Annotated in this window: 114 protein-coding genes and 4 tRNA genes (1 of these 118 cut by a window edge); 28 read left to right on the forward strand and 90 right to left on the reverse strand. The window is 62.3% G+C overall.

Annotated features, from left to right (window positions below; genetic code table 11):
* Positions 1-7: 7 nt before the first annotated feature.
* Positions 8-1,273 (reverse strand): NAD(P)/FAD-dependent oxidoreductase, encoded by a 1,266-nt coding sequence (locus AC3CCE_RS19430; protein ID WP_023668902.1) that lies wholly within the window; start codon positions 1,271-1,273, stop codon positions 8-10.
* A gap of 181 nt (positions 1,274-1,454) precedes the next feature.
* On the opposite strand from AC3CCE_RS19430, the gene AC3CCE_RS19435 reads away from it, so the two are divergent.
* Complete coding sequence (locus tag AC3CCE_RS19435) at positions 1,455-2,120, forward strand: 5-formyltetrahydrofolate cyclo-ligase (protein ID WP_352626276.1); 666 nt, start codon at positions 1,455-1,457, stop codon at positions 2,118-2,120.
* Here AC3CCE_RS19435 and AC3CCE_RS19440 read toward each other — a convergent pair.
* Positions 2,117-2,590: an Lrp/AsnC family transcriptional regulator gene (locus tag AC3CCE_RS19440; protein WP_352511963.1), complete on the reverse strand. Its 474-nt coding sequence runs from the start codon at positions 2,588-2,590 to the stop codon at positions 2,117-2,119. The genes AC3CCE_RS19435 and AC3CCE_RS19440 overlap by 4 nt on opposite strands.
* Positions 2,591-2,745: 155 nt before the next feature.
* Between AC3CCE_RS19440 and ald the strand changes: the two genes are divergently transcribed.
* On the forward strand, positions 2,746-3,861 hold the full coding sequence (gene ald, locus AC3CCE_RS19445; protein WP_023688436.1) for an alanine dehydrogenase: 1,116 nt from the start codon (positions 2,746-2,748) through the stop codon (positions 3,859-3,861).
* A 275-nt stretch (positions 3,862-4,136) separates the two neighbouring features.
* Positions 4,137-5,372, forward strand: a complete 1,236-nt coding sequence (locus AC3CCE_RS19450) for an outer membrane protein (RefSeq protein ID WP_352511961.1) — start codon at positions 4,137-4,139, stop codon at positions 5,370-5,372.
* A gap of 384 nt (positions 5,373-5,756) precedes the next feature.
* On the opposite strand, the gene AC3CCE_RS19455 is transcribed toward AC3CCE_RS19450, so the two are convergent.
* From AC3CCE_RS19455 to AC3CCE_RS19475, 5 genes are all read right to left on the reverse strand, one after another.
* On the reverse strand, positions 5,757-6,224 hold the full coding sequence (locus AC3CCE_RS19455; protein ID WP_352511959.1) for a DUF1203 domain-containing protein: 468 nt from the start codon (positions 6,222-6,224) through the stop codon (positions 5,757-5,759).
* Positions 6,225-6,482: 258 nt separating this feature from the next.
* The gene (locus tag AC3CCE_RS19460) at positions 6,483-7,046 is read right to left on the reverse strand and encodes a GNAT family N-acetyltransferase (protein WP_023682574.1); all 564 of its coding nucleotides are present in this window, start codon (positions 7,044-7,046) and stop codon (positions 6,483-6,485) included.
* 5 nt (positions 7,047-7,051) lie between these two features.
* Positions 7,052-7,903 (reverse strand): 3-mercaptopyruvate sulfurtransferase, encoded by an 852-nt coding sequence (gene sseA, locus AC3CCE_RS19465; protein ID WP_023710546.1) that lies wholly within the window; start codon positions 7,901-7,903, stop codon positions 7,052-7,054.
* A gap of 95 nt (positions 7,904-7,998) precedes the next feature.
* Positions 7,999-8,742 carry an alanyl-tRNA editing protein gene (locus AC3CCE_RS19470; RefSeq protein WP_352626277.1) on the reverse strand — a complete coding sequence of 248 codons (744 nt, stop codon included), beginning with the start codon at positions 8,740-8,742 and terminating at the stop codon, positions 7,999-8,001.
* Positions 8,742-9,776, reverse strand: coding sequence for a cysteine synthase A (locus AC3CCE_RS19475; RefSeq protein ID WP_023738892.1), 1,035 nt, complete (start codon positions 9,774-9,776; stop codon positions 8,742-8,744). The genes AC3CCE_RS19470 and AC3CCE_RS19475 overlap by 1 nt, the downstream gene beginning before the upstream one ends.
* A 214-nt stretch (positions 9,777-9,990) precedes the next feature.
* Here AC3CCE_RS19475 and AC3CCE_RS19480 point away from each other — a divergent pair, with 214 nt between their 5' ends.
* Positions 9,991-10,812: an SDR family oxidoreductase gene (locus AC3CCE_RS19480; RefSeq protein ID WP_352626278.1), complete on the forward strand. Its 822-nt coding sequence runs from the start codon at positions 9,991-9,993 to the stop codon at positions 10,810-10,812.
* 69 nt (positions 10,813-10,881) lie between these two features.
* Positions 10,882-11,862 (forward strand): alpha/beta hydrolase, encoded by a 981-nt coding sequence (locus AC3CCE_RS19485; protein WP_352626279.1) that lies wholly within the window; start codon positions 10,882-10,884, stop codon positions 11,860-11,862.
* Between the two features lie 93 nt (positions 11,863-11,955).
* On the opposite strand, the gene AC3CCE_RS19490 is transcribed toward AC3CCE_RS19485, so the two are convergent.
* On the reverse strand, positions 11,956-13,392 hold the full coding sequence (locus AC3CCE_RS19490) for a DEAD/DEAH box helicase (RefSeq protein ID WP_488377182.1): 1,437 nt from the start codon (positions 13,390-13,392) through the stop codon (positions 11,956-11,958).
* 407 nt (positions 13,393-13,799) lie between these two features.
* Between AC3CCE_RS19490 and AC3CCE_RS19495 the strand changes: the two genes are divergently transcribed.
* Complete coding sequence (locus AC3CCE_RS19495) at positions 13,800-15,332, forward strand: acyl-CoA carboxylase subunit beta (RefSeq protein ID WP_352511952.1); 1,533 nt, start codon at positions 13,800-13,802, stop codon at positions 15,330-15,332.
* Positions 15,333-15,358: 26 nt separating this feature from the next.
* Here AC3CCE_RS19495 and AC3CCE_RS19500 read toward each other — a convergent pair whose 3' ends face one another.
* Genes AC3CCE_RS19500 through AC3CCE_RS19510 form a run of 3 tightly spaced genes read right to left on the reverse strand, consistent with a single transcriptional unit; the run spans position 15,359 to position 19,573 of the window.
* The gene (locus AC3CCE_RS19500; RefSeq protein ID WP_352626280.1) at positions 15,359-17,359 is read right to left on the reverse strand and encodes a hypothetical protein; all 2,001 of its coding nucleotides are present in this window, start codon (positions 17,357-17,359) and stop codon (positions 15,359-15,361) included.
* The gene (locus AC3CCE_RS19505) at positions 17,356-18,897 is read right to left on the reverse strand and encodes an NAD(P)H-hydrate dehydratase (protein ID WP_352626281.1); all 1,542 of its coding nucleotides are present in this window, start codon (positions 18,895-18,897) and stop codon (positions 17,356-17,358) included. Before AC3CCE_RS19505 ends, AC3CCE_RS19500 begins: the two co-directional genes overlap by 4 nt.
* Before the next feature lie 19 nt (positions 18,898-18,916).
* Positions 18,917-19,573: a hypothetical protein gene (locus tag AC3CCE_RS19510; RefSeq protein ID WP_488377183.1), complete on the reverse strand. Its 657-nt coding sequence runs from the start codon at positions 19,571-19,573 to the stop codon at positions 18,917-18,919.
* Between the two features lie 483 nt (positions 19,574-20,056).
* Here AC3CCE_RS19510 and AC3CCE_RS19515 point away from each other — a divergent pair, with 483 nt between their 5' ends.
* Positions 20,057-20,395, forward strand: a complete 339-nt coding sequence (locus AC3CCE_RS19515; protein WP_006205430.1) for a P-II family nitrogen regulator — start codon at positions 20,057-20,059, stop codon at positions 20,393-20,395.
* Between the two features lie 58 nt (positions 20,396-20,453).
* Complete coding sequence (gene glnA, locus AC3CCE_RS19520; RefSeq protein ID WP_023672775.1) at positions 20,454-21,863, forward strand: type I glutamate--ammonia ligase; 1,410 nt, start codon at positions 20,454-20,456, stop codon at positions 21,861-21,863.
* A gap of 137 nt (positions 21,864-22,000) precedes the next feature.
* Here the strand turns inward: glnA and AC3CCE_RS19525 are convergent, their stop codons facing one another.
* Positions 22,001-23,041, reverse strand: a complete 1,041-nt coding sequence (locus AC3CCE_RS19525; RefSeq protein ID WP_352626283.1) for a glutamine synthetase beta-grasp domain-containing protein — start codon at positions 23,039-23,041, stop codon at positions 22,001-22,003.
* Positions 23,042-23,357: 316 nt separating this feature from the next.
* On the opposite strand from AC3CCE_RS19525, the gene AC3CCE_RS19530 reads away from it, so the two are divergent.
* On the forward strand, positions 23,358-23,555 hold the full coding sequence (locus AC3CCE_RS19530; protein ID WP_352626284.1) for a DUF2735 domain-containing protein: 198 nt from the start codon (positions 23,358-23,360) through the stop codon (positions 23,553-23,555).
* A gap of 94 nt (positions 23,556-23,649) precedes the next feature.
* On the opposite strand, the gene AC3CCE_RS19535 is transcribed toward AC3CCE_RS19530, so the two are convergent.
* The 8 genes from AC3CCE_RS19535 to AC3CCE_RS19570 form a co-directional block, all read right to left on the reverse strand.
* Positions 23,650-25,536, reverse strand: a complete 1,887-nt coding sequence (locus AC3CCE_RS19535; protein WP_352626285.1) for an MFS transporter — start codon at positions 25,534-25,536, stop codon at positions 23,650-23,652.
* Between the two features lie 178 nt (positions 25,537-25,714).
* Positions 25,715-26,506 (reverse strand): ATP12 family chaperone protein, encoded by a 792-nt coding sequence (locus AC3CCE_RS19540; protein WP_352626286.1) that lies wholly within the window; start codon positions 26,504-26,506, stop codon positions 25,715-25,717.
* A gap of 11 nt (positions 26,507-26,517) precedes the next feature.
* Positions 26,518-27,375: a DMT family transporter gene (locus AC3CCE_RS19545; protein ID WP_081726242.1), complete on the reverse strand. Its 858-nt coding sequence runs from the start codon at positions 27,373-27,375 to the stop codon at positions 26,518-26,520.
* 62 nt (positions 27,376-27,437) lie between these two features.
* Positions 27,438-28,418 carry an RluA family pseudouridine synthase gene (locus AC3CCE_RS19550; RefSeq protein ID WP_023672769.1) on the reverse strand — a complete coding sequence of 327 codons (981 nt, stop codon included), beginning with the start codon at positions 28,416-28,418 and terminating at the stop codon, positions 27,438-27,440.
* A gap of 133 nt (positions 28,419-28,551) precedes the next feature.
* Positions 28,552-28,926, reverse strand: a complete 375-nt coding sequence (crcB, locus tag AC3CCE_RS19555) for a fluoride efflux transporter CrcB (protein WP_023688419.1) — start codon at positions 28,924-28,926, stop codon at positions 28,552-28,554.
* Between the two features lie 24 nt (positions 28,927-28,950).
* Positions 28,951-29,781, reverse strand: a complete 831-nt coding sequence (locus tag AC3CCE_RS19560; protein ID WP_023682594.1) for an aspartyl/asparaginyl beta-hydroxylase domain-containing protein — start codon at positions 29,779-29,781, stop codon at positions 28,951-28,953.
* 182 nt (positions 29,782-29,963) lie between these two features.
* Positions 29,964-31,274, reverse strand: coding sequence for a replication-associated recombination protein A (locus AC3CCE_RS19565; protein ID WP_352626287.1), 1,311 nt, complete (start codon positions 31,272-31,274; stop codon positions 29,964-29,966).
* 47 nt (positions 31,275-31,321) lie between these two features.
* Positions 31,322-32,815, reverse strand: a complete 1,494-nt coding sequence (locus AC3CCE_RS19570; protein ID WP_352626288.1) for a DegQ family serine endoprotease — start codon at positions 32,813-32,815, stop codon at positions 31,322-31,324.
* A gap of 134 nt (positions 32,816-32,949) precedes the next feature.
* On the opposite strand from AC3CCE_RS19570, the gene AC3CCE_RS19575 reads away from it, so the two are divergent.
* Positions 32,950-33,576: a hypothetical protein gene (locus AC3CCE_RS19575; RefSeq protein ID WP_023832214.1), complete on the forward strand. Its 627-nt coding sequence runs from the start codon at positions 32,950-32,952 to the stop codon at positions 33,574-33,576.
* An 82-nt stretch (positions 33,577-33,658) separates the two neighbouring features.
* Here AC3CCE_RS19575 and rplQ read toward each other — a convergent pair whose 3' ends face one another.
* The 31 genes from rplQ to rpsL all read right to left on the reverse strand — a co-directional run bounded on the left by rplQ (position 33,659) and on the right by rpsL (position 52,752).
* A complete protein-coding gene (gene rplQ, locus AC3CCE_RS19580) occupies positions 33,659-34,090 on the reverse strand; it encodes a 50S ribosomal protein L17 (RefSeq protein WP_023682598.1) in 432 nt (143 codons plus the stop codon).
* A 105-nt stretch (positions 34,091-34,195) separates the two neighbouring features.
* Positions 34,196-35,206, reverse strand: coding sequence for a DNA-directed RNA polymerase subunit alpha (locus AC3CCE_RS19585; protein WP_023682599.1), 1,011 nt, complete (start codon positions 35,204-35,206; stop codon positions 34,196-34,198).
* Between the two features lie 102 nt (positions 35,207-35,308).
* The gene (rpsK, locus tag AC3CCE_RS19590) at positions 35,309-35,698 is read right to left on the reverse strand and encodes a 30S ribosomal protein S11 (RefSeq protein ID WP_006205444.1); all 390 of its coding nucleotides are present in this window, start codon (positions 35,696-35,698) and stop codon (positions 35,309-35,311) included.
* 127 nt (positions 35,699-35,825) lie between these two features.
* The gene (rpsM, locus tag AC3CCE_RS19595) at positions 35,826-36,194 is read right to left on the reverse strand and encodes a 30S ribosomal protein S13 (protein ID WP_006205445.1); all 369 of its coding nucleotides are present in this window, start codon (positions 36,192-36,194) and stop codon (positions 35,826-35,828) included.
* A gap of 211 nt (positions 36,195-36,405) precedes the next feature.
* Entirely contained in the window at positions 36,406-37,014 is a 609-nt protein-coding gene (locus tag AC3CCE_RS19600) for an adenylate kinase (protein ID WP_023726809.1), read from the reverse strand.
* Positions 37,011-38,351, reverse strand: a complete 1,341-nt coding sequence (gene secY, locus AC3CCE_RS19605) for a preprotein translocase subunit SecY (protein WP_023672761.1) — start codon at positions 38,349-38,351, stop codon at positions 37,011-37,013. The genes AC3CCE_RS19600 and secY overlap by 4 nt, the downstream gene beginning before the upstream one ends.
* Before the next feature lie 257 nt (positions 38,352-38,608).
* Positions 38,609-39,079 (reverse strand): 50S ribosomal protein L15, encoded by a 471-nt coding sequence (gene rplO, locus AC3CCE_RS19610; protein WP_023672760.1) that lies wholly within the window; start codon positions 39,077-39,079, stop codon positions 38,609-38,611.
* Positions 39,080-39,101: 22 nt separating this feature from the next.
* Positions 39,102-39,299: a 50S ribosomal protein L30 gene (rpmD, locus tag AC3CCE_RS19615; RefSeq protein ID WP_006205449.1), complete on the reverse strand. Its 198-nt coding sequence runs from the start codon at positions 39,297-39,299 to the stop codon at positions 39,102-39,104.
* 24 nt (positions 39,300-39,323) lie between these two features.
* The gene (gene rpsE, locus AC3CCE_RS19620; protein ID WP_006333394.1) at positions 39,324-39,887 is read right to left on the reverse strand and encodes a 30S ribosomal protein S5; all 564 of its coding nucleotides are present in this window, start codon (positions 39,885-39,887) and stop codon (positions 39,324-39,326) included.
* A 153-nt stretch (positions 39,888-40,040) separates the two neighbouring features.
* A complete protein-coding gene (gene rplR, locus AC3CCE_RS19625; protein ID WP_023682602.1) occupies positions 40,041-40,400 on the reverse strand; it encodes a 50S ribosomal protein L18 in 360 nt (119 codons plus the stop codon).
* A gap of 140 nt (positions 40,401-40,540) precedes the next feature.
* Positions 40,541-41,074 (reverse strand): 50S ribosomal protein L6, encoded by a 534-nt coding sequence (gene rplF, locus AC3CCE_RS19630; RefSeq protein WP_352626289.1) that lies wholly within the window; start codon positions 41,072-41,074, stop codon positions 40,541-40,543.
* A gap of 41 nt (positions 41,075-41,115) precedes the next feature.
* Complete coding sequence (gene rpsH, locus AC3CCE_RS19635; protein ID WP_006205453.1) at positions 41,116-41,514, reverse strand: 30S ribosomal protein S8; 399 nt, start codon at positions 41,512-41,514, stop codon at positions 41,116-41,118.
* Between the two features lie 12 nt (positions 41,515-41,526).
* Positions 41,527-41,832 carry a 30S ribosomal protein S14 gene (gene rpsN / locus AC3CCE_RS19640; RefSeq protein WP_010909282.1) on the reverse strand — a complete coding sequence of 102 codons (306 nt, stop codon included), beginning with the start codon at positions 41,830-41,832 and terminating at the stop codon, positions 41,527-41,529.
* A gap of 27 nt (positions 41,833-41,859) precedes the next feature.
* Positions 41,860-42,459: a 50S ribosomal protein L5 gene (gene rplE / locus AC3CCE_RS19645; RefSeq protein ID WP_023672755.1), complete on the reverse strand. Its 600-nt coding sequence runs from the start codon at positions 42,457-42,459 to the stop codon at positions 41,860-41,862.
* Positions 42,452-42,766 carry a 50S ribosomal protein L24 gene (gene rplX, locus AC3CCE_RS19650; protein WP_013531428.1) on the reverse strand — a complete coding sequence of 105 codons (315 nt, stop codon included), beginning with the start codon at positions 42,764-42,766 and terminating at the stop codon, positions 42,452-42,454. The genes rplE and rplX overlap by 8 nt, the downstream gene beginning before the upstream one ends.
* A 12-nt stretch (positions 42,767-42,778) precedes the next feature.
* Complete coding sequence (gene rplN, locus AC3CCE_RS19655; protein ID WP_006205457.1) at positions 42,779-43,147, reverse strand: 50S ribosomal protein L14; 369 nt, start codon at positions 43,145-43,147, stop codon at positions 42,779-42,781.
* A 72-nt stretch (positions 43,148-43,219) separates the two neighbouring features.
* Complete coding sequence (rpsQ, locus tag AC3CCE_RS19660) at positions 43,220-43,459, reverse strand: 30S ribosomal protein S17 (RefSeq protein ID WP_010909280.1); 240 nt, start codon at positions 43,457-43,459, stop codon at positions 43,220-43,222.
* A gap of 11 nt (positions 43,460-43,470) precedes the next feature.
* Positions 43,471-43,671: a 50S ribosomal protein L29 gene (gene rpmC / locus AC3CCE_RS19665; RefSeq protein WP_006205459.1), complete on the reverse strand. Its 201-nt coding sequence runs from the start codon at positions 43,669-43,671 to the stop codon at positions 43,471-43,473.
* A gap of 13 nt (positions 43,672-43,684) precedes the next feature.
* Positions 43,685-44,098 carry a 50S ribosomal protein L16 gene (rplP, locus tag AC3CCE_RS19670; RefSeq protein WP_006205460.1) on the reverse strand — a complete coding sequence of 138 codons (414 nt, stop codon included), beginning with the start codon at positions 44,096-44,098 and terminating at the stop codon, positions 43,685-43,687.
* 26 nt (positions 44,099-44,124) lie between these two features.
* Positions 44,125-44,850, reverse strand: coding sequence for a 30S ribosomal protein S3 (gene rpsC / locus AC3CCE_RS19675; RefSeq protein WP_023672753.1), 726 nt, complete (start codon positions 44,848-44,850; stop codon positions 44,125-44,127).
* Complete coding sequence (gene rplV / locus AC3CCE_RS19680; RefSeq protein ID WP_006205462.1) at positions 44,850-45,239, reverse strand: 50S ribosomal protein L22; 390 nt, start codon at positions 45,237-45,239, stop codon at positions 44,850-44,852. Before rplV ends, rpsC begins: the two co-directional genes overlap by 1 nt.
* 2 nt (positions 45,240-45,241) lie before the next feature.
* Complete coding sequence (gene rpsS / locus AC3CCE_RS19685; RefSeq protein WP_352626290.1) at positions 45,242-45,520, reverse strand: 30S ribosomal protein S19; 279 nt, start codon at positions 45,518-45,520, stop codon at positions 45,242-45,244.
* Between the two features lie 16 nt (positions 45,521-45,536).
* Positions 45,537-46,370: a 50S ribosomal protein L2 gene (gene rplB, locus AC3CCE_RS19690; RefSeq protein ID WP_023706515.1), complete on the reverse strand. Its 834-nt coding sequence runs from the start codon at positions 46,368-46,370 to the stop codon at positions 45,537-45,539.
* 23 nt (positions 46,371-46,393) lie between these two features.
* Positions 46,394-46,687 (reverse strand): 50S ribosomal protein L23, encoded by a 294-nt coding sequence (locus AC3CCE_RS19695; protein WP_023672751.1) that lies wholly within the window; start codon positions 46,685-46,687, stop codon positions 46,394-46,396.
* Complete coding sequence (gene rplD, locus AC3CCE_RS19700; RefSeq protein ID WP_023672750.1) at positions 46,684-47,304, reverse strand: 50S ribosomal protein L4; 621 nt, start codon at positions 47,302-47,304, stop codon at positions 46,684-46,686. The genes AC3CCE_RS19695 and rplD overlap by 4 nt, the downstream gene beginning before the upstream one ends.
* Positions 47,304-48,032 (reverse strand): 50S ribosomal protein L3, encoded by a 729-nt coding sequence (gene rplC, locus AC3CCE_RS19705; protein ID WP_352511939.1) that lies wholly within the window; start codon positions 48,030-48,032, stop codon positions 47,304-47,306. The genes rplD and rplC overlap by 1 nt, the downstream gene beginning before the upstream one ends.
* A 61-nt stretch (positions 48,033-48,093) precedes the next feature.
* On the reverse strand, positions 48,094-48,402 hold the full coding sequence (gene rpsJ / locus AC3CCE_RS19710) for a 30S ribosomal protein S10 (protein WP_010909272.1): 309 nt from the start codon (positions 48,400-48,402) through the stop codon (positions 48,094-48,096).
* A 69-nt stretch (positions 48,403-48,471) separates the two neighbouring features.
* A complete protein-coding gene (gene tuf / locus AC3CCE_RS19715; RefSeq protein ID WP_023723394.1) occupies positions 48,472-49,647 on the reverse strand; it encodes an elongation factor Tu in 1,176 nt (391 codons plus the stop codon).
* Between the two features lie 65 nt (positions 49,648-49,712).
* On the reverse strand, positions 49,713-51,803 hold the full coding sequence (gene fusA / locus AC3CCE_RS19720) for an elongation factor G (protein ID WP_023667430.1): 2,091 nt from the start codon (positions 51,801-51,803) through the stop codon (positions 49,713-49,715).
* 30 nt (positions 51,804-51,833) lie between these two features.
* On the reverse strand, positions 51,834-52,304 hold the full coding sequence (gene rpsG / locus AC3CCE_RS19725) for a 30S ribosomal protein S7 (RefSeq protein WP_008875664.1): 471 nt from the start codon (positions 52,302-52,304) through the stop codon (positions 51,834-51,836).
* Positions 52,305-52,380: 76 nt separating this feature from the next.
* Positions 52,381-52,752, reverse strand: coding sequence for a 30S ribosomal protein S12 (gene rpsL / locus AC3CCE_RS19730; RefSeq protein ID WP_006333356.1), 372 nt, complete (start codon positions 52,750-52,752; stop codon positions 52,381-52,383).
* A gap of 495 nt (positions 52,753-53,247) precedes the next feature.
* Between rpsL and AC3CCE_RS19735 the strand changes: the two genes are divergently transcribed.
* Both AC3CCE_RS19735 and AC3CCE_RS19740 read left to right on the forward strand, forming a co-directional pair.
* Positions 53,248-53,529, forward strand: a complete 282-nt coding sequence (locus tag AC3CCE_RS19735) for a hypothetical protein (protein WP_023694876.1) — start codon at positions 53,248-53,250, stop codon at positions 53,527-53,529.
* 105 nt (positions 53,530-53,634) lie between these two features.
* The gene (locus AC3CCE_RS19740; protein WP_023702452.1) at positions 53,635-54,570 is read left to right on the forward strand and encodes a Gfo/Idh/MocA family protein; all 936 of its coding nucleotides are present in this window, start codon (positions 53,635-53,637) and stop codon (positions 54,568-54,570) included.
* Positions 54,571-54,616: 46 nt separating this feature from the next.
* Here the strand turns inward: AC3CCE_RS19740 and AC3CCE_RS19745 are convergent, their stop codons facing one another.
* From AC3CCE_RS19745 to tuf (AC3CCE_RS19815), 15 genes are all read right to left on the reverse strand, one after another.
* The gene (locus AC3CCE_RS19745; protein WP_023702453.1) at positions 54,617-55,282 is read right to left on the reverse strand and encodes an O-methyltransferase; all 666 of its coding nucleotides are present in this window, start codon (positions 55,280-55,282) and stop codon (positions 54,617-54,619) included.
* A gap of 79 nt (positions 55,283-55,361) precedes the next feature.
* Complete coding sequence (gene rpoC, locus AC3CCE_RS19750) at positions 55,362-59,558, reverse strand: DNA-directed RNA polymerase subunit beta' (RefSeq protein ID WP_023667434.1); 4,197 nt, start codon at positions 59,556-59,558, stop codon at positions 55,362-55,364.
* 147 nt (positions 59,559-59,705) lie between these two features.
* Entirely contained in the window at positions 59,706-63,842 is a 4,137-nt protein-coding gene (gene rpoB, locus AC3CCE_RS19755; RefSeq protein WP_488377184.1) for a DNA-directed RNA polymerase subunit beta, read from the reverse strand.
* Positions 63,843-64,090: 248 nt separating this feature from the next.
* Positions 64,091-64,468 (reverse strand): 50S ribosomal protein L7/L12, encoded by a 378-nt coding sequence (rplL, locus tag AC3CCE_RS19760; protein ID WP_023667436.1) that lies wholly within the window; start codon positions 64,466-64,468, stop codon positions 64,091-64,093.
* A 54-nt stretch (positions 64,469-64,522) separates the two neighbouring features.
* Positions 64,523-65,041: a 50S ribosomal protein L10 gene (gene rplJ / locus AC3CCE_RS19765; protein WP_023667437.1), complete on the reverse strand. Its 519-nt coding sequence runs from the start codon at positions 65,039-65,041 to the stop codon at positions 64,523-64,525.
* A gap of 374 nt (positions 65,042-65,415) precedes the next feature.
* A complete protein-coding gene (rplA, locus tag AC3CCE_RS19770; protein ID WP_023667438.1) occupies positions 65,416-66,114 on the reverse strand; it encodes a 50S ribosomal protein L1 in 699 nt (232 codons plus the stop codon).
* A 4-nt stretch (positions 66,115-66,118) separates the two neighbouring features.
* The gene (gene rplK, locus AC3CCE_RS19775; protein WP_006333334.1) at positions 66,119-66,547 is read right to left on the reverse strand and encodes a 50S ribosomal protein L11; all 429 of its coding nucleotides are present in this window, start codon (positions 66,545-66,547) and stop codon (positions 66,119-66,121) included.
* Positions 66,548-66,719: 172 nt separating this feature from the next.
* A complete protein-coding gene (gene nusG / locus AC3CCE_RS19780) occupies positions 66,720-67,247 on the reverse strand; it encodes a transcription termination/antitermination protein NusG (protein WP_006333333.1) in 528 nt (175 codons plus the stop codon).
* Positions 67,248-67,274: 27 nt separating this feature from the next.
* On the reverse strand, positions 67,275-67,478 hold the full coding sequence (secE, locus tag AC3CCE_RS19785) for a preprotein translocase subunit SecE (protein ID WP_023667439.1): 204 nt from the start codon (positions 67,476-67,478) through the stop codon (positions 67,275-67,277).
* Between the two features lie 488 nt (positions 67,479-67,966).
* Positions 67,967-68,434: a hypothetical protein gene (locus tag AC3CCE_RS19790; protein ID WP_352627348.1), complete on the reverse strand. Its 468-nt coding sequence runs from the start codon at positions 68,432-68,434 to the stop codon at positions 67,967-67,969.
* Between the two features lie 73 nt (positions 68,435-68,507).
* Entirely contained in the window at positions 68,508-68,972 is a 465-nt protein-coding gene (locus tag AC3CCE_RS19795) for an Hsp20 family protein (protein ID WP_286487389.1), read from the reverse strand.
* Positions 68,973-69,407: 435 nt separating this feature from the next.
* A tRNA-Trp gene (locus AC3CCE_RS19800) sits at positions 69,408-69,483 on the reverse strand.
* A gap of 160 nt (positions 69,484-69,643) precedes the next feature.
* On the reverse strand, positions 69,644-70,126 hold the full coding sequence (locus tag AC3CCE_RS19805; RefSeq protein ID WP_023667442.1) for a group II truncated hemoglobin: 483 nt from the start codon (positions 70,124-70,126) through the stop codon (positions 69,644-69,646).
* Positions 70,127-70,324: 198 nt separating this feature from the next.
* Complete coding sequence (locus AC3CCE_RS19810) at positions 70,325-71,959, reverse strand: COG3904 family protein (protein WP_352627345.1); 1,635 nt, start codon at positions 71,957-71,959, stop codon at positions 70,325-70,327.
* A 149-nt stretch (positions 71,960-72,108) separates the two neighbouring features.
* A complete protein-coding gene (tuf, locus tag AC3CCE_RS19815; RefSeq protein ID WP_023723394.1) occupies positions 72,109-73,284 on the reverse strand; it encodes an elongation factor Tu in 1,176 nt (391 codons plus the stop codon).
* A gap of 313 nt (positions 73,285-73,597) precedes the next feature.
* Between tuf (AC3CCE_RS19815) and AC3CCE_RS19820 the strand changes: the two genes are divergently transcribed.
* Positions 73,598-74,485 carry a DMT family transporter gene (locus AC3CCE_RS19820; protein WP_352513690.1) on the forward strand — a complete coding sequence of 296 codons (888 nt, stop codon included), beginning with the start codon at positions 73,598-73,600 and terminating at the stop codon, positions 74,483-74,485.
* Between the two features lie 65 nt (positions 74,486-74,550).
* Here the strand turns inward: AC3CCE_RS19820 and AC3CCE_RS19825 are convergent, their stop codons facing one another.
* On the reverse strand, positions 74,551-74,808 hold the full coding sequence (locus tag AC3CCE_RS19825) for a GlsB/YeaQ/YmgE family stress response membrane protein (RefSeq protein ID WP_023688411.1): 258 nt from the start codon (positions 74,806-74,808) through the stop codon (positions 74,551-74,553).
* Positions 74,809-74,938: 130 nt separating this feature from the next.
* Between AC3CCE_RS19825 and AC3CCE_RS19830 the strand changes: the two genes are divergently transcribed.
* Complete coding sequence (locus tag AC3CCE_RS19830; protein ID WP_352513689.1) at positions 74,939-75,415, forward strand: YidB family protein; 477 nt, start codon at positions 74,939-74,941, stop codon at positions 75,413-75,415.
* On the opposite strand, the gene AC3CCE_RS19835 is transcribed toward AC3CCE_RS19830, so the two are convergent.
* On the reverse strand, positions 75,412-76,299 hold the full coding sequence (locus tag AC3CCE_RS19835; protein WP_352513688.1) for a helix-turn-helix transcriptional regulator: 888 nt from the start codon (positions 76,297-76,299) through the stop codon (positions 75,412-75,414). The two genes, AC3CCE_RS19830 and AC3CCE_RS19835, sit on opposite strands and share 4 nt — an antisense overlap.
* A 99-nt stretch (positions 76,300-76,398) precedes the next feature.
* On the opposite strand from AC3CCE_RS19835, the gene AC3CCE_RS19840 reads away from it, so the two are divergent.
* Positions 76,399-76,788 (forward strand): VOC family protein, encoded by a 390-nt coding sequence (locus AC3CCE_RS19840; protein WP_027050439.1) that lies wholly within the window; start codon positions 76,399-76,401, stop codon positions 76,786-76,788.
* Positions 76,789-76,805: 17 nt separating this feature from the next.
* On the opposite strand, the gene AC3CCE_RS19845 is transcribed toward AC3CCE_RS19840, so the two are convergent.
* Positions 76,806-76,879 (reverse strand) — tRNA-Gly (locus tag AC3CCE_RS19845).
* A 28-nt stretch (positions 76,880-76,907) separates the two neighbouring features.
* Positions 76,908-76,992: transfer RNA gene (locus tag AC3CCE_RS19850), tRNA-Tyr, on the reverse strand.
* A 210-nt stretch (positions 76,993-77,202) separates the two neighbouring features.
* On the opposite strand from AC3CCE_RS19850, the gene AC3CCE_RS19855 reads away from it, so the two are divergent.
* Positions 77,203-78,054 carry a TrmH family RNA methyltransferase gene (locus tag AC3CCE_RS19855; RefSeq protein WP_352625819.1) on the forward strand — a complete coding sequence of 284 codons (852 nt, stop codon included), beginning with the start codon at positions 77,203-77,205 and terminating at the stop codon, positions 78,052-78,054.
* Between the two features lie 43 nt (positions 78,055-78,097).
* Here the strand turns inward: AC3CCE_RS19855 and AC3CCE_RS19860 are convergent, their stop codons facing one another.
* The 3 genes from AC3CCE_RS19860 to gcl all read right to left on the reverse strand — a co-directional run bounded on the left by AC3CCE_RS19860 (position 78,098) and on the right by gcl (position 81,891).
* A complete protein-coding gene (locus AC3CCE_RS19860; protein ID WP_352625818.1) occupies positions 78,098-78,985 on the reverse strand; it encodes a 2-hydroxy-3-oxopropionate reductase in 888 nt (295 codons plus the stop codon).
* Between the two features lie 158 nt (positions 78,986-79,143).
* A complete protein-coding gene (hyi, locus tag AC3CCE_RS19865; RefSeq protein ID WP_352625817.1) occupies positions 79,144-79,941 on the reverse strand; it encodes a hydroxypyruvate isomerase in 798 nt (265 codons plus the stop codon).
* A 168-nt stretch (positions 79,942-80,109) separates the two neighbouring features.
* Positions 80,110-81,891 carry a glyoxylate carboligase gene (gene gcl, locus AC3CCE_RS19870; protein WP_352625816.1) on the reverse strand — a complete coding sequence of 594 codons (1,782 nt, stop codon included), beginning with the start codon at positions 81,889-81,891 and terminating at the stop codon, positions 80,110-80,112.
* A gap of 203 nt (positions 81,892-82,094) precedes the next feature.
* On the opposite strand from gcl, the gene bhcR reads away from it, so the two are divergent.
* Positions 82,095-82,913 carry an HTH-type transcriptional regulator BhcR gene (gene bhcR / locus AC3CCE_RS19875; protein WP_023681470.1) on the forward strand — a complete coding sequence of 273 codons (819 nt, stop codon included), beginning with the start codon at positions 82,095-82,097 and terminating at the stop codon, positions 82,911-82,913.
* Positions 82,914-82,960: 47 nt separating this feature from the next.
* Positions 82,961-83,323 carry a hypothetical protein gene (locus tag AC3CCE_RS19880; RefSeq protein WP_352625814.1) on the forward strand — a complete coding sequence of 121 codons (363 nt, stop codon included), beginning with the start codon at positions 82,961-82,963 and terminating at the stop codon, positions 83,321-83,323.
* 76 nt (positions 83,324-83,399) lie between these two features.
* Here AC3CCE_RS19880 and AC3CCE_RS19885 read toward each other — a convergent pair whose 3' ends face one another.
* The 3 genes from AC3CCE_RS19885 to AC3CCE_RS19895 all read right to left on the reverse strand — a co-directional run bounded on the left by AC3CCE_RS19885 (position 83,400) and on the right by AC3CCE_RS19895 (position 84,516).
* The gene (locus AC3CCE_RS19885; RefSeq protein ID WP_023738913.1) at positions 83,400-83,705 is read right to left on the reverse strand and encodes a BA14K family protein; all 306 of its coding nucleotides are present in this window, start codon (positions 83,703-83,705) and stop codon (positions 83,400-83,402) included.
* Between the two features lie 266 nt (positions 83,706-83,971).
* Positions 83,972-84,184, reverse strand: a complete 213-nt coding sequence (locus AC3CCE_RS19890; RefSeq protein WP_352625813.1) for a hypothetical protein — start codon at positions 84,182-84,184, stop codon at positions 83,972-83,974.
* A gap of 164 nt (positions 84,185-84,348) precedes the next feature.
* Positions 84,349-84,516: a hypothetical protein gene (locus AC3CCE_RS19895; protein WP_023681475.1), complete on the reverse strand. Its 168-nt coding sequence runs from the start codon at positions 84,514-84,516 to the stop codon at positions 84,349-84,351.
* Positions 84,517-84,674: 158 nt separating this feature from the next.
* Between AC3CCE_RS19895 and AC3CCE_RS19900 the strand changes: the two genes are divergently transcribed.
* Positions 84,675-84,750, forward strand: a tRNA-Thr gene (locus tag AC3CCE_RS19900).
* 120 nt (positions 84,751-84,870) lie between these two features.
* On the opposite strand, the gene AC3CCE_RS19905 is transcribed toward AC3CCE_RS19900, so the two are convergent.
* The 4 genes from AC3CCE_RS19905 to AC3CCE_RS19920 form a co-directional block, all read right to left on the reverse strand.
* A complete protein-coding gene (locus AC3CCE_RS19905; protein WP_352625812.1) occupies positions 84,871-85,401 on the reverse strand; it encodes a DUF2569 family protein in 531 nt (176 codons plus the stop codon).
* Positions 85,402-85,567: 166 nt separating this feature from the next.
* Positions 85,568-86,257 carry a TetR/AcrR family transcriptional regulator gene (locus AC3CCE_RS19910; protein WP_352625811.1) on the reverse strand — a complete coding sequence of 230 codons (690 nt, stop codon included), beginning with the start codon at positions 86,255-86,257 and terminating at the stop codon, positions 85,568-85,570.
* Between the two features lie 69 nt (positions 86,258-86,326).
* Positions 86,327-87,754: an amidase gene (locus tag AC3CCE_RS19915; protein WP_352625810.1), complete on the reverse strand. Its 1,428-nt coding sequence runs from the start codon at positions 87,752-87,754 to the stop codon at positions 86,327-86,329.
* Positions 87,755-87,851: 97 nt separating this feature from the next.
* Positions 87,852-88,886 (reverse strand): extracellular solute-binding protein, encoded by a 1,035-nt coding sequence (locus AC3CCE_RS19920; RefSeq protein WP_023688398.1) that lies wholly within the window; start codon positions 88,884-88,886, stop codon positions 87,852-87,854.
* A gap of 285 nt (positions 88,887-89,171) precedes the next feature.
* On the opposite strand from AC3CCE_RS19920, the gene AC3CCE_RS19925 reads away from it, so the two are divergent.
* From AC3CCE_RS19925 to AC3CCE_RS19945, 5 genes are all read left to right on the forward strand, one after another.
* Positions 89,172-89,879 (forward strand): caspase family protein, encoded by a 708-nt coding sequence (locus AC3CCE_RS19925; protein ID WP_352625809.1) that lies wholly within the window; start codon positions 89,172-89,174, stop codon positions 89,877-89,879.
* A gap of 15 nt (positions 89,880-89,894) precedes the next feature.
* Positions 89,895-90,578, forward strand: a complete 684-nt coding sequence (locus AC3CCE_RS19930; protein WP_352625808.1) for a hypothetical protein — start codon at positions 89,895-89,897, stop codon at positions 90,576-90,578.
* Positions 90,575-92,146, forward strand: coding sequence for a CHAT domain-containing protein (locus AC3CCE_RS19935; RefSeq protein WP_488377185.1), 1,572 nt, complete (start codon positions 90,575-90,577; stop codon positions 92,144-92,146). Before AC3CCE_RS19930 ends, AC3CCE_RS19935 begins: the two co-directional genes overlap by 4 nt.
* A gap of 445 nt (positions 92,147-92,591) precedes the next feature.
* Entirely contained in the window at positions 92,592-93,359 is a 768-nt protein-coding gene (locus tag AC3CCE_RS19940; RefSeq protein WP_023667464.1) for an NAD kinase, read from the forward strand.
* A 192-nt stretch (positions 93,360-93,551) separates the two neighbouring features.
* A complete protein-coding gene (locus AC3CCE_RS19945; RefSeq protein WP_352625806.1) occupies positions 93,552-95,168 on the forward strand; it encodes a DEAD/DEAH box helicase in 1,617 nt (538 codons plus the stop codon).
* 165 nt (positions 95,169-95,333) lie between these two features.
* On the opposite strand, the gene AC3CCE_RS19950 is transcribed toward AC3CCE_RS19945, so the two are convergent.
* Positions 95,334-96,227, reverse strand: coding sequence for a LysR family transcriptional regulator (locus AC3CCE_RS19950; protein ID WP_352625805.1), 894 nt, complete (start codon positions 96,225-96,227; stop codon positions 95,334-95,336).
* Positions 96,228-96,346: 119 nt separating this feature from the next.
* On the opposite strand from AC3CCE_RS19950, the gene AC3CCE_RS19955 reads away from it, so the two are divergent.
* Together AC3CCE_RS19955 and AC3CCE_RS19960 are read left to right on the forward strand one after the other, a co-directional pair.
* Positions 96,347-97,231 (forward strand): NmrA/HSCARG family protein, encoded by an 885-nt coding sequence (locus tag AC3CCE_RS19955; RefSeq protein WP_352513685.1) that lies wholly within the window; start codon positions 96,347-96,349, stop codon positions 97,229-97,231.
* A 47-nt stretch (positions 97,232-97,278) separates the two neighbouring features.
* Positions 97,279-97,548, forward strand: coding sequence for a DUF2798 domain-containing protein (locus tag AC3CCE_RS19960; protein ID WP_352513684.1), 270 nt, complete (start codon positions 97,279-97,281; stop codon positions 97,546-97,548).
* 236 nt (positions 97,549-97,784) lie between these two features.
* Here AC3CCE_RS19960 and AC3CCE_RS19965 read toward each other — a convergent pair whose 3' ends face one another.
* From AC3CCE_RS19965 to AC3CCE_RS19980, 4 genes are all read right to left on the reverse strand, one after another.
* Positions 97,785-98,393: a hypothetical protein gene (locus AC3CCE_RS19965; protein ID WP_023751009.1), complete on the reverse strand. Its 609-nt coding sequence runs from the start codon at positions 98,391-98,393 to the stop codon at positions 97,785-97,787.
* A 237-nt stretch (positions 98,394-98,630) separates the two neighbouring features.
* Entirely contained in the window at positions 98,631-99,281 is a 651-nt protein-coding gene (locus AC3CCE_RS19970; RefSeq protein ID WP_023667470.1) for a YiaD family glycine zipper/OmpA-like lipoprotein, read from the reverse strand.
* 151 nt (positions 99,282-99,432) lie between these two features.
* A complete protein-coding gene (locus AC3CCE_RS19975) occupies positions 99,433-99,801 on the reverse strand; it encodes a GFA family protein (protein WP_023667471.1) in 369 nt (122 codons plus the stop codon).
* Positions 99,802-99,948: 147 nt separating this feature from the next.
* Complete coding sequence (locus AC3CCE_RS19980) at positions 99,949-100,839, reverse strand: LysR family transcriptional regulator (protein WP_023681487.1); 891 nt, start codon at positions 100,837-100,839, stop codon at positions 99,949-99,951.
* 103 nt (positions 100,840-100,942) lie between these two features.
* On the opposite strand from AC3CCE_RS19980, the gene AC3CCE_RS19985 reads away from it, so the two are divergent.
* Positions 100,943-101,812 (forward strand): SDR family oxidoreductase, encoded by an 870-nt coding sequence (locus AC3CCE_RS19985; protein ID WP_352625804.1) that lies wholly within the window; start codon positions 100,943-100,945, stop codon positions 101,810-101,812.
* A 54-nt stretch (positions 101,813-101,866) separates the two neighbouring features.
* Here AC3CCE_RS19985 and AC3CCE_RS19990 read toward each other — a convergent pair whose 3' ends face one another.
* From AC3CCE_RS19990 to AC3CCE_RS20010, 5 genes are all read right to left on the reverse strand, one after another.
* The gene (locus AC3CCE_RS19990; protein WP_023751010.1) at positions 101,867-102,262 is read right to left on the reverse strand and encodes a hypothetical protein; all 396 of its coding nucleotides are present in this window, start codon (positions 102,260-102,262) and stop codon (positions 101,867-101,869) included.
* Positions 102,263-102,549: 287 nt separating this feature from the next.
* A complete protein-coding gene (locus AC3CCE_RS19995) occupies positions 102,550-102,969 on the reverse strand; it encodes a GFA family protein (protein WP_023751011.1) in 420 nt (139 codons plus the stop codon).
* Positions 102,970-103,087: 118 nt separating this feature from the next.
* Positions 103,088-104,219, reverse strand: a protein-coding gene (gene prfB, locus AC3CCE_RS20000) for a peptide chain release factor 2 (protein ID WP_155922402.1) whose coding sequence is annotated in 2 segments (ribosomal slippage) — positions 103,088-104,152 and positions 104,154-104,219 — 1,131 coding nt in all. Because the reading frame shifts where the segments join, the coding sequence is not laid out codon by codon here.
* A 130-nt stretch (positions 104,220-104,349) separates the two neighbouring features.
* Positions 104,350-106,806 carry a penicillin-binding protein 1A gene (locus AC3CCE_RS20005; protein WP_352513683.1) on the reverse strand — a complete coding sequence of 819 codons (2,457 nt, stop codon included), beginning with the start codon at positions 106,804-106,806 and terminating at the stop codon, positions 104,350-104,352.
* Between the two features lie 213 nt (positions 106,807-107,019).
* Positions 107,020-108,279 (reverse strand): N-acetylmuramoyl-L-alanine amidase, encoded by a 1,260-nt coding sequence (locus AC3CCE_RS20010; protein WP_352513682.1) that lies wholly within the window; start codon positions 108,277-108,279, stop codon positions 107,020-107,022.
* Positions 108,280-108,926: 647 nt separating this feature from the next.
* Here AC3CCE_RS20010 and AC3CCE_RS20015 point away from each other — a divergent pair.
* On the forward strand, positions 108,927-111,330 hold the 5' portion of the coding sequence (locus AC3CCE_RS20015; RefSeq protein WP_352625803.1) for an Rne/Rng family ribonuclease. It continues 509 nt past the right edge of the window; the window shows 2,404 of its 2,913 coding nt (coding positions 1-2,404); its start codon is at positions 108,927-108,929; its stop codon lies beyond the right edge, outside the window.

Consider the following 111,330-nt stretch of genomic DNA (forward strand, 5'->3'; position numbering starts at 1 on the left):
GAGAACCTCAGCCCTTGTCATCGTCGCCCTGGGTGATCAGCCGCGCGCTGCGCTGGCCGGTGAAATAGATCCATAGCCAGCTAAGCGACACCGAGAGCCGGTTGCGGAAACCGATCAGGAAGTAGATATGCGCCACGCCCCACAGCCACCAGGCAAGCCATCCCGTGAGCTTGATCGAGCCGAAATCGATCGCGGCTGCCCACTTGCCGATCGTCGCCAGGTCGCCGGCATGTTTGTAGCGGAAAGGCCGCGGCGCGCCATCGCCGGCCAGCCGCGCCCTGATCGTCGCGGCGACATGCTTGCCCTCCTGCTTGGCCGAGGGCGCCACGCCGGGCACCGGTTTGCCGTCCGGCCGCAAGACATGCGCGGTGTCGCCGATGACGAAGATTTCAGGACTGTTCGGCACGGTCAGATCGGGCTCGACCATTACCCTGCCCGCCCGGTCCACCGGCGCGCCCAGCCACTCTCCCGCGGGTGAAGCCGCCACGCCGGCGGCCCACAGGATGGTTCGCGCCGGCAGATGCGTATCGCCAAAGACGACGCCTTCGGCATCGAGGCGCGTGACGGCGCGGCCAAGCTCGACCGTGACGCCCCGCCGCTCCAGCGCCTTGCGCGCATAGTCGGACAGCTTTGGCGCGAAATTGGCTAGGATCCTGTCTCCGGCCTCGACCAGCACCACACGCGCCTCACGCGTGTCGATGTTGCGGAATTCGCCGCGCAGCGTTTCATGCGCGAGTTCGACAATGGTGCCGGCAAGCTCCACGCCGGTCGGGCCGCCGCCGACGATGACCAGTGTCAGCAGTGCCTGGCGCTTGGCCGGATCGGTCTCGCGCTCGGCCTGCTCGAAGGCGAGCAGGATGCGCCGCCGAATGGTGGTTGCGTCTTCAAGCGTCTTCAGCCCGGGCGCGAAAGGCTCCCATTCGTCGTGGCCGAAATAAGCATGACGCGCGCCGGTGGCGAGCACCAGCGTGTCGTAGGGAACAGAACTGCCGTCCTCAAGCAGCACGCGTTTGCCTGGACGGTCGACGCCGGTGACGTTGCCGAGCAGGGTCGTCACGTCCTCGCGCTTGCGCAGCAGATGACGGATCGGCCAGGCAACTTCCGAGGTCGCCAGCGAGGTGGTCGCCACCTGGTAAAGCAGCGGCTGGAAAAGGTGATGGTTGCGCTTGTCGATCATGGTGATGCGCACGGGTGCGCCGGCCAGCGCCCGGGTGAGTTCGAGACCGCCGAACCCTGCGCCGACGACAACGACATGATGGCTGGTTTCACTCATCGCATTCACCCCTGTTTGTCTCTCTTTATCTAGTGATTTTTGTGCACCGCAACAATGTCGCGGCGCGCTAGACTGCCGCGCGTAAGGCTGCCCAGGACTCGTCGCCGGATGTCGCGAATGCCTATGTCGGCAAGCCTGGACGGGTATAGCCTTGCAGGGGCTGGAACCACGGGAGTGAAGCATGGCCAACGACGATGACAAAGATCGCAAAGGGCGGGCGCAATATTCTTCGCCGCCTTGCTTCATGCACGAACTCGATCCGGAATTTCGCGCGCCATTGACCGACTGGACCGATGTGCGCCGTTGGCGCAAGGCCGAGCGCGAGCGTCTGATCGCGGCACGGTTGGCGGTTTCCGCCGATGCGCGGGTGGCGATGTCGCGGGCTATCGCCGAAGGGCTCGACGCGACCATCGGCGACATTGCCGGCCGCATGGTCAGCCTCTATTGGCCGTTTCGCGGCGAGCCGGACCTGCGGCCGTGGATGGCGTCGATCAACGAACGCGGCGGCCGCACGGCGCTGCCCATCGTGATCGAGAAGGGCCAGCCGCTGATCTTCCGCGCTTATGTGCCTGGCGACCGGCTGGAAAAAGGCGTCTGGAACATCCCTATCCCCGCCGAAGGCGACCCGGTGCTGCCCGACATCGTCATCTCGCCGATCGTCGGCATCGACCCGCGAAACTACCGCCTGGGCTATGGCGGCGGCTTCTTCGACCGCACGCTGGCTGCCATGCCGTTCAAGCCATTGGTCATCGGCGTCGGCTACGAACTGCAGCGCATCCCCACCATCTACCCGCAGCCGCACGACATCCCGATGGATAGGCTGGTGACCGAGGCTGCTCAGGGCTAAGCCAGTTCCGGCTTCATGCCCATGGCCGTGCGATCGACGATCTCGCGCAGGGCAAACGACGAATTGATCTTGGTCACGTGCGGCATCGCCGACAGCCATTCCTTGTGGATGCGCTCATAGTCGACCAGGTCCTTGGCGGCGATGCGCAGGATATAGTCATATTCGCCCGACATCAGGTGGCAGGACAGCACATTGGGGCAGCGCTTGATCGCCGCCTCGAAATCCGACAGCGTCTTTTCGAATTGTCCCGACAGCGATATGTGCACGATCGCCGTCATCTGGTGGCCGAGCGCTGCATTCGAAAGCCGGGCGTGATAGCCGCGGATGGTGCCGGATTTCTCCAGATTGTCGAGCCGGCGCGAACAGGCCGACTGCGACAGGCCGACCCTTTCGGCGAGCGCCGCATTGGGTATGCGGCCATCCTTCTGCAGTGCCTCGAGAATGGCGACATCGATCCTGTCGAGCGGCATTTCTCGTGATTCCTGCGAAATTTCCTTGACTTCGCGCAACGATTATCGAAACGCGTGACCCCGCGCAAGCGCATTCGCAAACACCTGCGCAACGATTCGTGGTTCACTCGGTTGATACAGGGAACGAGCCCGAAGGGCCGGATCAGGAGAAGACTATGCGCGTCGGTTGCCCCAAGGAAATCAAGAACCACGAATACCGCGTCGGCCTGACGCCGGGCTCCGTCCGCGAATATGTCGCGCATGGCCATGAAGTGCTGGTCGAAAGCGGCGCCGGCGCCGGCATCGGCGCCGATGACAATGCCTATCGCGCCGCCGGCGCCACCATCGCCAGGACCGCCGCCGACGTGTTCGCCAAGTCCGACATGATCGTCAAGGTCAAGGAGCCGCAGCCCAACGAATGGGCGCAGCTGCGCGACGGTCAGATCCTCTACACCTATCTGCATTTGGCCCCGGATCCGGAGCAGACCAAGGGCCTGCTCGCGTCCGGCGTCACCGCAATAGCCTATGAGACCGTAACCGACGACCGCGGCGGCCTGCCGCTCTTGGCGCCGATGTCGGAAGTTGCCGGCCGCCTGTCGATCCAGGCCGGCGCGACCGCGCTGCAGAAGGCCAATGGTGGCCGCGGCGTGCTGCTCGGCGGCGTGCCCGGCGTACTGCCCGGCAAGGTCACCGTGCTCGGCGGCGGCGTCGTCGGCCTGCATGCCGCCCGCATGGCGGTCGGCCTCGGCGCCGACGTCACCATCATCGACCGCTCAATCCCGCGCCTGCGCCAGCTGGACGACCTCTTTACAGGCCGCGTCCACACCCGCTACTCCACAGTCGAGGCGCTTGAGGAAGAATGCTTCTCGGCCGACATCGTCGTCGGCGCCGTGCTCATCCCGGGTGCTGCTGCACCCAAGCTGGTGACCCGCGAAATGCTGTCGGGCATGAAGAAAGGCTCGGTGCTGGTCGACGTCGCTATCGACCAGGGCGGCTGCTTCGAGACTTCGCACGCCACTACCCATGCCGAGCCGACCTATGAGGTCGACGGCGTGATCCATTACTGCGTCGCCAACATGCCGGGCGCCGTGCCGGTGACCTCGGCGCACGCGCTCAACAACGCGACGCTGCATTATGGCCTGCAGCTGGCCGACAAGGGCCTGAAGGCACTGGTCGACGACCACCATTTGCGCAACGGCCTCAATGTCCACAGGGGCAAGATCACCAATCGCGCCGTCGCCGAAGCACTCGGCTATGAGCTGGTCGAACCGAAAGTGGTTCTGGCTGCCTGACCAGACGCCTTAATCGACTCAAGCAGTTCTGCCTCCCTCACCCGCCGGTTGCGCCGGCGGGTTTTTTATTGGCCGCGTGCTCACAAATTGCGGGCTCTAAGGCAACATCACGGCGAAACGGCCCGGCTTGGCGGTGCTTTTGCCTGCCGATGTGGCATTTTTGTCATTCCAATATTGGCGAGCGTCCTGTTAGAACACGGACGGGTTTGTTCTTATGCTAAGGGGCTAAAATGTTCATCTCTGCTAAATCCGTTCTTCTCGGGGCCGTTTCGGCAATGGCTTTGATATCGGTAGCGCATGCCGCCGATGTTGTGCAGCCGGTGGAAGAACCTGCCGGTTTCAACTGGAGCGGCGCCTATGTCGGCATCGGCGGCGGCTTCGGCGCCACCGTGCATCGCATCAGCGTCGACCCGGTGATCGACTTCAACGGGATCGGCGGCAACGGCGTGTTTGGCGAAATCACCGCCGGCTACGACTATATGGTCTCCGAGCGCTTCCTGCTTGGCGGCTTCATCGACGCCAACATCGGGAATATCGGTCCGTCGATCAGCCTTCCGGGCGCTGATATCGACCTGACGAACGCTTATGGCTTCGACGTCGGCTTGCGCGCCGGCTATCTCTTGAACCCCGATACGCTCGGCTATGTGCTCGGCGGCTACACTTGGAACCATTTCAAGCTCGAGGGTTCGGGCTTTGCCGACGGTCTCGATTTCACGGAGAACCGTGGCGGCTATGTTCTCGGCGTCGGCATGGAAACCGTGCTGCGCGGCAACTGGACGCTGAAGACCGAATACCGCTACGCCAACTATGGCGACGACTCGGTGGCTGACCTCGGCATTATTGGCGGCCCGGGAACCTCTCTGGATGTCGAGCCATCCAGCCACACCTTCCACATCGCGGCCAATTACCGCTTCGGCGCCCAGAATGGCGGCGGGGCCTTGTTTGCTGCTCCGACCTACAACTGGACCGGCTTCTATGTCGGCGGCGCGCTTGGCGCCGGCACTGTAGTGCATGACCTGACGCTCGCCAGCGCCCTCGAATTGGATGGCATCGGCGGCGAAGGCGTGTTCGGCGAGGCGAGCATCGGTTACGACCATGATTTCGGCGGCTGGGTCGCCGGCGTTCTGGTCGACGCCCGCTATTCCGGCATACGCTCGAAGCTGGACATTCCGGGTGGGTCGATCAAGGGCGATGCCGACTATGGCTTCGATGCCCTGGCCCGCATCGGCGCCAAGGTCAACGAATCGACGCTGGCCTATGTCCTCGGCGGTTACAGCTGGCAGCATTTCGACCTGCATGCCTCCTCGCCCGTTGGCGACATCGTCGACTGGGGCTCGAGCGGCTTCTCGGTCGGTGGCGGCCTGGAAACGGCCGTTTCCAGCAACATGACGCTTGGTCTCGAATACCGCTATTCGCAGTATGAGAAAGAGGATTTCGGGTCGGACGGCTTCCTCACCGACGAGCCTTCCTTCCAGACCGTTCGCGTCGGCGCGAAGTATAAATTCAACTAAACGCCGCACACACACACAAAGGCCCGTCGGTCAATTCCGGCGGGCTTTTTCTTTGCGCAAAATTCCTGGCGCCGGAATTGAACAGGCTGGCGGACAACAAAAAAGCGGAGCCAAAGCCCCGCTTCCTCGGTGGTCGAGATCCCCGCCGGTTCATCCGCGGTCGGCAAATCCATCGACACTCGTCTTTTAATGGACGAATGCGACGGGAGTGCGACAGCTCACCGGCAATCGGCGCGCCACCACGCCGGCGACGATCGCGGTGCTGTATGAAGTGCTTCACATCCGCCATTCGAAAAGCATGCGCAGACAGAGCTGCCAACTTGACGGCTCGTGCCGTCACACGGTTCCCAACTGCCCGCCAGACCACCGGCGGGCATCTTTTTGTCAGAAACGCTCGATGCGGCACTGATAACAATTGTTGCGCGCCGAGCGGACGTGGACATAGGCGATGTCAGCGCGCTCAAACAGCGTCTCTGCCCGCGCCGCAATGCCGCCAGCCGGAATGACGCCGCCGCTGCCATAGACGATGCGGTCATCCGCACCATAGCCGCGCACGATATAGTCGCTGCTGTCAAGCATCTCTGGAAGCGCTTCCGTCTCGGCTGCGCGTTCGCATTCCTGCGCATGCAGGAAGATCGGTCCTGTCTCGGCGTAAGGCTGCAACGCCGGAAACGGCCGATAGGCCATGATCAGATAGCCATCGCCTTCGGCGACGTTTCTTAGGCAATGCCGGCACGGCACCCCGTCGCCATCGGAAACCTTCCGCTCCGGCGTTTGCCCGTAGGCGTCCGGCCCGCCGCGCTGCAGCGCTCTCACATCTTCAGTCGGCAAGGCTTTGAACTGGACGGTCATGGCTAAATCTCCGGTGTGGTTGACCGGAAATTATGCCCCCGCCGAGGTGCTTCCCACCCGATTCCTGTCAACTGTCAGCAGCCCGGCCAGTCTCAGGCCGGACTGCTTCGGCATTGGGCAGGTCCCGCGCCGGCTCAGCGGATGAAATCGTCGAAGCGGCGCAGCGTCACCCGGTGCCTGCGCCAGTTCTCGTCATGGGTCCGCACGAGCAGGAATTCCTCGCCATGAACGGTCGGTTCGGCCTTCAGTCGGAGAAAGTCACGGCCGCATGACGCTGGCCGAGCGCTCGGCGAACGACAGCGGATGCACGGTCTCCTTCTTTTGCGCCACCGGTGCAAAACCGAGCTTCTGGTAGAGCGGCAAGGCAGCCGGATGGTCGAGCGTGCAAGTCTGCACCGTTACCCGTTTCGGTCCATACGACCATGCTGCGGCGATCGCCGCACCGAGGAACCAACGGCCGATGCCTTGCCCGGTCGCATGTTCCATCATGCCGAAATAAGCGAGTTCGACTTCCTCTGGCAAATGCGGCTTGAGGTCGAAGAACCCGGCCGGCGCGCCGTCGAGATAAAGCACCCTGATGTCGCGGTCCTCGCGGTGGATGCCGGCGGCAAGCTCGTCATCGTCCAGCCTCAGCACATTAACCCAATGCCATTTGCGCCCGACCCGATCCATCAGATAACGGTAGAAATGCAGCGGAATGTCCTTGGTCCTGAGCAGCGCAATCTGCCTGTTGTAGGGCAAGGGCGGCGAATAGGCCGGCGGCACATGCATTTCCAGAAACGTGACGGTGACCTCGATGTCGTCCAGCGCGCCGTTTTCCATCGCCATCATCCCTTGCCCGTCACCACGGGCGTGTCTGCCAGCCCGCCCCATTCCGTCCATGAGCCGTCATAGAGTCGGTTGTCGGTGTGACTGAGCGTCTCCAGCGCCAGAGTGACCACAGCCGCCGTGATGCCGGAACCGCAAGAGGTGACGACCGGTTTCGACAGATCGATACCGGCATCCTCAACGGCCTTGCGCAACTGGTCCTTCGACAACAGCGCGCCATCCTGTGACAGCGCCGAATAAGGCAAATTGTGCGCGCCGGGCATGTGGCCGGAGCGAACACCCGCGCGGGGCTCTGGCTCGGCGCCGGTGAAGCGGCCCGCGCCTCGGGCGTCCGCAATCTGGCTCTCGCCAGTCTCGACGATGCGGCGCATGTCGGCAAGGCTGGCGACGCGAGCGGCATCGAAATCGGCATGAAACACATTCGGCGCGATCTTGGTCGGCTCCGCCGTCACCGGCCGGCCCGCCGCCTTCCAGCGGTCGAAGCCGCCGTCGAGCACATAGACCTGGAACACGCCCATGACGCGGAACATCCACCAGGCGCGCGGCGCCGAGAAGAAACCCGGACCGTCATAGACGACAATGGTGTCGTCGGCCGAAATTCCCATGGCGCCTACATATTGCGCGAAATGCTGTGGCGAGGGCAGCGTGTGCGGCAGCTTGGCATCAGGATCGGAGGCCGCATCATGATCGAAGAATCGCGCGCCCGGAATATGCGCAGCCTCATACTCGGCGCGCGCATCGCGCTTCTGCGCCGGCAGATACCAGGATGCATCGACGATCGTCAGGCCGGGCTCGCCAAGACGGCTCTGCAACCAGTCCGCATCGACGGTGAAAGGGCTGTCATCGGCCATTGTTCTTCTCCTGCTCCGCCTTGGCGAGGCATTGCTTCCTGTTGACCATGATCGTCCCCGAAAACCGGCTTCCACTTTTCGGGATCATGGTTCGTTCAAGCTACCGGCATTGGTCCGAAGCGAATGCGAAAACGCCGGTTTTCGCGGCCCTTCTTCTCGATCTTGCCGATATGGATTTCACCGACTTCGCCGGTGCTTTTGACATGGGTGCCGCCGCAGGGCTGGCTGTCGATCGAAGCGTTGTCGCCGATGCAGACCAGGCGGATCTTGCCGGTGCCGGCGGGCGGCCGGACATTCTTGGATTTCACCAGGCCAGGATTGGCTGCCAGTTCCTCGTCGGTGATCAGCCTGACGAAGATCGGATGATCGGCCCGCACCAGCTCCATCAGCCCGGCGGTGACGTCTTCCCTGGTGAAGCCGGCATCGGGAGCGTCGAAGTCGACGCGGCTGTCATCTTCGGAAACCGCAGCACCGGTAATCGGAAACGGACAGACGACGGTGAGCAAATGGCAAGCTGCGTGCATGCGCATCAGGAGATGCCGCCGCTCCCAGTCGATGGCGAGTTTCACCCGCTCGCCGACCTCGGGTGCCGGCTGCTCCGGCGCCGGTACATGGATGATCTCGTCCTTGGTCTCGCCGGTGATGGTGGCGGCAATGGCGATGCGGCTGCCGTCGGCGCGCTCTAATGTGCCGGTATCGCCAGGCTGGCCGCCCGATGTGGCATAGAAGATGGTCCGGTCGAGAATGATGCCGCCGCGTTCGTTGATGGCGACAACAGTGGCGTCAGCCGCTCTGACATAGGCGTCGTCGCGAAACAGCGCTTCTGTTCTGTGCGCCATCAGGCGACCTTCTCATACGGCACCGAAATTGTGCTGCGCTCATCCATCCAGCCCGGCACCGGCAGGTTCTTCTCGCGCAGGAATTCCGGGTTGAACAGCTTCGACTGGTAGCGCGTGCCATAGTCGGCAAGGATGGTCACGATGGTGTGGCCGGGCCCAAGCTCGCGCGCCAGCCGGATCGCGCCGGCAATGTTGATGCCGGTCGAACCGCCGACGCACAGGCCTTCTTCCTGGATCAGGTCGAAGACGATCGGCAGCGCTTCCTCGTCCGGCACCTGGAACGAGAAGTCCGGCGTGAACCCATCGAGATTTGCCGTGATGCGCCCCTGCCCTATCCCTTCGGTGATCGAGCTGCCGTCGGACTTCAATTCGCCACTGGTGTAGAAGGAATAGAGCGCCGCACCCAGCGGATCGGCGAGCGCGATCTTGACGTTGCTGCTCCTGGCCTTCAGCCCGAAGGCGACGCCGGCCAGCGTTCCGCCCGAACCCACCGCCGAGACGAAACCGTCGACCTTGCCGCCGGTCTGCGTCCAGATTTCTTCCGCCGTGGTGCGGATATGGCCGTCGCGATTGGCAACGTTGTCGAACTGGTTGGCCCAGATCGCGCCGTTCGGCTCCGACCTCGCCATCTGCTCGGCTAGCCGCCCCGACAGTTTCACGTAGTTGTTGGGGTTCTTGTAAGGCACCGCCGGCACTTCGATCAGCTCGGCGCCAAGCAGCTTGATCGTGTCCTTCTTTTCCTGGCTCTGGGTGTCGGGAATGACGATCACTGTGCGATAGCCCAGCGCCTTGGCAACCAGCGTCAGGCCAATGCCGGTATTGCCTGCCGTGCCTTCGACGATGACCCCGCCCGGCTTCAACAGCCCGCGCTGTTCGGCGTCGCGGATGATGAACAGGCCTGCGCGATCCTTGACCGACTGGCCGGGGTTCATGAACTCGGCCTTGCCCAGGATCTCGCAGCCGGTCTGCTCCGAGGCCTTGTTGAGGCGGATCAGGGGCGTGTTGCCGATCGCTTCGATCACAGAACGGGGCATCCGGGATTCCTTATGTAGCTGCGGCGAGACCCTAGAAACCCGAAGCGTGCGTTTCAAGGCAAGAATTCGCCTGGTCCAGTCGCATTTCGGGCACTGCAATCTCCCGCGGCCGGACAACGCGCGATGACGATCATTTCAACCAGTACGGAAAAGCGCTCTTTTCATTCGATTTTTTCACCGCTAGAGCACTAATGACAGATCGGCAGGGCGCAGAATGACACTTTACCGGGCCAACCCGAAGCACGGCGTCGCCTGGATAACCGGCGGCAGCAGCGGCATCGGCCGTGCGCTGGCAAAGGACCTCGCGGCAAAGGGCTTTGTCGTCGCGGTCACCGCACTCGACGGCGACCCACTCGACGCGCTCATCGTCGAGACTGCGCAGATGCCGGGACGTGTCGTCGCCTACCCTTGCGACGTCACCGATGAGCCGCGCATGGCAAGCACGGTGGCGGCGATCGAAAAGGAGCTCGGCCCGATCGTGCTCGCCGTCTTCAACGCCGGCAACTACATCGCCACACCCGGCGAAGACCTCAGGGTCCGCGACTTTCGCCAGACCTTCGAGGTCAACTATTTCGGTATCATCAATGGCCTCGTCCCGCTCATGGAGCGCATGCGCATCCGTGCGCGCGGCCATATCGTGCTTGTCGGGTCGGTCACCGCCTATTTCGGCTGGCCGACCACGGCGGCCTATGGCGGCTCGAAGGCGGCGATCAACATCTTGGCCGAGTCGCTGAAATACGATTTCGACAAGATGAATGTACGCATTCAGGTGATGAATCCGGGCTTCATCGACACGCCGCTGACCGAAAAGAACATGCTGCCGATGCCGGGACTGATGCCGGTCAACCGCGCCTCGCGCCGCATGCTGCGCGGCATCGAGCATGGCGGCTTCGAGGTCACCTTCCCTCACCGGCTGAGCTGGGGGCTGAAGCTGCTGGCACTGCTGCCAGGGCCAGTCTGCCGGTGGTTCATCAGCACGGCGACCCGCTGGACAGGGCGGCCGCTGAATTTCGACCGCAAGCCGCCGAACCAATAGCTGTCCATAGCCCGGCTGTTGCCTGACTGCACCGGCCGCCATAGCTTTAGAATTGTCGTGGAGTCTGAGATGGGGCGGCGGATCGTGCTTGCGGTGCTGGGCGTCGTCATGATCCTTGTCCTGGCCTTCCTGCTTGGTCCGCGCGTTCCCGTCGACACCACGATCCATTTCGATGACAAAGTGATCGGCGACGACCCGCAAGCGTATGTCGCGCGCGAAGAGGCTGCCGTCCCCAATATCCGCGACGGGCTCGAGAAAGAAATCATCTGGGCCGATCCGATGGTTCACGCCAGGACGCCATTGGAGATCGTCTATATCCATGGCTTTTCGGCATCGAAGGGCGAGGTTCGCCCGCTGGCCGACGAGGTCGCCGACCAACTCGACGCCAACCTTTTCTACACCCGCCTCACCGGTCATGGGCAGGACGGCGCCTCGATGGCGCAAGGCAGCGTCAATGCCTGGATCAACGACTATGAGGAGGCGCTCGCCATCGGCCGGGCCATCGGCGACAAGGTGATCGTCATCGGCACCTCGACCGGTGGATCGCTGGCGGCATGGGCGGCGACTGAGCCTGGCGCATCGGACGGCGTCGCTGCAATCGCATTCATCTCGCCGAATTTTGGCATCAGGGCTTCAGGCGCCGAGCTGCTGACCATGCCCTGGGGCAGGCAGATCGCCGAGTTCGTCGGCGGCAAGGAGCGCAGCTTTCCGACCCGCAACGCGCTGCACGAGAAACTCTGGACGCACACCTATCCAATGGCGGCCGTGCTGCCGATGGCCGCGCTGACCAACCTTGCCTACGCAGCGCCTGTGGAGAAGGCAACCATACCGGCGCTGTTCATCTTCTCGGATTCCGACAAGGTGGTGCGCCAGGATCGCACCCGCGAAATCGCCGGGCTCTGGGGCGCACCGCATGAACTGGTGCCCGTCGACGACAATGGCGATCCCGACGACCACGTCATTGCCGGCGACGCGCTGTCGCCCTCGACCACGGCTTTCCTGGCGCAGCGGATCGTCGTGTGGGTGAAGGCAATTACCGGGCAGCCCTAAACGAAAAGGACGGCCGAAGCATTGCCCCGGCCGTCCTCATATTCAATCGTCAGCAATCAAGCCAGGCTCGACGAGCCTGACCGGTTCGTCTGATCAGGCAGCCCGCGCCGCGGGCCGCTTGCCGCCGAAGCGGCGCTTGTTGTTGCCCTTGAAGGCCTTGGCGCCTTCCGGCTTGCGCTCACTTGCACCCGCAAAAGCCGGCTTGTCACCAAAACGCTTCTTGGCGAAGCCGTTGTTCTGGCCACCGGGCCGCCTGCCGTCGCGACGGCCATTGCGGTCGTTCCGATCATTGGCGGGCTCGAAGCGCTCGTTCTTTTCGGCCGGATTGCGCACCGGATCGGGGCTGCCGAGATGGTCGGCAACGATCGGCAGCTTGCTGCGGATGATGCGCTCGACCTGACGCAGCTTGCTGTTTTCGGAAGGATCGCAAAGCGTGATGGCAATGCCGTCCATGCCGTTACGGCCGGTACGGCCGATGCGGTGGACATAGCTTTCGGCCTCATCCGGCAGGTCGAAATTCACCACATGGCTGATGCCGGGAACGTCGAGGCCGCGCGCCGCGATGTCGGTCGCCACGAGAATGCGCACCGAGCCCTCGCGGAAATCGTTGAGCGCCTTCTGGCGGGCGTTCTGCGACTTGTTGCCGTGGATGACGGCGGCCTTGAAGCCGTCGCGTTCGAGGTCCTTGGTCACCCGGTCGGCGCCATGTTTGGTGCGCGAAAAGATGATGACGGACTTCATCGCTTCGTCGGCGAGCATCGTCGACAGCACCTGGCGCTTCTGCTTGGTGCGGGCAAAGACAACGCCCTGCACGATTTCGGCAGCAGCGGTGCTCTGCGGCGCGACTTCGACGCGGATCGGGTTCTTCAACAGGCCCTTCGCCAGTTCGGCGATTTCATTGGGCATGGTGGCCGAGAACAGCACCGTCTGACGGTCGGGCGCGGTCGCCTTGGCGATCCGCTTGACGTCGTTGATGAAGCCCATGTCGAGCATGCGGTCACCCTCGTCCAGCACCAGCCATTTGGTGTCGGAGAGAATGAGGTCGCCCTCGCGCACCAGGTCGGTCAGGCGGCCGGGCGTGGCGATCAGGATGTCGACGCCGGGAGCGACCTTCTTCACCTGGCTGAAGCGCGAGACGCCGCCAAGCACGAGAGCGGTCGAGACATGCGCGCCCTTGGCGAGGATCTTGATGGTGTCCTCGATCTGGACGGCGAGTTCGCGCGTCGGCGCCAGGATCAGCGCACGGGTGGTCTTGGCCCGGCGCTTGGTGCCGAGCGCGATGATCTTCGACAGGATCGGCAGCGCGAAGGCCGCGGTCTTGCCCGAGCCGGTCTGGGCGATGCCGAAGATATCACGGCCTTCCATCTGCGGCGGGATCGCCTGCGTCTGGATCGGCTTCGGCTCGGTGAAGCCGGCGCCATGCGTCGCCTTGAGCAGCGCGCCCGTGATCCCAAGAGCTGCGAAACCGGTGAGGTCCGCAGTGTTGCCGGTCGAGATCGCGTTACCGGCTGAGGTGTTTTCGTTGGTCAAAATAGTCTTCTTTCACGCGGTCTTGGCCGCAAACATCGATGGCGGCAGGGCGCAACCTGCCGTCGAAAAATTTGATATGAAACGACAAGGCGGGCGGACGGAAACGTCCACTCGGCTGCGCTGTCGTGCCCGCAGGCGTCATGCCACGGGGCTCTTTCGCCACTTCGTGATGTATCGGAAAGAGAGGCCGATATACCGGAAAGAGGGAAAACAGACGCAACCAGTCTCATTTGTCGAGAAGGCCGGAATCTCCGGCCCAAGCGCCTATGGGCTGCATATGGCTGAGTTCGCTCCGGAATGCAAGGGGCCACATGTTGCAGCGCAATAATCGAGGCCGAAAGCGGCGCTTGCACACGCCTGCAGGCATCATTACCACAAATGCAGCTGCCATTTCTGGAGACCGAGCGATGAAGGACGTGCTGAAGGAACTCGAGCGCCGCCGCGAGATCGCCCGCATGGGTGGCGGCCAGGCCCGCATCGACGCCCAGCACAAGAAGGGCAAGCTCACCGCGCGCGAGCGCATCGATGTCTTTCTCGACGAAGGCTCGTTCGAGGAGTTCGACATGTATGTCGAGCATCGCTCGACCGATTTCGGCATGGAGAAGACCAAGATCGCCGGCGATGGCGTCGTCACCGGCTGGGGCACGGTCAATGGCCGTCCGGTCTATCTCTTCGCCAAGGACTTTACCGTCTTCGGCGGCTCGCTGTCGGAGGCGCATGCCGAAAAGGTCATCAAGGTGCAGGAGATGGCGCTGCGTAATCGCGCGCCGATCATCGGCCTCTACGACGCCGGCGGCGCCCGCATCCAGGAAGGCGTGGCGGCGCTTGGCGGCTATGCCGAGATCTTTCAGCGCAACGTGCTGGCCTCCGGCGTCATCCCGCAGATTTCCGTTATCATGGGTCCGTGCGCCGGCGGCGACGTCTATTCGCCTGCGATGACCGACTTCATCTTCATGGTCCGCGACACCTCTTACATGTTCGTCACCGGGCCGGATGTGGTGAAGACCGTCACCAACGAGACGGTGACCGCCGAGAGCCTTGGCGGCGCGTCCGTCCACACGACCAAATCGTCGATTGCCGACGGCGCCTACGGCAATGACGTCGAGGCGCTGTTGCAGATGCGCCGGCTGGTAGACCTTTTGCCCGCGTCAAATACGTCGGAGCTTCCTGAGATCGAGTGCTACCAGTCGGTCACCGACCATGATCTGTCGCTCGACCGGCTGATCCCGGACAACGCCAACAAGCCTTACGACATCAAGGATCTGATCCTCAAAGTTGCCGATGAAGGCGATTTCTTCGAGATCCAGCAGAACTTTGCCAAGAACATCGTCACCGGTTTCGGCCGCGTCGAAGGCCGCACCGTCGGCTTCGTCGCCAACCAGCCGATGGTGCTGGCCGGCGTGCTCGATTCCGACGCAAGCCGCAAGGCGGCGCGCTTCGTGCGCTTCTGCGACTGTTTTTCCATTCCCATCGTCACCTTCGTCGACGTCCCCGGCTTCCTGCCCGGCACCGCGCAGGAATATGGCGGACTGATCAAGCACGGCGCCAAGCTCTTGTTTGCCTACGCCGAGGCAACCGTGCCGAAAATCACCGTCATCACCCGCAAAGCCTATGGCGGCGCCTATGACGTGATGGCCTCAAAACATCTGCGCGGCGATATGAACTATGCCTGGCCGACGGCGCAGATCGCGGTGATGGGGGCGAGAGGCGCGGTCGAGATCATCTACCGCAAGGATATTGGCGACGCCGAAAAGATCGCAGCTCACACAAAGGCTTACGAAGACCGCTTCCTGTCGCCCTTCGTCGCCGCCGAACGCGGCTATGTCGACGAGGTGATCATGCCGCATTCGACCCGCCGCCGCGTTGCCCGGGCACTGCGCATGCTGCGCAACAAGGACATGCAAAATCCCTGGAAGAAGCACGACAACATCCCATTGTAATACATCCAGACAAGCTCGTGAGTCGCTCACTCCTCTTCCGCCGCCCCGAACCCCGCATCGCTGGGGGCGCTGGTCGCGCTCGCCCAAGGCGTCGCGTGATTATCGATGCGCATCTGGAAGATGAAATAGGTCGGCGAGCAGTAGCCGATGCCTTTCACCTTGGCAGCACCCGGCGTGTCCGGCGGCAGCGACTGGCACATATAATCCTCGCGGCAGAAATGATCGGCCGAACATGCGGGACGGTTTCCGCGGTTGACCGCGCCGCTGAGGCACTGGTCGAAATTGTTGGTGGCGACGCAGGTGTCGAATTTCTTGCCGCCGACCATGCCGCAAATTTCCGATGGCATCGGCTTGCCCGTCTTGAAGGCGGCGAAGCTGCGGTCCTTGTCGTCGCAGGCGCGATAAGCGATGCCTGCCGGTACGCCGATTTTCGGTGGCCGGCAGGTGTAGGCGGTCCGCGAAAAGGTCGGCGCAAAAGCCGCGAACTGGCCGGTGATCTTGTAGCGGTCGTTGAACGGCTGAGACGGGTTGCTGGCGATCGACCCGGTCAGGCAGGGATGGCCCGAAAACATCTTTGGACTGTCCGTGGGCAACAGACATTGCGCCAACGCGGTATGCACGCCTGAAGCCGTCGCGAGCGGCGTGCAGACGGTGCCGCCACCGCATTGCCAGGTCGCGCCGAAGCGTTTTGCATCATCCGGCATCAGGCACGGCATCGCCATCTCGGCCGGGGCGTAGTCGACATCGCCGGCATCGGTCCATGTCGCTGGCGGCGCGAAGGACAGCGGCCGGTAGCGGTTCGGCTCCTTGCCTTCTTCCGTCGCGCGCAGCCAGGCCTCACGTCGCGGAATCTCGGCATGGAGATGCGGCGAGATGCCGACCTCGATCCGGTTGAGAGGCGACGTCGTTTTGTCGTCGAGGCCGATGAAGTGAAAGCCAGCCGTCGAGCCCGCCTGGTGGCAGCCCTGGCAGGCGCCATTGTCCAGCCGCTCGACCAGCGCCTCCGGTGTCCGCACCAGCTTTAGCGCAGCATAGTCCAAGCCGGCGAAATCCGCTGGCTGGAACAGCGGCGTGAACGGATGGTTGGCCCGTCTCGCGCTGCCGAAGGTCGACCACGAGATGATTTTCTTGGCCAGGAATTCGTCGGGGATTTCGTAGACGCCGAGATCGACGGCCGCGACATTGGCGCTGACGTAGTCGGCGAGCCCTTTCTTCAGTGCGGCATCATCCGAGAGCCGTGCTGTGTCAGGCGTGTTTTCCAGCGGCTTCTCGACGATGGTGGCGCCATCGATGCCGAAGATGCGCATGAGGTAGGCAGCCTGCCCGCCGAACTCGGTCTCCTGTCCCGAGGGAAAACGCACCACCTGCGCATTGAGCTCAAGCTGTTTGAAGTTCAGTTCGGCCGGTTCCAGCGGCCCGCCGGCCAGCCAGCCGGCATCGACGTTTTCGTCGATCTGCGGTGTCCAGCGCCCGGCAACGCCGACGCAGCCGCCATCGGCATCCGGCGCCACGCTGTAGACGGCGTTGAAGTTGAACGGCAGGCGCGAAGCGAGAAGTTTGCCGTTCTTGCGGAAACTGTAGGCCAGGCGATAGATGAAGCGCACCTCGCCGCAGCTCTTGTCACCTTGGAGCGCGGTGAAGTCGCGCCGGTCCAGCCGGTTGACGACGCCGACCAGGCGGAAGCGCGCGGCCTCGGTCTTCAGCCAGCGCATATCCATGACGCGGCCGACATTGCCGTCGGTCACCTCGTAGAGCGTGCGCCCGCCAGCCTTTATCTCGGCCCGTAGCGTGGCAATATCGGCCGCAACCATGTCGACAACAGCACGATAGGCCGGCACCTCACTGTAGAGCGTCTTCAGATCGTCCGCGCCGTCGACGGCGAAAACCCCGGCGAAACCAAAGCCCTTGGCATCGAGGGCGGCGAGCACCGCCGGATCGTCGACAATGGTGACCGGTTGCTCGGCGCGCACGGCATGCGATGCGAACAGCGCCATGATGGCCGCAACGACGAACGCGAAATGCTTCATCTGATCGCCACCTTCTGCCGTGCATCGACCAGTTCACGCAGCACCGGCACCAGGGCCAGCGGCAGATCCTCCGCGATTAATCCAGCACCGAAGCGGCTGCCGGCCTCGGCATGGATCCAGACAGCGGCGCAAGCTGCTTCGAAGGGCAACATGCCTTGCGCCAGCAGCGCGGCAATTATGCCGGCAAGCACGTCCCCTGACCCGGCGGTGGCCAGCCATGGCGCGCCATTGGCGTTGATCGCGGCGCGGCCGTCGGAAGCCGCGATGACGGTGTCGGCGCCCTTGTAGATGACAGTGGCGTTGGCGCGCGCCGCAGCCACGCGAGCCTTGGCGAGCTTGGACAGACTTTTGTCGTCGGCGATGTCGGGAAACAGTCGGCCGAACTCGCCCTCATGCGGCGTCATGACCAATGCTGGCGCATCCGGCCTGCCGGCCGCCTCGAACAGCGTTGAGACCGCGTTGCGGAAGGACGTGATGCCGTCTGCATCGAGCACCAACCCTTCGGCACCGCCCTCCCTCTGTTTCCTGCCGAGCACGGCGAGGGCGAAATCGCGCGCCTTGTCACCAACACCAAAGCCCGGGCCGAGGACAAAGCTCGACGACCGGCGATCGCCGAGAAAGTCTTGCACGTCCTCGATAGCGTCGGCCTTGCGCAGCATGATCGCGGTCAGATGCGTGGCGTTCACCTGCATGGCATTGGCAGGAGACAGCACGGTCACTGCCCCTGCCCCGCTTCTTGCAGCGGCAAGTGCGGCCAACCGCGCCGCACCCGTCGCCGACGGTCCGCCGGAGAAGACGCCGACATGGCCGCGTTTGAATTTGTGTGCATCGACCGCCGGCACCGGCAGTGCGTCGAGCCAGAACGTCGGCTTGTTTTCGAATGCGTGCGGCGCGACCTGGGCGATGATATCGTCGCCAATGCCGATATCGGCGACGACGATCTCGCCGCATCGGTCCCGGCCGGGCAACAGCAGATGCCCCGGTTTCTTGCGCGCGAAGGTGACGGTGATGTCGGCACGGAATGCCGTGCCGAGAATGTCGCCGCTGTCACCCGAGACGCCCGAAGGCAAATCGACGGCGACAACAGACAGGCGGGCGGCACTGTCGACCGCGCGTGCGGCATCGCCCGAAAGGTCCTTGGACAGTCCCGCGCCATAAAGAGCATCGACAATCAAGGAGCCGGGCTCGGCGGCAAAAGCCGCTAGCGGCTTGCGCTCCAGCAGGCATTGGGTCGCGGCGATCGCGGCATCGCTGCCTACCCTCGGTTCGCCTAATGTCCACAGCGCGACATCGACACCCGTCTCCGCCAGCAACCGCGCCACGACATAGCCGTCGCCGCCATTATTGCCGGGGCCGCACAGCACATGCACCCTAGTGGCTGAAGGATAGCGCGCCAACACCACCGCCGCGACCGCTTCGCCGGCGCGCTTCATCAGGCCATAGCCGTCCAGTGGACCGGCCGCGATTGCCAACCGGTCGGCATCCGCCATCTCGGTCGGCGACAGCAGTTCCAATTTGGCGCCGGCTGGCAAACCCATCGCTGGTACGTCCTTCGGTTCATCCGCCTTGCGTGGCAGCGTCGGGAGCTCGGCCGGACACGAGGCCCGGATCGACCTTTGAGGCATAGATCGCCGATTCCATGACGATGGTGAGACCGAGCTTCCGGTCGAGCAAATCCTTGGCCTGACCGAGAATCAATGCCGCCACATTGGCGGTGATGGCCGGCCAATTGGTCACATCGGCCTCGCCATAGACAATTGTCGCATTCGGCAGACGGCCGGTCAGACACGTCACCGCCATTGGCCATGCAAATCCAAGCAATTTCCTGACCGGGAAATGCGGATGATGATTTTTGCCGACCGACGGCAGCCCCTCCAGTGGGCCGCCCAGCGTCTGCGAGACATGGGCGAACATGGCCTCCAGCGAAGGCATACCATTCGGCGGCAGGCCGTTGTTGATCGCCGTTCCGGCAGCGAGGTTCCAGAGCCGCTCCGGAGCCTTCTTGTCGTCGCGGGCCAAGAGCATCTCGTTCAGCGGCTCGCCGAACAGGAAACGCGACCCGTCCTTGGTCGTCACGATGTCTAGCTCGGGTGTGCGGCCGCTGAGCAGAGCGCACTGCGCGGCAAAACCGGCAATCGCTCCCGCAGCCGAAACGATGGTCTCGGCATGGATGCGTCCATTCACCGCCAAAAGCTGCGGAAGGTTGTCGCGCAAATGCCCGAATGCAAAGTTGCAGGGGCGCTGTCAGGTTTGTCGCGCCATGGAAAATCCACGGCGCGCGGTGGTCCGCCACCAGTCGAACCGCCACCGGAGCCGGCAGAGCCACGTGAAGACTGCCCGCGCCCAAATACACCCTTCATTCGTCCACCTTTCACTGCGTCGTTGACGCGGATATGCCCACACCGGGAATGATGGGTCAAATCTGCCAGGCCGCCCAACTGCACGGATCCGCGCGGGCCTGCAAAATGCGCAATCTGCCTAATTATCGTGCAGACGCCCGAAGCGGCAATGTGTAGGCTTCGGGCAGCTTTGCCGCAGCCGAAGCAGAGGATGACGCGAATGTGCATCCCGGCGCGGCGCGGCATTGGAATTGCGCGAAACCGCTTCGCGTGGGCTGAAATTGGCACAGTTCGTGCTTGATGGAGGCGCAAGCGGGGCGCACAACCCGTTTTTTTGGCAGTGGAGGCCACTTTTTACATGAAAAAGATCGAAGCGATCATCAAGCCGTTCAAGCTAGACGAAGTGAAGGAAGCGCTTCAGGAGGCCGGTCTGCAAGGCATTACCGTGACCGAGGCCAAGGGCTTTGGCCGCCAGAAAGGCCATACCGAACTCTATCGCGGCGCCGAATATGTCGTCGACTTCCTGCCCAAGGTGAAGATCGAAGTCGTGCTGGGCGACGACGCCGTCGAAGGCGCCATCGAAGCCATCCGCAAGGCGGCGCAGACCGGCCGCATCGGCGACGGCAAGATCTTCGTCTCCAACATTGAGGAGGTCGTTCGCATCCGTACCGGCGAAACGGGGATGGACGCCGTCTGAGCTTTCTGATTTCAGATTAACGTCTCCTCGAAACGTCATCACACAGGGAAGAAACGACATGACGACAGCCAAAGACATCATGAAGCAGATCAAGGACAACGACGTGAAATTCGTCGACCTGCGCTTCACCGATCCGAAGGGCAAGCTGCAGCACGTGACGATGGATGTCATCGAGGTCGAGGAAGACATGTTCGCCGACGGCGTCATGTTCGACGGCTCCTCGATCGCCGGCTGGAAGGCGATCAACGAGTCCGACATGGTGCTGATGCCCGATGCGGACACCGTCCATATGGATCCGTTCTTCGCCCAGTCGACCATGGTCATCCTGTGCGACATTCTCGATCCGGTCTCCGGCGAATCCTACAACCGCGATCCGCGCGGCACTGCAAAGAAGGCCGAGGCCTACATGAAGGCCGAAGGCATCGGCGACACCATCTATGTCGGCCCCGAAGCCGAGTTCTTCGTCTTCGACGACGTCAAGTACAAGGCCGATCCCTACAACACCGGCTTCAAGCTGGACTCGACCGAACTGCCGTCCAATGACGACACCGACTACGAGACCGGCAATCTCGGCCACCGCCCGCGCGTCAAGGGCGGCTACTTCCCTGTGCCGCCGATCGACAGCGCGCAGGACATGCGCTCCGAAATGCTGACCGTGCTCGCCGAAATGGGCGTGCGCGTCGAAAAGCACCATCACGAGGTTGCCGCTGCCCAGCACGAGCTCGGCATCAAGTTCGACACGCTGGTCCGCAACGCCGACAAGATGCTGATCTACAAATATGTCGTGCACCAGGTCGCCAACGCCTATGGCAAGACGGCCACCTTCATGCCGAAGCCGATTTTCGGCGACAACGGCTCGGGCATGCACGTCCACCAGTCGATCTGGAAGAACGGCAAGCCGACCTTCGCCGGCAATGAATATGCCGGCCTGTCGGAGTCGTGCCTGTTCTACATCGGCGGCATCATCAAGCACGCCAAGGCCATCAACGCCTTCACCAACCCGCTGACCAACTCCTACAAGCGCCTTGTGCCTGGCTATGAAGCACCGGTTCTGCTCGCCTACTCCGCGCGCAACCGTTCGGCCTCCTGCCGCATTCCGTTCGGCTCGTCGCCGAAGGCCAAGCGCGTCGAGGTCCGCTTCCCCGATCCAGGCGCGAACCCCTACCTCGCTTTCGCCGCCATGCTGATGGCCGGCCTCGACGGCATCAAGAACAAGATCCACCCGGGACAGCCGATGGACAAGGATCTTTACGATCTGCCGCCGAAGGAACTGAAGAAGATTCCGACCGTCTGCGGTTCGCTGCGCGAAGCGCTGCAGAGCCTCGACAAGGACCGCGGCTTCCTGAAGGCCGGCGGCGTCTTCGACGACGACCAGATCGACTCCTATATCGAGCTCAAGATGGCCGAAGTGATGCGCTTCGAAATGACCCCGCATCCGGTCGAATACGACATGTACTATTCGGTCTGAACGATAAGCCTCAGCGACAAGGAAAAACCCCGGCGTCAGTTCAGACGCCGGGGTTTTTGTTTGACCAATAGCAGACCGTAGACGTGATAGCAGCAGGCTACGGCGCAGGCTTATGAAGCCTGCGCCGCTATAGATGCTTAGGCGGCCGCCGAAACCTGCGCGCTGGTCGCAACCTCCGCGATGGTCTTCAGGATCTGCGAAGCGATCTGGTAGGGGTCGCCTTGCGAATTCGGGCGGCGGTCTTCCAGGTAGCCCTTGTAGTCATTGTTGACGAAGGAATGCGGCACGCGGATCGAGGCGCCGCGGTCGGCGATGCCGTAGCTGAAGCGGTTCCACGGCGCGGTCTCATGCTTGCCGGTCAGGCGCCTGTCGTTGTCCGGGCCGTAGACGGCGATGTGGTCCATCAGGTTCTTGTCGAATTGAGCCATCAGCGCTTCGAAATAGGCCTTGCCGCCGACTTCGCGCATATAGGCGGTCGAGAAGTTAGCGTGCATGCCCGAGCCGTTCCAGTCGGTGTCGCCGAGCGGCTTGCAGTGATACTCGATGTCGATCTCGTATTTTTCGGTCAGGCGCTGCAAGAGATAGCGGGCCATCCACATCTGGTCGGCGGCCTTCTTGGAGCCTTTGCCGAAAATCTGGAATTCCCACTGGCCCTTGGCCACTTCGGCGTTGATGCCTTCATGGTTGATGCCTGCTGCGAGGCAGAGGTCGAGATGCTCCTCGACGATCTGGCGCGCGATCGGGCCGACATTCGAATAGCCGACGCCGGTGTAGTACGGACCCTGCGGCGCCGGATAGCCGCTCTCGGGGAAGCCGAGCGGACGGCCGTCCTTGTAGAAGAAATACTCCTGCTCGAAGCCGAACCAGGCGCCCTCGTCGTCGAGGATGGTGGCGCGCTTGTTGGACACATGCGGCGTCACGCCATCTGGCATCATCACTTCGCACATCACCAGCACGCCATTGGTGCGGGCCGGATCGGGGAACACGGCAACCGGCTTCAGCACGCAATCGGAGCTATGGCCTTCGGCCTGCTGCGTCGAGGAACCGTCAAAGCCCCACAGCGGCAGCTGCTCGAGCGTCGGGAACTCGGCGAACTCCTTGACCTGGGTCTTGCCGCGAAGATTGGGGACCGGCGTGTAACCATCGAGCCAGATATACTCGAGCTTGTATTTCGTCATTCTAGAGCCTCTCGTTGCTTGATCACCGAACCTGGATGACGCCGGCGCGCCGAGCCATCCAGCAGCCCAGCTGCCAAGCCAATAAAATGCAAATCGTGTGCCACTTCAGTTGGTCAGGTGCGGCAAAAATGCCCTTTCATGCCGGTGACGAAGGCAAGCCGCCTAAGCAATGCGCCCGGATCGATCAAAGGCAGAATTTGCTTAAATAACAAGCAAATGCCGATCTTTCTTTAGGCATCTTGCCTAAATGGATTGCAGGACTTACCTTGATGGAAAGATGAATCGAAGAGCCTCTCCAGAAGAAAGGAGACCGACCATGGAAATCACCTCAACCCGTCCGTCGGCCAGAATCCTGATGTTCCCGGTGGCAGCGCGTGCGGGTGCCTCAAATTTAGGCGTAAAGGCCAAGTTTGCGGCAGAGCTTGCTTCGCTGCGCGATCAGCCGCTTGACCATGGCGAGGCTTGGTATCATGAGGCCGCCATTGCGGACGCCGAACAGCCTCGCAAGAGCTAGGCGTCTTCCGCGCTGATAGATCGAACAGGCCCACAAATGAAAAACCCGGCGCGATCGCTCGGGCCGGGTTTTTTGTATGACACAGAGCTGTCGGCTACTGCTTGGTATGCAGGTCGGTGCCGAGCGTATCCCTGACGAAGATCATGCCGATGATCAGCGACATTGCCGCGATCACCACCGGATACCAGAGCCCGTAGTAGATATCGCCCTTGTAGGCACTGAGCGCGAACACGATCGCCGGGAGGAAACCGCCGAACCAGCCATTGCCGATGTGGTAGGGCAGCGACATGCCGGTGTAGCGGATGCGGGTCGGGAACATCTCAACCAGGATCGCCGCGATCGGCCCGTAGACCATGGTCACGTAGAGGACCAGGATGAACAGGATGCCGATGACCTTGGCCCAGTTGACCTGTGCCGGGTCGGCAAACATCGCAAACGCACCCGCTGCCGGAATGCTGTAGACGGTCACCTCGGTGGCGCCGGCTGCCTCATCCTTGGTCAGCACCTTGTCCTTGATCGCCTGCTCGGTCGGGACTTCGGTCTTTTCGCCTGCGCGGATGGCTGCCGCGTCGAGCTTCAGTTCGGGGTTGGCCGCGACAAAGGCGTCGAGCTTCTGGTCGGCAACCTTGGCGGCAGCGCGCTTCAGCGGATAACCACCATCCTGCAAGGCAATATTGATTGCCTTGCCGAAGGCTGCCTCTTTGGCCTTCAATTGGTCGCCAGCCGCGACCGCGTCATAGGATTCAGCTGTCTCGTTGCCGATCTTGACTGTAGCAGGCGTTCCAGCCGCTGCCGCCGTCACGACGTCATAAGGCACCGAGTTCTTGCTGAGAAAGGCGGTCGCGATATCGCATGACGTCGTGTATTTGAAAGTGCCCGTGGGGTTGAACTGGAATTTGCAGTCGCCAGGCGCGGCGGTCACAGTCGCACGCGTTGTCTGTTGTGCCGTTGCCAGAGCTGGATTAGCCGCCCAGGTCAGCGCCTTAAACAGCGGGAAAGTGGTGACGATCGCCAGCGCAAGACCGGCCATGATAATCGGCTTGCGGCCGATCTTGTCGGACAGCCAACCGAACACGACGAAGAAGATCGCGCCTACCGCCAGCGCGATGGCGACCATGATGTTGACCGACTGCGCGTCCACCTTGAGCACATTGGTAAGGAAGAACAGTGCGTAGAACTGGCCGTTGTACCAGACCACGGCCTGGCCGGCGGTGAGGCCGAAAAGCGCCAGCAGCGCAATTTTTGCATTCTTCCATTGGCCGAAGGCTTCCGACAAAGGCGCCTTGGAGCCCTTGCCCTCTTCCTTCATACGGACGAAGGCCGGCGATTCCGAAAGCGTCAGGCGAATCCAGACCGATATTGCGAGCAGGATGGCCGAGAGTAGGAATGGAATGCGCCAGCCCCAGGCCGCGAAATCCTCCTTGCTCAACGAATTCTGCACGGCCAGGATGATGATCAGCGACAGGAACAGGCCAAGCGTCGCTGTCGTCTGAATCCACGACGTATAGAAGCCACGGCGATCGTCGGGTGCATGTTCGGCGACATAGGTCGCGGCACCGCCATACTCACCGCCGAGCGCCAGGCCCTGCAGCATGCGCAGCCCAACCAGGATGATGGGCGCCGCGATGCCCCAGCTCGCCGAACCGGGAAGCAGGCCGACCAGGAAGGTCGACAGGCCCATGATCGTGATGGTGACGAGGAATGTGTATTTGCGGCCGACGAGATCGCCGATACGGCCGAACACCAGCGCGCCGAACGGCCGCACGAGGAAGCCGGCAGCGAAAACCAGCAGCGTGAAGATGTTGCGCGTCCCCTCCGGATAAGAGGCGAAGAATGTGGTGCCGATTGCGGCCGCCAATGCGCCGTAGAGATAGAAATCATACCATTCGAAAACCGTGCCGAGCGAGGAAGCGAAGATGACTTTCTTCTCCTCCCGCGTCATGCCGCGGCTGCTTCCGCCGGCGGTCGATGCCAATGCCATTGAACTGTCCTCCCGTGAATCGTCTGCCTTCGACGCTGGGCGTCATCGTCGGCGTTCCCTCCGAACGCGACTCGAACCCGACATCGGCGTAAAAAATGACAGAAAGCGACCGCCGGAGGCAGACAGACCTTGGATTTATGACTTTGGTATTAGGTGCAGTGCGGCAAAAGGCCGAGGATCAGGTCTTCAGCGCATCGAGCAGGCCGATGGCCGCCATCATGTCGCGCTTGCGGGCCGAGCGGCGTGCCACAGCCTCGGCATCCTGGCCCCAATGCTCGATTTGCCAGTCCTCGTCGACATGGCCGGCGGCCCAAGCCGCGTCGCCATCGAGCGCGCCGTAATCGACCGCCAGCGCCAGCAGCGCCGACCCGGTCAGCGAAGTCATGACATGGATTGCAGCCAGCCGCAGCGGCTCGGCACGCTGGGCAAGATGGGCGCCGAGGACGGCGAGGCTTTCGCGCGGCTGCTCGACATGGATGATGCCCTCGGCGAGGTTGAACCGAGCCCCTAATGTCGCCCTCGCCCAGTCGATCACCGGATCCCAATGCTGGTTCTGCCGCTCGACCAGCCCCTGCGGCGCGTCGGCGCGGTAGCAGGTCAGATCGGACGAGGCGAAGCGCAAGACGTCCTCCAGCACCGCCTGCGGGTCGCTGGCGACGCCGTCGATGGCGGTGTTGACCAGACGCAGCACCGGCATCGTGACCGGGTCGATGGTCTCGCCCTGTGCAGCGAACTCATTGGCGACCAGGGCGGCGGCGTTTTCGGTCGGGAGCGCCAGCAGCGCCTTGCCCGGCGTGCGCACCGGCTTGCCATCGAGGTGGACGGCAAAACCGTCCTCCACAGCTACGACCGACACGTCCTTGTAGAAGCGCTTCGGCAGGTGCGTCTTCATCTGGATCTGCGCGCGGCGGACCGGATCCGGATCGGACAGATGCTTTCCCGCTTCGAGGTCGTTGAGGATGTCACGCATCGTCGAACTTTCTATCCAGGTACCTGCTTGCGCGCCGGCCGGTTGACGATGATCAGGCCGACTGCGATCAGCCCAAGCGCCACAAAGATCCTGGTCGTTGGCGCCTCGCCAAGAATGATAGCGCCGCAGAGGACGCCGAACACCGGCGACAGGAAGGCGAAGCTCGACAGGCCCGATGCCGGATAGCGCCTGAGCAGCCAGAACCACAGCACATAGGTGAAGGCAACTATATAGAGCGACTGGAACAGCAGCGCCAATGCCGGCAAGGCACTGACCGCGCGGATCGGCGGGCCGGCGAAAGGCATCACCAGGACACCGACAATGGCCGCACCGGCCAACTGATAAAGCAGCAATTTCTCGGCACTGGTCTCGACCAGTTTCGAACGCTTGATGACGATGCTGGTCGCCGCCCACAGGATACCGGAGCCGAGGCTGAGCAGATCGCCCATCAAGGTCATCTCGGTGCCGCCGGCAATCCCGTCGGAAAACACCGCCACCAGGCCGCAGAAGGCGAGAACGAGCCCGCCAAGCTTGCGCGCGTTGATACGCTCACCGAGCAGGAAATGGCCGCCGATCAGGACCCAGAACGGCATGGTGTTGACCAGCAGCGTGTTGCGGGCAACGGTCGTGTATTCCAGCCCGATATAGAGGCACAGGAACTCGACGCCGAACAGCACGCCGACGATGATGCCGGCGACAAGCGACCCGTCGGCCTTAAACAGCCTGATGCCGCGCAGCCAGCACCAGCCGAGCACACAGAGCCCGCCGATGATCGAACGTGCGATCGAGACGAAAACCGGATCGAAGCCGGCATAGGAGATCTTGGCGGCGACATAGTTCAGCCCCCAGGAAAAGGTCAGCCCGACCATGATGGAAGCAGCCGCCAGATCGACCGCATCGCGGCGATCCAATGCCGAGGCAACGGCCAATGTCAGTCCTCCGCGCTGGCGTCGTCGAAGCCGATCAGGTTCCAGCTCTGGCGCATATGCGGCGGCATCGGCGCGGTGACGTCGATGACGCCCTTGTCCGGGTGCGGAATGACGATGCGGCGCGCATGCAGATGCAGGCGGTTCTGAATGCCGCCCGGAAAGTCCCAGTTGGTGTCGGCCTCGAAATATTTGGGGTCGCCAAGGATCGGGCAGCCGATATAGGCGGCATGAACGCGCAGCTGGTGGGTGCGGCCAGTGTACGGCTCCATTTCCAGCCAGGTCATCGTCTGAGCCGCCTGCTCGATGATGCGGTAGTAGGACACGGCGTGGTCGGCGCCCTTTTCGCCATGGGCTGCCACGCGCACGCGGTCGCCGTCCTCGGTCGGTTCCTTGATCAGCCAGGTCGAGATCTTGTCCTCACGCTTGGGCGGGACGCCCTTGACCAGCGCCCAATAGGTCTTCTTGGTCTCGCGCGCCCGGAATGACTCGGAAAGCTTCATCGCCGCAAGCCTGGTGCGGGCAACCACCAACACGCCCGACGTGTCGCGGTCGAGCCGGTGCACCAGGCGCGGCTTCTCGCCCTTCTGGCTGCGCCAGGCCTCCAGCATGTCGTCGACATTGCGGGTGACGCCCGAGCCGCCTTGCACCGCCAGGCCCGCCGGCTTGTTGAAGACGAAGACTTTTGGATCTTCGTGGATCAGCATCTTGGCCAGCACATCGGCGTCGCCCTGGTTGCGGATCGAGTAACCCGTAAGCGCACTCTCGCCCTTCTTGTCGACCTCGAGCGGCGGCACACGCACCACCTGGCCGGGCTCGACACGGCTGTCGGCCTTGACCCGGCCGCCATCGACGCGGATCTGGCCCGAGCGCAGCAACTTCTGCAGATGGCCAAAGCCGAGACCGGGGAAATGGGTCTTGAACCAGCGATCGAGCCGCATGCCCGCCTCGCCGGCCTCCACCGTGATCTGTTCTACGCCTGCCATGATTTTCGCTTTATCCGTTTCTAGCGCGTGACCCCGAAAATCTACTCCGGCTTTCGGAAAGGATCATGCGCAAGATCAAAGTTTCTGCAGCGCGTCCAGAGGATGCGGCGTGCTCCAGGTCGGGGCAATAACACTATGAAACGGTTCTTGCGAGCCAAAGTCCCAGAAACAGGGCGATAATGGCGCCAACGACGCTGGCCAGCGCATATCCCAACGCCGGCAGCGTCGCTCCGCGCTCCCACAGGGTCGCGAAATCGAGCGAAAAGGCGGAGAAGGTGGTGAAGCCGCCAAGGATGCCGGTGGCGACGAACAGCCGGAGCTCATTGGAACCGCCGCGCCGCATCAGCGCGGCGATGAACAGCCCCATGGCAAAGGAGCCGACGATGTTGATCGCCATCGTCCCCCAGGGGTAGTTGGGGCCGACGAGGCGCAAGGCACCGATGTTGGTAAGGTGGCGGATGCCGGCGCCGATGCCGCCGCCGACCACAACGAGAAGCAGATTGAACATGCCCAATCCCTTCAGGCCAACGCCTCAGGTCGTCTCGACCTTCTTTGCCTTGCTCGAGCCGATCATCTTCCAGTTCTTGTAGAACATGGAATTGATGCGCTCGACGGTGACCGAAACGATGGCCAGAAGTCCGGCGATGAAGCCGGGGAACGGCGACGGGCGGATGATGTCCATGAACACGCAGTAGCGGCGTCCGTCATACTCGTTGACCGAGCGGTGCAGCAGCGTGTCGTCGAAAATATAGAGTGGGTTGTCGTGCCAGTAATTCCTGGCGCCGTTGCATTCGACGAAAACCTCTGCCTTCACCGGCAAGAGATTGTAGAGGATGCGCAGGCTGAGCCGCAGCGGTCCGAAATGCCAGGAAGTCGATTCCTTGCCTCTGAAGACAGACACGGCAATGGTCTTGATGTATTTGAAATCCTTGTTGAATTCTGCGACATTGTCGATCCGGTGCTTGCCGTACCACTGATAGACATACATGCCACGACGACCGGTGCCGAAATTGGCGTCGATATCGGCGATGATCTCGTCCTTGCGCGCCTTGAAGACGTCAAGAACCTCGTTGACCTCGCGCTGATAATCGGCAGGAAACTGCTCCAGCTTCCACACACCCGGGTTGCGGTAGCAAACGAGGTCCACCAGCAGATTGAAGGGCGACAGCAGCCAGGTGAAGATGCCATTGCCGAGGAAATAGCCGCGCAACAGCGACAGATCCTTGCTGGCGTTGCGCAGCACATCGATCAGGCCGCAGACGATCCAGATCGTGGTCAGGATCGGAATGAAATAGAAGCCGAGCGCGAGCAGCGGGACAGCAATCACAGCCTGGCGAAGCGTCTTGCGAAGGGATTTTGTCATTTCTGTTCGCGCGGCGCGCTGTCCCCGTTCCGAATTATCGCCCGTCCTGGCAGCCTCCCGGCCGAGTCATGCGACGTGATAGGGCTTTTTGTCATGCGGTACAATCACACTGCTGTGACTGGCGGGGACAGAATTTCAGTTCATCGCGGGCAGGCCGAGTTCGTCCCGTTTGTCCCGCGCGCCTATTTTTCCCGCTCGCTGCGCAGCTTTGCCCAATAGTCCAGCCGTTTCTTGATATCGCGCTCGAAGCCGCGTTCGGGCGGATCGTAAAAGATCTGCCGGCCCATCTTTTCGGGGAAATAGTCCTGGCCGGAAAAGGCATCGGGCTGGTCGTGATCGTAGCGGTAGCCGGCGCCGTAATCCCCCTCTTTCATCAGCTTGGTCGGCGCGTTGAGGATGTGCTTGGGCGGCAGCAGCGAACCGAACTCCTTCGCCGCCCGCGTGGCTGCCTTGAAGGCGGTATAGACGGCGTTGGATTTGGGCGCGGTGGCGAGATAGACGGTGGCCTCGGCGAAGGCCAGTTCGCCTTCGGGCGAGCCGAGGTAGTCGTATGCGTCCTTGGCGGCGTTGGCGATAACCAGCGCCTGCGGGTCGGCCAGCCCGATATCCTCCATCGCCATGCGCACCAGCCGGCGGCCGAGATAGAGCGGATCCTCGCCGGCGTCGAACATGCGGGCAAGATAATAAAGCGCCGCGTCCGGATCGGACCCGCGCACCGACTTGTGCAGCGCCGAGATCAGATTGTAGTGACCGTCCTGGCCCTTGTCATAGATCGGCGCGCGGCGCTGCACGATGCGCTGCAACCCTTCGGGATCAAAAACCTCGCCGGGTTTGGCGGCGCGCCAGACTTCCTCGGCCAGCGTCAGCGAGGCCCGGCCGTCACCATCGCTCATGCGGATGAGCATCGCCCGCGCCTCTTCGTCGAGCGGCAGCGCCCTGCCCTCCGTCTCCTCCGCGCGCGTCATCAGCTTGGCGATGCTCTCCTCGCCCAGCGAGTGAAACACCAGCACCCGCGCGCGCGACAAAAGCGCGGCGTTCAGCTCGAAGGACGGATTTTCGGTCGTGGCGCCAACCAGCACGACGGTGCCGTCCTCCATGACCGGGAGAAACGAATCCTGCTGGGCGCGGTTGAAGCGATGGATCTCGTCGACGAACAGCAGCGTCTGGCGGCCATTGGTGCGACGCAGCTTTGCCGCCTCGAACACTTTCTTCAAATCGGCAACGCCGGAAAACACCGCTGAGATCTGCTCGAAGGCAAGGCTGGTCTCGCCGGCCAGCAGCCGCGCCACGGTGGTCTTGCCGGTGCCGGGTGGCCCCCAGAAAATCATCGAGCCGAGCGAACCGGAGTTGATGAGCCGCGTCAGTGCGCCGTCGGGGCCGGTCAGATGCTCCTGGCCGACGACCTCGCCAAGGTTTTTCGGGCGCAGCCGATCGGCCAAAGGCCGGCCGGGCGGCGCTCTTTCCGGTTCATCGACGCTGAACAGATCGGCCATCTAGGTCTTCTGGTTGGAGCACGATCCTCAGAAATGGGAAGATCGCCTCAGTAACGCAACACCTGGCGCAGTATCTGCCCGCCGCGCTCGACGGTAAAGCGCCACCAGCGTGTATCCTGCTGGGCAATCTGCGCCAGTGTCGCCGCCGTATCGACCGTCGTGCCGTTCACCTCGCGCACGATGTCGCCCGGCTGGAAGCCGAAATCGGCTGCCGGCGAATCGCGGTTGATGTCGACCACGGTGACCCCCTTGAGGTCGGTGCGCAGGCCGAGCCGCTGGGCGAGCCTGGGCGACAGTTCCGCGACCTTGGCGCCGGAGAACGGGCTGCGGCCATGCAGGGTCACTTCCGACGCCTTGGCGCCTTCCGGCGCGCGCTCCAGTGCAATCTCCATCGTCGCCTGCTGGCCCTTGCTCAGGATGGCGAAGGTCGCCTTGGTGCCGATCGACAGGGTCGCCATGCGGTAATCCAGCGCCTCGATGCCTTCGACCGTCGTGCCATTGAGCTGCAGCACGACATCGCCGGGCTTCAGCCCTGCCTTGGCCGCCGGTCCGGCTTCCTCAACCGACGACACCAGCGCGCCGGTCGGCTTCTCCATGCCGAGCGATTCGGCGATCTGCGGTGTGACCGCTTCGAATTCGGCGCCTATATAGGGCCGCTCGAAGAAATCGAGCCCGGCCTTGGCCGCGTCGGCGAAGGCGCGCACCATGTTGGCGGGGATGGCAAAGCCGATGCCGATCGAGCCGCCGCTGCGGCTGTAGATGGCGGTGTTGATGCCGACCAGCTGGCCGCCCATGTTGATCAGCGCGCCGCCGGAATTGCCGGGATTGATGGCGGCGTCGGTCTGGATGAAGTAGCCCGAATCCGAAACGCCGATATGGCTGCGGGCAAGCGCCGAAACGATGCCGCTGGTGGTGGTCTGGCCGACGCCGAACGGATTGCCGATGGCCAGCACCAGGTCGCCGACCTCGAGCGCGTCGGAATCGCCGATGGCGATCACCGGAAACGGCTTGTCGGAGGTGATCTTGAGCACGGCGAGGTCGAGCGTCTCGTCCTTGAGCATGACCTTCGAGGTGAATTCGCGCCCGTCGGCGGTCGCGACCTTGACCTCGTCGGCATCCTTGATCACGTGGAAATTGGTGACGACGACGCCGCTCGGGTCGACCAGCACGCCCGAGCCGAGCGAGGATTGCGCGCGCGGCTGCGCGCGGCCGAAAAATTCCTCGAAGAACGGATCGCCGTCAAAGGGCGACGTGACCTTGGCCGTCTGCGACGCATAGACATTGACCACGGCCGGCGCCGTCTGCTTGACCAGGGGCGCAAACGACAGCTGCACCTCTTCGCGGCCGAACGGCACGCGCTTGTCGGGACCGGAGGTGCCGTTCTCGCCCTCGACGCCATGCAAGAGGTCGGTCAGCACATCGGAGAGCCCCGGATCGGCTGGCTTGGCGGCGTCCTCGGCCAGGGCGTCTTTCACGGCCGGTGCCGCGGCAAAGGCGGCCAGCGCGCAAAGGGCAACAAGAAACAGCCGTTTGAAGTGCATTCCGAATCCTCCAGGTCGGGCGCCATTGTCCCGACGATTGTGCAAAATGAAAGGCTAAGCCCCTGAAATCTGATTATTCTGGCCCGCAAAGCAGCTATAGGTCGGCTTGAAACTGAAAACCTGCGTCGACCTTCATGAAAAAACAACTCCTGTCATTCCGTGACTTTTTGAAGACCGGCACTTTTGGGCCTGTTTTCCCTTCTCTGAAAATGATCGACATCGCCAGTATGCTAGGTCCGCCTGACGGCTGGATCACGGAACATGCAGAGACGATTCCGGTCTATTGGACTTTCGGAAAGCTCGAAATTTCCTTTGATGAAGAAGCACCTCATTGGATGAACTGGTTTCAGATCGAAGAAGCGGGCTATCTCGAAGGTGATTTTGAGGTTCTCACCGATCGCCTTGTGCTCTCATTGGATGGGTTCAGTGGAGAGACGACACCTTCGGAATTCTTGACTGCCGGCCTTTGGGCTCCAGAAGAGGCAGCGGTGTTCTACGCCGCCTTGAGCGACGAAATATTGCTGAACATCTGCGCGGGTCCCGTTCAGATTCATTTCCGAGTCGATACAGACTTCATCGAAGATGGGGACGCCCAAAAATACCTGACCAATTCCACCGTGTCGCGAGTGGTCAGCGATATAGATTCCCGCGCCACCCTCGACAGTATCTATTCCTATCCCCAACCGGCGTTCGAAGAGATTCCCGGCGCCTTCAATTGGAATCTGCTTAGCGGTCGCGACTACCTGATGCTTACTCGCTAAACGTAAGACACGCTAAACGTAGGACGCCGGTAACAAAAAGGGGCCCGAAGGCCCCTTGAAGTCATTCCTGAAAAACCGAGCCTTATGCGGCAGCGGCTTCCTCGTCGGTGCCTTCGGCCTCGATGCGGGCGCGGTCGCCGGCGCCCTTGGCCGAGGTGTCGCGATCGACGAACTCGATGACTGCCATGGCGGCATTGTCGCCGTGGCGGAAGCCGGCCTTCATGATGCGCAGATAGCCGCCATTGCGGGTGGCGTAGCGCGGCGCGATGGTGTCGAACAGACGCTTGACGACGCCTTCATTGCCGATCTGGGCAATGACCTGGCGGCGCGCATGCAGGTCGCCGCGCTTGCCGAGCGTCACCAGCTTCTCGACGATCGGACGCAAATCCTTCGCCTTCGGCAGGGTGGTGACGATCTGTTCGTGCTCGAGCAGCGACACGGCGAGGTTGGCGAACATCGACTTGCGATGGCTAATGCTTCGGGCGAAGCGGCGGCCTTTAAAACCGTGGCGCATGGCTCTTTTCCTTCTTCAGTTGTTCAAGAGGCCGTGGCCTCTGATGGTTTTCCGCATGACCGTCGGATCGAGCGGCCCACGCCGCCGATCCTTGGAAATTCATGCTCAATATTGGTCTTCGTAACGCTTGGCGAGGTCTTCGATGTTTTCCGGCGGCCAGTCCGGCACTTCCATGCCGAGGTGCAGGCCCATCGCCGCGAGCACTTCCTTGATCTCGTTCAGCGACTTGCGGCCGAAGTTCGGGGTGCGCAGCATCTCGGCTTCGGTTTTCTGGATAAGATCGCCGATGTAGACGATGTTGTCGTTCTTCAGGCAGTTGGCCGAACGCACCGAAAGCTCGAGTTCGTCCACCTTCTTGAGCAGCGCCGGGTTGAAGGCGAGCTCGGTGACGGCCTCGGTGGCGACTTCCTTCTGCGGCTCGTCGAAATTGACGAACAGGCCAAGCTGGTCCTGCAGGATGCGGGCAGCGAAAGCCACCGCGTCCTCGCCCGAGATCGAACCGTCGGTCTCGATAGTCATGGTCAGCTTGTCATAGTCGAGAACCTGGCCCTCGCGGGTGTTCTCGACCTTGTAGGAGACCTTCTTGACCGGCGAATACAGGCTGTCGACCGGGATCAGGCCGATCGGCGCGTCTTCGGCGCGGTTGCGGTCGGCCGGCACGTAACCCTTGCCGGTGTCGACGGTGAATTCCATGCGGATTTCAGCGCCCTCGTCCAGCGTGCAGATGACGTGGTCGGGGTTGAGGATCTCGACGTCGCCAACCGTCTGGATGTCGCCAGCCAGAACCGCACCCGGGCCCTGCTTGCGAACGACCATGCGCTTGGGACCATCGCCTTCCATGCGGATGGCGATTTCCTTGATGTTGAGGACGATGTCGGTCACGTCCTCACGCACGCCGGCAATCGACGAGAATTCATGCAGAACGCCGTCGATCTGCACGGCGGTGACAGCCGCACCGCGCAGCGAAGACAAAAGCACGCGGCGCAGCGCGTTGCCGAGCGTCAGGCCGAAGCCACGCTCGAGCGGCTCGGCGACCAGCGTGGTCAGCGTCTTCTTCTTCGACGAGAACTCGATCTTGTTCGGCTTGATCAGTTCCTGCCAATTTTTCTGGATCATGATGCTTTCCTTCCGTTGACCCGCCACCATCCAATCGTGGCGGGCGACCTGGAGTGCCGTGGAGGAGCGCCTTGAGGCGCTCACGCGGCGTTCGGTAATGTCTTAGACGCGGCGCTTCTTGCGCGGGCGGCAGCCATTGTGCGGGATCGGCGTCACATCACGGATCGAGGTGATGGTGAAGCCGGCCGCCTGCAGGGCGCGAAGCGCCGATTCACGACCGGAGCCGGGTCCGCAGACCTCGACTTCGAGCATGCGCATGCCGTGTTCCTGGGCCTTCTTGGCGACGTCTTCGGCAGCCATCTGGGCGGCGAACGGGGTCGACTTGCGCGAACCCTTGAAGCCCTGGGCACCGGCCGACGACCAGGCAATGGAATTGCCCTGCGCGTCGGTGATGGTGATCATCGTGTTGTTGAAGGTCGAATTGACGTGGGCAACGCCCGACGAGATGTTCTTGCGTTCGCGACGGCGAACACGAGCGGCTTCCTTGGCCATGATAGTCCTTTCAGTTGATCTCTACACCGCCGTAATGCCAGCGGCTCCACCTTTGAAAGCGAGTAGTGAGCAGGGACCAGCGAATAGGGAACCCCTACTCGCTAATGGCTACTCGCTATTCGCTCACTTACTTCTTCTTGCCTGCAATCGACTTGGCCGGGCCCTTGCGGGTGCGTGCATTGGTGTGCGTGCGCTGGCCGCGAACCGGCAGCGAACGGCGGTGACGCAGACCGCGGTAGCAGCCGAGGTCCATGAGACGCTTGATGTTCATCGACACTTCGCGGCGCAGGTCGCCTTCGACCTGGTAGTCGCGGTCGATGGTCTCGCGGATCTGCAGCACTTCCGCGTCCGTCAGCTGGTTGACGCGGCGCTCGGCCGGGATGCCGACCTTGTCGACGATCTCCTGGGCGAACTTCTTGCCAATGCCGTGAATGTACTGAAGCGCAATGACGACGCGCTTGTTGGTCGGAATGTTGACGCCGGCTATACGAGCCATATTCTTCTCTTCTCCATGTGGGACCGGCCGGCCTTCAAAACAAGGCATGCGCGGCGCTGTTCAAATTACCCCGCGTCCGGTGGAGGCCGGCCCTTGCGGGAGTTCCCTAGTTTCAATGCGGCTGCCTTGCCCTTGCGGACAAGCAAGCCTCATGCCTGATAGGAAGACGGGCCGCCATAACCCAGCGAACCGTTCCAGTCAAGCGCAATCTTTACTTTGCCGTAACGGTTTCCCGCGTCACCGCCGCGAGCAGCGCTTCAATCTCCGCCGTCACGGTCTCGACAGGGGCCATGCCGTCGACACTCCTAAGCGAGCGTTTGGCATAATAATAGCCGATCAGCGGCGCGGTCTTCTTGTAATATTCCCGCAGGCGCTCTTCGAACACCACCGGATTGTCGTCCTTGCGCACCGGCTGTCCGGCGGCCTTGGCGTCGTCGGCGCGCTTGACGATGCGGCCGACCAGCGCTTTGTCGTCGACGACGAACTCGATCACGGCATCGAGGCCAATGCCGCGCTCGGCGAGCATCGATTCAACCGCATCAGCCTGCACCAGCGTGCGCGGATAGCCGTCGAGAATGAAACCGTTGATGCAATCGGGCTGATCGATGCGCTCGGCCACGATGGCGTTGACGATGGCGTCGGAAACCAGCTCGCCGGCATCCATCACCGCCTTGGCGCGCTTGCCGACTTCGGTGCCGGCCTGCACGGCCGCCCGCAGCATGTCACCCGTCGACAGCTGCGGTATGCCGTATTTTTCTACCAGTCTTTGTGCTTGCGTCCCCTTGCCCGCTCCTGGCGGCCCAAGCAATATCAATCTCATCTGGCCTTCTTCCCCCCGCGCAGCTTCGACTTCTTGATCAGGCCCTCATACTGGTGCGCGATCAGGTGACCCTGGATCTGCGCCACCGTATCGAGGGTTACACTGACCACGATCAGAAGCGATGTGCCACCGAGGTAGAATGGTACGCCAGTCGCCGAAATCAGGAACTCGGGCAGCAGGCACACCAGCACCAGATAGATGGCGCCGACGACGGTGATGCGCGTCAGGACATAGTCGATGTAATCGGCGGTGCGCTCACCCGGACGGTAGCCCGGAATGAAGCCGGAATGCTTCTTGAGCTGGTCGGCGGTGTCCTTCGGATTGAACACGATGGCCGTGTAGAAGAAGGCGAAGAACACGATCATTGCCGCATAGAACAGCATGTAGAGCGGCTGGCCGTGGCCGAGCGAGGCGAGCACGGTGCTTGCCCAGGCCGGCAGGTTTGTCGTCTGCGAGAAGCCGGCGACCGTTGCCGGCAGCAAAAGCAGCGACGACGCGAAGATCGGCGGAATGACGCCCGACGTGTTGAGCTTCAGCGGCAGATGCGAGGTATCGCCCTGGAACATGCGGTTGCCGACCTGGCGCTTCGGATACTGGATCAGCAGGCGGCGCTGCGCGCGCTCGAAGAACACGATCAGCGCGATGACGATGATAGCCAGCACGATGATCGCGAGTATCAGCCCGGTCGATAGGGCGCCGGTGCGGCCGAGCTCCAGCGTGCCGGAGATGGCGCGCGGCAGGCCGGCGACGATGCCGGAAAAGATGATCAGCGAAATGCCGTTGCCGATGCCGCGGGCGGTGATCTGCTCGCCCAGCCACATCAGGAACATGGTTCCGCCAACCAGCGTGACGACGGTCGAGATGCGGAAGAACATGCCGGGATCATTGACGATGCCGTTGCCGCCTTCCAGGCCCACCGAAATGCCGTAGGCCTGCACCAGCGCCAGGAGTACCGTGCCGTAGCGCGTGTACTGGTTGATGACCTTGCGGCCCTGCTCGCCTTCCTTTTTCAGCGCCTCCAGCGACGGAATGACCGAGGTCATCAGCTGCATGATGATGGAGGCTGAGATGTAAGGCATGATGCCGAGCGCGAAGATCGCCATGCGCTGCACGGCGCCGCCGGCGAACATGTTGAACATGCCGAGCACGCCCTTGGCCTGCGAAGAGAAGGCCTGCGCGAATGCATCCGGATTGATGCCGGGCAGCGGGATATAGGTGCCGAGGCGATAGACGAGCAGCGCGCCGACGGTGAACCAGATTCGCTTCTTCAGGTCCTCCGCCTTGGCGAAAGCCGCAAAATTCAGATTCGAGGCTAGTTGTTCAGCAGCCGAAGCCATGCCTGATTCTCCGCTAGAGCATGATGCCGAAAAGTGTGAAGCGGTTTTCGGACAACGTCATGCGCTACTTCTTTGATTTGTATGTCACGCTCGATGCCCGCAGCTCAGGCGGCGCGTGGCACCGAAGCTCACGAGATAAGCTCCGGGCTCTAAACATGCAAGCGGCCGCGTTGACGCGGCCGCCTAATTGATTGGATCAAAGCGCAATCGTGAACAAAAACGGATACCGTTCCTGCCGACCGCGCTTCAAATTGCCGTTACTCCGCTGCCGCTTCCGGCAGCTTGACCGAACCGCCGGCCTTTTCGATCTTCTCGATCGCGGCCTTGGAGGCGCCGGCGACGTCGAAGGCAAGCTTTGCCTTGAGCTCGCCGTCCGAGAGGATGCGCACGCCGTCCTTGACGCGGCGGATGACGCCGGCGGCAACGAGTGCCTCGGCCGTCACGGTCGCCTTGGCGTCGAGCTTCTTGGCATCGAGCGCCGTCTGGATACGAGCCAGCGACACGACGACAAAGCTCTTGGCGAAGATGTTATTGAAGCCACGCTTCGGCAGGCGCCGATAGAGCGGCATCTGGCCGCCCTCGAAGCCGTTGATGGCAACGCCGGAGCGCGCCTTCTGGCCCTTGACGCCGCGACCGCCGGTCTTGCCCGAGCCGGAGCCGATGCCACGGCCGAGACGCTTCTTGGAGTGCGTCGCGCCGTCCTTGTCACGCAGATCGTTGAGTTTCATCTGGGTTCTCCTGCGCTTTTGCTCAGCCCTCGTCCACGACGCGGACGAGATGCTGGACGGCAGCGATCATGCCGCGCACCGAGGGAGTGTCCTCCAGCGTGCGCTGCTTGTGCATCTTGTTGAGGCCGAGGCCGACCAGCGTTGCGCGCTGTTCCTTCGGGCGGCGGATCGGCGAACCGATCTGCTCAACGGTGATGGTCTTGGTTGCTTTCTTGGCCATGGTCAAAATCCCTGGTCAGATCGACTATTCTTCAGCCGCAACGGCGGTGCCGCGGCGGGCCTGAAGGGTCGAATATTTGATGCCGCGCGCAGCAGCCACATCCTTGGGATGCATCTGGCTCTTCAGCGCGTCGAATGTGGCACGAACCATGTTGTAGGGGTTCGACGAACCCATCGACTTGGCGACCACGTCATGCATGCCGAGCGTCTCGAAGACAGCGCGCATCGGGCCGCCGGCGATGATGCCGGTACCCTGCTTGGCAGCGCGCAGCAGCACGCGTCCGGCGCCCCAGCGTCCTTCGACGTCGTGGTGCAGCGTGCGGCCCGAGCGCAGCGGCACGAAAATCATGTCGCGCTTGGCCGACTCGGTTGCCTTGCGGATCGCTTCCGGCACTTCGCGCGCCTTGCCGTGACCGAAGCCGACACGGCCCTTCTGGTCGCCGACGACGACGAGTGCTGCAAAACCGAAGCGACGGCCGCCCTTGACGACCTTGGCGACGCGGTTGATGTGGACGAGCTTGTCCACCATGCCGTCATCGCGTTCTTCACGATCGCGGCCGCGGCCGCCATCCCTACGTTCCTGTGCCATATCCTGTTCCTTGTTCTTTTCCGGAAGCACGGTTGCTGATAAGATCCGGTGCGCCTCTTTGGGTCACCGGGGGCGAATTATTTTTCCTTGCATGATCTTGACCGAAAAGTCTGCAACTTTTTGCTGCGCTGACCTTCGGTTCGGAACAGGCAATTAGAAGCTCAGACCGCCTTCACGGGCAGCCTCGGCCAGCGCCTTGACGCGGCCGTGATAGATGTAGGCGCCGCGGTCGAAGACGACTTCCTTGACGCCGGCCTTCGAAGCGCGCTCGGCGATCAGCTTGCCAACAGCGGCTGCTGCCTCGGTGTCGGCGCCGGTCTTGAGCGAACCCTTGAGGTCCTTCTCGAGTGTCGATGCAGCCGCGATGGTATGGCCCTTGGCGTCGTCGATGACCTGCACGTAGATGTTCTTCGACGTGCGGTGAACCGAGAGACGCGGACGTTCGCCGGCGACCTTCTTGATCTGGCGGCGGACGCGCTGCGCGCGGCGCTGGATGGATTCCTTGGTAGCCATGATAGTCTTCCTTGCCTTCAAAAAACGGGGGCCGCCATGTGCGGTAGGCGAAAGCGCCTCCCGCGACTGCTCCCCGCGGCGTTGCACTTCTTTGGCCTGGCCTTTTCCGAAGAGTCTGCAACTTTTCGGGGCCAGGCCTACTACTTCTTCTTGCCTTCCTTGCGGACGATCTTCTCGCCGGCATAGCGGACACCCTTGCCCTTGTAGGCCTCGGGACCGCGATACTCGCGGATCTCGGCTGCAACCTGGCCGACCTGCTGCTTGTCGATGCCGGTCACGGTGATTTCCGTCGGCTTCGGCACAGTGATCGTGATGCCGGCCGGCGTCTCGTAAACGACGTCGTGGCTGAAGCCAAGCGCCAGCTGCAGGTTCTTGCCCTGGAGTGCCGCGCGATAGCCGACGCCGGTAATCTCGAGCTTCTTCTCGAAACCGTCCTTGACGCCCTGCAGGATGTTGACGATCTGCGTGCGCGACATGCCCCACTTGGAGCGGGCGGTCTTGGTCTGGTCGCGCGGCTGGACAGCGATTTCGCTGCCTTCCATCTTGACCAGCACTTCGTCGTTCACCACGAACTTCAGCTCGCCCTTGGGGCCCTTCGCCGTCACGGTCTGGCCGTTGACGGTCGCGGTCACGCCCTGCGGCAGCGAAACGGGTTTCTTTCCAATACGAGACATTTGGTTGTCCTCGTCACTTCTCTTGTTTCAGGTCTGCCGAATTAGAAAATCTGGCAGAGGATTTCGCCGCCGACATTCTGTTCGCGTGCTTCGTGATCGGCCATCACGCCCTTCGGCGTCGAAAGGATGGCGATGCCGAGGCCGTTGGCGACGTGCGGGATCGACTTGGCCGAGACGTAAACGCGGCGGCCAGGCTTCGAGACGCGGGCGATTTCGCGCACGACCGGAGCACCGTCGAAATACTTCAGCTCGATTTCGATTTCGGACTTGCCGTTGTCGAAGTCGGTCTGGCTGTAGTCGCGGATATAGCCTTCAGCCTTCAGCACGTCGAGGACGCGGGTACGCAGGCGCGAGGCCGGCGTCGAAACGCTCGACTTCTTACGGCCATACGCGTTGCGGATGCGGGTCAGCATATCGCCGAGAGGATCGCTCAATGACATGTTATGTCCTCCTTACCAGCTCGACTTGACCAGGCCCGGGATCTGGCCGTTATTGCCGAGATCACGAAGCGCGATGCGCGATACTTTGAGCTTGCGATAATAGGCGCGCGGACGGCCGGTAACTTCGCAGCGGTTGCGGATGCGGATCTTGGCCGAGTTGCGCGGCAGGGCAGCAAGCTTCAGCTGAGCGCGGAAACGCTCTTCCATCGGCTTGGACTGGTCCATGATGATCGCCTTGAGCGCTGCGCGCTTGGGACCGTACTGGTCGGCAAGCTTGCGGCGCCTGTTGTTCTTCTCGACTGAGCTGGTCTTTGCCATTTCAGATTTTTCCTTTTCTCGCTGCCGTTACTGGCGGAAGGGGAAGTTGAAGGCCTTGAGCAACGCCCTGGCTTCGTCGTCCGTTTTCGCAGTCGTACAAACGATGACGTCCATGCCCCAGATCTGATCAACCTTGTCGTAGTTGATCTCCGGGAACACGATGTGTTCCTTGATGCCCATGGCGTAGTTGCCACGGCCATCGAAGCTCTTCGGATTCAGTCCGCGAAAGTCGCGGACGCGCGGCAGTGCGATGTTCACGAGACGGTCGAGGAACTCGTACATGCGTTCCTTGCGCAGCGTGACCTTGGCGCCGATCGGCATCTTCTCGCGGACCTTGAAGCCGGCGATCGAATTACGGGCGCGGGTGACGACGGCCTTCTGGCCGGCGATCATCGCCAGGTCTTCGGCCGCGATCGAAGGCTTCTTCGAATCCGCGGTCGCTTCGCCGACGCCCATGTTCAGCACGATCTTGTCGATGCGCGGAACCTGCATCTCGTTCTCGTAACCGAACTGCTCCTGCAGCGCCTTGCGGATGGTCTCGTTGTAGACCTGCTTGAGGCGCGGCGTGTTCTGGGCCTTGGACTGTTTGCTTTCAGCCTTGGGCTTCGTGGTTTGAGCCTTAGCCATTGATGACTTCTCCCGAGCGCTTGGCGACGCGCACCTTCTTGCCGTCCTTCTGGAAGATGAAGCCGACGCGGGTCGGCTTGCCATCCTTGGGGTCGGCCAGCGCGATGTTCGACAGCTGGATCGGCGCTTCCTTGGTGATGATCCCGCCCTCTTGGGACTGGGACTGCTTCTGGTGACGACGGATCATGTTGACGCCGCGCACCAGCGCGGTGTCTTCCTTCGGCTGAACCGAAAGGACTTCGCCCGAACGGCCCTTGTCCTTGCCGGCCAGCACGACGACCTTGTCGCCTTTTCTAATCTTTTGCATTGGTCCGGCTCCTTACAGCACTTCAGGCGCGAGCGAGATGATCTTCATGTGGTTCTTGGCGCGGAGTTCGCGCGGAACCGGTCCGAAGATACGCGTGCCGATCGGCTCTTTCTTGTTGTCGACGAGAACGGCCGCGTTCTTGTCGAAACGGATCACGCTGCCGTCCGGGCGGCGGATGTCCTTGGCCGTGCGAACCACGACCGCCTTCATCACATCGCCCTTCTTAACGCGGCCGCGCGGAATGGCTTCCTTGATCGACACCACGATGATGTCGCCTACGGAAGCGTATTTCCGCTTCGAGCCGCCCAGCACCTTGATGCACATGACACGACGGGCGCCGGAATTATCCGCGACGTCGAGGTTTGTTTGCATCTGAATCATGACTGGCCGCCTTCTTCTCTTCTAACGGGACGGGCTCAAAGCCCCTCCCCGGTCTGTCCAAAATTCGGTTTGTTACGCCTGGTCCGAAGACACGACGATCCAGCGCTTGTCCTTGGAAATCGGCTTCGATTCCTGGATGAACACCTGATCGCCGACCTTGTGGGCGTTGTTCTCGTCGTGCGCCTTGTACTTCTTGGTCATGCGCACGGTCTTCTTCATCACGGGATGCGTGAAGCGCCGTTCGACCTTGACGACTACCGTCTTCTCGTTCTTGTCGCTGACGACAGTGCCCTGCAGAATGCGCTTTGGCATGATTTTCGTCCTTAAGCCTTCTTGGCCGCGGACTTTTCCGCAGCGATGGTCTTGATACGCGCAATGTCCTTGCGAACCTGCCGCACGCGCGCGGTCTTCTCGAGCTGGCCGGTGGCCTTCTGGAAGCGCAGGTTGAACTGCTCCTTCTTCAGGCTGGCCAGATCGTCGGTCAGCTGGTCCTGGGTCTTGGTCCGGATGTCTTCGGCTTTCATGATCAGCCCGTCCTTATTCTGCGATGCGCTGTACGAAGCGCGTCCTGACCGAGAGCTTGGCCGCGCCGAGACGCAGCGCCTCACGGGCGGTTTCTTCGTTGACGCCGTCGATCTCGAACATGATGCGGCCCGGCTTTACGCGCGCCGCCCAGTAATCGACAGCGCCCTTGCCCTTGCCCATGCGCACTTCAGTCGGCTTCGACGTCACCGGCACATCAGGGAAAATACGGATCCACACGCGGCCGGCACGCTTCATCTCACGAGTGATCGCGCGGCGGGCCGCTTCGATCTCACGCGCGGTGACGCGGTTCGGCTCAAGCGCCTTCAGCCCGAAACCACCGAAATCCAGGTTGGTGCCGCCCTTTGCGGTACCATGGATACGGCCCTTGAACTGCTTGCGGAACTTTGTGCGCTTTGGCTGCAGCATCGTTCTAACTCCAAATTCCTAAATAATCAGGCGTTTTCGCGACGACGACCGCGTTCGCGATCACCACCACCGCCATGCGCAGCATCACCCTCGGTCGCGCGACGCTCCGAAGCCATCGGATCGTGCTCGAGGATTTCGCCCTTGAACACCCAGACCTTGACGCCGCAGATGCCGTAAGCCGTGTGCGCCTCGGCCGTGCCATAGTCGACATCGGCGCGCAGCGTATGCAGCGGCACGCGGCCCTCGCGGTACCATTCCATGCGCGCAATCTCGGCGCCGCCGAGACGGCCGGCGCAGTTGATGCGGATGCCTTCGGCGCCCAGGCGCATGGCCGACTGAACGGCGCGCTTCATGGCGCGGCGGAACGCGATACGACGCTCGAGCTGCTGGGCGATCGACTGGGCGACCAGGGTCGCGTCGATTTCCGGCTTGCGCACTTCAACGATGTTCAAGTGCGTCTCGGACTTCGTCATCTCCATCAGCTTCTTGCGAAGCTTCTCGATGTCGGCGCCCTTCTTGCCGATGATCAGGCCCGGGCGCGCCGCATGGATGGTGACGCGGCACTTCTTGTGCGGGCGCTCGATCACGACCTTCGAAATCGCAGCCTGCTTGAGTTCCTTTTCAAGATATTTGCGGATCTTGATGTCCTCATGCAGCAGCTTGCCGTACTCGCCGGTGTTCGCGAACCAGCGCGAATCCCAGGTGCGGTTGATGCCGAGGCGCAGACCGATCGGATTGACTTTCTGGCCCATTATGCGGCCTCCCCTTTTTCTTCGACTTCACGAACGACGATCGTGAGGTGCGAGAACGGCTTTTCGATACGGCTGGCGCGACCGCGGCCACGAGCATGGAACCGCTTCATGACGATCGACTTGCCGACATAGGCTTCCGCCACGATCAGCGCATCGACGTCGAGGTCGTGGTTGTTTTCCGCGTTGGCGATCGCCGATTCCAGCGTCTTCTTGACCGTGCCGGAAATCCGCTTGGCCGAGAATTCGAGATCGGAAAGCGCTGTCGCGACCTTCTTGCCGCGGATCAGCGCGGCAACCAGGTTCAGCTTCTGCGGGCTGATACGGATCGTGCGCAGAACGGCGCGCGCTTCGTTGTCAGCAAGCCTGCGCGGAGCTTTGGCCTTGCCCATGATTATTTCCTCTTCGCCTTCTTATCCGCGCCGTGACCGTAATAGGTCCGGGTCGGAGCGAATTCACCGAACTTGTGACCGACCATGTCCTCGTTCACCGAGACGGGAACATGCTTCTGGCCGTTGTAGACACCGAAGGTGAAGCCGACGAACTGCGGCAGGATGGTGGAGCGACGGCTCCACATCTTGATCACATCATTGCGACCACCTTCACGAACCTTGTCCACCTTCTTGAGAAGGTAGCCGTCGATGAAGGGGCCTTTCCAAATAGAACGAGTCACTTGGCGTTACCTCTTCTTAGCTCTTGCGCTGATGGCGCGAGCGCAGGATGAACTTGTCGGTCGCCTTGTTGGACCGCGTCTTCTTGCCCTTGGTCGGCTTGCCCCACGGGCTGACCGGATGACGGCCACCGGAGGTGCGGCCTTCACCACCGCCATGCGGATGGTCGACCGGGTTCATGGTCACGCCGCGATTGTGCGGGCGCTTGCCGCGCCAGACCGTGCGGCCGGCCTTGCCGTCGTTGATGTTGCCGTGGTCGGGGTTCGACACGGCGCCGACGGTGGCCATGCAGGAGCCGTGAACGACCCGCTGCTCGCCCGAGTTGAGGCGCAGGATCGCCATGCCCTGGTCGCGACCGACCAGCTGTCCGTAGCCACCTGCCGAGCGGGCAACCTGGGCGCCCTTGCCCGGCTTCAGCTCGATGTTATGGACGATCGTGCCGACCGGCATCGAGGCCAGCGGCATCGCATTGCCTGGCTTCACGTCGACCGATTCACCGGCCACGATCTTGTCGCCGGCGGCAAGGCGCTGCGGAGCGATGATGTAGGACAGCTCGCCATCGTCATACTTGATCAGCGCGATGAAGGCGGTGCGGTTCGGATCGTATTCAATGCGCTCGACCGTGCCGACGACGTCGAACTTGCGGCGCTTGAAGTCGATGATGCGGTACGAACGCTTGTGACCGCCGCCGATGAAGCGGGCCGTGATGCGGCCGTGATTGTTGCGGCCGCCCGACTTGGTCAGGCCTTCGGTCAGGCCCTTGACGGGCTTGCCCTTGTAGAGGCCCGAGCGGTCGACGATGACCAGCTGGCGGGTGCTCGGCGTTACCGGGTTGAATTTTTTAAGTGCCATGTTTGTTGTCCTCGCGGCCTAGCTCAGAGACCCGTCGCGACGTCGATCGACTGGCCGTCGGCCAGTGTCACAATCGCCTTCTTGACGTCGCTCTGGCGGCCGATCGTGCCGCGGAAGCGCTTGATCTTGCCCTTGCGGACAAGCGTGTTCACGGCCGTAACCTTGACGCCAAACAGCGCTTCGACAGCGGCCTTGATTTCCGGCTTCGACGCCTTCTTGGCGACGTTGAAAACAACCTGGTTGTTCTCGGAAGCCATGGTCGACTTTTCGGTGATCGCCGGCGAGACGATCACGTCGTAATGACGGAGGTCGGTCATTTAAAGCGCTCCTCGAGAGCCTCGACGGCGGCCTTCGAAAGGACCAGCGTGCCGCGGCGCAGAATGTCGTAGACGTTGATGCCCTGGATGGGCAGCACGTCGATGTTCGGGATGTTGGTCGCCGCCAGCTTGAAGTTCTGGTCAAGCTCGGCACCGCCGATCACCAAGGCGTTGGTCAGGCCCAGCGTCGCGAAATTCGCGATCAGCGCCTTCGTCTTGGCCTCGGTCAGCTTCAGCTCGTCGATGATGATGATCGACGCGCTCTTGGCCTTGGCCGAGAGAGCATGCCGCAAGCCCAGAGCGCGCACCTTCTTCGGCAGATCGTGCTCGTGGCTGCGAACGACCGGGCCGTGGGCCTTGCCGCCGCCGCGGAACTGCGGAGCGCGTGCCGAATGGTGACGGGCGCGGCCCGTACCCTTCTGCTTGTACATCTTGGCGCCGGTGCGCGCGATTTCGGCGCGGCCCTTGGCCTTGTGCGTGCCCTGCTGGCGCTTGGCCAGCTGCCAGCGCACGACGCGCTGCAGGATGTCCTCGCGCGGATCAAGGCCGAAAATCTCCTCGGAGAGTTTCACCTTGCCGGCGTCCTTGCCGCCAAGCGTTGTGATCTTGAGATCCATTATTCTGCTCCCTCTGCGGCCGGAGCCTCGTTCTTGGCGCCATTCTCGGCGGCAACGGCGCGGATCGCGGCAGGCTTCGGCGCATTGGCCGGCAGTGCCACCTTGGCCGCATCGCGGACCAGGATCCAGGCGCCCTTCGATCCGGGAACCGCACCGCGGATCAGGATCAGGCCGCGATCGGCGTCGGTCGAAACGATCTCGACATTCTGTGTGGTAACGCGGGTGTCGCCCATGTGGCCAGCCATATGCTTGCCCTTGAACACTTTGCCCGGGTCCTGACGCTGGCCGGTCGAACCGTGCGTACGGTGCGAAACCGAGTTGCCGTGCGTCGCGCGGCCACCACCCATGTGGTGGCGCTTGATGACGCCCTGGAAACCCTTGCCGATTGTCGTCCCCGTCACATCGACCTTCTGGCCGGCGACGAAGTGCTCGACGGTGATCTCGGCGCCGACATCGATCATGTTGTCAGCGGAGACGCGGAACTCGGCGACCTTCGCCTTCGGCTCGACGGAAGCGGTCGCGAAATGGCCGCGCATCGCCTTCGACGTGTTCTTCACCTTGGCAAGGCCAACGCCGAGCTGGACGGCGGTATAGCCGTTCTTCTCCTGCGTGCGCTGAGCCACGACCTGGCAGTTCTCCATCTGAAGAACGGTGACGGGAACATGTTCCCCGGCATCATTATAGATGCGGGTCATTCCCACCTTCTTTGCAATCACACCTGAACGCATCGGTTCAATTCCTTTAGAGTTCCGGGCCAGGGGCACCGCCCCTTACCGCGCTCTCATTCCCTTAGAGCTTGATCTCGACGTCGACACCGGCGGCCAGATCGAGCTTCATCAAAGCATCGACCGTCTGCGGGGTCGGATCGACGATGTCGAGCAGACGCTTGTGCGTGCGCATCTCGAACTGCTCGCGGCTCTTCTTGTCGACGTGAGGCGACCGGTTGACCGTGAACTTTTCGATCCGCGTCGGCAGCGGAATGGGGCCGCGGACGTTTGCTCCGGTGCGCTTGGCCGTCGACACGATTTCTTTCGTCGAGGCGTCGAGCACGCGGTGATCAAACGCCTTCAGGCGGATGCGGATATTCTGTCCGTTCATGCGTCACTTCCTTGTTCTGGCGCGGCGCGGGCAAATCCTGCGCCCGCGACAGATCGGTTTAAGTCCAAATTACTCTTTGATGGTGACGACGATGCCGGCACCGACGGTGCGGCCGCCTTCACGGATGGCGAAGCGCAGCTTCTCTTCCATGGCGATCGGCACGATCAGCTCGACATCGACCGTGATGTTGTCGCCGGGCATAACCATTTCCGTGCCTTCCGGCAGCGACACGATGCCGGTCACGTCGGTCGTGCGGAAGTAGAACTGCGGACGGTAGTTGGTGAAGAACGGCGTGTGACGGCCACCTTCGTCCTTGGTCAGGATGTAGGCTTCGGCCACGAACTTCTTGTGCGGCTTCACCGTACCGGGCTTGGCCAGAACCTGGCCGCGCTCGACGCCTTCACGATCAACGCCGCGCAGCAGCGCGCCGATGTTGTCGCCGGCCTGGCCCTGATCGAGCAGCTTGCGGAACATCTCGACGCCCGTGCAGGTCGTCTTGGTCGTCGGACGGATGCCGATGATTTCCAGTTCCTCGCCGACCTTGACGATGCCGCGCTCGACGCGGCCGGTGACGACCGTGCCACGGCCCGAGATCGAGAACACGTCTTCGATCGGCATCAGGAACGGCTTGTCCAGCGGACGAACCGGCGTCGGGATATAGGCATCGACCGCAGCCATCAACTCGCGGATCGCATCTTCGCCGATGGTCTTGTTGGAATCTTCCAGAGCAGCCAGCGCCGAACCCTTGACGATCGGAATGTCGTCGCCGGGGAACTCGTTCTTCGACAGAAGCTCGCGAACCTCGAGCTCGACCAGTTCGAGCAGCTCGGCGTCGTCGACCTGGTCGACCTTGTTCAGGAACACCACGATCGACGGCACGCCGACCTGACGGGCAAGCAGGATGTGCTCGCGGGTCTGCGGCATCGGGCCGTCGGCGGCCGACACGACCAGGATCGCGCCGTCCATCTGCGCGGCGCCCGTGATCATGTTCTTCACATAGTCGGCGTGGCCGGGGCAGTCGACATGGGCATAATGGCGCGCTGCCGTCTCGTATTCGACGTGCGCCGTCGAAATGGTGATGCCGCGGGCCTTCTCTTCGGGCGCCGCATCGATCTGGTCGTAGCGCTTGTACTCGCCAAAATACTTCGTGATCGCCGCCGTCAGCGACGTCTTGCCATGATCGACGTGGCCAATCGTGCCAATGTTCACATGAGGCTTGTTACGCTCGAATTTACCTTTTGCCATGTGATGTCTCCAATCTGCTCGCCCGTACGGGCCTTGAATTAAGTTACCGATGCAACCCGTTCAGGTTACGCGTATTTCTTCTGGACTTCCTGGGCGACCGCAGTCGGCACAGGCTCATAGTGATCGAACTGCATCGTGTAGGCCGCGCGGCCCTGGCTCATCGAGCGCAGGTTGTCGACGTACTTGAACATGTTGGCCAGCGGCACCATCGCGTTGATGACGACAGCCACGCCACGCGCTTCCTGGCCCTGGATCTGGCCGCGACGGCCGTTCAGGTCGCCGATGACGCTGCCGACATAGTCTTCCGGCGTCACGACTTCGACCTTCATGATCGGCTCGAGCAGCTGCACGCCAAGCTTGGGTGCGGCTTCACGGAAACAGGCGCGGCCGGCGATTTCGAAGGCCAGGACGCTGGAGTCAACATCATGGTAAGCGCCGTCGATAAGCGTCGCCTTGACGCCGATCATCGGGAAGCCCGCGAACGGACCCGACGACATGACGCTGTTGATGCCCTTTTCGACACCCGGGATGTATTCCTTGGGAACCGCACCGCCGACGATCTTGGTCTCGAACTCGAACTCCGAGCTTTCCGGGTTCGGTTCGAACACGATCTTGACGCGGGCGAACTGACCGGTACCGCCGGTCTGCTTCTTGTGGGTGTAGTCCTGCTCGTGCCTGCGGGTGATGGTCTCGCGGTAAGCCACCTGCGGCGCGCCGACATTGGCCTCGACCTTGAACTCGCGACGCATGCGGTCGACGATGATGTCGAGGTGAAGCTCGCCCATGCCCGAAATGATGGTCTGGCCACTTTCCTCGTCGGTCTTGACGCGGAAGGACGGATCCTCGGCGGCCAGGCGGTGAAGGGCGAGGCCCATCTTTTCCTGGTCGTTCTTGGTCTTCGGCTCGATGGCGATCTGGATGACCGGATCGGGGAATTCCATGCGCTCGAGGATGACCGGGTGCAGCGGATCGCTGAGCGTGTCGCCGGTGGTCGTGTCCTTGAGGCCAGCCAGAGCGACGATGTCGCCGGCAAAGGCTTCTTCGACGTCGGCGCGCGAATTCGCATGCATCTGCAGCATGCGGCCGATGCGCTCTTTCTTGCCCTTGACGGTGTTGTCGACCGAGATGCCCTTGGTCAGCTTGCCCGAATAGATGCGGGCAAAGGTCAGCGAGCCGACGAACGGGTCGTTCATGATCTTGAAGGCCAGCATCGACAGCGGCTCGTTGTCGTCGGCATGACGCTCGATCTCGGCGTCGGTCTTGGCGTCGACGCCCTTGATGGCGGGAACATCGGCCGGCGACGGCAGGTATTCGACGACGGCGTCGAGCAGCGGCTGCACGCCCTTGTTCTTGAAGGCCGAGCCACAGAACATCGGGTAGAACTTGACCGCGATGGTGCCCTTGCGGATCAGCGCGCGGATCTCGTCATTCGACGGCATCTTGCCTTCGAGGTAATTCTCGAGTGCCGTCTCGTCCATTTCGACAGCGGCTTCGATCATCTTCTCGCGGTATTCTTCGGCGCGAGCCTGCAGGTCGGCCGGGATCTCGACGACGTCCCAGGCAGCGCCCAGCGTCTCGTCGCGCCAGACCAGCGCGTTCATCTCGACGAGATCGACGACACCCTTGAACTCGGTCTCAGCGCCGATCGGCAGCTGCATGACGACGGCATGCGCACCAAGACGCGAGCCGATCATCTCGACCGAGCGGTAGAAGTCGGCGCCGATCTTATCCATCTTGTTGCAGAAGATCATGCGCGGAACTTTATACTTGTCGGCCTGGCGCCAGACGGTTTCCGTCTGCGGCTCGACACCGGCATTGGCATCGAGCAGCGCAATGGCGCCGTCGAGCACGCGCAGCGAACGCTCGACTTCGATGGTGAAGTCGACGTGTCCGGGAGTGTCGATGATGTTGAAGCGGTACATCTTGCCGCTGCGACCCTTCCAGAAGGTCGTGGTGGCGGCGGACGTGATCGTGATGCCGCGTTCCTGCTCCTGCTCCATCCAATCCATGGTGGCAGCGCCGTCGTGGACTTCGCCGATCTTGTGCGACTTGCCCGTGTAATAGAGGACGCGCTCGGTGGTCGTCGTCTTGCCGGCGTCAATATGCGCCATGATACCGAAATTGCGGTAGTCTTCGATTTTATATTCGCGGGCCATCTTGGATGCCTTCTCAGTCTCGTTCGCGCTTTACCAGCGGTAGTGTGCGAAAGCGCGGTTGGCTTCTGCCATCTTGTGGGTGTCTTCACGCTTCTTCACGGCGGTGCCGCGGTTATTGGCCGCGTCCATCAGCTCGCCGGAGAGGCGGTCGACCATGGTGGTCTCGTTGCGGTTGCGGGCCGCGGCGATCAGCCAGCGGATCGCCAGGGCCTGACGGCGCTCGGGGCGCACATCGACCGGAACCTGGTAGGTAGCGCCGCCGACGCGGCGCGACCGGACTTCCACATGCGGCGCGACATTGTCGAGCGCCTGATGGAAGACGGTGACCGGCTCCTGCTTGGTCTTCGACTGAACCTGGTCGAGCGCACCGTAGACGATGGTCTCGGCAACCGACTTCTTGCCGTCATACATAACGGCGTTCATGAACTTGGTAACGATCAGATCGCCGAACTTCGGGTCCGGATTGATCTCACGCTTTTCTGCACTGTGACGACGCGACATGGCTTTTGTCTCTCAATCTCGTAGCCCGACGCATTCAAGCAGCGCCAGGGCCGGAAAATCTTACTTCGGACGCCCCTTACTTCGGACGCTTGGCGCCGTACTTCGAACGGCGCTGCTTGCGGTTCTTCACGCCCTGCGTGTCGAGCACGCCGCGGATGATGTGGTAGCGCACGCCCGGAAGATCCTTGACGCGGCCGCCGCGGATCATGACCACGGAGTGTTCCTGAAGGTTGTGGCCTTCGCCGGGGATGTAGCCGATCACTTCAAAGCCGTTGGTCAGGCGGATCTTGGCCACCTTGCGCAGTGCCGAGTTCGGCTTCTTCGGCGTCGTTGTATAGACGCGCGTGCAGACGCCCCGCTTCTGCGGGTTCTGCTGCATGGCCGGGACCTTGTTGCGCTTCACCGGCGCAATGCGCGGCTTGCGGATCAGCTGGTTGACGGTAGGCATTAAACCCTCTTGTCTCTCAATTCCGTGTCTCGCCCGGTCAGGGCCGCTCAAAGCGCCAATTCCATACGCAAATTCGGGCCATAAACCGCGCCTCGCGGTCCTGCCCGAACAAAATGCAGAGGAAGCGGGAACCGCTTCATGCGCGCCGGAAATGTCTTTTCGCTCGTAAAACGAACCCTGTTTGAGGCAAACTCCAAAGCGTGTCGCTTCGGAAGGGAGAGCCTCACATCGGTTCTGACTGGGCGGCTTCTACTCGCAAGACCGTGAACCGTCAACCCCGGCACGCCAAATATTGCGCGCTGACGACGGCTTGGCAGCCATGCGAAAAACGCATGTAATTTTCTTTCTTCGTTTTGCAAGGCAGAGGAAGAAAGTGACCGGGGCAGACAAGAAAGTGACCGGCTTTTGGCTGTCATGCGCGGGTTCTTCATGGCAAAAGGCGCCATGGACAGCCCAAAACCCCTCGCCCGCCCCCGCCTCAAGAGGAATCAGCCCGTGAACGACAATGAGGAACGCCCGGTCACCATCGTCACCGGCCGGGTCTGGAAAAAGAAGGGCGGCAAGCCGGAAGGCGTCCATGTGATGCTGGTTGCGCCCGACGACGATTCGGCCGTGCGCCGGGTGCTCGAATCGCTTGCGGCCGAAGGCTATGCCGAAGTCGAGCTCGACCAGATCGGCGATATGGACGGCGAACCCGACGAGGAGCCGCATCTGTCAGCCTTTCAGGGTGCCCTCGAAGGTGAGGTGTCGATCGTCACGTTTGACGTGCCGCTCTGAGCGTCACAGGCTGCTTGCGCCTGTACCGCGCCGGCTTGCCCGGCACCGGTTCTCTGCTAAGAACCAAGCGACTTAACAAGCCAAATTCGAATCCGCGGAGTCCCCATGCCCTCGAACAATGGTCCCATCAAGCTCGGCATCGTCGGCGTCGGCAAGATCGTGCGCGACCAGCATCTGCCGGCAGTGGCCAAGGATGCGGACTACCGCCTCATCGCCGCTGCCAGCCGGCACGGCAAGGTGGACGGCATCCCGAATTTTCCGACCATTGAGGCGATGCTCGACGCGGTGCCCGACCTCGAGGCCGTCTCGCTGTGCATGCCGCCGCAGTTCCGCTACGACGCGGCACGCACCGCGCTGATGGCGAAGAAGCATGTTTTCCTGGAGAAGCCGCCGGGCGCCACCGTCAGCGAGGTCGAGGACCTGAAGCGGCTGGCGGCAGCCAGTGGCGTCTCACTGTTCGCCAGCTGGCATTCGCGCTACGCGCCGGCGGTGGAAGCCGCGCGTGCCTTCCTGGCGTCGGCCAAGGTCAACTCGGCCGCCATCGTCTGGAAGGAAGATGTCCGCCGCTGGCATCCGAACCAGGATTGGATCTGGGCGCCGGGCGGTTTCGGCGTCTTCGATCCCGGCATAAACGCACTGTCGATCGCAACCCACATCCTGCCGGCGATGTTCATCACCTCGGCCGTCCTCGACTTCCCGGAAAACCGCGCCTCGCCTGTGGCGGCCCACGTGACCTTCCGCACCTCGGATGGGTTGCCGGTGACCATGGAGCTCGACTGGCTGCAGACGGGACCACAGAGCTGGGACATCCGGGCGGACACCGACAAGGGCAAGATGGTGCTGTCCGGCGGCGGCACCAAGCTTGCCATCGACGGCAAGTTGGTTCACGACGAGCCGGAGGCCGAATACCCCCAGCTTTACCGGCGCTTCGCCGAAGTCGTACGCGACGGCGTCTCCGATGTCGATTTGGCACCCCTGCAGCACGTCGCCGACGCGTTCATGCTCGGCAAGCGCAATGTGGTGGAAGCGTTCTTCGATTGAGCGATGAGTTCTGCCGGACCGCAGTCCGGACACTCACCATGCAGCCTTACTCGACGATCGCAATCGCAAACCCGTCATAGCCTTTGGCGCCGACGGTCTGGATGGCGGTGCCGTCCAGGCCATTGTCGCCGCCGATGAAGGAAAACGCACCGCGTGCGCCTTCGACATACGCGTCACGGCCATCGTCGTTGAGCACGGTGCCGTCGCGGATGACGTTGTCGCAGATGATGACCGTCCCCGGCCGCGACAGGCGCATGGCCCATGACAGATAATTCGGATTGTTCGGCTTGTCGGCGTCGATGAAGATCAGATCGAACGGAGCGGCATTTTCGGCAACCAGCGTCTCAAGCGACTGAAGCGCGGGGCCGATCCTGAGCTCGACCTTGTCCGACACCCCTGCCCGCTCGAGATTCGAGTGCGCGACTTTTGCATGATGCGGCTCGAGTTCGAGCGTCACGATCTTGCCGCCGACGGGCAATCCCCTTGCCATCCAGATGGTCGAGTAGCCGCCAAGCGTGCCGATCTCCAGCACCTTCCTGGCGCCGCTGATGCGGACCAGCAGCGACAGCAGCTTGCCCTGCGCCGGCGATACGTCGATGGCCGGCAGGCCCTGGTCGCGGTTGGCCGCAAGCACCGCTTCGAGGATGGGATCTGCCTCGAAGAGAGAGGAAACGATGTAGTCGTCGACGTCAGTCCAAACCTTCTTGCTCATGTTTTCCTCGATTCGATTGGGGGTCAAAACGCGAAAAGGGGCCACTGGGGCCCCCTTCCTTCTTCTCGTCCTACCGCGCTTACTGCGCGGCGTTGACCATGTCGGTCAGCATCGGCTCAGCGACCTCGACACCGGAGGCCTTGCGGCGCTCGTCGATGATCAGTTCGTCGCGCGAGGTGGCGATGCGCCGGATCTGGCTCATCGTGCCGCCGGTACCGGCCGGGATCAGCCGGCCGACGATGACGTTTTCCTTCAGGCCCTGCAGCATGTCGGTCTTGCCGGCAACCGCAGCTTCGGTCAGCACCCTGGTCGTCTCCTGGAAGGAGGCGGCCGAGATGAAGGACGGCGTCTGCAGCGAGGCCTTGGTGATGCCCAGCAGCACCGGCTGGCCTTCGGCCGGCTTCTTGCCGTCCTCGACCAGGCGCTCGTTGACCTCTTCCAGTTCGATCACGTCGACGTGGTCGCCCGGAATGTAGGTCGAGTCGCCCTGCACCGTGATCTCGACCTTCTGCAGCATCTGGCGAACGATCACCTCGATGTGCTTGTCATTGATCGACACGCCCTGCAGACGGTAGACTTCCTGGATTTCGTTCACGAGGTAGGAAGCAAGTGCTTCCACGCCCTTGATCGCCAGGATGTCGTGCGGCGCCGGATTGCCGTCGAGGATGTAGTCGCCCTTCTCGATGACGTCGCCGTCCTGGAGATGGAACGGCTTGCCCTTCGGGATCAGGTATTCGACCGGCTCAAGCGTCGAGTCATGCGGCTCGATGATGATGCGGCGCTTGTTCTTGTAGTCGCGGCCGAAGCGGATCGTGCCATCGATCTCGGCGATGATGGCGTGATCCTTCGGACGACGTGCCTCGAACAGTTCGGCAACACGCGGCAGACCGCCGGTGATGTCCTTGGTCTTGGCGCTTTCCATCGGGATACGCGCCAAAACGTCGCCGGGACGAACCTGCGAACCCGGCTCGACCGAAAGAATGGCCTCGACCGAGAGCAGGAAGCGGGCGTCGCCGCCCTTCGACAGCTTGCCGACCTTGCCCTTCGGGTCAAGGATGGCGATCGCCGGCTTGAGGTCGTTGCCGCGTGGCGTCGAGCGCCAGTCGATAACCTCGCGCTTGGTGATGCCGGTCGATTCGTCGGCCGTTTCCTGAACGGAAATGCCGTCGACCAGATCCTCGTACGACACCTTGCCCTCGATTTCGGTGAGGACGGGGCGGGTATAGGGATCCCATTCGGCGATACGCTGGCCGCGCTTCACCTTGTCGCCATCGTCCACGAAGATGCGCGAACCATAGGTAAGGCGATGCGAGGCACGCTCCTTGCCGGCTTCGTCGAGGATCAGCACCGCCATGTTGCGGCCCATGACCATCTGCTGGCCGTCCGAGTTGCGCACCACGTTGCGGTTGCGGATCTCGACCTTGCCCTCATACGAGGCTTCAAGGAACGAGCTGTCCACCACCTGCGCCGTACCGCCCATGTGGAAGGTACGCATGGTGAGCTGGGTCCCCGGCTCGCCGATCGACTGCGCCGCGATAACGCCGACGGCTTCGCCCTGGTTGACCGGGGTGCCGCGGGCAAGATCGCGTCCGTAGCAGACCGCACAGACGCCGATCCTGACCTCGCAGGTCAGTGCCGAGCGAATGCGGACCGACTGCACGCCGGCCTTTTCGATCTTTTCCACGTCACGTTCGTCCATCAGCGTTCCGGCCTTGACCAGAACCTCACCCGAAACCGGATGCGTGATGTCGTCGAGCGAGGTGCGGCCCAGCACGCGCTGGCCGACCGAAGCGACGACCTGACCGGCATCGACGATCGGCTGCATGGTGAGGCCCTTGTCGGTGCCGCAATCCACGGAGTTGACGATGCAGTCCTGCGCCACGTCGACCAGACGACGGGTGAGGTAGCCCGAGTTCGCCGTCTTCAAGGCGGTGTCGGCCAGACCCTTGCGGGCGCCGTGGGTCGAGTTGAAGTACTCGAGCACGGTCAGGCCTTCCTTGAAGTTCGAGATGATCGGCGTCTCGATGATTTCACCCGAGGGCTTTGCCATCAGGCCGCGCATGCCGGCGAGCTGACGCATCTGGGTGGGCGAACCACGCGCACCCGAATGCGACATCATGTAGATCGAGTTCATCGGCTTTTGACGGCCACTGTCCTCGAACTCGACGGCCTTGATGCGGGCCATCATCTCGTCGGCGACCTTTTCCGAGCACTTGGCCCAGGCGTCGACGACCTTGTTGTACTTCTCGCCCTGCGTGATCAGGCCGTCATTGTACTGCTGCTCGTATTCCTTGGCCAAAGCCTCGGTGTCGGAAACCAGCTTGATCTTGGCGTCCGGGATCAGCATGTCGTCCTTGCCGAACGAAATGCCGGCGCGGCAGGCGTGGCTGAAGCCGAGGGCCATGATGCGGTCGCAGAAAATGACCGTCTCCTTCTGACCGCAGTGGCGGTAGACGGTGTCGATCATCTTGGAGATGTTCTTCTTGGTCATCTCCTGGTTGGCCGTCTCGTAAGGCACATTGACGTTCTTCGGCAGCAGCTCGCCGATGATCATGCGGCCAGGCGTGGTGTCGTAGATTTTCGACACGACCTTGCCTTCGGCGTCGACCGTGCGGAAACGACCCTTGATCTTGGAGTGCAGCGTCACCGCCTTGGTCTCGAGCGCGTGCTGGAGTTCGCCCATGTCGGCAAACACCATGCCTTCGCCCGGCTCGTTCTGATTGACGATCGAGAGATAGTAGAGACCCAGGACCATGTCCTGCGAAGGCACGATGATCGGCGCGCCGGAAGCCGGGTGCAGGATGTTGTTGGTCGACATCATCAGCACGCGGGCTTCAAGCTGCGCTTCCAACGAGAGCGGCACGTGAACGGCCATCTGGTCGCCGTCGAAGTCGGCGTTGAAGGCCGTGCAGACCAGCGGATGCAGCTGGATCGCCTTGCCTTCGATCAGGATCGGCTCGAACGCCTGGATGCCGAGGCGGTGCAGCGTCGGTGCACGGTTCAACAGCACCGGATGCTCGCGGATGACCTCGTCGAGGATATCCCAGACTTCCGGACGCTCCTTCTCGACCAGCTTCTTGGCCTGCTTGACGGTCGAGGAGAACCCCTTGGCGTCGAGGCGGGCGTAGATGAACGGCTTGAACAGTTCGAGCGCCATCTTCTTCGGCAGGCCGCATTGGTGCAGCTTGAGCTCCGGACCGGTGACGATGACCGAACGGCCCGAATAGTCGACGCGCTTGCCGAGCAGGTTCTGGCGGAACCGGCCCTGCTTGCCCTTCAACATGTCGGACAGCGACTTCAGCGGACGCTTGTTGGCGCCGGTGATGACGCGGCCGCGACGGCCGTTGTCGAACAGCGCATCGACGGCTTCCTGCAGCATGCGCTTTTCATTGCGCACGATGATGCCGGGGGCGCGCAGCTCGATCAGCCGCTTCAGACGGTTGTTGCGGTTGATGACGCGGCGATAGAGATCGTTCAGGTCGGACGTCGCGAAACGTCCACCATCCAGAGGAACCAGCGGGCGCAGGTCCGGCGGGATCACCGGAACCACCTTCATGATCATCCATTCCGGACGGTTGCCGGACTCCATGAAGTTCTCGACGACCTTGAGTCGCTTCAGATACTTCTTCTGCTTCAGCTCGGACGTGGTCGAAGCCAGTTCCGAACGCAGGTCGCCGGCGATCTTCTCCAGGTCCATGCCGGCCAGAAGGTCATGAATGGCCTCGGCGCCGATCATGGCGGTGAACGAATCCTCGCCATACTCGTCGACGGCGATCATGTACTCTTCCTCGCTGAGCAGCTGGTGCTCCTTCAGCGCGGTTAGGCCAGGCTCGGTGACGATGTAGTTCTCGAAGTAGAGGACGCGCTCGATGTCCTTCAGGGTCATGTCGAGCAGCGTGCCGATGCGCGACGGCAGCGACTTCAGGAACCAGATGTGAGCGACAGGTGCCGCCAGCTCGATGTGGCCCATGCGCTCGCGGCGAACGCGCGACAGCGTGACTTCGACGCCGCACTTTTCGCAGATGACGCCCTTGTACTTCATGCGCTTGTACTTGCCGCACAGGCATTCATAGTCCTTGATCGGGCCAAAAATGCGCGCGCAGAACAGACCGTCACGCTCCGGCTTGAAGGTGCGGTAGTTGATGGTCTCCGGCTTCTTGATCTCGCCGAACGACCAGGACAGAATCTTCTCAGGGCTGGCGAGCGATATCCGGATGGAATCGAACACCTGCGCCGGCGCCTGCGGATTGAAGAGATTCATGACCTCTTGGTTCATGCCGTTCTCCTTTTCGGGGTCCTCGAAAACCCCTTGCATCTAACGCGGGCCAAATGCCCGCTGAGTGGTCGGCCCACTGGCCGTAGAATTTGTCGCATCCGGTCGCGGCGTTCCGCGACCGGATGTCTTGCTTACTCGGCCGCGCCCCTATTCGGCAGCATCTGGCAGCCGGACAGGGTTGTCGTCGAGCTTGGTATTCTCCAGCTCGACATTGAGGCCGAGAGACCGCATTTCCTTGACGAGCACGTTGAAGCTCTCGGGAATGCCGGCCTCGAACGTGTCGTCGCCGCGCACGATCGCCTCGTAGACCTTGGTGCGGCCGGCGACATCGTCCGACTTCACCGTCAGCATTTCCTGCAGCGTGTAGGCGGCGCCATAGGCTTCCAGCGCCCAGACCTCCATTTCGCCGAAGCGCTGGCCACCGAACTGCGCCTTGCCGCCCAGCGGCTGCTGGGTAACGAGCGAGTAAGGACCGATCGAACGCGCGTGGATCTTGTCGTCCACCAGGTGGTGAAGCTTGAGCATATAGATATAGCCCATCGTCACCTTGCGATCGAACGGCTCGCCTGTGCGTCCGTCATAGAGCTGCGACTGACCGCTGGTGTGCAGGCCCGCCTGCTCCAGCATGATGTTGATGTCGACTTCATGCGCGCCGTCGAACACCGGTGTCGCGATGGAGACGCCGCGGCGCATCTGCTCGCTCAGGCGAACGATGCTCTCGTCGTCATATTCGCGGACCGGCTCGTTGCGGTCGTTGGCTGGGATGAAGCTCTCGAGCGTCTTGCGCAACGGCTTGATGTCTCCAGCCGTCTTGTACGCGTCGATAAGCTCGCCGATCTTCTTGCCCATGCCCGCGCATGCCCAGCCCAGATGCGTTTCCAGGATCTGGCCGACATTCATGCGGCTCGGCACACCCAGCGGGTTGAGCACGATATCGGCATGCGTGCCGTCCTCGAGGAAAGGCATGTCCTCGACCGGAACGATCCGCGACACGACACCCTTGTTGCCGTGACGTCCCGCCATCTTGTCGCCCGGCTGCATCTTGCGCTTCACGGCCACGAAGACCTTGACCATCTTCATGACGCCCGGAGGCATTTCGTCGCCGCGCTGGACCTTCTCGACCTTGTCCATGAAGCGCTGCTCGAGCGCCTTCTTGGAATCGTCGTACTGGCCACGCAGGGCTTCCAGTTCGCTCTGGAGCTTTTCGTTCTCCACCGCAAACTGCCACCACTGCGAACGTGGATACTCGTCAAGCGTGTCCTTCGACAGCTTCGAGCCCTTCTTGAAGCCCTTCGGCCCGGCAATCGCTTCCTTGCCGACGAGAACGTCGGAAAGGCGCGAATAGACGTTGCGGTCGAGGATCGCCTGCTCGTCGTCGCGGTCCTTGGCGAGGCGTTCGATCTCCTCGCGTTCGATCGCCATGGCGCGCTCGTCCTTCTCGACGCCGTGGCGGTTGAACACGCGCACTTCGACGACGGTGCCGAAGGTGCCCGGAGGCATGCGCATCGAGGTGTCGCGAACGTCCGACGCCTTTTCGCCGAAGATGGCGCGCAGGAGCTTTTCTTCCGGCGTCATCGGGCTTTCGCCCTTCGGCGTGATCTTGCCGACCAGGATGTCGCCCGGCTGCACTTCCGCGCCGATATAGACGATGCCGGCTTCGTCGAGGTTCTTCAGCGCTTCTTCCGAAACGTTCGGAATGTCGCGTGTGATTTCCTCCGGTCCAAGCTTGGTGTCGCGGGCCATGACCTCGAATTCCTCGATGTGGATCGAGGTGAAGACGTCGTCGGCCACGATGCGCTCGGAGAGCAGGATCGAGTCCTCGTAGTTGTAGCCGTTCCACGGCATGAACGCGACCAGCACGTTGCGGCCGAGCGCCAGATCGCCGAGCTCGGTCGACGGACCGTCGGCGATGATGTCGCCCTTGTTGACGCGGTCGCCCATGCGCACCAGCGGACGCTGGTTGATGCAGGTGTTCTGGTTCGAACGCTGGAACTTCATCAGCCGGTAGATGTCGACGCCCGACTTGCCGGGATCGAGATCTTCCGTGGCGCGGATGACGATACGCGTCGCGTCCACCTGGTCGACGATGCCGCCGCGGCGGGCGCCGATGGCGGCGCCCAAGTCACGGGCAACGATCGGCTCCATGCCGGTGCCTACGAACGGCGCTTCGGCGCGCACCAGCGGCACGGCCTGACGCTGCATGTTGGAGCCCATCAGCGCGCGGTTGGCGTCGTCGTTCTCGAGGAACGGGATCAGCGCCGCGGCCACGGACACCATCTGCTTGGGCGACACGTCCATCAGATCGACGTTTTCGCGCGGCGCCATCATCACTTCGCCGGCGCTGCGGCAAATGACGAATTCGTCGACGAAACCACCATTCTTGTCGAGCTCGGCATTGGCCTGCGCAACGTGGTGCTTAGACTCTTCCATAGCGGAGAGATAGACGACCTCATTGGTCAGCTTGCCATTGACGATCTTGCGGTACGGGCTTTCGATGAAGCCGTACTTGTTGACGCGCGCGAAGGTCGCCAGCGAGTTGATCAGACCGATGTTCGGGCCTTCCGGCGTCTCGATCGGGCAGATGCGGCCGTAATGCGTCGGGTGCACGTCACGCACTTCGAAGCCGGCGCGCTCGCGGGTCAGACCGCCCGGTCCAAGTGCCGACAGGCGGCGCTTGTGGGTGATCTCCGACAGCGGGTTGGTCTGATCCATGAACTGCGACAGCTGCGAGGAACCGAAGAACTCGCGCACGGCGGCAGCCGCCGGCTTGGCGTTGATCAGGTCCTGCGGCATCACCGTATCGATCTCGATCGAGGACATACGTTCCTTGATCGCGCGCTCCATGCGCAGCAGGCCGACGCGGTATTGGTTCTCCATCAGCTCGCCGACGGAACGCACGCGGCGGTTGCCGAGATTGTCGATGTCGTCGATCTCGCCCTTGCCGTCGCGCAGTTCGACCAGCGTCTTGACCACCGCCAGGATGTCGTCCTTGCGCAGCACGCGCACGGTGTCCTCAGCCTTGAGCTCGAGGCGCATGTTCATCTTGACGCGGCCGACGGCCGACAGGTCGTAGCGCTCCGAGTCGAAGAACAGCGAGTTGAACATGGCTTCGGCGGTTTCAAGCGTCGGCGGCTCGCCCGGGCGCATGACACGGTAGATGTCGAACAGTGCGTCCTGGCGGCTCTCGTTCTTGTCGACGTTGAGCGTATTGCGGATGTAGGCGCCGACATTGACGTGGTCGATGTCGAGAACCTTGATCTCGCTTTCGCCCGTGCCGAGCAGCACCTTCAGCGTCTTTTCGTCGATCTCGTCGCCGGCTTCGAGGAAAATCTCTCCGGTGCCGTAGTTGACGATGTCCTCGGCCAGGTAATTGCCGAGCAGATCCTCGTCGGTCGCCTTGATCGCCTTCAGACCCTTTTCGCCAAGCGCTCTTGCCTGGCGGGCGGTGATCTTCTTGCCGGCCTCGACGACAACTTCGCCGGTATCGGCATCGACGAGGTCGCCAACGGCCTTCAGGCCGCGGAAACGCTCGACGTTGAACGGGATGCGCCAGTGGTCACCGGCGCGCTTGTAGGTGATCTTGTTGTAGAAGGTCGACAGGATCTCTTCGCCGTCCATGCCGAGCGCCATCAAGAGCGACGTCACCGGAATCTTGCGGCGGCGGTCGATGCGGGCATGCACGACGTCCTTGGAATCGAACTCGATGTCGAGCCACGAACCGCGATAGGGAATGACGCGCGCCGCAAACAAAAGCTTGCCCGAGGAGTGCGACTTGCCCTTGTCATGGTCGAAGAAGACGCCCGGCGAACGGTGCATCTGCGAGACGATGACGCGCTCCGTGCCATTGACGATGAAGGTGCCGTTGAGCGTCATGAGCGGCATGTCGCCCATATAGACGTCCTGCTCCTTGATGTCCTTGATCGACTTTGCGCCGGTATCCTCGTCGATATCGAACACGATGAGGCGCAGCGTCACCTTGAGTGGCGCGGCATAGGTCAGGTCGCGCTGACGGCATTCGTCAACGTCGAATTTCGGTCCTTCGAACTCGTACTTCACGAACTCCAGCATCGAGGAGCCGGAGAAATCGGAGATCGGGAAAACCGACTTGAAAACGGCCTGCAGTCCCTCGTCCGGACGCCCACCCTTGGGCTCCGCCACCATCAGGAACTGGTCATAGGATGCTTTTTGAACCTCGATCAGGTTCGGCATCTCCGCAACTTCCGGAATCTTTCCGAAGAACTTGCGTACGCGTCTGCGGCCATTGAAAGTCTGGGTCTGGGCCATCGTCGCTCCTTAGCTATAAACTCGGGGCGAGCCTCGCCGCGGCTCACCTTGCATGCGCGGCCACCTCGGCGGCGGCCCCTGATCTGTTTCCCGCCGCCTGGCGGCGACGGCTAAAACGGGAGAAAACCCGTTTCCTGAAGGCCGGTTTCGGCCCTCAGGAAAGAGGTTCTCGTACATCTCGCGCTACGCATCCTCCCCTCTGATGAAGGGAGTGGCGGACGGCGCGAGGCCGCCCGCCGCTTTTACGCTTACTTCAGGTCGACCTTGGCGCCGGCTGCTTCCAGCTGGGCCTTGAACTTCTCAGCGTCAGCCTTGGAAACGGCTTCCTTGACCGGCTTCGGAGCTGCTTCGACCAGATCCTTGGCTTCCTTGAGGCCCAGGCCGGTGATGGCGCGGACTTCCTTGATGACGTTGATCTTCTGAGCGCCTGCCTCGGTGAGGACGACGTCGAATTCCGTCTTTTCCTCAGCCGGAGCAGCAGCAGCGGCAGCGCCGCCGGCAGCGGCAACCGCCACCGGAGCAGCAGCCGAAACGCCCCACTTTTCTTCCAGAAGCTTCGACAACTCGGCCGCCTCGAGGACGGTCAGCTTCGAAAGGTCGTCTACGATCTTTGCCAGATCAGCCATTGTTGTATTCCTTCATCAGGTTCGAACGTGTGTTTGTGATAGCGAGGAACGGCCTCATGCCGCCTCGTCCTTCCGGGCGTAAGCGCCGATTACGCGCGCGACCGAAGCCGCTGGCGCATTGACGATCTGGGCGATCCGGGTTGCCGGCGTGGCGATCATGCCAACCAGCCTGGCGCGCAGCTCATCGAGCGACGGAAGTGTGGCGAGTGCCTTCACACCGTCGGCGTTGAGCGAGGTGGTGCCCATTGCGCCGCCGAGAATGACCAACTTGTCATTTCCCTTGGCGAAATCGGACGCGACCTTCGGCGCCGCAATCGGATCCTCCGAATAAGCGATCAGCGTCTGTCCCTTGAACAGGTCGATGATCGATGCGGAGTCCGTGCCCTGAAGAGCGATTTTGGCGAGACGGTTCTTCGCGACTTTGACGGTGCCACCGGCAGCGCGCATTTTCGACCGAAGGTCGTTCATTTGCGCGACGGTGATACCGGCGTAGTGGGCCACGACGACTGAACCAGCGCCTGCAAAAGCACCATTCAGGCCCGTGACGAGTTCGCGTTTTTCCGCTCTGTCCACTGCCTATCTCCAGTTGACCCCTGCCCCGCTAGTGGGACAGGCGTCGGGTTGCCTTTTTGCCGGCCGGGCCATCCATTACAGATCTCCCGAACGACGCTCGAGGATCCTGCCCCCTTTCGCCACATCGACGGCAAGCCGGAGATGCGCAGACAAAAGGCAAACACGGTTCGAACCTTTCATTGGAGCTTGTCGCTCCGTTGTCCGGTTTTCACCCGTCTCATGCAGGCCCAATTCAATTAAGGCTTCTGGGCCGCCTGCAATCTCGGACAGGATGTCCGGAAGCCTCTCGACTTCCGGTACCGGGCCGCCGACAAGTCGGAGGCCCGGAATTCACTTGCGGATCAGCGCCTTGGCAGCCGATCCAGATGTTCGTATCAAGACGCTGCGAGCGTCGAGACGTCGAGCTTGAGGCCTGGGCCCATCGTCGAGGTGACCGACACCTTCTTGACGTAGTTGCCCTTGGCGCCAGCCGGCTTTGCCTTGGTCACGGCATCGGCGAAGGCGCGGACGTTTTCTTCCAGCGCCTTGACGTCGAACGAGACCTTGCCGACGCCGGCATGAACGATGCCGGCCTTCTCGACGCGGAACTCGACAGCGCCGCCCTTCGATGCCTTGACGGCGGCGGCGACGTCGGTGGTGACGGTGCCGACCTTCGGGTTCGGCATCATGCCGCGCGGGCCCAGCACCTTGCCCAGACGGCCGACCAGCGGCATCATGTCCGGCGTGGCGATGCAGCGATCGAAGTCGATCGTGCCCTTCTGGACGATGTCGACCAGATCCTCGGCACCGACGATGTCGGCGCCGGCGGCGCGAGCCTCATCAGCCTTGCCGCCACGTGCGAACACGGCGACGCGGACCGAGCGGCCGGTGCCGTTCGGCAGGTTGACCACGCCGCGGACCATCTGGTCGGCATGGCGCGGGTCGACGCCGAGGTTCATCGCCACTTCGATGGTCTCGTCGAACTTCACCGTCGAACGGTCCTTGAGCAGCTTCAGCGCCTCACCAAGGGCATAGGCCTTGTTGGGGTCGATGCCGTCACGGGACTTCGATACACGCTTTGCAATCTTTGCCATGATCTCAGCCCACCACTTCCAGACCCATCGAGCGGGCGGAGCCCTCGACCATGCGCATGGCCGCCTCGACGTCGTTTGCGTTCAGATCCTTCATCTTCTGTTCGGCGATGGCGCGCACCTTGTCGCGGCCGATCGTGCCGGCCTTGATCTTGCCCGGCTCTTTCGAACCTGACGTCAAGTTCGCCGCCTTTTTCAGGAAGTAGCTCACCGGCGGCGTCTTCATGACGAAGGTGAAGGACTTGTCCTGGTAATAGGTGATGACGACCGGGATCGGCGATCCCTTTTCCATTTCCTGGGTCTGCGCGTTGAACGCCTTGCAGAATTCCATGATGTTGATGCCGCGCTGGCCAAGTGCCGGGCCGATCGGCGGAGACGGCGTAGCCGATCCCGCTTTGACCTGGAGCTTGAGCTGGCCTGCAATTTTCTTAGCCATCTCTTTCCTGCCTTTATCTCATGCCGGCCCCAGTATCGGGAACACCGGCGGTTGCAGTCTGGTGGTGCGGTCCGCGCGGCCGGCTAAAGCCGCATTCGCCTCCCACCCGTTCATGGCCGCGCGCTTTCCGCGCCGCCTCCCCTTGCCGGCGAACCGGCGCAGGGTTTTCGGATCAGCCCTTTTCGACCTGTCCGAATTCCAGATCGACCGGCACGGCGCGCCCGAAGATCGATACTTCCACCTTGAGCCGCGCCCGCTCCTCGTCCACTTCCTGGACGAAACCGTTGAACGAGGCGAACGGGCCATCCGAAACGCGGATCGCCTCGCCGATCTCGAAAGTGACCGAGGGCTTCGGCCGCTCGACGCCTTCCTGAACCTGGTTCAGGATGCGCTGCGCCTCGGCTTCGGTGATCGGCACCGGCTTGGAGTCACCGAGGAAGCCGGTGACCTTCGGCGTGTTCTTGACCAGCGAGAACACCGCATCGGTCAGATTGGCCTTGAGCAACACATAGCCCGGAAAGAACTTGCGCTCGGCATCGACCTTGCGGCCGCGGCGGATCTCGACGACCTTCTCGGTCGGCACCACGATCTGTTCGATATCGGCGGACAGGCCCTTCTGCTTGGCCTTGTTCTCAATGTCCTCAGCGACCTTCTTTTCGAAGTTCGAATAGGCGTGGACGATGTACCAGCGCGCGGTCATTTCAAGACTTCTCCGTAATCGCCGGACTTAATGGCCGAGGCTCAGTAACCGCTCGATCGCGTAGCCCATGGCCACGTCGGCGGTGAAGAAAAAGATCATCGCGATGACCGCGAATACGAGCACCATCACCGTCGAGATCATCGTCTCCCGGCGCGACGGCCAAGTCACCTTGGCGGTTTCCGCGCGAACCTGCTGGAGAAAGACGAAAGGATTTGTGGTTTTCGAAGCCATATGCCGCTCTGTCTTCAAGACCCGTTGGCCGGGTCTCCTGGATGATCCCGCTGGCCGGGACGTGCCGCCTGGGTTCAAGTCGGCGCCGAATCAGCGCCATTTCGCCCATGCAAATCGGACGCGTAAAGCCGGCTTCCCAGCTCCACGCGTCGCGTGTCTGTTGTGTCTACATAAAACCGATTCTTGATCCACGCAAGTGGCAAGTGTCCGCTTTATGACCAAACGCCGCCTCGGAACCATCCAGTCGTCCCGTCCCGGCTATCGGGGCCTTATGCCTCAGTTCGCCCAATATGGCAAGCCACCTGCCCTTTTTCAATGCCGGACCCCAATTCCAGGAGGTGGATCCGGAAATCAGGCACGCGATTACAAGTTCGAGGAAATGGCGTTGCGGAGAACCTGCGACCTGCTGTTTTGGAAACCAAATGAAGCGCACGCAAGATTGGAATCCAGCTGCCCATGCCGAGGCAGCTGGATCAACCCAGGGTTAGTTAGGCACAGGCGAGTTCGACCCCGGCCACTGCGCCCATTCCGCATGGTGGGCGTGGGCGCGGCGCGATCACTGCCGGGCACGGGGGCGGGTCGTCGTCATCGTCGGGGCCGAAAGAACGGCCACTATGCCGCCAAGCTTTGAGAACGCTGCGGCGCGAGGAGGGTCGCCAAGGCCGCACCCGGCCTGAAGTCTCTTTCCCCAGCGTGGGTTTCTCATCCAGAGCCTTCAACGCCCTCAGAATCTGGTCGACAGGGATTACCGTGCCGTTGTCCAGGCGGCGCAAGGCAGGCTGGTTTTCCACCGCGCAGGCATCGGACGCCCACGAGGAAAGCAGTGCCCGCTTTTCTCCACGGCTGAGGCGTGGATGGTTGATGACGTCGTCTGGATTGTCGAGCAGGCACAAAGAAGTTTCAATTTTGCCCGAGCGTGCCGCAGAAAGTGTCGGTGTCTCGTAGAAGTTGTCCATCTCCATTCTCCGCAATCTGGGCCTCCCGGCCGAAGCCGGGAGGCGGACCGCAGGGATAACTGAATCGATACGATCAGGCCGCTTTGCGGGTGCGTTCCGTATCCTGGGCGATCTGCTTGCCGCCCACCTGGGCGTCGCCGGCCCCGATGCTGATGCGGCGCGGCTTCAGCTCTTCGGGAATCTCACGGACGATGTCGATGGTCAGGAGACCGTTCTCAAGGTTTGCTGCCTTGATCTTCATGTGGTCGGCAAGTTTAAACGTCTGCCTGAAAGTGCGGTAGGCGATGCCCTGGTGCAGCAGCTGGCGTCCGCTCTGGTCATCAGCCTTCTGGCCTACCACGACCAGTTCGGGTCCATGCTGGGTCAGCTCAACCTCATCCTGGCTGAAGCCTGCGATGGCCATCGAGATACGGTAATCGTTCTCGTCGACCTTCTCGATGTTATAGGGCGGCCAGTCCGGACGCGTGCCGCTGTCGAGCATGTCGAAAAGACGGTCAAAACCGACGGTGCTGCGATAGAGAGTATCAAAGGTTCTCATAGCCACATTCTCCTTGAAGCAACATGGGTACAAGGGCGCCGCCCAGCAGCGCCGCCTTTGCCAAGCCAATCGGCCTCGGCGGGAAACGAATTAGGAAGGGCTGAAAACCGGTTCAAGAGCCCTATTCAAAAAAAATTCCAGAAGCCAGGCCAGCATCCCGCTTCCAATAATTCGCAGCCGCTGAAAAGCAGCCGGCGGCAGCAAAATAGGCCTATTCTGAATTGTGAACGCAAACGGCAATTGGCTCGCCAATGGCAGTTGAATCAAGGAAATCGGTTCGTGGAAATACGCCGACTTCGGCATTGCGCATCAGCGCTCTCGCTCTGCGCATGCCTCCGGAACGTCGGATGGGCTCGTCGAGTACGCGGCTTCAGCCCAACCAAACGAGGAGCCAAAACAAGGCGTTTCTAAAATGCCGGATTCCAACGAGGAAAATGGCACGGGCAGCAGGGCTCGAACCTACGACCTGCGGTTTTGGAGACCGCCGCTCTACCAACTGAGCTATGCCCGTACGCGCGTTTCAGCGCAGGCGCTTCCTAAAAGCTTCCGGGCGCGCTGTAAAGAGTTGTCTGACGCGCTTTCAGATCCTTTGCCGGAAATCCGGATAGGTGATGACCAGCCCGTCCCTGCCGATCTCGATTTTTCGCCTGCCTGAAGCCGCATGCCGGCGCTCAATCCCCGGCCGGCGGCTTGTACGGCCCGCCCGGTACGCCCCAGCCCCAGGCCGGCATCGGTTCGGTCTGCGGGTCGCAGGTCTCGCCGAGGGTGGAATTCATCTTGGCAAGCCGTGACCCCCATTCGACATAGCCCATGAAGGCGGAACGGAATTCGGGATCGTCCGGCAGCCCGACCGCATCGGCGGCATCGGCAAGCAGGCTGATCCAGCGGCGGCGCTGTTCCTCCGTCAGATGCTTGCCCAAGTGATGCATGACCATCTCGCGATGGCCGCCATGCTGTTCGCTGTAGGTCTTGGGTCCGCCAAAAACCTCGCCGATGAAGGCCGCGACATGCGCCGGATGATCCGGGGACATGTGTTTGAACACCGGGCCGACCACCGGGTCGCGGGACACCTTGTCGTAAAAGGTTTCCGTCAGCCGATTGAGGGCTTCGATGCCGCCGGCCCATTCGTAGAGTGTCGGGATGTCCTGGCTCATTGTCGATCCTCCGCCAGCCCGGCGCCGGCACGACGATAGCGGAAATCGCGCCCTGCTCAACCTGCCTCGATGGCGAGTGTGAACCCGCCGCGCTACAATTTGGCCGGCGCTTCGGCGTGATGTCGCTTGCCGGCGTCGCCTTCCTCGGCTCCAGCACGCCCATCCGACTCCTTTCGCTTCCATGACGATAGGGCACGATCAGCCATTGGACGACGGCACCACGCGGCAATTCTCAGGTTTCGGCGCCGATTTGCAGATGCTGGACCCCGTCAGCGCATCCACCGACTGGCGCCCGGTCGTCAGGCCGACCTTCAGCATCATGTCGGGTTCGAGCTGACGCTCGACCGAACTGCCCTGGAGCGCCCTGAACAAAGCGGGGCTGATCGCCATCTCGTCGAGGTAGGACCTGACCGCCTGCTTTTGCCCCATCAGATAGAGGCTGAGCCGCGCCTGGGAACCAACAAGCCGTCTGGCGCCACCGGCCAGCATGAGCGCGCAGGCCGAATCGCAGTCGCCGTCGCCATCGACGCTCAGTCCGGCATAGGCGCCGTCCTTGGCCAGGCAATTCCACTCTGCCGGGTCGCAGCCGACGAAATCGGTGCGGGCAACGGCAACGTCGAGCTTCCTTTCATGGATAAGCCGCCCCGCCGCCAGGGCGCCGGAGAGGTCTCCGCCTCGCGAGCTGATCACCACCGGCAGCCGCCGGTTGCCAAGCGTGGCGAGCAATTGGCTGAGTTTCTGCGGCGTCTCGGGCGTAATCGCGCCTTGCGCTGCAATCCATTCCGGGCAGTCGGGATTGCAGAGCGGGTTGCTGCCGCGAACCACGACAAAGCGCATGCCGTCATCGTGCGGTGCGCTCTCCGGCTTCACCGGCAGCGGCGCAGCCTTTGCCACGTCCGGCAGGCCGCCGGCTGGCTTGTTCTCCGGTATTTCCCGGCAATTCGGAGCCGGAAGGTCCAGCCTGCACAGGCTTGCGCTGGTCAGCAGATCTGCAGCGTCTTCGCTGGTGACCAGCTTCATTGTCAGCATGTCGCTGAGGTCGATCTGCTGGATGTCGCTGGCCGGCGTGCTCTTCATCGTCTCGATAATGCTGAGGTCGACACCCATCTCCTTGAAATAGGCGGACAGCTTGCGCTCCACCCCCTTGCTCATCTCGTAGGTCTTGTAGCTGCGGGTGTTCTTGCGGCTGACGACCTTCTTGCTGATGACCCGCTTCTTGCCTTTCACGATCCGGTAGCGGACCTGATATTGCACGTTCATCTGCACGATCGTGGTGGTGATCTGGTGGACGCCGAGATAGGCCAGCGGCCCGACCAGGCGCCTGGTGCCGCCGGCCAGCATCATTGGACAAGCGGATGCGCAATAGCTGCCGAGCACATAGGGGCTGCCGATATAGTGCGCGCCTCTGGCGTCGTTCTCCTTGCAGTTTTTCACCCCTGGCTCGCAGCCGACGAACCAGGTCCTGCCGACCGCGATGTCGAGCTTGTTCTTGCGTATCATCCGGCCCATGGCGATGGCTGCATCGACATCGCCGCCGGGAGAGTTGATGACGATCGGCAATTTGCGGCCGCCGAGCGTTTTCAGGGCAGCCTTGAGCAGCGCCGGCGACTTGGCCGATATCGCACCCTCGGCCGATATCCATTCCGGACAGCTCGGCTCACAGCCCGCCGCGTCGCTGCGCACGACGACGAACCGCATCGGCGGATCCGGATCCGGCTCTGAATTTTTTGTCTCGGCCGCCAAGGCGGCAGTGCCCATGGCAAACATCGACACCAGGCAGATCAGCCCCAGTGCCCACCATGACCGACTATGCAAACGGTGCTGTGGAACCATCCGACCAAGCCCTCAATGCAATCTATACTGTAGAGGCTCACAGACTTGCAACAGAGATTGGGACCCCAAAACAGGCACATCTGGCCAACGAAAAAGGGGCGGCCCGAGGGCCGCCCCTATCCGTTTCGATCCGGCGATGCCGGGCTCGATTACTCTTTGATGGTGACGACGATGCCGGCACCGACGGTGCGGCCGCCTTCACGGATGGCGAAGCGCAGCTTCTCTTCCATGGCGATCGGCACGATCAGCTCGACATCGACCGTGATGTTGTCGCCGGGCATAACCATTTCCGTGCCTTCCGGCAGCGACACGATGCCGGTCACGTCGGTCGTGCGGAAGTAGAACTGCGGACGGTAGTTGGTGAAGAACGGCGTGTGACGGCCACCTTCGTCCTTGGTCAGGATGTAGGCTTCGGCCACGAACTTCTTGTGCGGCTTCACCGTACCGGGCTTGGCCAGAACCTGGCCGCGCTCGACGCCTTCACGATCAACGCCGCGCAGCAGCGCGCCGATGTTGTCGCCGGCCTGGCCCTGATCGAGCAGCTTGCGGAACATCTCGACGCCCGTGCAGGTCGTCTTGGTCGTCGGACGGATGCCGATGATTTCCAGTTCCTCGCCGACCTTGACGATGCCGCGCTCGACGCGGCCGGTGACGACCGTGCCACGGCCCGAGATCGAGAACACGTCTTCGATCGGCATCAGGAACGGCTTGTCCAGCGGACGAACCGGCGTCGGGATATAGGCATCGACCGCAGCCATCAACTCGCGGATCGCATCTTCGCCGATGGTCTTGTTGGAATCTTCCAGAGCAGCCAGCGCCGAACCCTTGACGATCGGAATGTCGTCGCCGGGGAACTCGTTCTTCGACAGAAGCTCGCGAACCTCGAGCTCGACCAGTTCGAGCAGCTCGGCGTCGTCGACCTGGTCGACCTTGTTCAGGAACACCACGATCGACGGCACGCCGACCTGACGGGCAAGCAGGATGTGCTCGCGGGTCTGCGGCATCGGGCCGTCGGCGGCCGACACCACCAGGATCGCGCCGTCCATCTGCGCAGCGCCGGTGATCATGTTCTTCACATAGTCGGCGTGGCCGGGGCAGTCGACATGGGCGTAGTGGCGCGCTGCCGTCTCGTATTCGACGTGCGCCGTCGAAATGGTGATGCCGCGGGCCTTCTCTTCGGGCGCCGCATCGATCTGGTCGTAGCGCTTGTACTCGCCAAAATACTTCGTGATCGCCGCCGTCAGCGACGTCTTGCCATGATCGACGTGGCCAATCGTGCCAATGTTCACATGAGGCTTGTTACGCTCGAATTTACCTTTTGCCATAGTCTCTTTCCTTGGACGGCCTTGACCTTCAGTTCAGTCGAATGCGGGGCGATTAGCGACTACGGCCGAAAAACACAAGTGCCTTGTGGCCGGGTGCGCTGTCCACTCGGTGCGAACCGATGATCCGATTGCGGGGATGTGGCGCTGATATAGGAACGCGCGAACGGAAATGAAATGGGGGCTGCGGGCTCCAGCACCTGTTTGCTATTCCCGCCCATGTCCTGTCCCGCCCATGTCCTGGCCTTTGCCTGCCGGATGTGCAGCCGGCGCCTGGCCCATTGCCGCTGCGGCGGCGGTCTGATTTGGTTGCCCCATGCAATTCATACCGACCTCCATACGCGGCCCGCTGTTCATGATCGTTTCGACGGGGTCGTACCTCGTCAACGACACGATGATGAAGCTCGCCACAGCGGGATTGCCGTCCTATGAAGTGCTGTTCCTGCGCGGGGTCGCGGCCACGCTATGGGGCATGCCGCTGCTGTTCCTGCTGGGCTATCGCAGGCAGATCCCTTTGATCTTCGACAAACGCGTGCTGCGCCGCAACCTGCTCGAGCTGGCGGCCATCCTTTGCTACGTCGTGGCGCTGGCCAACATGCAGATCGCCGATTCGACCGCGCTCGGGCAGATCACCCCGCTTTTGATGCTGGTCGGCTCCTCCATCCTGTTCGGCGAACGGATCGGCGGCGTGCGCATGGCGCTGATCGGGCTCGGCTTCATCGGTGCGCTTATGGTGGCCCAGCCGACCATGCAGGGCATCTCGGTCTATGCGTTGCTGGCGCTCGGCAACGCGGCATTGGCGGCGGCACGCGATCTTGCCGGCAGGCGGGTCGCGGCCGAGGTGCCGGGCATGATCGTCGCCATTTCCGCCATCGTGGTGGTGCTGATCGGCGCGGGCGCCGCGCATCTCGTTTCCGAGCGCTGGGTGATGCCGGAAGCCCGGCACCTGCTGCTCATGGCCGGCGCCGGATTCTTCCTGATCTTCGGCCATTTCTTCATCTTCATGGCCTATCGCGTCGGTCCGACCGGCGTGGTGGCGCCGTTCTACTACTGCTTTACCGTCTGGGCGGTCATCTCAGGCGTGCTGGTATTCGGGCAGTTCCCGAATGCCCTGGCGGTCTGCGGCATCCTGCTGGTGGTCGCGAGCGGGCTGACCATCGTCTCGCTTGATGAACGCAAACGCAGGCTGACCGTCGTCGCCTGACCTTCAAGTCAACGCGTCGAAGCAGGTTTGGCCGACCTGCGGTCGGCCAGTCGGCAGACTGGCGCCTAAAGCGTTCGCTTGCCGGAGAACTGGTGATAGGCCCACAGCACGACCACCGCGCCGATAATGGCGACGATCAGGCTCCAGATGTTGAGGCCGGTCACACCCGTGGCGCCAAAGGCGCTGAAGATCAGCCCTCCGACGATGGCGCCGACAATGCCGAGCACGATATCCATGATCAGGCCCTGGCCGGTCTTGTTGACGATCTTGCTGCCGATAAAGCCGGCGATGACGCCGAGGATGATCCAGCTGATAATGCCCATTTTTCCTCTCCATTCCCCGCCCGCCGATCATGGTCACATGATTGTCAAAAGCTCAAGCCAACTTGAATTTCCGCCCGCATGCTCCATTGTAGCCGGCGGGACGGGCTTGGTCGTTATGGAGGATTGACCTATGGGACTCTTTGACAACGCCGTACCCGGCGGCAACATCACCAAACCGCTGATGATCGCGCTCGGCGCGCTGCTGGTGGGAAAGATGCTGAGCGGCAGAAGCGCCGAACAGACGAGTGCCGAAGAGACGGGCGAGCCCGCCCAGCCTCAAACGCCAGCCCCCACCGGAACCACGGCCTCAGGCGATGGCGGCCTGCTTGGCGGACTGGGCGGACTGCTCGACAAGCTCAAGAATGCCGGCCAAGGCAATGTTGCTGACTCATGGGTCGGCACCGGGCAGAACCAGCCGATCAACGCCAATGATCTGCGCAAGGCGATCGGCCCGCAGGTCATTCGAGAGATCGCGCAAAGGACCGGACTGGACGAGCAGGAGTTGCTCAAGCAATTGTCCACAGCCCTGCCCGGCATTGTCGACAGACTGACGCCGAACGGACAGGTGCCGCAGCAACACCAGGTCGCGTCCGCTTTCAACAGCTAGACTTCTGCGCCTGCATCACGCGCAAACACGCCCAGCACCGCCTTGCGGCTGTCGGGCGTTGCTCCGACCAGCGCGGCGAACCGCCTGGCAGTCGACGCATCGACCGGCGTGTAGACGGAAACCGAGAAATCACTGTCGCGGCCGCCCGGCTGCAGCGTGGCGAAATCGAACGACATCGCGCCGGCGACAGGGTGCCGGATGGATTTCCGCCAGATCGGTGGCTCGGCGATGTCGCGGCTGTTCCAGCACGTGGCGAACGCTTCGCTTGCCGCTTCCAGTGACGAAACCAGCGCAGCCAGCACCGGATCGCGAGTCATGGCGACAGTGGCAAGCCGGAACTGCGCCGCCGCCGAGCGCGAAACCTCCGGCCAGTCGACAAAGCGCTGCCGCCATTCCAGGTCGAGAAACAGCCGGGCGAGCAGGCTGCCGGACCACTCATCATCCGTCTCGAAATCCCCGAGCAGCACCGCCGCCGGGTGGTTCCAGGCGACGACCTGCCAGTAGCGGTTGACGACATAGGCCGGGTGCGGCGCCAGCCCGTCGAGCAGGCTGAGCAACGGCGCGCTGGGCAGGCCTTGCGCGCCGAGCCGGTTTCGCCAATCGAGATCGGGCCGCGCCAATTGGAACAGATAAGCCTGCTCGGATCGGCTCAGCTTCAGCACCCGCGCCAGCGAGCGAAGCACCTTCGGCGATGCGTTCACCTCCCGCCCCTGCTCGAGCCAGGTGTACCAGGTGGTGCTGATCCCCGCCTCGGCGGCGACCTCTTCGCGCCTGAGGCCCGGTGCCCGGCGGCGGCCATTGGCGCCATCGACCCGCGGCAAGCGGTCCCGCCGCTCGCGCAGGAAGCGGGCAAGCTCATCGTGCCGTGGGCCGTCGTATGGCATGCAGTCACCTCCGATACCAGTATAAGCTATAGTCTTGTACTACTTTAAAGGAAAGCTAGGTTGCGGGCGATCGCAACATCAGCCCACGGGACTTCGACAATGAACGCGCTCAATGAAATCCGTCAGATCGACTACACCGTCATCTTCGCCCGCGACATGGCCGCCATGCGGCACTTCTACGGGGATGTGATGGAATTTGATCTGCAGCGCGAACTCGGCGACAGGTGGATCGAATATCGGGTCGGCCCGAACACGCTGGCCTTGACCAGCCTCGGCATGATGTTCAACGACACGCCGCAGCAGCGGGATGCGCTGTCGCTGCAGCTGGCATTCCGGGTGGCGCCGGAGATGGTCGCTGCCTGCGCCGAGGCGCTTCAGGCCAAGGGCGTGCAGCCGGTCCTGCCGCTCACCGACCAGGTCTGGGGCCACAGAACAGTGTTCTTCCGCGATCCGGACGGCAACGTTGTCGAGATATTCGCTGAGATCTGATGCGGATTGGGGAGGCTTGGAGCGGGTAGCGGGAATCGAACCCGCATATTCAGCTTGGAAGGCTGCTGCTCTACCACTGAGCTATACCCGCATCGTCCTCAAGGTTCGCGGGCTGGCAGTGGTGGAGAGGGTTGGATTCGAACCAACGTAAGCTAAGCTAACGGATTTACAGTCCGTCCCCTTTAACCACTCGGGCACCTCTCCAGCCTGCCGTCGAAGCCTTGCAACGAGGCATTCTCGCCGATCAGGTCGAAACCAGGGTTTTGTCCGAAATCAGCGAAGCGCCTTATGGCGGCAAGGCCAGTGGGTGTCAACCGCACCCCAAGGCAAAATGCGCTGATTTTGACAGCTCACCCGGCAAGCCGGCTTGCTGCCTGTATCCATGGCCCGGCGACGCGGCTATAGAAGCCGGCCATGAGCAATGACAACACGCCCAAGACCGCCAAAGACACCCACTACGCCAAGCTGCGCCGCGCCCATCGCGACGAGAAGGCCGGCGGCGCGCCTGCCTTCCGGCCGCGCCAGCCGGTGCCGCCGGGCGAGAACGCCGCCGACGGGCTGGTGCGGCTTTATGGCCTGCACACGGTGCGCGCCGCGCTCGACAATCCGCGCCGGCGGATCAGAAAGATGTTGGTGACGCGCAATGCCGCCGAGCGGCTGGCGATCGCCGACCTCGCCGCTTTGCCGTTCAAGGCCGAACTGGTCGAGCCGAAGGACATCGACAAGATCACCGGTTCGGACGCCGTCCACCAGGGCGTGCTGATCGAGGCCGAGCCATTGAAGCCCAAGCGCCTCGATGCGCTCGGCGATACCAAACTGGTGCTGGTGCTCGACCAGGTTACCGACCCGCACAATGTCGGCGCCATCCTGCGCTCGGCGGTCGCCTTCGGCGCCGGTGCGCTGATCACCACGGCCCGCCACAGCCCGCAGGAATCCGGCGTGCTGGCCAAATCCGCCTCCGGCGCGCTGGAACATATCGACCAGATCGAGGTGAAGAACCTGGCCGACGCGCTGGGACAGTTGCACGAAGCCGGCTTCCAGACCATTGGCCTCGATTCCGATGGGCCAGCGGAGCTCGAAACGAGTTTTTCAGGCGAAAAGATAGCCCTGGTGCTCGGCGCCGAAGGCAAGGGCCTGCGCCAGAAAACGCGCGAGACGGTGACGACACTCGCCCGCCTCGACATGCCCGGCGCCATCCGCTCGCTCAACGTGTCGAACGCCGCGGCGGTGAGCCTTTATGCGGCACGGAAATTCCTTGGAAAGTGAATGGTGAATGCTGAATGGAAAGCGTTCTGACCGTCACCGTTCACTATTCACCCACTTCATGCCCCGCCATCCGCTCCAGCGCCCGCACCAGCGCCGAATGATCCTCTTTCGCCCCGCCATTCGCCGCGCACGAGTTGAACAGCTGCTGCGTCGTCGAGGTGTTGGGCAATGAGACGCCGAGCGCCTTGGCGCCTTCCAGCGCCAGGCTGAGATCCTTCTGGTGCAGTTCGATGCGGAAGCCCGGCGCGAAGGTGCGCTTTATCATGCGCTCGCCATGCACCTCGAGGATGCGCGATGCTGCCAGCCCGCCCATCAGCGCCTGCCGGACCTTGGCGGGGTCGGCGCCGGCTTTTGCGGCAAAGACCAGCGCCTCGGCGACCGCCTCGATGGTCAGGGCCACGACGATCTGGTTGGCAACCTTGGTGGTCTGGCCGACGCCGTTCGGGCCGACAAGCGTGATGTTCTTGCCCATCTTTTCGAACACGGGCTTGGCGCGCTCGAACGCCTTGTCCTCGCCGCCGACCATGATGGTCAGCGACGCCGCCTTTGCGCCGACCTCGCCGCCCGACACCGGCGCGTCAAGATAGTCGCAGCCGAGATCGTTGATTTTCTTGGCGAAAACCTTGGTCTCGATCGGCGAGATCGAGCTCATGTCGATGACCAGCTTGCCCTTGCTCAGGCCGGAAGCGACACCGTTCTCGCCGAACAGCACCTCGGCTACCTGCGGGGTGTCGGGAACCATGGTGATGATGATATCCGCGGCCTTCGCCACTGCCGCGTGGCCGGTGATGCTTCTCAAGCCCTTGGCGACGAGATCGGCCGGCGGCTTCGAGCGGTGGTCGCTGGCAATGACGGCGTAGCCGGCATCCAGGAGATGCCCCGCCATCGGCGCGCCCATAATGCCAACGCCGATGAAGCCGATGGTTTCCATTGTTTTTCTCCAAATGACTGTGTGAAACGCCCCCTCATCCGGCCGCTACGCGGCCACCTTCTCCCCGTTGGGGAGAAGAGGCTGGCGCTAACCTCGGCGATCTCTTCTCCCCTCGGGGAGAAGGTGGCCCGAAGGGCCGGATGAGGGGGCTGCGACGCCTAAGCCGCCGCGCTCCCCTGCCCGTTAAGCTCGCGAAACCATCCCAACCCGGTCTCCGTCCCCATCTTCGGCTTGTACTCGGCCCCAACCCAGCCGGCATAACCAACCCTGTCGATATGCTCGTAGAGGAAGGGATAATTGATCTCGCCCGTCCCCGGCTCGTGACGGCCGGGATTGTCCGCAAGCTGGATATGCGCGATGCGGCCGAGGTTGGCCTCGATGGTGCGGGCGAGATCCCCCTCCATGATCTGCATGTGATAGATGTCGTATTGCAGGAACAGGTTCTTCGAGCCGACGCGGTCGATCAGCGCCAGCGCCTGGTTCGAATAGTTCAGGAAGAAGCCCGGGATGTCACGCGTGTTGATCGGCTCAATCAAAAGCCGGATGCCGGCCTGCTCCAGTTTCTCGGCCGCAAACGCCAGGTTTTCGGCAAAGGTATTTTCCAGCACCGAACGATCCACGCCCTGTGGCGCGATGCCGGCGAGGCAATTGACCTGCTCGCAGCCCAGCGCATGGGCATAGCTGATCGCCTTGGCGATGCCTTGCCGGAATTCCGGCACGCGGTCGGGTAGCACCGCGATGCCGCGCTCGCCCTTGCCCCAGTCGCCGGCCGGCAGGTTGAAAAGCACCTGGTTCAGGCCGTTCTTCTTCAGCCGCGCCGCAACGATCTCGGGCGCATGATCATAGGGGCCGATATATTCGACGCCCTTGAAGCCGGCGCGGGCGGCGGCATCGAAACGGTCGAGGAAATCGTGCTCGCCAAAGAGCATCGACAGATTGGCTGAAAAACGCGGCATTCTTTTTCTCCTTCTTCTGCTTGGCCCTAGGCGTGTTGAGATTCAGGTCAGGCAGAGTCGAAAACGGTGACTTTCGAGAACCGGAGCGGAACGTACTTTCTGTACGTGAGCACCGGAAGCGCAGGAAGGCGCCGTTTGCAGGCCTGTCTCACCTGAATATCGGCGCGCCTAATCGAGCAACACAATCGCCGTCGGCGCATCCTCATGGCTTTCGGCAAGGTCCTCGAATTCGGTGATCTTGTCGATTTCCGTGCCCATGGAAATGTTGGTGACGCGTTCGAGGATGAATTCGAGCACCACCGGCACCTGGTATTCCTTCATCAGCCGCTGCGCTTCCTTGAACGCGCCGGCGAACTCTTCCGGCTTGCGCACCCGCACCGCCTTGCAGCCCATGGCTTCGGCGACCGCGACATGGTCGACGCCGTAGCCGGCCTCCGGATCGTTGGAGCGGTTGACGTTCTCGAAGGCCAGGCTCACCTCGAAATCCATCGCAAAACCGCGCTGCGCCTGGCGGATCAGGCCGAGATAGGCGTTGTTCACGACGACGTGGATATACGGCAGTTTGTGCTGTGCGCCGGCCGCCAGTTCCTCGATCATGAACTGAAAATCATAGTCGCCCGACAGCGCTACGATGGTTCGGTCGGGATCGGCGGCGCGCACGCCAAGCGCCGCCGGCAGCGTCCAGCCGAGCGGGCCGGCCTGGCCGCAATTGATCCAGTTGCGCGGCTTGTAGACATGCAGGAACTGCGCCCCGGCGATCTGCGACAGGCCGATCGTGGTGACATAGGTGGTGTCGCGGCCGAACGCCTTGTTCATCTCCTCATAGACGCGCTGCGGCTTCAGCGGCACCTGCTCGAAATGCGTCTTGCGCTTCATCGTCTTCTTTCGGGCCTGGCATTCCTTCGCCCAGCCCGACCAGTCGCGCAGCTTTCCAGCCGTCTTCCACTCTGTGGCGACGTCGAGCAGCATCTTCAGTGCCGCACCGGCGTCCGAGACGACGCCGAGATCCGGCGCGAACACCCGGCCGATCTGGGTCGGTTCGATGTCGACATGGATGAATTTCTTGCCCTTGGTATAGACGTCGACCGAACCGGTGTGACGGTTGGCCCAGCGGTTGCCGATGCCGAAAACGAAGTCGGCTTCCAGCATGGTCGCATTGCCGTAGCGGTGCGAGGTCTGCAGCCCGCACATGCCGGCCATCAGCCGGTGATCGTCGGGGATCGTGCCCCAGCCCATCAATGTCGGTATGACCGGAACGCCGGTGATCTCGGCGAATTCGATCAGGAGATCGGACGCATCGGCATTGATGATGCCACCGCCGGCAACGATCAGCGGCTTTTCCGCGGCATTGAGCATCGCCAAGGCCTTTTCGGCCTGGGCGCGCGACATTGCCGGCTTGAACGGGACAAGCGGCTCGTAGGCATCGATCTCGAATTCGATCTCGGCCAGTTGCACATCGACCGGCAGGTCGATGAGCACCGGGCCCGGTCGCGACGAGCGCATGAGATGAAACGCCTTCTGCAGCGCCATCGGCACGAGATAGGGCTCCATGACCGTGACCGCCCATTTGGCGACGGGTGCGGCTATGGCGGCGATATCGACCGCCTGGAAATCCTCCTTGTTGAGCCGTGCCCGCGGCGCCTGACCGGTGATGCACAGGATCGGGATCGAGTCCGCCGCCGCCGAATAAAGCCCGGTGATCATATCGGTGCCGGCCGGGCCCGAGGTGCCGATGCACAGCCCGATATTGCCGGATTTGGCTCTCGTGTAGCCTTCGGCCATATGCGAGGCCGCTTCGACGTGACGAGCCAGGATGTGGCGGATCGAGCCCCTCGCCTTCAGGGCCGAATAGAACGGATTGATCGCCGCGCCCGGCACACCGAAGCCGCAGGAAACGCCTTCCTTTTCGAGAACGAGAACCGCTGCATCGACAGCGCGCATCCTGGCCATGTCCAGCCTCCGCAAATTGTTGGTCGACCGACAATGCCCGTATGGTTTTCATTTTTCAATTTTTTCAGAATAATTTTTCATTTCTAGAAAACGGCTCCTGTCCACTGATTTCGCTGGCTTTTTCGTTTTCCATGAATCCGGCCATCAAAATCGATGAAAAAGTTTTTCATTGCGATTTGGGCGAAACCGGCGACAATGCCGCCATGGAAACCAGCGAAAAACGCCAGCGCGGCCGGCCGCGCGCTTTCAACGGTCCGTCCGAGGCCGGTTCTGTACAGTCGCTGGACCGGGCCTTGCGCATCCTGGCCATCGTCGCTGAAGGCAGTGGCCTGTCGCTGAGCGAGATTTCGGCGCGTAGCGAGCTCGCGGCGTCCACCGCCTACCGCATGCTGACGACGCTGCAGAACCACGGCATGGTCGAGTTCGATACATCGGACCAGCTGTGGTCGATCGGCGTCGAGACCTACCGCATGGGTGCCGCCTTCCTGCGCCGCCGCAAGCTTGTCGACAGGGCCCGCGTGGTCATGCAGGAATTGATGGAGAAGACCGGTGAAACCGCCAATCTCGGCGTCGCCGAGGACGATTGCGTCGTTTTCGTCAGCCAGGTCGAGACCCATCAGGCGATCCGCGCCTTCTTCCGCCCGGGCACGCGCAGCTCCTTCCATGCCTCGGGCATCGGCAAGGCGGTGCTGGCGCAGCTCGAGCCGGAACGCGTCGCCGCCATCCTGCGCAAGTCGGGCCTGCAGCGCTTCACCGACAAGACGCTGTCCGACATTTCGGCGCTGGCCCATGACCTGGCTGTCATCAAGCACCGCGGCTGGTCGGTCGACGACGAGGAGCGGCATCCCGGCATGCGCTGCGTGGCCGCCGCCATTTTCAACGAGTTCGGCGAGCCGATCGGCGGTGTCTCGGTCTCCGGACCGACGGTGCGGGTGACGATGGAGCGGCTGGACGAGATCGGGCCGCTGGTGCGCGACGCCGCCGCTGAGGTGACGAGGATGATCGGCGGGTTCCGATTATAATGCGGAGAACGCTTCAGCTTTTGCTCGCCGCTTCACTGTGCGGATGCGTGGCGACGGCGCCCGAGCCCGCCCCTGTCTCCCAGCAAGTCAGCGAGATTCCGATCTCGCTCGCTTTGGAGGAGACAATCACGATCGGCATTCGCCAGCATTTACATGATCCTGTATCCGCCAAATTCGGGACGATGCTTGCCGGCGAGCGAACGCTCGACGGCCGCCGCGAAATCCTGGTCTGCGGCCATGTCGCTGCAAAGACGTCGTCCGGTGGTCATACAACAGACCAACCGTTCGCCGCCAAGATCTATCCGGATGAAGGAAGCAGCTTCGAACTCATCGCCATGGGGGATCAATCGCAGAATGCGAGTGTTGCCCGCATCTGCCGTGCAGCGGGATTGCCGATCTCCAAACCGTAGCCCGCACCGCGGCGCGCTCAAATCAGGAAGGAGGGGCTGCGTACAGCCCCTCCTTTCCGTGTGGGGGTGCCTCCTCTTAAAGGCGGCAATAGTGGCGGTAGCCGTCATAGCCGACATAGGTGTCGGAGTACGGATCGTAACTGGCGTAGCGGTTGGCGCAGCGGCGGACGTGCCAGGAGCCACCCTCGTCGTCGACATAGACGGTGCGGGGCTGATTGAGCAGGCTGCCGAGGACGAAGCCGCCGACGCCGGCGGCGATGCCGATGCCGATTTCGCGGTTGTGGTGATGGCTGTGGGCGGCCGAGGGCTGGACGGTGCCGACCAGCGAGGTGGCGGCGACGGTGCTGGCGATGAGGGCAGAAGCGATTTTGCGCGTGAACATGACGATCTCCTTGTTTCGTTGCGAGAGGCGATCCATCCGCCTCTTGATCATCAGTCGCGGCGAGCAGGAAAAAGGTTCGAGGTTTTTGAAGATTTTTCTCTCGGACCAGAGAACTTTCTGCGGTCGACGTTTCGTCACTCGCGAAATCTTCGCGCGACAGCGCTGAAATCTTATGTTGCCGGTAACCGGGTGGCCCACATCAGTGGCGCCGTCGCTCGCAAAAAAAGGCGGCCGAAGCCGCCCTTCCGCGAGGCAGGTCGTCTCGCTCAAAGGAAGATGATCACTTTCCCGTGGTGATGATGATGCTTGTGGTGATGGTGCTGGTGGTGATGGTTCCACCACCACCAGGGCTTGTCGTGGTGCTTGTGATGATGGTGGTGATGATGGCCGTGAGCGGAGGACGACTGCACGGTACCGGCGAGCGCGCCGGTGGCGACGAAGATGGCGACCAGGCCCGAAGTAAGAGTGCGCTTCAACATGATGATCTCCTTGATCGAGGCGACCATTCGCCTCTGGAGATCAGTCGTCGCGGCGCGGCGAAAGGTTCGAGGTTTTTGGGGGAATAGGGAGTGGTGAGTAGGCATTAGATTGGACCCTGTCCGTGGCCCCTAAGCCCTACTCACTACTGACCACTGCTTGTCTCTCATCCCATCCCAGTCACATGCCGCAGCCAAAACGCCATCGCGATAAAACCGAGGATGGCGGCGATGCCGGTCCAGTCGACATTGGCGCTCTTCACGTCCTTGATGAGCTTTACCGCAAGCAGCCAGGCAATGACGACAAGCGGCAGGATGATGACAAGTCTGATCATGCGACACCCCGTTCGATGCGTTTGCACCTGAGAAATATGTAGGGATCGCATTGGCGGTTTTCAGCATGGCGGCCCGCCCACCTCGGCGGGGTCCATTAGCGATCGAAAACGGAGTTTTGTCTTTACTGGCGCACGAAATATGCTAACCGGAGCGCCATGCCCTTGTAGCTCAGCTGGTAGAGCAGCGGTTTTGTAAACCGAAGGTCGGCGGTTCGATTCCGTCCGGGGGCACCATCCTTCGCTCTTCGAGCTTCGGATGGCGGGCCATCCTTCGAAGCTCGACCGATAGTTCAATTCGGGGCAGCTGGCAGCAGCGGCATCAGGCTAACTCGCAACCGTTGATCCTGCGACCTTCTAAGAAAACGTCGCAGCCTGAGTGGCTGCCGTACTGCCACCGAACGTGTTTCTCACCCTGACCGATCTGTATACATAGGCGGCCCAGATCCCTGTGACTATGAAGGATGCCAAAGGTGTAACCAGAGCCCCTCCGGCAAGCAAACGGTCTACCGGGACACCAAGCACAGTCGATATCCAAACTGCGTCCAGTATGAACAAGAGAGGGATCGCAAACCACAGACATATGAACAGCTGCGGGAAGCGGTGGCTTCGCCGCAGCATCGAAACAAGCACGACCAGCTGAAGCACCAGAAATGCCAGATTGAGGGCTGCCTCGCCATAGATGGCCAAGGCCCCGTTGGGCACTGTAACAAGCTGTTGGTAGGTTTTGACCAGACTGGCCATATCGACAAGTGTGCGCAACGGCGAAAGGGACAGGCTGATCGCCAGCAGGATCAGCCAGCCGCCGAACCCCACGAGGTCATCTGGGCTCTGTGAGGATTTGCGCGACGACCGGACGGCGAAGAAAACCGGCACGCCAATCAGCAACAGAAGTATCGCCCAATGCCACATTTACCCACCCTCGAATGCATCCCTGGGTTGTTTAGCTCGCCACCTCTGGATTGTGCAAGCGTTTTTACAGAGATCAAGGCATCGTAGAGATTTTCGGGTTAGGTTTGCAGAGGACGCTTTCGTCGCTCGCAATGGCCGCATCTCACCCCAAGTCAAAATGCCGCGGAAAGGCCTGGTGCAGCAGGAGCAGCATGGTCTTGCGCAGCACGTCGGTGTCGCGGCTGGACGGGTTGAGATGGTCCCAATACCAGGCGCCGTGAACCAGATAATTCAGGCTCTCCGACAGCGTGTCTATGTCGACGCCGGTGTAACCGCCGCTGCGCGAAATCTCGATCAGCAGTTCGCGCGCTTCGGCCGTGTAGGCGAGATCGCTGGGCAGGCCTATCTCGTTGTAGAGCTGCATGCTCTTGCGGTCGCTGGAGAACACGACGAAGACCGACACCCAATTCGGATGCTGGCGGGCAAAGCGTTGCGCGCAATCGACCGCGCCCAAGACCCGCTCGACCGGCGACAGGCCGGGCCCCCGCACCAGCGTCAGCCACAGCGCGTCATATTGGTCGCTGAGATATTGCAGGACGGCCCGGAACAGGTTCTCCTTGCTGCGAAAATGAAAGACCACCAGTGCGTTGGACGAGCCGACATGCCCGGCAATGCGCTGCATGGTGACGCTGGCCAGCCCCTCCTCCGCGATGAGCTCGATGGTGGCGTCGATGATGCGCTGGACGCTCGCTTCGCCGCGCTCGCGCCGGCGGTCCTTGGGCGCGGCGTCGTTCGCCGCACCCTTGGCCGCCTTGCTTTTTCCCGCATCCGGAGTGGCTATGCGTTGCGCCATTGTCGTCAGGCCTTTCCCCGGCGGCCGAAACATCCCGCCGCTGCCTTGGCATGCCGGCGCTCTGCGGACTCACAGCGTCGGGCGTGTCCCGGCATTCGTGTACCACTGACCACGAGCCGTCTCATAGGCCATACCCGCCCGGAACACGTCAGCGTCGCTATAGGTGCGGCCGACAATCTGGATGCCTGTCGGCACGCCGTTGGCGGCGCGGCCCGACGGGATCGACAGAACCGGGCAGCGGCTCAGCATGTTGAACGGCGTCGTCATCACCCAGCCCAGCGACGGGTTCACCTCTCGTCCATTGATTTCGACCTTGCCTTTGGTCTGATCGAATTCCGCCGGCACTGCGGGAAGCGCATTGGTCGGGCAGATCAGCACATCGTATTTTTCCAGCAACGGCCCCAGCGTCTGGTACATCCTGGCCGCCACGTCCAAAGTTGCGACAAAGTCCGTGGCCTTCGACTTCTGGCCGTCCTGCGCAAACTGCCTGGCATAGCTGGTCATGTCCTTGCCGTTCTTGGCGAGCAGCGGCGACAGCGAGGCGCCGAAGAGATGTTCGAGATAGGCCATGCCGGCCTTGAGCACCTCGTCGCCCCAGCCGAGGTCCACCTCCTCGACGGTGGCGCCGAGCGAGCGGAACACATCGCAGGCAGCGAGCGTGTTCTTGCGCACGTCCGCATCCACCTCGAAGGACCCGAGATCCATGGAGAATGCGATCTTCCAACCCTTGATCGGCTTGTAGTCGAGCGGCAGGCGCAGTTTCGGGCGCAGCGTGGCGATGTCGAGCGGGCTCGGCCCGGCCATGACGTTCTGCAGCAGGATCGCATCCCCGACGTTTCGGGCCAAGGGCCCGGTGTGGCAGAAAAAATCGAGATTGAACGGCGGCTCATCGGGATTGCGGCCGTAAGGCGGCTTGAAGCCGACCAGGCCGCAGGCCGAGGCAGGGATGCGGATTGAGCCCGCTATGTCCGAGCCGGTTGCGATCGACGACGTGCCGGAGGCCAGCGTTGCCGCCGAACCGCCCGACGAACCGCCCGGCGTGAAATCCGGGTTCCAGGGGTTGCGCGTGACGCCCCAGCGCTTCGACCAGGTATAACCGGCGCAGCTGAATTCGGGCGTCGCGGTGCGGGCGTGGACGATGCCGCCGGCCTTCATGACACGCTCGTTCATGGTCGAGGTATGGCCGCCAATGGCGTCCCCGGACAGCAGCGAGCCATGCGAGGTCGGCTTGCCCTTGATGTAGCTCTCATCCTTGATGCCGATCGGCAGGCCCTCGAGCGCGCCGGTCCTGGCGCCTCTGGCGTATTTCGCCTCGGCTTTTCTGGCGAGATCCATCGCCTCGTCGAAATGCGTGAAGGTGAGGCAATTGATCGTTTCTTTCGTCGCCTCGGCGCGGCGGATGGTGGCCTGCATCAGTTCCAGAGGCGACAGTTTCTTCGCCTTGAACAGCCGCAACGCCTCGCTGGCCGGCATGTAGCAAAGGTCGAGATCGGACATAAAAAATCTCCCGCGGCGGCTTTACGGCATCTGGCATTGGGGATGGCCGAGCCGCGATGCGCGGCCCGATGTTGGTCAGCTTCGGCTGGCGGCGCTGCTATTTCTGCAGATCGGTCCAGATCCTGGTGTAGAGCGCCTGGACGTCGGCGGGACAGGCCGACATGAATTGGCCCTTGTCGGCAAATTCGGCCGGAACATCCACTTCGGGCGCGCCCTTCATATCGGCCGGCAGGAAGGGCTCGGAGCCCTTGATGCCATTGGCGTAGTGCGCGAAGGCCGAGATCATCGCTGCATTCCTGGGGTCCATGATGAAATTCTGGAAGAGCTTGGCGTTCTCGACGTTCTTGGCATCCTTGAGCACCGCGACATTGTCCATCCAGATTGGAAAGCCCTCCTTGGGATAGCCGTAGACGATCTTGTCGTTCTCCAGCCGCTCGCGCAGCGATATGCCGTTCCAGTTGACGCCGGCGGCAATGTCGCCCCTGCCGAGACCGTCGACGGCCGCATAGTCGAGCGACAGCCATTTCGCTTTCGCCTCGATGAGCTTGTCATGCACCTTTTTCAAAAGCACCTTGTCGTCGGTGCAGTACTTACCGCCCTCATAGGCAATGGCGAGGAACATGATGTCTCCCATTTCGGGCACGACATTGATCTTGCCCACGAGTTCCGGCGGCGGATCGAGGAAAATCGCCGAGGTGTTCGGATCGCCCGCATAGACCGATTTGTTGACCGAGATGCCGGTCGTGCCCCATTGCCACGGCACCGAATATTTGCGGCCGGGGTCGAACGGCACGTCGACCCATCTCGGATCGACGTTTCTAAAGTTCTCCATCGTGTTGGGATCGGTTTCCAAGAGCAGGCCTTCGCTGATCCAGATCGGCATCACGCTGGCCGATGGAACGACGATGTCATAGCCGGAAGCGCCCTGGCGGACCTTGGCCAGAGCCGTATCGTTGGAGTCGTAGTCGGTGACGGTAACCTTGACCTTGTAGGTTTCCTCGAACTTCTTGATCAGGTCCGGGCTGGTGTAGTTGCCCCAATTGTAGATTTGGAGTTCGCCCTCGGCGCGGGCAATGCCGGTCATCGCCAGCAGCGACAGGCCGAGCGCCGTGGCGGTCGATTTCAACTGCATGCTTGTGTCTCCCATTGTTGGGACCGGCGGGATTGCGCCTCGAGTCCCTAAGTTCCCTTCGTCCTGGTGATCATTCACCGGCGAATGCCGGCTGACCAACTCGGTATCTCGGGCAACGGTATTAATTACTAAACATACAGTCAATATCTTTTAGCGACACAACTGCATCATCGGCACCGGCAGTGCGCCGGCGAAGCCGACATGATATGGTCAAGGTTGGGCCATTGATGAATTGGGGCAAGCCGTGGCGTGAGCGCCGCAGCCTGCAGGGCTTGGATCACGGTCATGCGCCTTTTTCTGGCGGTCGTGCTGCTGATGACCATGGCGCTCTTCTCCGCTGCGCGCGGCGAAGAGCGGATAGCGCTGGTTGTCGCCAATCCGGCCTCTGAGGGCTCACCGGCAATCGCCAACGCCGACCTCAGTGCCGAACTCGTTGCAGCGACACTACGATCGCTTGGCTTCACCGTCCGGCAGGTGTCGGATGGCGACCGCGCCGATGTCGCGCGCGCCATGCATGATTTCGCCCAATCCCTGGCCAAACCGGACTCCGTCGGCATCTTCTACTATGTCGGCCACACCGCGCAGGCCAACGGCAGGAACTATTTACTGACGCGCGGCACCCGGATCGATTCAAAGGAAACGGTCGACCAGACGGCATTGCCCCTCGATCTGTTCATGCAGGCGCTCGAGGCAACCCCGACATTGAAGGTGGTTCTGCTCGACAATCCCGGCGATGGCCACAACCCTACTTCCGGCGTGATGCAGGGTCTGGCGGCGGTCGATCCCCTCACCCACGCCATCGTCGCTCTGTCGGCCAAACCCGGAACCGTTGCACTGGACGAAGCCCGCCCCGTCACCGTATTTGCCGATGCGCTCACCGCTGCGCTGGTCAAGCGCGGCGCGGACATAGCCATCATCCTCGCCTCGGTCAGGCAAACCACTATCGACAAAACGTCAGGCGCCCAGTGGCCATGGATGGCATATGGCCGCTAGGCAGACGCTGCCTTTGTGCTGACGCCGGACCAGGTGGCCGGCGCGGCACCGGCGCTGCCGCTTGTGCCGGAACCGGCACCGCCGGCGATGGCGAGCGGCGGCTACATCTCGGGGAGTGGCGGTTGGGAGCCTGACGGCAGCGACTACGCCGATGGCAGCGGTCAGGAGCCCTACCCCATGGACGTTGCACCGGGCTCCGGCAGTCCCGATGCCGCGATGGGCGACAGCGCCAAGGAGGCGGCGCTCTACGAGGAATACAAACGCCAGGAACAGCAGCGCCAATTGCAGGAAGAGCAGGCTCGGCAACGATACGAAGAGGAAAAGCAACGTCTTGAAGACGCAGCTGCGGCCGCTGCCCAGAACAATCTCGGCGGGACCTATCCGCAGGATGGCGGAGCCACCGGCGCCGAACCGCCCCCCGATAAGGCAGGGATCCCCCCTGAGGACGGCATGACATCGGCCCCGCCACCCGCGACCGGCGCCGAAAGTCCGCCGGAGGCGCAGGCGCCACCGAAACCAGCGCCGCCGCCCATCGACCAGGCGCAAAGCCCTCCTTCCGGCGGCGCCCTTCCACAACCCGAGACGGGCGCTGTCGAGGTGGTGCGCCATCCAACCATCGATGCGCCGGATGAGATTGTCGCCGGCGAGACGGTGACCGTTTCGATCGCCCTACCGAAGAGCAATTCACGCCCGAAGTGAAGGTGAAGGCAGCGCCGGGCTCGTCGGTGACGGAAGATGGCGCCCTGGCCATGGCGATGCCGGCGGGAACCGAGCAATGGCCGATCGATATCGATCTGTTCGCCTCCGGCTTCGATCTCGCTGACGGCGGCAAATGGAGCCGACGGACGACGCTCTACCGCCAGGGCGACAGCGACTTCGTCCGCTTCGACGTCAAGGCGCGGCCGATCGCCAAGGACAGCAAGCCGGCCCAGTTCATCGCGCGCATCTACAGCGCCGGGAGGTTCCTGGGATCGGCATCGCGGTCGGTTATCATTCGCCGCACCGCGCCTGTCGAGGCAGCCGCTCTGAGCGCCACAGCCGAACGCTCCGCAGCACCTGCCATGCTGATGCTGGCCGCAGCGGCGCCGCAGCCGGCGGTAACTGGCAATGTGACGCTCGGCGGCGCAGCCGGCGATGACGTCCCCGATCTCGACGTGACCATCCTCTATGACGATCCGAGCGGGCTGGGTTCGGGGCAGATCATCATCCATTCGCCGCATCTGGCCGGTCCGGTGACCGATACGTTCTCGACGCCACCTGAGATGGCGGCATGGCTGGACTCCGAATACCGCCGCCTGCTGCAGCTCGGATTGAGCCTGCGCGGCGCCGTTTCGCTGCAGCAGCCTGCCGCAAGCAGCGATACGGGGGCGCAAAAGCGCTTTGTCACGCTCGCCGCCGAAGGTTTTGGCGATGCGCTCTACCGCGACTATGTGCCGAAACCGTTCAAGGACGTGTTCTGGTCGCTGCGCGGCAAAGGCGAACTCCATTCGATCCAGATCACCTCGAACAGCCCGACGCTGCCCTGGGAATTGATCCGCCCGCGCAGCGCCGACGGCGCCGTCGCCGACGGTTTTCTCGGCATGGGCTACCGGCTGGCGCGCTGGGCTCCGCGCAGCAGTGCCTCACAGGTCGACAACCCGCTCGACCGCATGACCTTCACCGGCGTCGCGGCTGTCGCGCCCTCCTATGTCGACAAACGCTCGCTGCGCTTTCAGCAGGACGAGATCGCGGCACTGAGCAAGCTTGCCGGCTACCGCCGCTTCGATGGCGATTTCATCTCTTTCGAGAAACTGGTCGGCGAAGTCTCGACCGGTTTCATTCATTTCTCCGGCCATGGCGAGGTCAACCAGCCGAGCAGCGGCCGGCCGGTCTTTGCCATCGATCTCGTCGATCAGTCGCTCGACCCGGATACATGGGCCGCGCTGGTCGCGACCGCGCATGGCAAGGGCAATCCGTTCTACTTCTTCAACGCCTGCGACACCGGCCGTTCGCAGATGCTCGGCGGCTTCGTGCAAGGCTGGGGTCCGGCAGTGCTGGCGGGCGGCGCTTCCGGCTTCATCGGCGGCATGTGGCCACTGACCGACCGCGCGGCAGCGGCCTTCTCGACCGATTTCTATGGCGGCATCAGCACGCGGATCAAGGACGGGCCGGTCTATCTGGCCGAGATCCTGCAGGATGTCCGCAGAGAATTCTACCGGACCGGCGATCCGACCTATCTCGCCTACACATTCTACGGCAACGCCAATCTGAGGATTGTCGCGCAGTAGGCGACGGATCGTCGTTGGCAGATTGGCTTCAGCCTACAACGCGTTTTGCGGGCATGGCACGCCGGCGCCGCCGCAGCGTGAGGCCATCGGCCTGGAGCTCATGTCTTCGGACTGCCGCACAAGCTCCGCAAAGAGAAGGGCGAAACTTCCCATCACAAGGAAGACGATAATCAGGCGTGTCACCGGCAATAGACAGGTCTCGACTGGCTAGCCCCCCAGCCACCCATCCTCTGTCGGCTAACATGATCGATCAGGCTTTACGAGTGTTTAAGCTCGCTCTTAACCATCACATTCGCCGTTCCGGCGACATCAAGCGCGAGCCGCCGATTTCGTTTCGCCGCGGCCGCAACTGTGCCGGACGATGCCTCCCTTTGCAGATGCGCTTGCCCATGCTACCCCACGCAACCGCCGCCGACCGCCATCGGCCGACCGCAATCGGAATGTCATGAGCAAAGCCAATCTCGCCTTCGTCTCCTCCGACACTGCCGATGCCAAGGCGGCGATGGAGAGCCTGTCGGCCCGCTATGGCCAGGCATCCTTCGACGACGCCCAGGTGGTGGTGGCGCTGGGTGGCGACGGCTTCCTGCTGCAGACCTTGCGCGACACGATGAGCACGGGAAAGAAGGTCTACGGCATGAACCGTGGCACCATCGGCTTCCTGATGAACGAGTACCGCGTCGGCGGCCTCACCGAGCGCATTGCTGCCGCGGTCGCCGAAACGATCCGCCCGCTGGAAATGCTGGCGGTGACGCATGAGGGTGAGACGGTTTCGGCACTCGCCATCAACGAGGTGGCGCTGTGGCGTCAGTCCTACCAGACGGCAAAGATCCGCATCACCGTCGATGAGCAGGTCCGCATCGAGGAACTGAACTGCGACGGCGTGATGATCGCGACGCCGGCCGGCTCGACCGCCTACAATCTGTCGGCGCACGGTCCGATCCTGCCGCTGGATGCGCCGCTGCTCGCGCTGACCCCGGTAAGCCCGTTCCGGCCGCGCCGTTGGCGGGGTGCCCTGTTGTCCAACAAGGCGACCGTACGCTTCGATATTCTGGAGTCGGAAAAGCGCCCGGTGAACACCGCTGCCGACCATACCGAGGTCAAGGCGGTGGCTTCCGTGACGGTCCGGGAATCGCCGACTGCGACGGCGACGCTGCTGTTTGATCCCAACCATTCGTGGAACGAACGCATTCTCGCCGAGCAATTTCGCTATTGAGCCGGCGCAAAGAGTGACTACCTAATTAAGCATCGCGATTAAGCTTACGTTTTCACAATCGTGCCAATCCCGCCCGTTTCTGTTGACAAATCGCGGGCTTGCGCCTAATCGCAATACCAATCTTGCAGGCACGCTGTGCTTGCCGCGACGGATGCCGTTGCGCTTCCCCGAACCAGCCAAAGACAGCAACTCTTGTCCTCAGACACCACGACCGCTCCAGAAGCGTTGACCTTTTCAGACCTCGGCCTGTCGCCCAAGGTCCTTTCCGCAGTCACCGATGCGGGCTACACCGTGCCGACGCCGATCCAGGCTGGCGCCATCCCGCATGCCTTGCTCGGCAAGGATATTCTGGGCATAGCACAGACCGGCACCGGCAAGACGGCTTCCTTCGTGCTGCCGATGCTGACCCGCCTCGAAAAAGGCAGGGCCCGTGCCCGCATGCCGCGCACGCTGATCCTCGAGCCGACGCGCGAGCTCGCCGCGCAGGTCGAAGAGAATTTCATCAGATACGGCAAGAACCACAAGCTCAACATCGCGCTGCTGATCGGCGGCGTCTCCTTCGACGAGCAGGACAAGAAGCTGGAGCGCGGCGCCGACGTGCTGATCGCCACGCCCGGCCGTCTGCTCGATCACCGCGAGCGCGGCAAGCTGTTGCTCAACGGCGTCGAGATCCTCGTCATCGACGAGGCCGACCGCATGCTGGACATGGGCTTCATCCCCGACATCGAGCGCATCTGCGAGATGATCCCGTTCACCAGGCAGACGCTGTTCTTCTCAGCGACCATGCCGCCGGAGATCACCAAGCTCACCGAGAAATTCCTGCATGCGCCGGTGCGCGTCGAGGTTTCCAAGGCGGCATCCGCTGCCACCAACATCATCCAGCGCCTGGTCAAGTCCGGCTCCAAGCCGTGGGACAAGCGCGAGACGCTACGCAATCTGATAAAGGCCGAAGACGCCGAGCTGAAGAACGCTATCATTTTCTGCAACCGCAAGGTCGAGGTCGCGGAGCTGTTCCGCTCGCTGTTGAAGTATGATTTCGACGCCGGCGCCCTGCATGGCGACATGGACCAGCGCGCCCGCATGCAGATGCTGGCCAATTTCCGCGATGGCAAATTGCGCTATCTCGTGGCCTCCGACGTCGCCGCGCGCGGCCTCGATATTCCCGACGTCAGCCACGTCTTCAACTACGACGTGCCGATCCACGCCGAAGACTATGTCCACCGCATCGGCCGCACCGGCCGCGCCGGACGCTCGGGCAAGTCCTTCACCATCGCCACCAAGTCCGACACCAAATACATCGACGCCATCGAGCGGCTGATCGGCAACAAGATCGAGTGGCATGACGGCGACCTGTCGACCGTGGTCGCCAGCGAAGGCGGCGAGGACGAAGCGCCCCGCCGTGGCCGTGGCGCTCCGCGCCGCGCCGGCCGCAAGGACGAGGACCGCAAGCCCCATGATCGCAAGGACGGTGGCGAGCGCAAGCCGCGCGAACGCCATGCCAAGCGCAGCGACGACGCGCCGGCGGCGGATACCGCACGCGAGGAACAGCCGGCGGTAGCCGAGGCCGCGGTCGCCGACGACATCGGCGAACGGCATCAGCGCAAGGAAGCGATCCGCTCCGAAAACAGCGATCGCAAGGTCTCCGACCGCAACAACGAGAACCGCGCCCCGGAACGCGGCGACACAAGGCCGCAGCGCGCCAGCAACAGCCGCCCTGCCCGCGGCAACAACCGCGGTGAAGACAATGACGGCACCGTCGGTTTCGGCGACGACATGCCGGCCTTCATGAAGATCGTCGCCAAGGTCTGATCCCATGAGCCGCGGCGTCCCGAGGGCGCGCGGCTTGCCTGGACGCGACGGGGATGTGAGATCTGGAGCCCGCTCCAGGATCAGTCGGCGCCATGCGCGGTTCGCAAGACAGGCTCGATCTACCCGATCGCTTCCGGCCTGGAGGGCTTACATAGCCCGTCGATGCTACAGGCTTTTCAGTTCCAGGCGGGATGCCAATAAATCCAGAAATGCCCGAACCTTGGCCGAAGATGACCGGCCTTCCTGCCACAAGGCATGGATCGGCACTGGTGCCGGCTCGAATTCCGTCAAAACCAGTTCGACGAGACCGTCGTCGACCAGATGTCTTATCTGCCACAGAGGCGAAAAGCCCAAACCCAGTCCGTGGATTGCGGCGGCATAGACCGAGGTCATCAGATTGGAGCGAAAAGCGCCTGCGACCTTCACGGTCCGGGGTTTCCCGTCGATCTGAAACGTCCATTCACCTGGACGCTCGTTAGCGGTTCTGATGATGCAACTGTGCTCACTCAGCTGGAAGGGATGGGCCGGCCGGCCGCACCGCGCGAAGTAGGAAGGCGCGCCGAACACAACGCGCCGCAACGCCCCCAGGCGTTTGGCTTTCAAGTTGGAATCCGGCAAATCGCCGATGCGTATTGCCAGGTCGAGACCTTCGGCGCCAAGATCGGCAAATCCATCGGAAAGTTGAAGATCGACCTCGACCCGGGGATATGTCCGCATGTATTCCGCGATGACAGGCATCAGGACGTTTGGGCCAAACAGAACCGGCGCCCCGATGCGCAGGACGCCTGCCGGCTCCGATCGTCGATTGATCGCCTGAAGTCTTGCGTCGTTTATTTCGTCGACAGCGGGTTTGATCCGGTTGAAAAAGGCTGCTCCGACTTCACTCGGTGTCGAGCGACGCGTTGTCCTGTGGATCAACTCGACGCCGACTGATTGCTCCAGTGCCGCCAGGGACCGGCTGACCGACTGCAGCGAGCGGTTCAGCCGATGTGCGGCAGTCGTCAGACTTCCATGCTCGACGATCGCGATGAAAGCCTCGAAATCGTCCATCCGGCTCATGTATTCTCCCGATCTTCGACATAATATATCGCAAAAACGGGTAATTGTAACGACAAGTGCGACGTCGTACCTCTCTGCAAGTTGTCCCGCGAGGACAGGCTTGATGGAAGGGAATCGTCATGCAAGTAGCCAATCCAACTGTTCTGGTTGTTGGTGCCACAGGCCGAGTTGCGGGACTTGTCGTGCCTGAACTTGTCCGCCGCAATGCCAATGTTCGAGCGCTCGTTCGCGACCCTGCGAATGCCGAAAAGGCCCGGAAGCTGGGGGCATCCGAGGTAGCGACAGGAGATTTGCGAAATCGTCAGAGCCTCGAAAGGGCGGTCGAGGGCGTCGACGGCGTCTTTCACATTGGGCCGGCTTTTGCTCCCGATGAAGCAGCCATGGGCGTTGCCATGGTTGAGGCCGCCACGCGAGCAGGAGTTCGAAAGTTCGTCTTCTCGTCGGTGATCCAACCTACCAATACGCGACTGAAGAACCATGCCAGCAAGGTGCCTGTCGAGGCTGCTCTCTACTCGACGACGATGGAATATACGATTCTGCACCCTGCCAATTTCATGCAGAACCTCGCAGCGGCCTGGCCGTCCGTCGTTGAACATGGTGTTTTCTCGGAACCGTTTCCAAAGACGGCGAAGCTGGCCCGCGTCGACTACCGCGATGTCGCTGAGGTGGCGGCGATCGCCCTAACCGAAGCGCGATTGTCCGACGCGACCCTCGATCTGTGCGCTGACGGTATGCACAGCCGGGAAGACATCGTTGCGATGATGAGTGAGGAACTTGGCAGACCCATCTCTTCTGGTGAGCCGACATTTGGCGAGTGGGCGGCCGAGGCACGCCTTCCCTACAATGACCGCCAAATGCAGGTGCTGGCCAAAATATACGCCCACTATGCCCACTATGGCCTTGGCGGAAACAGTCTGACATTGCGCGCCGCCCTGGGCCGCGAACCGCGTTCGTTGCGCGGCTTTATTCGGAACCTGGCCCAGCAAATGGCGCAGGCCGCCTGACTGCGCTCAGCCGCGCATACTTTCACCTTTCGAGAAGGAGATAGGTGATGCGACCGTCATCCCACAAGGTTTTGAAATCGAGAAAGCTACCGGCCTCTTACAATGCGCTGGTGATGCCATTCGTTCTTTCCATCCTGATGTCGTGCATTGTTCCCGCGGTAGCGACGCTGATCAGTGCCGGCTGGACAACCGGTTTCGTGGCGACCTGGCCGTATGCATGGGGAGCATCATGGCTAGTGGGCTTTCCAAGTCTGCTGCTGGTCTTGCCGATCGTGCGCCGTATCGTTGCGGCAATTGTCGATCAGCCGACCTCGTAGGCCTTGATTACAGGGTCCGACATGCCAAACAAAACGGCCCTTGCGGGCCGCTTTTACCTTCGACTGACGGCTCGCAGCGCCATTGTCGGCTTCCGCGACCAGATACCTGTCCTCAAGCGGGCAGCCTTCATGCGCGCCGGCCCTCATGCCGATCGTCGTCCGAGCCTGATCCCGAGCACTCTCAAATGCAGCCGGCCAGCTTGCACTCTTGGCAAGCTCCTATCCTGGCCCGTCCGTCACATCGGGCCGGGCATCATCTTGGTCGGCTCTTCCAGCATCGGAAACTCTGCCTTGCTGCATTTCACGTTCGGGTTGGTCGGACTGAACATGCCGTTCGGATTGTCTCTGAACAGCCAGGCATGAAGGTCGTAGTGGACGAACTCCCTCGGAATGAGCGGATAGTGCCCTTCCATCGGTCCCATGAAGGTCTGGCCAAATAGTTTTGGAGGTTCCTTGGTGTCTGGCGTCAGGGGCATCAGCCATTCCACGCCAACCAATTTCAAGCCTTTCTTGGTCGGCTCGTAGATCAGCACATTGGGGCGCATCGGATCGAGTTTCTGACCGACACTCGGGACGTTGACGAAATGGATGCCCATAGCGCCCTTCGGATAGTCCATAGCGCCCTCGATCCTGTCCCCGCTGTAATAGACACACCCGACAGTCGACAGATAAAGGTCGCGGACGGCGACCGTGTAGTCCTCATATTTGGCGAGCGATTTCTTCAAAGCTTCGATGTCGGCTTTGTTGGCGTCCTCGGCTCGAGCCGTGGCGGCTGCGCACCAAGCTGAGGCCAGACCTGTCAAAATGAGGACGCCGCAACGCCCAAGACGAGCTGTTCTTGTCATGCATTCCTCCCAGATTTCCTTATCTGGCCGTGCAGGACCGGGGCCGACTAAAAGTGACTGCGCGGCCGTTTGTACCGCCCCATCCCCTCTGGAAACGCACCAATGCTAATCCCTTCCAAGGCCTCCGGAAAGGGATTATTAGAAATCTCTAATGCGTTAGACCTTTTGGCCGACCACAGGAGCCCAAAAAGAAAGCGGCCCTTGCGGGGCCGCCTTCGCATTTCGATGCCGAACAATTCAGGTCAGCGGCGAAAGCTGGATCTCGACGCGCCGGTTCTGCGCACGGCCGGCCGCCGTTCCGTTGGACGCGATCGGACGGGTCTTGCCGAAACCGGTGACGGCGAAGCGGCGCGAATCGACACCTTGCCCTGAGAGATAGTTGGCGACCGCCAATGCGCGGCGCTGCGACAGATCGAAATTGTGTTCGTCGCCGCCGGTCGAATCGGTGTGGCCGAACACGTCGACCGTGGTCTGCTTGAACTTCTTCAGCACCAGCGCAACCGAGTTCAGCACCTGGTAGAAGCCAGGCTTCACCGCATCCTGGTCGACGTTGAAAGTAATGTCGGACGGCATGTTGAGGATGATCTGGTCGCCGGTGCGGGTGACGCTGACGCCGGTGCCTTCGAGCTGGCGGCGCAGTTCAGCCTCGTTCTGGTCCATGGTCGCGCCGATGGCGCCGCCGGCCAGCGCGCCGATACCGGCGCCGATCAGCGCGTTGCGGCGGTCATTGCCGCCGGCAAGCAGGCCGAGGCCCGCGCCCGCCAGGGCGCCAAGGCCGGCGCCGGCTGCGGTGTTCGAAACCTTCTGCTCCCCGGTGTACGGATCGGTCGTGGTGCAGGCACTCACCAGCACAGCCGTCGCAACGGCGACGAGCACAGTCTTTTTCATAAGGATCGTCCCTCTCCAAAGCGCGGCCTTTGCGGCTCGCGCATATAAGCCCTTCTCCGGTCTTGTAACATGAAATGCGGCGAAAAACCGAGCGGCGAAAGCGGCTTCTCCCCGCTCGCGCCACACTTCTGCTTCGGCAGTTGGCGCTGGCCTACCAGAGGTTCTTGCCGTCAATGACGACCACCTCGACCTTATCGAGGTCGAAATCGTCGAACAGCCGCGAATTGACTGAGATCTTGGGATTGTCGAAGTCCGGTTTTCCGGTCGACCAGTCCGGCGTTTCGGTGAAGGTGCCGCAGCCGCAAATGGCGCAAAACCCGTGTTTGACGGTCTTCGATCCCCATTGATAGAAGGAAACGTTTTCCGGCGAGCTGGTGAGCTTGAATTGCGACGGAACGTAGTAAGCCCACAGCGAACCGCGCTTGGAGCAGAACGAGCAGGTGCATTGTGTTACCGTCTCGGGCGCCTGCGAAACCTCGAACGTCGTCGCCTTGCAATGACAGCTGGCCTTGATGGTCATGAAAAGCTTTCCTCTCCGTTGCCCGCCACCCATGCGGCAAGGCACCATAAAGGAAGGCTCCTGACAACTGTCTGTCAGCAGGCTCTGATCGATCGAGCCGAGCGGCGCTCTGGCTGAAGCAGGCCCGTCGTCACCTCCCAATCGTCGTCACCTGCCGATATAGGCGGCCAGTTCGTCCGGCGTCCCGTTTGGGAAAGCCTGTTTCAGAAAATCCAGGAACGCCGACACGCGCGCGCTGAGCAGCCGCCGGGAGGGGTAGAGCGTCCATAGAGAAATTTCGGGGCCGTCAATATCCCCCCAATTCACCAGTGTGCCGTCAGCCAGGTCGTGGGCCACCAACGAAATGGGAAGCCGTCCTGCGCCGATGCCGGCTCGCACCGCATCCCGGACCATGATGAGCGTCGACAAGGCGAGGACCGGCTCGATTCTAAGTGTTGCCCGGCCACCTGGTGTCTTCACCTGCCATGTTTGCCGCTCGCCTGTCCCGCGCGCAACGCCAGGAGCGGCGAGCCCATCGGCCGGGCGAGGAAGGTCCGGGCTCGCCACAACGACCAGGCGGTCGCGGAGAAACGCCCGTCCGACCAGGCTTTCATCGGGATCCGGATTGACCCGGATTACCAGATCGTAGCCTTCCTCGATCATGTCGACATGCCGGTCTTCGGTGGTCACTTCAAGCCTCACCTCAGGATACCTCAGGGCAAATCCCGCGGCGATCCTCCCCATTGCAGTCTGCGAAAAATGCAAAGGCGCGCTGATCCGCAATCTGCCCTTGGGTCTCTGGCCGCCCGAGGCAATCGCCGATGCCGTCTCGTCCAGCTCGGCAAGCAACGCCCCCGTCCGCTCGAAGAGCGCCCGTCCTTCTTCGGTCAGCTTCAGGTTACGCGCACCCCGTTCGAACAGACGCAGATCGAGACTGCTTTCCAATTCGCCAACCCGCCGGGACAATGTTGCTTTGGGCCGGCCGGTGGACCTTGCCGCTTTGCCGAAGCCGCCATGGCGGGCCACGAGGTTAAAATCGGCAAGGGCTAAAAGATCCATGACTGTCCCACCAGTGAGACGACGTGTCTAAAATTGCCGTCTACTGGGCTCTTTGTGAGCCACACATATTGGGGCTGTCAAGCAACCCAACAGGAGAAATTCCATGACCATTCTCGTTACCGGCGCCACCGGCAATATCGGCCGCCAAGTCGTCGAACAGCTCGCCAAGCGCGGCGCCGATGTGCGTGCTCTCGTGCGCGATCCGTCGAAAACCAGTTTTCCGGCAGGCGTATCCGTCGTGCAAGGCGACTTTCTCGATGTCGATTCGCTGCGCAAAGCCATGTCTGGCGTTTCCACGCTGTTTCTCTTGAACGCCGTGGTGCCGGACGAATTCACCCAGGCTTTGATCGCCTTGAATGTCGCCCGATCGGCCGGCATCGAGCGGATCGTCTATCTCTCGGTGATCCACGCTGACGTCTATGTGAACGTGCCGCATTTCGCGGGCAAGTTCGGCGTCGAGCGAATGATCGAACAGATGGACTTCAAAGCTACGATCTTGCGCCCGACCTACTTCATTCAGAACGATCTGACGGTCGAAGACGTCATCACCGGCTACGGCACCTACCCAATGCCGATCGGCCCCAAGGGTCTCGCCATGATCGATGCCCGCGATATCGCCGAGATCGCCGCTCTTGAGCTGCTGCGTCGCGAACGGTCCAAGGAGCCGCTTGCGTTCGAGAGGATCAACCTCGTCGGTCCGCAGACACTGACCGGGACGGACATTGCCGCAATCTGGTCAGACGTACTCGCCCGCTCGATCAGCTACAGCGGCGACAATACGGAGGGTTTTGAGCAAAATCTCAAGCAGTTCCTGCCCGCCTGGATGGCCTACGACATGCGCCTGATGGGCGAGCGTTTCTTTACCGACGGGATGCTGCCCGAGACCGGCGACGTCGAGCGCCTGACGGCACTTCTGGGTCGCCCACTGCGGCCGTATCGCGACTTCGCCTCAGCACTCGCTGCTTCCGTCTGACGCAAGCGCCTTCAGCACCAAGGCCGGCCTTCCGATGAGAACTGCCAACAGAACTCAGTAGGAACGCGGTGGCACGAACAGGCAGATCGTCTTGCCTGCGTCGAGGCCGGCCTGGTGCGCGCACCAGTGGAAATCGCCGTCGGGTGAATCCTTGACCCGCTTGTCGCTCATCGGAACGACCTCCCCCGTTCCGGCGATGACATAGCCCTCCGGCTTTTCCAGCACCTCGCCGGTATGGGTGGTGCGGCAGTCGTAGTTTGCGCAGCAGGCGAAGGGATAACTCCAGCCTTGCGGCTTCGCCGCCGTAGGCTTGGCGTCATGGGCGAAGGCGGGTGCGGTCAGCACCGCAGCAAGCATCTCGATTGCAAAGATCGGGGTCACGAACAAGGAAAACAGGAGTCGGCCAGCCGGTTGAACGGCTCTGGCCGATCGGAGAGTGGCAGCAGACATGGAAGCGTTCCTTTCAAACGAGCATCAAGCGTTTCGCTTGCCCGTTCCCGGAACGTGTCTTCCCAGTGGCCGGATCGTCAGGTCGCAGATATGCCGCGTCCGGCCATAAATGCTTTTTCTCTTCCAGCCCTCGGATGCTGGGCTGATTCCTAGGTCGGCGCAAGAAGTTGCTGCGCGAGGCCGCACAACTACGCCGCTATCTGCAACCGCTGACGAGATCCAAGGCCAGGCTCAACTCCCGGCAGACGGGCATCGAAACAACGGGATTGGCCGTATGTGGTTCCAGCCTATACGTCGTCTGGACCGGCGATCACATGCCCTTCATATTGCGGCAAGTCGTCGGCGATGGTGAACCATGGCGCCTTGGAGCCGACGAAAATATGCGCGGTCGGCCGGATCGTCGGATCGTCGACCAGCGTGCCCATGGCGACATGGACATAGGCGCCGTCGCGGACCAGCGAATACAGCAACGAGCCGCAGCGGCTGCAATGCGCATCGTGGCCGCTGCCATCGCCGAAATGGATGAGCCCGTGATGCCCTTCGGCAAGGGCAAGTTTCTCGCGCTCGATGCCGGCGAAGGGCTTGAAGGCGGAACCTGTGGTGCGCCGGCAGTTCGAACAATGGCAGATCGCGGCATAGACGAACTCGTCCGCCACTTCATACTGAACCGTGCCGCAAAAGCATTTGCCGGTGAGCCTGCGAGTCATGGTTCCTCCTTCGCTCCCCCGCCAAGGGATGTTCTTATTCAAGTCAGCCGAGTCGAAAGTGGCGGAAGCGCAGGTATCATCCATTCGCAGGCCGGCCTCAGCTGAATATGAACATATCCTAGTCGAGGTCGGCCACGGCTTCACCGGCACCGCCCTCGATGCGCTGCGACAACGAGGCTTCCATGAAGTCGTCGAGGTCGCCGTCGAGCACGCTCGACGGGCTGGTGCTCTCGACGCCGGTGCGCAGGTCCTTCACCAACTGGTAGGGCTGCAGCACATAGGAACGAATCTGGTGACCCCAGCCGATGTCGCTCTTCGACGCTTCTGTGGCATTGGCCACCGCTTCGCGCTTCTTCAGCTCTTCCTCGTAAAGGCGCGAGCGCAGCATTTCCCAGGCCTTCGCCTTGTTCTTGTGCTGCGAGCGTTCGGCCTGGCAGGCAACCGCGATGCCGGTGGCGATATGGGTGATGCGAACCGCCGAGTCCGTGGTGTTGACGTGCTGGCCGCCCGAACCGGATGAGCGGTAGGTGTCGATGCGTACATCGGATTCCGAGACGTCGATCTCGATCCTGTCATCGACGACCGGGTAGACCCAGACGCTGGAGAAGGACGTGTGGCGGCGCGCATTGCTGTCATAGGGTGAAATGCGGACCAGGCGATGAACGCCCGACTCGGTCTTCAGCCAGCCATAGGCATTGTGGCCCTTGATCAGGAGCGTGGCGGACTTGATGCCGGCCTCTTCGCCGTCATGGACTTCCAGCACTTCGACCTTGAAACGGCGACGCTCGGCCCAGCGCGTGTACATGCGCAGAAGCATCGAGGCCCAGTCCTGGCTCTCGGTGCCGCCGGCGCCGGCATGGACTTCGAGATAGGTGTCGTTGGCGTCGGCCTCGCCCGACAGCAGCGTCTCGACCTGGCGGGCCTTGGCCTCGCCCTGCATCGAGCGGAGGGCTGCTTCCGCCTCGGCGATCACGCTCTGGTCGCCCTCTTCCTCACCCAGTTCGATCAGGCCGATATTGTCTTCCAGCGCCTGAGTCAGGCTTTTGACGCCGGCGATCCCGTCTTCGAGGCCCTGGCGCTCGCGCATCAGCTTTTGCGCTTCCAGCGGATCATTCCAGAGGCTGGAATCCTCGGCGCGCACGTTCAGGTATTCAAGCCGCTTTATGGCCTGATCCCAGTCAAAGATGCCTCCTCAGCAGGGTGATCGCCTGCCTGATCTCGTCGACAATATTCTGCGTTTCCGCGCGCATGGCTGGTTGTTCTGTCCTGTTTTTGAAGTGGCGCTTGGGTCGGCGCGATACATAGGCACGGCATTGCTGCCTGTAAAGCGAAATGGGCCGGCTCAACAAGCCAGCCCATTCGACGTAAAAAATCAGGTCGTCAGTAGAGTCCGCCGCCGGGTGCCTGGATGGCTTCCGTAGCCTGTGGCGATAGCGGTCCGCCGGCGCCGTTGGACCCGTCGGCGCCCATGCCGATCACCCAATAGCTGTCGGCGGGGCCGGTGCCGGGCTTGAAGGCTTCGATGATGGTGCCGGGATCGCCCGACGCGGCACGCATGCCGGTCTTGCGGTTGATGGCGACCATGTTCATGCCTTCCGGCACCTTGAAGTCGACATTGGGCGTGCCGTCCAGCGCAACGCGCATGAAGTCCTTGAAGATAGGCGCCGCCAGACCGCCGCCGGTGGCGCCATGGCCAAGACCGCGCGGCGTGTCGTAACCCATGTAGAGGCCGACGACGAGGTTCGGCGTATAGCCGATGAACCAGGCGTCTTTCTCGTCATTGGTCGTTCCGGTCTTGCCGGCGATGTGGCGGCCAAGCTCGGCGATGGTGGCGCCCGTGCCGCGCTGGACCACGCCTTCCATCATCGAGGTGATCTGGTAGGCGGTCATCGGATCGAGCACCTGCTCGGAATTGTCGACCAGTTCCGGTTCGGGCTGGTTGTTCCATTCGGGCGCATTGCAGCCTTCGCAGCCGCGCTCGTCCTGCTTGAACACGGTCTTGCCGTAGCGGTCCTGGATGCGGTCGATGAGCGAGGGTTTGATCGACTTGCCGCCATTGGCCATGATCGAATAGGCCGACACCATGCGCATCACCGTCGTCTCGCCGGAGCCCAGCGCCATCGGCAGATACGGCGCCAGATGGTCGTAGACGCCGAACCTCTCGGCATATTCCACCACCAGCTTCATGCCCATGTCGTTGGCGAGCCGCACCGTCATCAAATTGCGCGACTTTTCGATACCGGAGCGCAAGGTCGCGGGGCCGGCCACCGTGCCGTCATAGTTCTTCGGCGTCCAGGTCGTGGTGCCGCTCTGGATGGTGATCGGTCCGTCCATGATCACCGAGGCCGGCGTATAGCCATTGTCGAGCGCGGCCGAATAGACGATCGGCTTGAAGGACGATCCCGGCTGGCGCATCGCCTGCGTGGCACGGTTGAACTCCGACTGCGCATAGGAGAAGCCGCCGACCATGGCCAGCACGCGGCCGGTATGCGGATCCATCGCGATCAGGCCGCCCTCCACTTCCGGCACCTGGCGCAGCGTGTAGGCGCCTTCCGACCCTTCGTTCTTCTGCACGAAGATGACGTCGCCGGGCTGCAGTACATCGGCCGGAGACTTGGCCTTGACCGTCTTGCCATCGACCACATGGCGCATGGCAAAGCTCATGTCTTCCTTGCTGACGGCGCCTTCGATGCGTTCCTTGACGATATCGCCCGAAATCTGCCGCGTCGGCTGCAGGCCGATGGAAAGGCCGGTCGCGGAGCTGTCGAGCACGACGGCAAGCGACCATTCCGGCACGTCTTCCAGCCCCTTGACGTTGCCCAGCGCCACGCCCCAGTCGCCGGAAGCATCGATATGCGTCACCGGTCCGCGATAGCCGCGCAGCGTGTCGTATTTGAGCAAGCCGTTCTGCATCGACTTGCGGGCGATGAGCTGGATCTTCGGATCGAGCGTCGTGCGCACCGAAAGGCCGCCCTCATAGAGCGCGTTCTCGCCATAGCGCGAGATGATCTGGCGGCGCACTTCCTCGGTGAAATATTCGCCCGCAAACAAATAAGAGCCGTTGCGACGCGGCGTCACGCCGAGCGGCTCGGCCTTGGCCTTGTCGCCTTCCTCGCGCGTCACGTAGCCGTTCTCGACCATCTGGTCGATGACCCAGTTGCGGCGCTCGATGGCGCGGTCGGCATGCTTGAAGGGATGGTAGTTGTTGGGCCCCTTCGGCAGCGACGCCAGATAGGCGGCTTCCGCGACCGTGAGTTCGTTGACCGACTTGTCGAAATAGGTCAGTGCCGCGCCCGCAACGCCATAGGCGCCGAAGCCGAAGAAGATTTCGTTGAGATAGAGCTCAAGGATGCGGTCCTTCGAATAAGCCTGCTCGATGCGGAAGGCCAGGATCATCTCCTTGATCTTGCGCTCGTAGGTCTGGTCCGAGGACAAGAGGAAGTTCTTCGCCACCTGCTGGGTGATGGTCGAGGCGCCGACCTGGCGCCTGCCCGAACCCAGATTCTGCAGGTTGACGTAGATGGCGCGGCCAAGCCCGGTGATGTCGATGCCGGGATGGTTGTAGAAATTCTTGTCCTCGGCCGACAGGAACGCCGCCTTGACCCGGTCCGGAACCGCCTGGATCGGCAGATAGAGCCGCCGTTCGCGCGCATATTCGGCCATCAGCGAGCCGTCGGAAGCATGGATGCGGGTCGTCACCGGCGGCTCGTACTTGGCCAGGACCTCGTAGTCGGGCAGGTCTTTCGACAGATGGCTGATGTATATCGCCACGCCCGCGGCGACGATAAGCGCCAGCGTCGTGCCGATACCAAAGAAATAGCCGATAAGACGAATCATGCCCGCTCCAGTCCGAGGTCCGGGAATTTCCTAGACGAAGCCGCCTTTCGCGCAAGCCTTCGCAACGGTCCCGATCCGTGATGGAAAACCCATGTCGCCACCATGTGGGCAAAATACGGCAGTGCCCGGTTTCGGCATCCCCCACCGGAAATAAAAGCGCCTGGTGTTGTCGGCGTGCAACGCTGCCTCCGGTTGTGGGCGGCGGCGACCATCTCAGCCTCCGGTTCCCGTTCCCATCTTGGCGGAGGCAAACAGGGCGATGGCGTTGGTGATGCTCTGCGCCGCCTTGCCGCGCCAGTCGGCGTCGAGCAGTTGCGCCTCATCCTTGGCGTTGGAGAGATAGCCGAGTTCGACCAGCACCGACGGCACATCGGGCGCTTTCAGCACTTTGAAGCCGGCCGAGCGCTGCGGATTGTTGATCAGGCCGACGCTGGTGGACAACTGGCCGACCAGAGTGTGGGCAAAGCTCATCGAGAAATTATGCGTCTCGCGGCGGATCAGGTCGATCAGTATGTCGGTGACTTCCTTGTTGTCGTCCTTGATCACCATGCCGGTGAACTGGTCGGAGAGGTTTTCGCGGTCGGCAAGCGCCTGCGCTTCCGGGTCGGATGCCTTGTCGGAGACGGTATAGACGGTGGCGCCTCTGATACCCTTGACGCTGATCGTGTCGGCATGGATCGAGATCAAAAGGTCGGCCTCGTGCTGACGGGCGATGCGCACGCGGTCATCGAGCCGCAGGAACTCGTCGGAATCGCGCGTCATGAACACGTCGTAGTTGCCGACGGCGGCGAGCTTGTCGCGCAGTTCGGTGGCGAAGGCCAGCGTCACGTTCTTCTCGATGGTGCCGTTGAGGCCTTCGGCGCCACCGTCGATGCCGCCATGGCCGGGATCGATGACGATGGTGAAGCGATGCCCGGGATTGGAGATCGGCCCTGTGCCGACCCTGGAGCCCTTGTCGGTGGAGACGGTCGAGCCGGTGGTCAGCGCCTGGTTGGCAAGGGCTTCGTCGAACTCGCGGTCGGAGGCTGCCGACACGTCGATGGCGATGCGATAGCCTGCGCCGTCCTCGTTCTTGAGCACGTCGAGCTTGTCGACCGAGAACGGCCCCTTGCCGGTCAGGATCAGCCGCGATCCCTCGCCCTGATCGCCATAACGCACCGCTTTGACCAGGCCGCGGGCCTTGGCGTCCTTCGCGCCAATGGCGAATCGGGTGCGCGGCAGGTCCACGACCAGCCGGTTGGGGCCGCGCAGCAGGAACCATTTGATGTCGGGCTCGCGGTCGAAATCGATGACGATGCGCATCTTGGTTGCGTCGCCGGCCATCTTGTAGGCGGTGGCGCCGAGTGGCGCATCGGCGGCGCGTGAAACCGGCGCAAAAGCAAGGCAAAGCGCCAGCAGCAACAGCACACCGGCAGCGCGCAGGAAATGGCCTGCACGGCCATGGCCCTTGTCTGTGGTGCCCGCCAGTCCCATTTCTTTGCAGTCGCTCCCGGTTTGGCGCCTTGCGCCCGCGTGGTTGGTCGAAATGCCGGTCAGGCCGCAGACTCGATTAACGATTGGTATCCAGAGAAGGTTAACCAAGCCTTTTCATCGAGGATTAAGGCCTGTGCTTCCGTTACGGCACTGCTTTTTGCCGGCATCCGAAATCGGGGTTGCCTTCCACCCCGTCAAATCATAAAAGCGATGGTGGATCACTGCAATCCTGGAACCGCTTCTCCCGCAGCTTCCTGCTACAGGTCAGATGAAAGGCGGCTCCTTTCGCTCCAGCGAAAAGGCTTAGGTGATCGCGACGAATTTCGCAGGTGTGCGCCCGTGGCGGGGGAATCGCCTGCGTGAGGAAAACGGCCGGGTTTGTTCCCGTGCCGGCTCTGTATGAGCAAACAAGCTGGTCCGGTTCGTCCGGGCTTTGGTTCAAAAGGTTCTGCTGGTGACGATGGCTTCAAGCGCAATCATGGAAAGGTCCGCATCAAACCGCGCCATTGTGGCTGCGGGCGGCACCGCCATGGCGCTCAAGCGGCGTCCGGCGGACATTCAGACATCCGGCACCCACATCGCAGACACGCAGCAGCGGGCTTTGCCTCGCAAGCTGCGGCTGACGGCTGCCGGGAGGAAACGAAATAATGCCCAACAAAATGCTGATAGACGCCTCCCACCCGGAGGAAACACGCGTTGTCGTTATCCGCGGTAACCGTATTGAAGAATTCGACTTTGAATCTCAGGACAAGAAGCAGCTCAAAGGAAACATCTATCTCGCCCGCGTAACGCGCGTCGAACCTTCCCTTCAGGCAGCCTTTGTCGAATATGGCGGCAACCGTCACGGTTTCCTCGCCTTCAGTGAAATTCACCCCGACTATTACCAGATCCCGGTCGCCGATCGTCAGGCTTTGCTGCGCGCTGAAGCGCAGGAAGCCGAGGACGAGGAGAACGAGGACAATGAGGGCGACGACCGCCAGAGCCGCGATCGCGGCCGGCGCGGCCGCCGGCGCGGCGGCAAGGGTCGTGAGCGCGGCGAACACAAGCGCGACGCCGGCGCCGATGATGAGAACGGCGAACATGGCGATGCCGGCAGCGATGCCGTCTCCGAAGAGCCTGCTTCCGAGCATGCCGCGGCCGATACCGCCGGGCATGACGATCATGCCGGGCATGGCGGCAGCGAAGCCTCCGACGCCGAGACATCCGGGACCGAACCGTCGGAAGGCGGCCCGACATCGATCGCGGCAAGCGTCGAAGCGGATGTGATCTCCGAAGCTGTCCCTGCGGCGGAGCCGGGTGACGAAAGGTCGTCCAGCGAGGCAAGTGGCGAAGCCACCTCCGAGGACAATGATCGCGGCATGCTGGAAGAGGTGCAGTCCTCGCATCCGGACGACCACGAGATCGAATCCGTAGGCGCCGAGGATGCGCTGGAAGAGGTGCGCAGCCGCCGCAAGCCGGTGCGCCGCCAGTACAAGATTCAGGAAGTCATCAAGCGCCGGCAGATCCTGCTGGTGCAGGTGGTCAAGGAAGAGCGCGGCAACAAGGGCGCTGCGCTCACCACCTATCTGTCGCTTGCCGGCCGCTATTCCGTGCTGATGCCCAACACCGCACGCGGCGGCGGCATTTCGCGCAAGATCACCAGTGCCGTCGACCGCAAGCGCCTCAAGGAGGTCGTTGCCGATCTCGAAGTGCCGCAGGGCATGGGCGTCATCCTGCGCACCGCCGGCGAAAGCCGCACCAAGGCGGAAATCAAGCGCGACTACGAATATCTGATGCGGCTTTGGGAAAACGTCCGCAATCTGACGCTGCAATCCACCGCCCCTGCCCTCGTCTATGAGGAAGGCAGCCTGATCAAGCGCTCGGTGCGCGACCTCTACAACAAGGATATCGACGAGATTCTTGTCTCCGGCGAGGAAGGCTACCGCGAGGCCAAGGATTTCATGCGCATGCTGATGCCGAGCCACGCCAAGGTGGTTCAGCCGTTCCGCGACACGACGCCGATCTTCGTGCGCAACGGGATCGAGGCGCAGCTCGACCGCATGCTGCAGCCGCAGGTGACGCTGAAGAGCGGCGGCTATATCATCATCAACCAGACCGAGGCGCTGGTCGCCATCGACGTCAATTCGGGCCGCTCCACCAAGGAGCACTCGATCGAGGACACCGCTCTCCACACCAACCTTGAAGCGGCGGAAGAAGTCGCCAGGCAATTAAGGCTGCGCGATCTCGCCGGCCTGATCGTCATCGACTTCATCGACATGGAGGAGAACCGCAACAACCGCTCCGTCGAGAAGCGGCTGAAGGATCACCTCAAGAACGACCGAGCCCGCATCCAAGTCGGCCGCATCTCGCATTTCGGTCTGATGGAGATGTCGCGCCAGCGCATCCGCGCCAGCGTGCTGGAATCGACCATGAAGCCCTGCCCGCATTGCGGCGGCACCGGCCATGTGCGCTCCGATTCGTCGGTGGCGCTGATGGTGGTACGGGCGATCGAGGAATTCCTGCTCAAGGATTCGCGCAGCCACATCACGGTGCGAACCCCGGCGGCGACCGCTCTCTATGTGCTCAACCACAAGCGCGGCACGCTGGTGGAACTCGAAAGCCGCTTTGGCCTGACCATCACCGTCGAGGCCGATGATACGGTCGGTGTGCAGCACTACGCGATCTTCCGCGGCGCCATTGCCGAAAAGCCGGAAGGCTTTGTCGAAGCGCGAACCTTCCCGGCCTATGTCGAGCCGGAAGAGCCCGAGGACGAGATCGTCATCGAGGAGGAAGACGACGAGGTTGTGGTACAGGCCGAGCAGCCGCGCCAGGCGCAGCCGCAATCGCAGCAGCAGCCGAGATCGGCTGAGGACGGCGAAGGCCGCGATCGCAAGCGTCGCAAGCGCCGCAGGCGGCGCGGCGGCAAGGATCGCGAACGCGAACATGGCGATCGCGAGCATGGCGCCGAAGGTGCTTCGGTTTCGGCGGCAAGCGACGACTTTGCCGCTGAACCAGGCGATGACGATGCAACACAGCAAGACGAAGCCCAGGTTGGCGCCGTCGAAATGGTGG

It is taken from the genome of Mesorhizobium sp. P160187 (assembly GCF_057766425.1).

Excerpts from the sequence above, each read along its gene's own strand:
- AC3CCE_RS19430 (WP_023668902.1), bottom strand. The coding sequence starts at position 1,273 with ATGAGTGAAACCAGCCATCATGTCGTTGTCGTCGGCGCAGGGTTCGGC.
- AC3CCE_RS19435 (WP_352626276.1), top strand. The coding sequence starts at position 1,455 with ATGGCCAACGACGATGACAAAGATCGCAAAGGGCGGGCGCAATATTCT.
- AC3CCE_RS19440 (WP_352511963.1), bottom strand. The coding sequence starts at position 2,590 with ATGCCGCTCGACAGGATCGATGTCGCCATTCTCGAGGCACTGCAGAAG.
- ald (WP_023688436.1), top strand. The coding sequence starts at position 2,746 with ATGCGCGTCGGTTGCCCCAAGGAAATCAAGAACCACGAATACCGCGTC.
- AC3CCE_RS19450 (WP_352511961.1), top strand. The coding sequence starts at position 4,137 with ATGGCTTTGATATCGGTAGCGCATGCCGCCGATGTTGTGCAGCCGGTG.
- AC3CCE_RS19455 (WP_352511959.1), bottom strand. The coding sequence starts at position 6,224 with ATGACCGTCCAGTTCAAAGCCTTGCCGACTGAAGATGTGAGAGCGCTG.
- AC3CCE_RS19460 (WP_023682574.1), bottom strand. The coding sequence starts at position 7,046 with ATGGAAAACGGCGCGCTGGACGACATCGAGGTCACCGTCACGTTTCTG.
- sseA (WP_023710546.1), bottom strand. The coding sequence starts at position 7,903 with ATGGCCGATGACAGCCCTTTCACCGTCGATGCGGACTGGTTGCAGAGC.
- AC3CCE_RS19470 (WP_352626277.1), bottom strand. The coding sequence starts at position 8,742 with ATGGCGCACAGAACAGAAGCGCTGTTTCGCGACGACGCCTATGTCAGA.
- AC3CCE_RS19475 (WP_023738892.1), bottom strand. The coding sequence starts at position 9,776 with ATGCCCCGTTCTGTGATCGAAGCGATCGGCAACACGCCCCTGATCCGC.
- AC3CCE_RS19480 (WP_352626278.1), top strand. The coding sequence starts at position 9,991 with ATGACACTTTACCGGGCCAACCCGAAGCACGGCGTCGCCTGGATAACC.
- AC3CCE_RS19485 (WP_352626279.1), top strand. The coding sequence starts at position 10,882 with ATGGGGCGGCGGATCGTGCTTGCGGTGCTGGGCGTCGTCATGATCCTT.
- AC3CCE_RS19495 (WP_352511952.1), top strand. The coding sequence starts at position 13,800 with ATGAAGGACGTGCTGAAGGAACTCGAGCGCCGCCGCGAGATCGCCCGC.
- AC3CCE_RS19500 (WP_352626280.1), bottom strand. The coding sequence starts at position 17,359 with ATGAAGCATTTCGCGTTCGTCGTTGCGGCCATCATGGCGCTGTTCGCA.
- AC3CCE_RS19505 (WP_352626281.1), bottom strand. The coding sequence starts at position 18,897 with ATGGGTTTGCCAGCCGGCGCCAAATTGGAACTGCTGTCGCCGACCGAG.
- AC3CCE_RS19515 (WP_006205430.1), top strand. The coding sequence starts at position 20,057 with ATGAAAAAGATCGAAGCGATCATCAAGCCGTTCAAGCTAGACGAAGTG.
- glnA (WP_023672775.1), top strand. The coding sequence starts at position 20,454 with ATGACGACAGCCAAAGACATCATGAAGCAGATCAAGGACAACGACGTG.
- AC3CCE_RS19525 (WP_352626283.1), bottom strand. The coding sequence starts at position 23,041 with ATGACGAAATACAAGCTCGAGTATATCTGGCTCGATGGTTACACGCCG.
- AC3CCE_RS19530 (WP_352626284.1), top strand. The coding sequence starts at position 23,358 with ATGGAAATCACCTCAACCCGTCCGTCGGCCAGAATCCTGATGTTCCCG.
- AC3CCE_RS19535 (WP_352626285.1), bottom strand. The coding sequence starts at position 25,536 with ATGGCATTGGCATCGACCGCCGGCGGAAGCAGCCGCGGCATGACGCGG.
- AC3CCE_RS19540 (WP_352626286.1), bottom strand. The coding sequence starts at position 26,506 with ATGCGTGACATCCTCAACGACCTCGAAGCGGGAAAGCATCTGTCCGAT.
- AC3CCE_RS19545 (WP_081726242.1), bottom strand. The coding sequence starts at position 27,375 with ATGGTCGGGCTGACCTTTTCCTGGGGGCTGAACTATGTCGCCGCCAAG.
- AC3CCE_RS19550 (WP_023672769.1), bottom strand. The coding sequence starts at position 28,418 with ATGGCAGGCGTAGAACAGATCACGGTGGAGGCCGGCGAGGCGGGCATG.
- crcB (WP_023688419.1), bottom strand. The coding sequence starts at position 28,926 with ATGTTCAATCTGCTTCTCGTTGTGGTCGGCGGCGGCATCGGCGCCGGC.
- AC3CCE_RS19560 (WP_023682594.1), bottom strand. The coding sequence starts at position 29,781 with ATGACAAAATCCCTTCGCAAGACGCTTCGCCAGGCTGTGATTGCTGTC.
- AC3CCE_RS19565 (WP_352626287.1), bottom strand. The coding sequence starts at position 31,274 with ATGGCCGATCTGTTCAGCGTCGATGAACCGGAAAGAGCGCCGCCCGGC.
- AC3CCE_RS19570 (WP_352626288.1), bottom strand. The coding sequence starts at position 32,815 with ATGCACTTCAAACGGCTGTTTCTTGTTGCCCTTTGCGCGCTGGCCGCC.
- AC3CCE_RS19575 (WP_023832214.1), top strand. The coding sequence starts at position 32,950 with ATGAAAAAACAACTCCTGTCATTCCGTGACTTTTTGAAGACCGGCACT.
- rplQ (WP_023682598.1), bottom strand. The coding sequence starts at position 34,090 with ATGCGCCACGGTTTTAAAGGCCGCCGCTTCGCCCGAAGCATTAGCCAT.
- AC3CCE_RS19585 (WP_023682599.1), bottom strand. The coding sequence starts at position 35,206 with ATGATCCAGAAAAATTGGCAGGAACTGATCAAGCCGAACAAGATCGAG.
- rpsK (WP_006205444.1), bottom strand. The coding sequence starts at position 35,698 with ATGGCCAAGGAAGCCGCTCGTGTTCGCCGTCGCGAACGCAAGAACATC.
- rpsM (WP_006205445.1), bottom strand. The coding sequence starts at position 36,194 with ATGGCTCGTATAGCCGGCGTCAACATTCCGACCAACAAGCGCGTCGTC.
- AC3CCE_RS19600 (WP_023726809.1), bottom strand. The coding sequence starts at position 37,014 with ATGAGATTGATATTGCTTGGGCCGCCAGGAGCGGGCAAGGGGACGCAA.
- secY (WP_023672761.1), bottom strand. The coding sequence starts at position 38,351 with ATGGCTTCGGCTGCTGAACAACTAGCCTCGAATCTGAATTTTGCGGCT.
- rplO (WP_023672760.1), bottom strand. The coding sequence starts at position 39,079 with ATGAAACTCAACGATCTGCGTGACAAGGACGGCGCGACGCACTCCAAG.
- rpmD (WP_006205449.1), bottom strand. The coding sequence starts at position 39,299 with ATGGCCAAGAAAGCAACCAAGACCATCACCGTTGAGCAGATCGGTTCG.
- rpsE (WP_006333394.1), bottom strand. The coding sequence starts at position 39,887 with ATGGCACAGGAACGTAGGGATGGCGGCCGCGGCCGCGATCGTGAAGAA.
- rplR (WP_023682602.1), bottom strand. The coding sequence starts at position 40,400 with ATGGCTACCAAGGAATCCATCCAGCGCCGCGCGCAGCGCGTCCGCCGC.
- rplF (WP_352626289.1), bottom strand. The coding sequence starts at position 41,074 with ATGTCTCGTATTGGAAAGAAACCCGTTTCGCTGCCGCAGGGCGTGACC.
- rpsH (WP_006205453.1), bottom strand. The coding sequence starts at position 41,514 with ATGTCATTGAGCGATCCTCTCGGCGATATGCTGACCCGCATCCGCAAC.
- rpsN (WP_010909282.1), bottom strand. The coding sequence starts at position 41,832 with ATGGCAAAGACCAGCTCAGTCGAGAAGAACAACAGGCGCCGCAAGCTT.
- rplE (WP_023672755.1), bottom strand. The coding sequence starts at position 42,459 with ATGGCTAAGGCTCAAACCACGAAGCCCAAGGCTGAAAGCAAACAGTCC.
- rplX (WP_013531428.1), bottom strand. The coding sequence starts at position 42,766 with ATGCAAAAGATTAGAAAAGGCGACAAGGTCGTCGTGCTGGCCGGCAAG.
- rplN (WP_006205457.1), bottom strand. The coding sequence starts at position 43,147 with ATGATTCAGATGCAAACAAACCTCGACGTCGCGGATAATTCCGGCGCC.
- rpsQ (WP_010909280.1), bottom strand. The coding sequence starts at position 43,459 with ATGCCAAAGCGCATTCTGCAGGGCACTGTCGTCAGCGACAAGAACGAG.
- rpmC (WP_006205459.1), bottom strand. The coding sequence starts at position 43,671 with ATGAAAGCCGAAGACATCCGGACCAAGACCCAGGACCAGCTGACCGAC.
- rplP (WP_006205460.1), bottom strand. The coding sequence starts at position 44,098 with ATGCTGCAGCCAAAGCGCACAAAGTTCCGCAAGCAGTTCAAGGGCCGT.
- rpsC (WP_023672753.1), bottom strand. The coding sequence starts at position 44,850 with ATGGGCCAGAAAGTCAATCCGATCGGTCTGCGCCTCGGCATCAACCGC.
- rplV (WP_006205462.1), bottom strand. The coding sequence starts at position 45,239 with ATGGGCAAGGCCAAAGCTCCGCGCAGGCTTGCTGACAACGAAGCGCGC.
- rplB (WP_023706515.1), bottom strand. The coding sequence starts at position 46,370 with ATGGCACTTAAAAAATTCAACCCGGTAACGCCGAGCACCCGCCAGCTG.
- AC3CCE_RS19695 (WP_023672751.1), bottom strand. The coding sequence starts at position 46,687 with ATGACCGACCTCCGTCATTACGACGTGATCGTCTCGCCGGCGATCACC.
- rplD (WP_023672750.1), bottom strand. The coding sequence starts at position 47,304 with ATGGATCTCAAGATCACAACGCTTGGCGGCAAGGACGCCGGCAAGGTG.
- rplC (WP_352511939.1), bottom strand. The coding sequence starts at position 48,032 with ATGCGTTCAGGTGTGATTGCAAAGAAGGTGGGAATGACCCGCATCTAT.
- rpsJ (WP_010909272.1), bottom strand. The coding sequence starts at position 48,402 with ATGAACGGACAGAATATCCGCATCCGCCTGAAGGCGTTTGATCACCGC.
- tuf (WP_023723394.1), bottom strand. The coding sequence starts at position 49,647 with ATGGCAAAAGGTAAATTCGAGCGTAACAAGCCTCATGTGAACATTGGC.
- fusA (WP_023667430.1), bottom strand. The coding sequence starts at position 51,803 with ATGGCCCGCGAATATAAAATCGAAGACTACCGCAATTTCGGTATCATG.
- rpsG (WP_008875664.1), bottom strand. The coding sequence starts at position 52,304 with ATGTCGCGTCGTCACAGTGCAGAAAAGCGTGAGATCAATCCGGACCCG.
- rpsL (WP_006333356.1), bottom strand. The coding sequence starts at position 52,752 with ATGCCTACCGTCAACCAGCTGATCCGCAAGCCGCGCATTGCGCCGGTG.
- AC3CCE_RS19740 (WP_023702452.1), top strand. The coding sequence starts at position 53,635 with ATGCCCTCGAACAATGGTCCCATCAAGCTCGGCATCGTCGGCGTCGGC.
- AC3CCE_RS19745 (WP_023702453.1), bottom strand. The coding sequence starts at position 55,282 with ATGAGCAAGAAGGTTTGGACTGACGTCGACGACTACATCGTTTCCTCT.
- rpoC (WP_023667434.1), bottom strand. The coding sequence starts at position 59,558 with ATGAACCAAGAGGTCATGAATCTCTTCAATCCGCAGGCGCCGGCGCAG.
- rpoB (WP_488377184.1), bottom strand. The coding sequence starts at position 63,842 with ATGGCCCAGACCCAGACTTTCAATGGCCGCAGACGCGTACGCAAGTTC.
- rplL (WP_023667436.1), bottom strand. The coding sequence starts at position 64,468 with ATGGCTGATCTGGCAAAGATCGTAGACGACCTTTCGAAGCTGACCGTC.
- rplA (WP_023667438.1), bottom strand. The coding sequence starts at position 66,114 with ATGGCAAAGATTGCAAAGCGTGTATCGAAGTCCCGTGACGGCATCGAC.
- rplK (WP_006333334.1), bottom strand. The coding sequence starts at position 66,547 with ATGGCTAAGAAAATTGCAGGCCAGCTCAAGCTCCAGGTCAAAGCGGGA.
- nusG (WP_006333333.1), bottom strand. The coding sequence starts at position 67,247 with ATGACCGCGCGCTGGTACATCGTCCACGCCTATTCGAACTTCGAAAAG.
- secE (WP_023667439.1), bottom strand. The coding sequence starts at position 67,478 with ATGGCTTCGAAAACCACAAATCCTTTCGTCTTTCTCCAGCAGGTTCGC.
- AC3CCE_RS19790 (WP_352627348.1), bottom strand. The coding sequence starts at position 68,434 with ATGGACAACTTCTACGAGACACCGACACTTTCTGCGGCACGCTCGGGC.
- AC3CCE_RS19795 (WP_286487389.1), bottom strand. The coding sequence starts at position 68,972 with ATGAGAACCTTTGATACTCTCTATCGCAGCACCGTCGGTTTTGACCGT.
- AC3CCE_RS19805 (WP_023667442.1), bottom strand. The coding sequence starts at position 70,126 with ATGAGCCAGGACATCCCGACACTCTACGAATGGGCCGGCGGCATCGAA.
- AC3CCE_RS19810 (WP_352627345.1), bottom strand. The coding sequence starts at position 71,959 with ATGGTTCCACAGCACCGTTTGCATAGTCGGTCATGGTGGGCACTGGGG.
- tuf (WP_023723394.1), bottom strand. The coding sequence starts at position 73,284 with ATGGCAAAAGGTAAATTCGAGCGTAACAAGCCTCATGTGAACATTGGC.
- AC3CCE_RS19820 (WP_352513690.1), top strand. The coding sequence starts at position 73,598 with ATGCAATTCATACCGACCTCCATACGCGGCCCGCTGTTCATGATCGTT.
- AC3CCE_RS19825 (WP_023688411.1), bottom strand. The coding sequence starts at position 74,808 with ATGGGCATTATCAGCTGGATCATCCTCGGCGTCATCGCCGGCTTTATC.
- AC3CCE_RS19830 (WP_352513689.1), top strand. The coding sequence starts at position 74,939 with ATGGGACTCTTTGACAACGCCGTACCCGGCGGCAACATCACCAAACCG.
- AC3CCE_RS19835 (WP_352513688.1), bottom strand. The coding sequence starts at position 76,299 with ATGCCATACGACGGCCCACGGCACGATGAGCTTGCCCGCTTCCTGCGC.
- AC3CCE_RS19840 (WP_027050439.1), top strand. The coding sequence starts at position 76,399 with ATGAACGCGCTCAATGAAATCCGTCAGATCGACTACACCGTCATCTTC.
- AC3CCE_RS19855 (WP_352625819.1), top strand. The coding sequence starts at position 77,203 with ATGAGCAATGACAACACGCCCAAGACCGCCAAAGACACCCACTACGCC.
- AC3CCE_RS19860 (WP_352625818.1), bottom strand. The coding sequence starts at position 78,985 with ATGGAAACCATCGGCTTCATCGGCGTTGGCATTATGGGCGCGCCGATG.
- hyi (WP_352625817.1), bottom strand. The coding sequence starts at position 79,941 with ATGCCGCGTTTTTCAGCCAATCTGTCGATGCTCTTTGGCGAGCACGAT.
- gcl (WP_352625816.1), bottom strand. The coding sequence starts at position 81,891 with ATGGCCAGGATGCGCGCTGTCGATGCAGCGGTTCTCGTTCTCGAAAAG.
- bhcR (WP_023681470.1), top strand. The coding sequence starts at position 82,095 with ATGGAAACCAGCGAAAAACGCCAGCGCGGCCGGCCGCGCGCTTTCAAC.
- AC3CCE_RS19885 (WP_023738913.1), bottom strand. The coding sequence starts at position 83,705 with ATGTTCACGCGCAAAATCGCTTCTGCCCTCATCGCCAGCACCGTCGCC.
- AC3CCE_RS19890 (WP_352625813.1), bottom strand. The coding sequence starts at position 84,184 with ATGTTGAAGCGCACTCTTACTTCGGGCCTGGTCGCCATCTTCGTCGCC.
- AC3CCE_RS19895 (WP_023681475.1), bottom strand. The coding sequence starts at position 84,516 with ATGATCAGACTTGTCATCATCCTGCCGCTTGTCGTCATTGCCTGGCTG.
- AC3CCE_RS19910 (WP_352625811.1), bottom strand. The coding sequence starts at position 86,257 with ATGGCGCAACGCATAGCCACTCCGGATGCGGGAAAAAGCAAGGCGGCC.
- AC3CCE_RS19915 (WP_352625810.1), bottom strand. The coding sequence starts at position 87,754 with ATGTCCGATCTCGACCTTTGCTACATGCCGGCCAGCGAGGCGTTGCGG.
- AC3CCE_RS19920 (WP_023688398.1), bottom strand. The coding sequence starts at position 88,886 with ATGCAGTTGAAATCGACCGCCACGGCGCTCGGCCTGTCGCTGCTGGCG.
- AC3CCE_RS19925 (WP_352625809.1), top strand. The coding sequence starts at position 89,172 with ATGCGCCTTTTTCTGGCGGTCGTGCTGCTGATGACCATGGCGCTCTTC.
- AC3CCE_RS19940 (WP_023667464.1), top strand. The coding sequence starts at position 92,592 with ATGAGCAAAGCCAATCTCGCCTTCGTCTCCTCCGACACTGCCGATGCC.
- AC3CCE_RS19950 (WP_352625805.1), bottom strand. The coding sequence starts at position 96,227 with ATGAGCCGGATGGACGATTTCGAGGCTTTCATCGCGATCGTCGAGCAT.
- AC3CCE_RS19955 (WP_352513685.1), top strand. The coding sequence starts at position 96,347 with ATGCAAGTAGCCAATCCAACTGTTCTGGTTGTTGGTGCCACAGGCCGA.
- AC3CCE_RS19960 (WP_352513684.1), top strand. The coding sequence starts at position 97,279 with ATGCGACCGTCATCCCACAAGGTTTTGAAATCGAGAAAGCTACCGGCC.
- AC3CCE_RS19965 (WP_023751009.1), bottom strand. The coding sequence starts at position 98,393 with ATGACAAGAACAGCTCGTCTTGGGCGTTGCGGCGTCCTCATTTTGACA.
- AC3CCE_RS19970 (WP_023667470.1), bottom strand. The coding sequence starts at position 99,281 with ATGAAAAAGACTGTGCTCGTCGCCGTTGCGACGGCTGTGCTGGTGAGT.
- AC3CCE_RS19975 (WP_023667471.1), bottom strand. The coding sequence starts at position 99,801 with ATGACCATCAAGGCCAGCTGTCATTGCAAGGCGACGACGTTCGAGGTT.
- AC3CCE_RS19980 (WP_023681487.1), bottom strand. The coding sequence starts at position 100,839 with ATGGATCTTTTAGCCCTTGCCGATTTTAACCTCGTGGCCCGCCATGGC.
- AC3CCE_RS19985 (WP_352625804.1), top strand. The coding sequence starts at position 100,943 with ATGACCATTCTCGTTACCGGCGCCACCGGCAATATCGGCCGCCAAGTC.
- AC3CCE_RS19990 (WP_023751010.1), bottom strand. The coding sequence starts at position 102,262 with ATGTCTGCTGCCACTCTCCGATCGGCCAGAGCCGTTCAACCGGCTGGC.
- AC3CCE_RS19995 (WP_023751011.1), bottom strand. The coding sequence starts at position 102,969 with ATGACTCGCAGGCTCACCGGCAAATGCTTTTGCGGCACGGTTCAGTAT.
- AC3CCE_RS20005 (WP_352513683.1), bottom strand. The coding sequence starts at position 106,806 with ATGATTCGTCTTATCGGCTATTTCTTTGGTATCGGCACGACGCTGGCG.
- AC3CCE_RS20010 (WP_352513682.1), bottom strand. The coding sequence starts at position 108,279 with ATGGGACTGGCGGGCACCACAGACAAGGGCCATGGCCGTGCAGGCCAT.